Consider the following 115343-nt stretch of genomic DNA (forward strand, 5'->3'; position numbering starts at 1 on the left):
CGCCGCAACCGCAAGGATCGCCGTATCGCCATTGCCCTCTATGTGGTGGGCATGCTCGTCCTCTTCGCTACCCTGGCCGGCTTCCTGTTCGACCAGTACCAGCGCGACATGCAGGCGGCTAGGGAGCGCACGGCGGCCCGTGCCGACCTGGTGGCGGAGTGGGTGGCCGGCATCTTCTCGGTCAGTGAGGCCGCGCTGACGGGCATGACAGAGGTGCTGGAGCCACCGCAACGCCAGCGCCTGTTCGGGGAGCCGCTGGTAGTCGAGCAGGCCGAGGAGTTTCTGGCCCGGCGGCGCGAGAGCCTGGGGCTCATCGACAAGGTGAGCCTCATCGATGAGGGCGGCCGGGTGGTCGCCTCCTCCAGCCCCCTGCATCCGCCCGGATTCGACATGTCGGGCCTGCCCTTCTTCCGCCTGATGCAGGCGCAGCCGTCCCGAGAGGCCCTGGTGACGCCGCTGCTCTGGTCGGCGCTGGAGCGTCGCCAGGTGGTGGTGCTGCTGCGCCGCCTCGCCGGCGGTGGAACGGTGATGATTCAGCTGGACCCCGCCGTCTTCGGTCAGACCCTCGATGACCTGAGCCTGACGAGGGGCGAGAGCATCGCCATCATCGATACCGGGATGCGACTGGTGGCACGCCGCCCCGGGGTGGGCGAAGCAGGGGCAGAAGAGGAGGCGGGCGGGGTGCTGGGGCGGCGGATCGAGGAGCCCCTGACCCAGGCGTTCATCCAGAGCGGAGAGGCGAGAACCCACTTGCGTACCGCCTCCCCCCTGGACGGCAGCGATCGGCTCTACACCATGCGACGCCTCGATGACCTGCCCTTCGTGGTGGTGGTGGGGGAGGGGCTGGACGTGCTGCTCAGCGACTGGTCCTACCGGCTGTGGGTGCGGGTGATGGTCGGCCTGCTGGTCATGGGGCTGGGGGGGCTGGTGCTGCGGCACTACCTCAATCGACTGCGCCTGGAGGAGGAGATGCGCCGGCAGGCCCGGGAGCGCGAGCTGGCGCGTCGCGATGCTCGCAGCCGGGAGGCGCGCCTGCAGGCCCTGGTGAGCTCGATCCAGGACATTATCTTCGTGTTCGACGCCGAGGGGCGCTTCACCTATGTGCACGCCGCTGATCCCGCTGAGCTGATGGCCGATGCCGCCTCCTTCCTGCAGCGTCACTACCGCGAGGTGCTGCCGGCCCCCATGGCCCGTCAGCTCGACGAGGCCTTCGAGACGCTGCGGCGAGGCGACGGGCCGGTAGAGTACGACTACACCCTGCACCTGCACGGTGAGCCGCGCCAGTTTCACTCGGTGCTTAGCCCGCTGCGGGAGCCTGGAGAGGGAGCGGGCGGTGCCCTGGCGCTGGTGCGAGACGTGACCGATGAGCGCGCCACCGAGGCGCAGCTGCGCATCGCCGCCACCGCCTTCGAGACCCACCTGGGCATGCTGATCACCGATGGCAACAGCCGCATCCTGAAGGTCAACGAGACCTTCACCCGTATCACCGGCTATAGCGAGGCGGAGGTGCTGGGCAGGAACCCGCGCCTGCTGTCGTCGGGCCTCCACGACGGGGCCTTCTATCGGCGGCTGTGGCGCAGCGTGCTGAGCAGCGGCAGCTGGCAGGGGGAGGTTTGGAACCGCCGCAAGAACGGCGAGGTGTTCCCCGAGTGGCTGACCCTCTCCGCGGTGCGTGATACCGAGGGGAAGCCGACCCATTTCGTGGCGACCTTCAGCGACCTTACCGAGCGCAAGGCCGCCGAGGAGGAGATCCACCAGCTGGCCTTCTTCGACCCCTTGACCGGCCTGCCGAACCGCCGGCTGATGCTCGACCGCCTGGAGATGACCCTCAAGGACAGCTATCGCAGCGGCCAGATCGGGGCGCTGATCTTCGTTGACCTGGACCACTTCAAGCAGGTCAACGATACGCTTGGCCACCACGCCGGCGACCAGCTGCTGAGGGAGGTGGCCCATCGCTATGAGGAGGCGCTGCGGGAGACGGATACCCTGGCTCGGCTGGGCGGTGACGAGTTTGCCGTGCTGCTTCACGATCTGGGGAGCGATCCGGATGCCGTGGCGGTGATCGCCGAACGGGTCGCCAACAAGCTGCTGGCGGTGATGCAGACGCCGATACGCCTGGGTGAGGAGCGGGTCAGCGTGTCGGCGAGCCTGGGCATTACCCTGTTCCGCGACCATGAGACGACCCTCGACGAGATCCTGCAGCAGGCCGATATGGCGCTGTTCCAGGCCAAGGCGGCTGGACGCAATACCCTGGCCTTCTTCGACCCCGACATGCAGGTGCGGCTGCAGGCCCGCGCCCGCCTGGAGGCGGACCTGAGGCAGGCGCTGCCCAATGGCGAACTGCGTCTGCACTACCAGCCCCAGGTAGATGATCGGGGCCGGCCCGTGGGGGCCGAGGCGCTGGTGCGCTGGATGCACCCGGTGCGCGGTCAGGTCTCTCCCGGCGAGTTCATTCCCCTGGCCGAGGAGAACCGGCTGATCGTTGCGATCGGCTTCTGGGTGCTGGAACAGGCCTGTCGTCAACTGGCGGCCTGGGCGGCCGATCCGGCACGCTCGGCGCTGAGTCTCTCCGTTAACGTCAGTCCGCGTCAGTTCCGCGAGCCGGACTTCGTGGAACGCGTGCTGGAATGCCTCGAGACGACAGGCGCCCCGGCCAACCGCCTCAAGCTCGAGGTGACCGAAAGCCTCTTTCTCGAGGGGCGGGAGGCGGCCCGGGAACGCATGCTGCGCCTGCGTGAGTACGGCGTGCGCTTCTCGCTGGATGATTTCGGCACCGGCTACTCCTCGCTGGCCTATCTCAAGCGCTTGCCCCTGGACCAGCTCAAGATCGACCAGTCCTTCGTGTGCGACCTGCTGGAGGATGAGGCCAGCGAGGCGATCGTCGCCAGTACCATCGCCCTGGCGCAGAGCCTGCGGCTGGAGGTGGTGGCAGAGGGAGTGGAGAACGAGGCTCAGCGCGACTGGCTGCTGGCACACGGCTGCCGCACCTTCCAGGGCTACCTGTTTGCCCGACCTGCGCCTCTGGAGGCCCTCGACCTGGACGCCTGATCACGCCTCGGCCTGCCCCGGGAGGGCAGCGGCTGGGAGCTGCGCCGGACCACTCGCTGGCACGAATTGATGCGCGTCAAGACAGGCTGGGGATCCCTCTGTCCCGCTGATGAACCGTTAGGGGGTCGCTATCGGCCCCGGCTACACTGGGTCGGCGGGGCAGGCTGTCCCGCTCTGTTCATCATCAACAGGGAGTGACCCTATGCGCATGCAGGGAAAGAACGTGATCGTGACCGGCGGTGCCAGCGGCATCGGGCTTGCCAGCATCGAGCGCTGCCTGGAGGAGGGTGCCAACGCGGTGATCGCCGACCTCGAGGGCAGCGAGGGCGCCGCCCGGGCGGCCGAGCTCGACGGCAAGCACGGCGGGCGCTGCCTGTTCAAGGTGTGCGACGTGACCGATACCGCCCAGGTGGACCGGCTCTTCGAGGAGAGCGTGGCGGAACTCGGCAGCGTGGATGCAGTGTTCAACAATGCCGGTATCGGTGGCATCACGCCCTCGGACGAGGTCACCGACGAGGAGTATCTGCGCATCATCGACATCAATCTCAACGGCGTCTTCCGGGTGGCTCGGGCCGCGCTGCGGGTGATGTATCGCCAGGGCAGCGGCAGCATCGTCAACTGCGCCTCCATCCTGGGCATGGTCGGCCAGTCCCAGACCGCCGCCTATACCGCGGCCAAGGGTGGCGTGGTCAACATGACGCGCACCCTGGGCATCGAAGCGGCGCCGAAGGGCGTAAGGGTCAACGGCATCGGCCCGGGCTATATCGACACGCCGCTGCTTGCGGCGCTGGACGAGGAACTGCTGCAGGGGCTGATCAGCATGCACCCCATCGGCCGCCTGGGCCGTTCGGAGGAGGTGGCCAACGCCTTCCTGTTCCTGGCCAGCGACGAGGCGAGTTTCATCACCGGCACCACCCTGATGGTCGACGGCGGCTTTACCGCCGGCAAGTCCTAGTCTCGCTCAGCCCTCGGGAGCGTCGAGCAGCGCCTCCAGCATGGCCAGCAGGTCGTCGCTCATGGCGTTCAACGCGGCCAGCTGCGCCATGGCGTCGTCCTGCCGGCCGCGATGGTGCAGGGCCACCAGGGTCTTGGCTCTGCTGTGGATGCGCTGGTGCTGACGTCGGATGGGCTCGCTGTCGAAGGGGCGCCGGTCGCAGCTGAGCTTGACCCAGTGGCGCAGCTGGCACGCCGACGCCGCCAGGGCCGGCGTCCCGCCGCTGTCGTTCAGGGCGGCGGTCAGCTGCTGGCGCCAGGCGCGATGCTCGACGCTGGCATACAGCAGGGGCAGCCGAGCCCGGCTCACGGGCGCCAGTCGTGCCCAGTGCGCCGGCGGCTGCCAGTGAGCCAGCCAGTCGGGGAGGGCCTCGGCGGGCATCGGACGCGCGATGCCGTGGCCCTGGCCCAGCTCGCACCCCAGGCGCAGCAGCAGGTCGCCGTGGCGGGTAGACTCCACCCCTTCCGCGATGACCCGGCGACCGAAGGCGTCGGCCAGCCCCAGGACCCCCTCGAGGATCTTGATATCCTCGGGGACCTTGAGGATGTCGCGGATAAAGGACTGGTCGACCTTGATGGTGCCCGCCGGCAGGCGCTTGAGATAGGTCAGCGAGGAGTAGCCGCTGCCGAAGTCGTCCAGTGAAACATCGACCCCGGCCCGGCGGCACGCCGCCAGACGGTCGGCGATCAGGGCCAGATCGCCCAGGGCGCTGGTTTCCAGCACCTCGAGCTCCAGCATGCCCGGGGGCAGCTCGGGGTGCTCGGCAAGCAACCGGCCCAGGCGCTCGGGGAGCTCCCGCTGACGCAGCTGGCGGGCGCCGACATTCACGCTGACGGGCACGTTCAGCCCGCTACGGTACCAGGCCGCCGCCTGGGCCAGGGCGGTACGCATGACCCACTCGCCCAGCGCTTCCGCCAGGGCGTGCTCCTCCATGCCGGGCAGGAAGCTGCTGGGCAGCAGCAGCCCCCGTGCCGGATGCTGCCAGCGCAGCAGCGCCTCGACGCCGACTACCGCCCCCGTGCGCAGGTTGACCTTGGGCTGGTAGTGCAGCAGCAGCTCGCCGTCCTCCAGCGCCTGCTGTAGCCTGCCCAGGCTTTCATGCTGGCTGCGCAGGTAGCGGTCATGCTCCGCATCGAAGAGGTGGTAGCGGCCCTTGCCGGCGAGCTTGGCCTGGTACATGGCCTGGTCGGCCTGGCGCAGGAGCTGCTCGGCCTCCATGGGCTCCGCCTGGGGGTAGAAGGTCACGCCGAGGCTGGCGTTGACCGACAGCTCCTGACCTTCGTGGGATACCGGCAGGGCAGCCGCTTCGAGCAGGCGCTCGAGCAGGGGCGTGGCCGAGGCGCGGTCGTTAAGCTCCCGCAGCACGGCGACGAACTCGTCGCCGCCCAGGCGCGCCAGGGTATCGCCCTCGCGCAGGACCCTCTTGAGCCGATGGGAGAGTGTGGTCAGCAGCTGGTCGCCGGCGGCGTGGCCGTGGCGGTCGTTGACGGCCTTGAAGCCGTCCAGATCCAGGTAGGCCAGGGCCAGCAGGCTGCCGCGGCGTGACTCCTGGGTCATGGCCTGATCGAGGCGATCCGCCAGCAGCGCCCGGTTGGGGAGGCCGGTCAGGGCGTCGTGATGGGCCAGCTGCTCGAGCCGCTGCTCCTGCTCCTTGAGCAGGGTGATATCGCTGGCGATGCCAAGCAGGCCGACGATCTCTTCGCCATCGTGAATCGGCGTCCTGATGTCCAGATAGACGCGGCGTTCGCCACCGGGGTCGGTGAGGATCACCTCCTCGGTCACCTGGTCGCCGTGCAGCACCCTGGCATCGGTCCGGCGCTGCTGGTGGGCCAGTTCTCCGGGCAGAAAGCGGCTGGCGTCGCTGCCGATCAGCGCCTCTTCCGTACAGCCCAGCAGCGCCAGGGCGGCGCGGTTGGCGTAGCTGTAGCGGCTGTCGGCGTCCTTCATGTAGACGGGTGAGTCGACGTGGTCCAGGGCTTCCCGCAGGCGCTCGGTCTCGGCGTGGGCGCAGCGCAGTGCCATCTCGATCTCCTTGCGTTCGGTCGTATCGCTGATCACGCCGTACCAGGTGGTGCTGCCGTCGGGTTCGCGCTGGGGCAGAGCGTCGCCGGAGAGCCACCGCTGGCGGCCGTCGTCGAGGCGCACCCGATACTCATGGCGCCAGGGAGTCAGGGTCTCGGCGGAGTGCTGGATAGAACTCCGGAAGGCATCCAGGTCATCGGGGTGAATGATGGCGAAGGCGGGGGCGGCATCCTCCTTGAGGGCGTCCGGGGAGACGCCGTAGACGTGCTGCATGCTCGAGCTGGCATAGGGAAACCAGGAGCGGCCGTCGGGGGCCAGGCGGTATTCATAGACCACGCCGGGCACCCGGTCGGCAATGGTCTGCAGTCGCCCCAGCAGGCTGGCAAGCTCGGCTTCGCGGTCGCGGATGGCGAGGGTCAGCCTGTCGCTGATGCGCAGGGCCCGGGTGCGGGTGGTCAGTAGGGAGAGCAGCAGGGCGCAGAGCAGGCCGGTCAGGGCCAGGCCTGCGGCCAGAGTCAGCCAGGCGCTGAGGCTCGGCACAGCCCCCTCCGGGTCCAGGTGGTCGAAGTCGAGCCACCAGGTACGGCCGTTGAAGTCGACCCGGCGCTGCTGGGAGAAGATGCTGGCTCGTGCCGGGTCGCTGGCCGGGGCATGGCTCTGATAGAGCAGGGCCTCTGGTGTCCGGCGCTCTCCGTCGTAGAGGCGCAGGGCCAAGGCGCCCTGCGAGCCCTGGTCCCAGGCGGCGAGGATGCCCTGCATCAGGTCGTGCATCCGGTAGGGAATATAGACCCAGCCCTCCAGCGCCTGGTGCCGCTGGGCCAGACTGTCGAGCGGCTCGCCCCGGCGATAGACCGGTACATACATCAGGGTGCCGGGCTGTACATCCTCGTCGGTCTCCTGGACCAGCTGTACTCTGGCACTCAGGGCGGCTCGGCCGGTATCTCGCGCCTGTTCCATGGCCGCACGGCGCACCGGCTCCGAGTAGGTGTCATAGCCCAGGGCGCGCCGGTTGCGTTCGTTCAGCGGCTCCAGGTAGACGACGGCGGCATAGGTGTCCCGCTGCCCCGGGGGGTGGACGCGGTAGTCGGCCAGGCCTTCGGCGCGCATCTCGGCTTCGTGGGCCTCCAGCCCGGCCGGCGATATCCGTCGGGCGTAGCCGATGCCCTGGATATTTCCCAGGGCATCGGTCGCGTGAAGCTTGTCGATAAAGGTGCGCCACCCGTCTCGGCTGACCTCCTCCGAGGCCTCGAAGAGGCCCGCCGCGCCGCGCAGCACCAGCGCATAGGCGGCCAGGCGCTCCTCGATGCGCGCGGTCACCCGGTCGGCGGTAAAGGCGAAGCGCTGCAGGGCCTCCTCCGCGCTGCTCTGCCGCACCTGGTGGGCGGCGAACAGGGAGAGACAGGCCCCGCCAAGGGCGATCAGCCATAGCCACAGGGGCGGGCGAGTGCGGAGCAGTGTGCGCATGGGCCTGACCTGACGGGGCGGGCTGCCTGAGATAGCTGCAGCTTACGTTGCCTTGGACAGTCTGTCTGCAGGGATGCGGCAAACAGGCTGGGGGTATAGGCTGAAGGCGTCGTGACCCCGCTGCCCTGAGTCGGGGCGGCAAGATGAGGAGTGCTGCCATGATGATGACCCTGCTGCGTCCGCTGCTGCCCTTCGGCGCTGCCCTGCTGCTGACCCTGGGCAGCGCTGCCCAGGCCCGGGAGCTGGCCGCACCCCAGGACACGATGGTCGAGGTGGAGGTGGCCACGGTGGGCATGTCGGGGGTGGCCGGAGTGCCGGTGGTGCTGCTGCGCGAGCCGGGGGCCCGGGAGGTGATCCCGATCTATATCGGCGTGACCGAGGCGCGCGCCATCCTGCGCGCCCTGGCCGGCGAGCGCGGCCCGCGGCCGATGACTCACGAGCTGCTGGGTGATGTGCTGGAGGGTGTCGAGGTAACGCTGACGCGGGTCTATGTGGATGCCCTCACCGAGAGTACCTTCCTGGGCATGCTGGAGCTGACGCTGCCCGGCCGTGAGGCGCCGGTGCATATCGATAGCCGCCCCAGCGATGCCATCGCCCTGGCGCTGAAGGCCGGGGCCAGCATCCATGTGGCGCCGGAGGTGCTGGAGGCGGCCCGGCAGATCGAGTTTCAGGGCTTGGACGATCAGGTGGTGGTGGCGCTGGGCATCACGGTGACGCCGCTGGACGAGGACCTGCGCGAGGCCCTGGGCCTGCCGGACCGGGCCGGGGTGCTGGTCAGCGACGTCAGCGGTGAGGCCGCGGCGGCGGGGCTTGCCCCCGGGGACCTGTTGCTGGAGGTCAACGGCGAGACGCCCGAGACGCCGATGCACTTCCTGGAGCTGGTGCGCGACACGCCCCGGGACGCCCCTGCCCGGCTGCGGGTCTGGCAGCAGGGCGAGATCCTCGAGGTGGAGCTCTCCACCGAGGTGCCGACACCCGCTCCGCGGCGTCGCGCCCCAAGGCTTGAGGCCTGAGTCGAACTTGGCAGCCGGCGCCGGGCGGGCAAGAATGGGCGCCAGGAGGATTGCCCATGCTTGTTTCATTGATTGCTGCCGGCCTGCTCGGCGCCCCCGCCCTTGCCGCCGACGCGCCTGACAAGGTCGATCTGACCGCCCTGGAAGCCCATCACCGGGAGCTGCTCTCCTGCGACCGCCTGACCGGCCACTGGCTCCAGGAGGATGAGTACATGGCGATGCACACCGCCATCGGCGACTCCCGGCAGCGCCTGGAGGCGCTGCGCCCCATGCCCTTCAGCGAAGAGGAGTTCCCGGCGGGCGCGGCCGACCTGACCATCGGCGAGACTCGCTACACCGGTGATGACGTCGCGCGGATGAAGGAGACGCCCGGCGAGGCCGATGTGCGCGAGGCCTACCTCACCATCCGCCCGCACTGCATGCGGCTGATCGGCTACTTCTGACGCGCCTTGGGCTCGACAAGATGGCCACCGCGGTAAGCCGCGGTGGCCATCTTGTCGGAAGGGGAGGTGCCGCAAAAGAAAGGGGTGGTGCCGCAAAGAGGAGTCGAACCTCCGACCTACGCATTACGAGTGCGTTGCTCTACCAGCTGAGCTATTGCGGCGCCTGTCGTGATGGTAGCGCCGCCGAGGGCGCTTCGGCTAGCCCTCGGCGGGCCTGCGCAGCCGAGTCAGTCCCTCCTGGGCGGCGGAGGCCACCAGACGGCCCTGGCGGTCGTAGATGGCGCCGCGGGTGAACCCGCGGGCGCCGCCGGCCCAGGGGCTGTCCATGTCGTAGAGCAGCCAGTCGTTGACGCGCACGTCGTGGTGGCACCAGAGCGCATGGTCGAGGCTGGCGATCTGCAGCCCGGGGTCGCGATAGTCGAGCCCGTGGGGCACCAGGGCGGTGGTCAGCAGGTTGAAGTCGGAGCTGTAGGCCAGCAGGGAGCGGTGGAGTGCGGGGGCGTTGGGGAGCTCGCCGGCCAGGCGGAACCACACCCGCTTGTGCGCCGGCTCGCCCGCCTGGTGCTCCTCGCCGGCCAGCAGGAACTCGATGGGGTGGTCGTCGAAGCGCACCAGGCGGTGCCCCGTATCGGCCAGCTGCTCCGGCGGCGCCACCTCGGGCATGGTGGGCTGGTGGTCCAGGCCCGCCTCCTCGCCGTGGAAGGAGGCGCTGCAGAAGAAGATCGGCCGGCCCTTCTGGATGGCGGTGACCCGGCGGGTGGTAAAGCTGCCGCCGTCGCGCACGGCGTCTACCTGATAGACTACCGGGCGGCGCGCATCCCCCGGGCGCAGGAAGTAGCCGTGCAGGGAGTGGGCGCGCCGGGAGGCGTCGACGGTCTGGGTGGCCGCCGAGAGCGCCTGGCCCAGTACCTGGCCGCCGAACAGCTGGGGCAGGCCAAGATCCTGGCTGGCGCCGCGGAACAGGTTCTCCTCTAGGGGCTCGAGGGCCAGCAGGCCCACCAGGGCGTCGAGAGCGTTGGACATGCGCGAGATCTCCAGGGGCAGTCGGGGCCTGCGGGCCCTCTCATACGGACGTTTCAGATCAGTCTACATGGAGTCGAGGCCGTTGCGCAGCGATGAGTTCTACATGCACCGGGCGCTGGACCAGGCCCGCCAGGGGCTGGCCGCCGGTGAAGTGCCGGTGGGTGCCGTGGTGGTGAATGCCGAAGGCGAGATCGTCGGCGCCGGCTACAATGCGCCGGTGGCGGGGTGCGACCCCAGCGCCCATGCCGAGATTCGCGCCCTGCGCGATGCCGGTGCGCGGCTCGGCAACTATCGCCTCGACGGCTGCACCCTCTATGTGACCCTGGAGCCCTGTCTGATGTGCACCGGGGCGATCATTCATGCCCGGCTGGCCCGGGTGGTCTACGGCGCGGCGGAGCCGCGAACCGGCATGGTGGAGTCCAGGGCCAACCTCTTTGCCCAGCCCTGGTACAACCACCGAGTGGTCGTGGAGGGTGGGGTGCTGGCCACCCGCGCTTCCCGGCTGCTCAAGGCGTTCTTCGCCGCCCGGCGGGAAGATCAGGGCGGCGCTCCCACCAGCTGAAGCAGCTTCTCCTCTTCGTCATCCGGCAGCCTGGCATTGAGCAGGTAGAACTGCTGCTGGTTGCGGTCCACATAGCTGAGTATCTCGTGGTAGCGGCGAATATTGCGCACATAGATCACCGGCTCGCCGCCCCGGGCGTAGCCGTGGCGGGTCTGGCGGTACCATTCGCGCTCCTGCAGCAGCGGCAGCGACTCGCGTACGTCGGCCCAGCGGTTCGGGTCACCGCCGCGCTGCTCGGTGATGCGCCGAGCGTCGTAGAGATGGCCCAGCCCCACGTTGTAGGCGGCCATGGCCATGAAGAGGCGGTCCTCTCCCCGTATCGACTCCGGCAGGCGATCCTTTAGCTCGCGCAGATAGCGGGCGCCGCCCTGGATGCTCTGGGCGGGGTCGAGGCGGTCGGAAACGCCAAGATCCCCGGCGGTGGGCAGGGTCAGCATCATCAGCCCGCGAACGCCGGTAGGGGAGGTGGCCTCGGGGTCCCAGTGGGACTCCTGGTAGCCCAGGGCGGCCAGCAGTTTCCAGTCGAATCCGGCCTGGCGGGCCGCCTCCTGGAACAGCTCGGTGTAGGCGGGCAGGCGGGCGTGGGCGTGCTGGATGAAGGTGCGTGCGCCGACGTACTCCAGGTAATCATCGTGGCCGAAGTAGCGTGCCACCAGGGCGTCGAGTTCGCCCTCCTCGTGAAGCGCCTGGAGAAAGCCGTTGGCCGCCTCCGCCAGTGCCAGTCCTCCGTCTGCCGGGAAGGCCCAGGCCAGGGAGAGCGGGTCACCCAGCGAGAAGCCGCGCTCCACGCCGGGAAAGAAGAGCCGGTTGAGGCGAAACTGGTGCTCGAAGATCACCGCCGCATCGAGACGCTCATCCTCGATCAGGCGCAGCAGCTCGGCCACTTCGAGCTCCTGGAAGGCCAGCCAGTTGAGCCCCGGGTGCTCGGCCTCGAGTTCGCCAAGGACCAGGTCGGTACCGGCGCCGGCCAGGGTGCCAAGAGTCAGGCCAGTCAGCCGCTCCGGGCCGTTCACCGAGGGCAGGCCGCGCCGGTAGACCACCACCGGCTGCAGCTCGAGGATCGGGCGGCTGAAGATCACGCCCTCGGCTGTCGGCGTCAGCGGCAGGGCGGCGGCGCCAAGGTCTCCCTCGGTGCGGACCGCCTCGAGGACGCTGGCGATCTGGTGGTCCGAGCGCAGCGAGAGGCTGATACCCAGATGGGCGGCAAAGCGTCGCGCCAACTCATACTCGAAGCCGGTGGGCCCCTCGCGCCCTTCGTAGTAGGTGGTGGGGGTGTTGCGGGTATGCACCTGCAGGAACTCCCGCGCCAGGGCTTCATCGAGGCGGCGTCCATCCGGCGTGCCGGGGGGAGAGGGCCAGAGGCCGAGTGCCAGGACGGCGAGCAGGGCAAGATGGCCGCGCCGGCGGCGCAGGGGGGGAATCAGGGTCGGAAGCATGCGGGTGACGGCTGGCGGAGACGACCCCTCACCATAACCAGCCCCGGCGCCGCTGTCATCCGTGCGATTTCTCGCCTCGATTTCTTCCGCCCCGAGCTTTCCAGTATCATAGGCGCTCTTTGCCGCTGGCTGCGGCCCCGACCCTGATGATTTCCAGAGGCTCCAGGATATGCTCGAACTGCGCGGCGCCCCCGCCCTCTCCGCCTTCCGTCACGCCAAGCTGCTGGCCGCCCTGCGCGAGGTGGCGGCCGACGTCGAGTCGCTCACCGCGGAGTACGTGCACTTCGTCGATCACGAAGGCGAGCTCAGCGCCGAGGCGCTGGCGGTGCTGGAGCAGCTGCTCGACTATGGTTCTCAACTTCAGGGTTCTCACCTTCAGGGCTCTGACGTCGAGGGCGCCCGAGCAGAGGGCCAGCTGTTCCTGGTGGTGCCGCGTATCGGCACCCAGTCGCCCTGGTCCTCCAAGGCCACTGATATCGCCCACAGCTGTGGCCTCAAGGGCGTGCGGCGCCTGGAGCGTGGCATCGCCTACCGGGTCAAGCTCAAGGGCATGCTCTCGGAGAAGGTCTTCGAGGCCATTCGCGCCACCCTCCACGACCGCATGACCGAGACCGTGCTGGCCGACGCCTCGGACGCGGCCAAGCTCTTCGCCCACCACGAGCCGGCCCCCCTGGGCAGCGTGGACGTGCTGGAGGGCGGCCGTGAGGCGCTGGTCGATGCCAACGTCGCCCTGGGCCTGGCCCTGGCCGAGGATGAGATCGACTATCTGGTGGAGGCCTTCGGCGACCTGGGCCGCAATCCCACCGACGTCGAGCTGATGATGTTCGCCCAGGCGAACTCCGAGCACTGCCGCCACAAGATCTTCAACGCCGACTGGGTGGTCGACGGCGAGGCCCAGAGCCATTCGCTGTTCAAGATGATCAAGAACACCTACCAGGCCTCCCCGGAGAATATCCTCTCCGCCTACAGCGACAACGCCGCGGTGATCAAGGGCACCACGGCGCCGCGCTTCTTCCCGGCGCCGCTGATCGGCCAGGCAGGCGAGCGCGCCGTCTACGGCAGCACCGAGGAGCCGATCCAGATCCTGATGAAGGTGGAGACCCATAACCACCCCACGGCCATCGCCCCGCACCCGGGGGCGGCCACCGGCGCCGGCGGCGAGATCCGCGACGAGGGCGCCACCGGCATCGGCGGCAAGCCCAAGGCGGGCCTCACCGGCTTCACCGTCTCCAACCTGCGCATCCCCGAGTTCGTGCAGCCCTGGGAGGCCTTCGACTACGGCAAGCCCGAGCGCATCGTCTCGGCCCTCGAGATCATGCTGGAGGGCCCCATCGGCGGGGCGGCCTTCAACAACGAGTTCGGCCGGCCCAACCTCGCCGGCTACTTCCGCACCTTCGAGCAGGACGCCCTGGGGGCGGGCGGCATCGAGCGCCGCGGCTATCACAAGCCGATCATGATCGCCGGCGGCTACGGCAACATCCGCGACGGCCACGTCCAGAAGGGCGAGATCCCGGTGGGCGGCAAGCTGATCGTGATGGGCGGCCCCGCCATGCTGATCGGCCTGGGGGGCGGTGCGGCCTCCTCCATGGCCTCCGGCGCCTCCAGCGCTGACCTGGACTTCGCCTCGGTGCAGCGCGGCAACCCCGAGATCGAGCGCCGCGTCCAGGAGGTGATCGACCGCTGCTGGGCCCTGGGCGAGGGCAACCCCATCCGCTTCTTCCACGACGTGGGGGCGGGTGGGCTCTCCAATGCCCTGCCGGAGCTGGTCAAGGATGGCGAACGCGGCGGGCTCTTCGACCTGCGCGCGGTGCCCAACGCCGAGCCCGGCATGAGCCCGCTGGAGATCTGGTGCAACGAGGCCCAGGAGCGCTATGTGCTGGCGGTGGCCCCGGAGGATCTCGACACCTTCGACGCCCTCTGCCAGCGGGAGCGCTGCCCCTACGCTGTGGTAGGGGAGGCCACCGAGGCGCACCACCTGGAGGTGCGCGACGGCCACTTCGACACCAAGCCCGTGGACCTGCCCATGAGCGTGCTCTTCGGCAAGCCGCCGAAGATGACCCGGGAGTTCACGCGCCAGGGCATCGAGCTGCCCGGTGTGATGCTCGACAACCTGGATCTGCGCGAGGCGATGGATCGGGTGCTGCGCCTGCCCACCGTGGCCTCCAAGAGCTTTTTGATCACCATCGGTGACCGCTCCATCACCGGCCAGGTGGCCCGAGACCAGATGGTCGGCCCCTGGCAGGTGCCGGTGGCCGACGTGGCCGTGACCACGGCCAGCTTCGACACCCACACGGGCGAGGCCATGGCCATGGGCGAGCGTCCCCCGGTGGCGCTGATCGACCCCGCCGCCAGCGCCCGCCTGGCGGTGGCCGAGGCGATCACCAACCTGGCCGCGGCCCCCATCGAGAAGCTCGGCGACATCAAGCTCTCCGCCAACTGGATGAGCGCCGCCGACCACCCCGGCGAGAACCAGGCCCTTTACGACGCCGTTCACGCCGTGGGCATGGAGCTCTGCCCTCAGCTCGGCATCGCCATCCCGGTGGGCAAGGACTCCATGTCCATGCGCACCGCCTGGCAGGAGTCGAACGGCTCTGATGACGGGCACGGCGAGGCCGAGGAGAAGAGCGTCACCTCGCCGCTGTCGCTGGTGATCACCGGCTTTGCGCCGGTCACCGATGCCATGCAGACCCTGACGCCCCAGATCAATCTGGAGCAGGACGAGTCCGATCTGCTGCTGATCGACCTGGGCGGCGGCCGGAATCGCCTGGGCGGCTCGGCACTCGCCCAGGTCTACGGCCAGGTGGGCGACGAGTGCCCGGACCTGGACGATCCCGAGGACCTCAAGGCCTTCTTCGCGGTGATCCAGGGGCTCAACGCCGAGGGCAAGCTGCTCGCCTACCACGACCGCAGCGACGGTGGCCTGCTGGTGACCCTGCTGGAGATGGCCTTTGCCGCCCATGCCGGCCTGGAGATCAAGCTCGACTGGCTGGTGGATGAGCCCGTGGAGGCCTTCAATGCGCTGTTTGCCGAGGAGCTCGGCGCGGTGATCCAGGTGAATCGCGAGCACACCGAGGAGGTGCTGGCCCAGTTCGCCGCTGCCGGCATCGAGACCTGCGGCGTCATCGCCCGGCCCCGCTACGATGACCAGGTGCGGGTGACCCTCTTCGAGGAGCCGCTGCTGGAGACCACTCGGCTGCTGGCCCAGCGCACCTGGTCCGAGACCAGCTACCGCCTGCAGGCCCTGCGCGACAACCCTGAGTGCGCCAAGAGCGAATTTGACGGCCTGCTCGACGACCGCGACCCGGGCCTCTCCGCGACCCCCGCCTTCGACGTGAACGAGGATATTGCCGCACCCTACCTCAACCTGGCCCGCCCCTCGGTGGCGGTGCTGCGCGAGCAGGGCGTCAACGGCCAGGTGGAGATGGCCTGGGCCTTCGATCGCGCCGGCTTCGAGGCGGTGGACGTGCATATGAGCGATATCCTCGAGGGGCGCGTCGATCTCGAGGCCTTCAAGGGGCTGGTGGCCTGCGGCGGCTTCTCCTACGGCGACGTGCTCGGCGCCGGCGGCGGCTGGGCCAAGTCGGTGCTCTTCAACGCGCGCGCCCGGGAGCAGTTCGCGGCCTTCTTCCAGCGCGACGACAGCTTCTCCCTGGGGGTCTGCAACGGCTGTCAGATGCTCGCCCAGCTCAAGGCGCTGATCCCCGGCGCCGAGGCCTGGCCGCGCTTCATGCGCAATGAGTCGGAGCAGTTCGAGGCCCGGGTGGCCATGGTCCAGGTGGAGAAGAGTCCCTCTATTCTGCTGGCCGGTATGGAGGGCTCGCGTCTGCCCATCGCCGTGGCTCACGGCGAGGGTCGCGCCGAGTTCCGCGACAGCGCCCATCTGCGCACCATGCAGGGCAGCGGCCAGGTGGCCCTGCGCTACGTGGACAACTACGGCCAGGTGACCACCCGCTATCCGGCCAATCCCAACGGCTCTCCCTCCGGGATCACCGGCCTGACCACCCCGGATGGCCGCGCCACCATCATGATGCCCCACCCGGAGCGGGTGGTGCGGGCGGTCACCAACTCCTGGCGTCCGGCGGAGTGGAACCGGGACGGCGCCTGGCTGCGCCTCTTCCGCAACGCCCGGGTCTGGGTGGGCTGATTCACCGACCTCGCGCAGCAGCATCCCTCCAGCAGGAGATCAAAGGCGGCCTTCGGGCCGCCTTTGTCGTCTTGAGTCGCCCTCGACATGAAACGAGTGTTTGAATGCGCGACCCGGGCCCGGCACACTCGATGCCATGGTGCCGAACAGGAGGACTGGCCAGATGGATGGAAGAAGCATGGAGGAGCGGTTCGAGGGGCGGGTGCGTCTCGGCGTCGAAGCGGGGGTGGCCGAGGTCACCCTGAGCCGACCGGAGGCCCACAATGGCCTGGACTGGGCGATGATCGACGGCCTGCTGGCGGCCCAGCGCCGCCTGGCCGCGCTCGATGGCCTGCGCGCCGTGGTGCTGGCCGGTGAGGGCGAGAGCTTCTGCGCCGGTCTGGATATGGGGGCCATCATGGGCCAGCCGGCGCGGCTGCCGTCGCTGCTCGAGGCCGACGAGGCCGGCATCAATCCGGTACAGCGCCTGGCGCTGGGCTGGCGCAACGCCGGGGTGCCGGTGATTGCCGCCCTGCACGGTCATGTCTATGGCGGCGGGCTGCAGATCGCCCTGGGGGCCGATATCCGGGTGGTGCACCCGGCGGCGCGCCTGGGGCTGCTGGAGCTCCTCTGGGGCATCATCCCCGACATGGGTATCAGCGTCACCGGCGCCGGACTGCGCGGCGATGTGCTGCGGGAACTGGCCTGGAGCGGCCGCAAGGTAGGCGGTGAGGAGGCCGTGGCGCTGGGGCTTGCCACCCGGCTCGCCGAGGAGCCCCTGGCCGCGGCGCGGGAGAGCGCCGCCGCCATCGCCGGCCATTCGCCGAAGGCAGTGGCCGCCTGGGGTGAGCTGCTGGAGCGGGCGCCGGGGCTGGAGGTGCGTGAGCGCCTGGCTCTGGAGGCGCGACTGCAGTCCGGCCTCCTCGGCGGGACTGAGCAGCAGGAGGCCATGGCGGCTCGCCTGGCCGGCCGAGCGGCGCGCTTTACCCCCTGACGAGGCCGCTGTCGGCGGTTAGGATAGGGCGCCCGCCCCGGAGCCTGCCCATGACCGCATCCACCGCCGCCCCGCCCCGCCTGCGCCCCTACCAGCAGGAGGCGGTGCGCCGGGTGGTTGCGCACTTTCGCGGCTCCGACGACCCCGCGGTGGTGGTGCTGCCCACCGGCAGCGGCAAGTCGCTGGTGATCGCCGAGCTGGCGCGCCTGGCCCGGGGGCGGGTGCTGGTGCTGGCCCATGTGCGCGAGCTGGTGGAGCAGAACCACGCCAAGTACCAGGCTTACGGCCTTTCGGCGGATATCTTCAGCGCCGGCCTGGGGCGCAAGGAGAGCGGCCGCCAGGTGGTCTTCGGCTCGGTGCAGTCGGTGGTGCGTGGCCTCGACCGCTTCGACGATGGCAACTTCACCCTGCTGGTGATCGACGAGTGCCATCGGGTGTCGCCGGCCGAGGATGCCGGCTATCGCCGGGTGATCGAGCGGCTGCGCGGGGCCAACCCGCGCCTCAAGGTGCTGGGGCTGACCGCCACCCCCTACCGGCTGGGCCAGGGCTTCATCTACCACCGCCACCATCACGGCATGGTGCGCGGCGAGGCCGACTGCTTCTTTCGCGACTGCGTCTTCGAGCAGCCCCTGCGGCTGATGGTCAAGCAGGGCTATCTGGCCGAGCCGCGTCGCATCGATGCGGCGGTGGAGCGCTACGACTTCTCGGCCCTGGTGCCTTCGAGCCGTGGCCTGTTCCGGGAGGAGGAGCTCAACCGGGTGGCGGCGGGCAACCGCGCCACGCCGGGGATCATCGCCGAGGTGGTCGAGCGCGCCCGTGACCGCCAGGGGGTGATGCTCTTCGCGGCGAGCGTGGCCCACGCCGAGGAGATCCTCGGCTACCTGCCGGTGGGCGAGGCGGCGCTGGTCACCGGCGAGACCCCCTCCGCCGAGCGCGAGCGGCTCATCGCCGCCTTCAAGGCCCGGGAGCTCAAGTACCTGGTCAACGTGGCGGTGCTCACCACCGGCTTCGATGCGCCCCATGTGGACCTGATCGCCATCCTGCGCCCCACCGAGTCGGTGAGCCTCTACCAGCAGATCGTCGGTCGCGGCCTACGCCTCTCGCCGGACAAGCGGGACTGCCTGATCCTCGACTACGCCGGCAACCCCTGGGACCTCTATGCGCCGGAGGTGGGCTCTGCGAAGCCCGACTCCGACAGCGAGCCGGTGCAGGTGGAGTGCCCCGCCTGCGGCCACGCCAACCTCTTCTGGGGCAAGCGCGACGGTGAACTCGTGATCGAGCACTTCGGCCGCCGCTGCCAGGGGCTGGTGGAGGACGAGCCGCAGGTCGATGGCGCGGCGTCGGGCGCCGAAAATCGCGGCGTGGCATCGGGCGCCGGGAAAAGGCGGCAGTGCGACTTTCGCTTTCGCTTCAAGGTGTGCGGGGAGTGCGGCGCCGAGAACGATATCGCCGCCCGGCGCTGCCACGGCTGCCAGACCCTGCTGGTGGACGCCGATGACAAGCTGAAGGCGGCGCTGCGCCTCAAGGATGCCCGGGTGCTGCGGGTGGCCGGCATGCAGCTCGAGGCCACCGTCAACGGCCGCGGGCTGCCGCGGCTCAAGGTCACCTATCACGATGAGGAGGGCGTGACGCTGTCCGAGTGGTTCGCCCTGGAGACCCCGGCCCAGCGAGGCGCCTTTGCCGCGGCCTTCCTTCGCCAGCACCTGCGGGCCCCGGGGGTGCCCTTCCGGCCCACCACGCCAGATGAGGTGGTTGCCGAACAGCGGCGACTACGCCATCCGGATTTCGTGGTGGGGCGCAAGGTGAGGCGCCACTGGCAGGTGCGCGAGAAGCTCTTCGACTATACCGGGCGCTACCGCCGCGCGGTCGAGGCGGGGTAGCCCGCGAACCTCCCCCCATCACCTCGGGTTGACTGTTATCCGGACGCTGAGGGGTGTCCGGATAACGGTCAGTCGCTCGCCGCACTGCCGGTGCTGATCTCTAAAATTTTGATTTTATTGAAGTGTCAGACCGTGTCTCAAGCTGGCATGGCGCTTGCTCCTGATTGAGTGCCCCGAACGGGCACAAAAATAATCAATCAGGAGGAGACGCCGTGAGTACCGTTCAACCTTCAACAAGAGAGGTGCAGGTGCTGGGCATCGATGCCGGTGGCACGATGACCGATACCTTCTTCGTCGACAGCCTGGGCGAATTCGTCGTCGGCAAGGCCCAGAGCACCCCGGACGATGAGTCCGTGGGCCTGCTCTCCTCAAGCGAGGATGCGCTGGCGCTGTGGGATATGCCGCTGGAGGAGGCCCTGCCCCAGTTGCAGACCGGGGTCTATGCCGGCACGGCGCTGCTCAACCGGGTGGTGCAGCGCAAGGGGCTGAGGTGCGGCCTGATCGTCAATCAGGGGATGGAAGACTTCCATCGCATGGGACGGGCCATTCAGGCCTATCTGGGCTTTGCCTACGAGGATCGCATTCACCTCAATACGCACTACTACGATGAGCCCCTGGTGCCACGTAAGCGGACCCGTGGGGTCGTCGAGCGTGTCGACATGTTCGGTAACGTAGTCATTCCGCTGCGCGAGGAGAGCGCCAGGAAGGCGGCCCGCGAGGTGATTGCCAGCGGGGTCGACAGCATCGTGATTAGCCTCCTCCACTCCTACAAGAATCCGGCCCATGAGAGTCGGGTCAGGGATATCGTGCGTGACGAGGTGGCTAAGGCAGGCAAGGAGATCTCAGTATTCGCCTCGGTTGACTACTACCCTCTCCGCAAGGAGTCCCACCGAACCAACACGACCATCCTCGAGGCCTATGCGGCGGAGCCTTCCCGCGAGACCCTTCAGAAGATCTCCAACTCCTTCAAGGAGAAGGGAACCCACTTTGACTTTCGGGTCATGGCAACCCATGGGGGAACCATCTCCTGGAAGGCCAAGGAGCTTGCCCGCACCATCGTCTCCGGTCCCATCGGTGGGGTGATCGGTGCCAAGTATCTGGGCGAGACGCTAGGCTACAAGAACATCGCCTGCTCGGATATCGGTGGCACTTCCTTCGATGTAGCGATGATCACTCAGAATGAATTGACCATTCGTACCGACCCCGATATGGCTCGCCTGGTGCTCTCCCTGCCTCTGGTGGCTATGGATTCCGTGGGGGCCGGGGCAGGCAGCTTCGTGCGTCTCGATCCCTACACGCGCGCCATCAAGCTGGGCCCCGACTCCGCCGGCTATCGTGTCGGGGTCTGCTGGGCCGATAGCGGCATCGATACCGTCTCCGTCACCGATTGCCATATGGTGCTGGGTTATCTGAATCCGGACAACTTCCTGGGGGGAGCCATCAAGCTCGATCCCCAGCGAGCCCATGATGCCATCAAGGAGCAGATCGCCGACCCTCTCGGCCTTTCGGTGGAAGAGGCGGCAGCGGGCGTCATCGAGCTTCTCGACTCCGAGTTGCATGACTATATCCGCGCCATGATCTCCGCCAAGGGCTACGATCCGAGCAGCTTCGTCTGTTTCTCCTATGGCGGTGCCGGTCCCGTTCATACCTATGGCTATACCCGAGGGCTGGGCTTCGAGGATGTGATCGTGCCGGCCTGGGCGGCGGGCTTCTCCGCTTTCGGTTGTGCCGCGGCGGACTTCGAGTACCGCTACGACAAGAGCCTGGATATCAACCTGGATCAGCATGCCTCCACGGAGGAGCGAGAGGCGGCGGCCAGGGTCCTGCAGGAGGCCTGGCTTGAGCTGACCGATAACGTGCTCGAGGAGTTTCGGGTCAACGGCTATGAAGCCCACCAGGTCCAGCTACAGCCCGCCTACCGCATGCAGTATCGCGGCCAGCTCAATGATCTCGAGATCGACTCCCCCCTCGCCGCCGTGGCCTCCGAGGAGGAGTGGGGGCAGCTCGAGGAGGCGTTCAACCGGACCTATGGGCGAGTGTATGCCGAGTCGGCACGCTCCCCCGAGTTGGGTTACTCGGTGACCGGGGCCATCATGCGTGGTTCGGTCCCCATTCCCAAACCGCGGATTCCCAGCGAGCCCCTGGCGGGCAAGACGCCTCCGAGCGAGGCGAAACTGGGCTCGCGGCGTTTCTATCAGGACCATCACTGGGTGGAGGCCCAGCTCTACCATATGGAAGCGCTGCTACCCGGCAACGAGATCGAGGGGCCGGCGATCATCGAGTCCGATGCGACCACCTTCGTGGTGCCGGCAGGTTTTCGTACCTGGCTCGACAAGCATCGGTTGTTCCATCTTCAGGAACTCTAGTCCGCCGTCACAAACCCGATAGACCCGACCCTCTTCGGAGAGATTCCCATGTCATATGAACGCAATGAACTCCATAGCTCTTCCGGCTCCTCCTCTGCCGGCATCGTCCGCGGTGGCGAGACGCTCAAGCAGCACCGTGACCGGGTACTGGCCGCGACCTATAGCAGCGGTCATTATGCCGGGCTCGATACGCTTACCTTCCGGGATGAAGAGCCCATTCGTTATAACAAACTGTTCTCCCGGTTACGTGCCGGCGTGGTGGATGCCAGGGAAACCGCCAAGAAAATCGCGGCCTCGCCCATCGTCGAGCAGGAGGGTGAGCTTTGTTTCACCCTCTACAATGCTGCAGGCGATGCCATCGTGACCTCCACCGGTATCATCATCCATGTGGGTACCATGGGGGCCGCCATTAAGTATATGATCGAGAATGATTGGGAGAGCAATCCGGGTATCCATGACAAGGATATCTTCTGCAATAACGACTCTTTGATCGGTAATGTGCACCCCTGTGATATCCATACCATCGTGCCCATCTTCTGGGAGGGTAAGCTGGTGGGCTGGGTCGGAGGGGTGACCCATGTCATCGATACCGGCTCCGTGGGCCCGGGCTCCATGTCCACCGGTCAGGTCCAGCGTTTCGGAGACGGCTATTCAATAACCTGTCGCAAGATAGGCGCCAACGATACCCTGTTCCGCGACTGGCTCCACGAGAGCCAGCGCATGGTCCGCACGACGCGTTACTGGATGCTCGACGAGCGTACGCGGGTGGCCGGTTGTCACATGATCCGAGACATGGTCGAGGAGCTGATCCGCGACGAGGGCATCGAAAGCTACTGGAAGTTCTGCTACGAGGCGGTGGAACACAGCAAGAGAGGGTTGCATGCGCGTATCAAGGCGATGACCATTCCCGGGAAGTATCGTCAGGTCGGTTTCGTGGATGTGCCCTACAAGCATGAGGATGTGCGGGTCCCCTCCGACTTCGCCAAGGTGGACACCATCATGCACACCCCTTCGGAGATCGAGATCCGTGGGGATGGCACCTGGCGTCTGGACTTCGATGGCGCCACTCGCTGGGGCTGGCATACCTATAATGCTCATCAGGTGAGCTTCACCTCGGGCATCTGGGTCATGATGACTCAGTCCCTGATTCCCTCCGAGATGATTAACGATGGTGCCGCCTACGGCACCGAGTTTCGGCTGCCCAAGGGCACCTGGATGAACCCGGACGATCGGCGGGTCGCATTCTCGTACGCCTGGCACTTCCTGGTCTCGAGCTGGACTGCCCTGTGGCGGGGGTTGAGCCGCTCCTATTTCGGGCGGGGTTACCTGGAGGAGGTCAACGCCGGGAATGCCAATACCTCCAACTGGCTGCAGGGCGGTGGCTTCAACCAGTACGACGAGATTCATGCCGTCAACAGCTTCGAGTGTGCTGCCAACGGGGTCGGGGCCTCGGCCTTCGGCGATGGCATCAGCCATGCCGCCGCCATCTGGAACCCGGAAGGCGATATGGGGGATATGGAGATCTGGGAACTGGCCGAGCCGCTTGTCTACCTCGGGCGCCAGATCAAGGCCAGCTCGGGTGGCTCCGGTAAATACCGGGGCGGTAGTGGCTGGGAAAGTCTGCGCATGGTCTGGAATGCCAAGGACTGGACCATGTTCTTCATGGGCAACGGGCACATCAGCTCGGACTGGGGACTGATGGGCGGTTTCCCGGCGGCTTCCGGCTATCGCTTTTGCGCGCATGATACCGGGCTAGAGGCGCTGATCGAGGCCGGTGAGCCCATTCCACTCGGCGGGGATGTGGATCCGGGCGAGCGGGCCTATGAAAAGCTCATTCCCGAAGCCCGGGTCAAGCGCGACAAGCAGGCCATTACCACCGAGGAGATGTACAAGGACTACGACCTCTATCTCAACACCATGAAGGGGGGGCCTGGCTTCGGTGATCCGCTGGATAGAGATCCGCTGATGGTGGCGAGTGATATCGACGAGGGGCACATCCTGCCGCGTTTCGCCGAGAAGATCTATGGCGTGGTAGTGCGTGAGGAAGCCGAGGGTTATCGGGTGGATGTCAAAGCGACGCAGGCGTGTCGCCAGAAGGTGCGCGAGGAGCGCCTGGCGCGCGCTGTCCCGACCCGTGAGTGGATGAAGGGGGAGCGTGAGCGGATCCTGAACAAGGATGCCACGACCCAGGTACAGCAGATGTTTGCTTCGTCCTTCCAGCTGAGTCAGCGCTTCCTGGATGAGTTCCGAGCCTTCTGGGAGCTTCCCGAGAGCTGGGAGCTGCGCGAGGAGCAGCTGGGGATTCCCCACTACGGCTCCCACTACCACATGGACCTCTCGGAGCTGCCGGACGTGCGCACCGTCACCTTGGTGGACGAGGAGTAACCGCCGCCCGGCGACTCAACCGAGTCGCCGGGGCTTTCCATGAGGCACAACAACAACTGGAGTTCACACCATGAGCTATGAACGCACCAAGATCGCCGACCTGATCGATGGCACCATCGATCACGACACCCTGCACAAGATGCTGTCCACCCCCAAGGACGAAGAGCGCTTCGAGACCTATCTGGAGATACTGCAGGAGCGGGTCCCCTGGGAGGATCGCATCATCCTGCCTCTCGGACCCAAGCTCTACATCGTGCAGGAGCAGGGGACGCATCGCTGGGTCATCAAGTCCCAGGCCGGACATGTCTTCTGCGACTATCGGGAGAACTGGAAACTGCACGCTGTGATCTATGTACGCGAGAGCCAGGAGCAGCTCAACGAGATCTATCCTGAGCTGATGGCCCCGTCATCGGGATGGCAAACCATTCGTGAGTACTACTGCCCGCTCAGCGGTGATCTGCTGGATGTGGAGGCGCCCACAGCCTGGTATCCCGTCATTCATGACTTCGAGCCGGATATCGAGACCTTCTACCGAGACTGGCTGGGACTGGAGGTGCCAGACAGGGCGGCCGGCTGACACGGCCATTGCCTCGCAGTCGAGCGGCGGCCCCCCCCCCAGGGGGCTGCCGTCCGCTCTTGCGCCGATAGCAGCCCCCGTGGCTTGGCGATGAGGCGTGAGACTATGCCCGGTCGAGCAGGCTTCCGATGCAGGCTTCCGATGTAGCTGCTATAATTAGGGGGCTGTGTGCCATCTACGTCGTTCAGCGGCAACCACAATCACAAGAGCCGAAGCAGTGACCATGTCGGCCTGCCGGCAGCGATAGGATGTCGGCGCCGCTGACCCGTGAGGGCGGCGAGCGATCTCTTCTGGAGCGGGGCCCGTCGGTCTGCAGTATGGGCGCGGTTGCGACAGGGGTCCGGTGAGATCTGCGGGTCTGCTCGGCCCGTCAGCCACGCTGGAGGAAAACTATGCAGGATCGCCAGCTCTATCGTGCCTGGGAGGCCTTCCTGAACCGAGGTGAGGCTCCGCCAGGCGTTCGTGACGAGGTACTGGCTTCCTGGCGGCGTTCACTCGACAGCAAGGTTCCGGTGGATCGCCCCCATACCCAGACCCTGAGCGAGGGGGAGTTCTTTCGCATTCGCCAGCAGAGTGGCGCCTTTCTCTCCGCCGCCCAGCCGGCGCTTCAGCTGGGGCGCCAGTTTCTCTGTGGAGCACGCTCCATGGTGATGCTCAGTAACGCTCACGGGACGGTGCTCGAGACCGTGGGTGATCTCCAGGCCATCGAGCTGGGTCAGGATATCGGCCTTTGCCGAGGTGGGCTGTGGGATGAGGGGCATATTGGGACCAATGCCATCGGTACGGCCCTGGCCAACCAACAGCCGGTCACCATCCACGGCTTCGAGCACTTCTGCTGCGAGGTCCAGCGCTGGACCTGCGCGGCGGCTCCCGTGTTCAGCCCGCTCAGTCGGCGCATCCTCGGCGTGGTAGACCTCTCCGGCCCAGCCAGCACCTTCAGTCCCCAGGGCCTCGCCTATGTGGTGTCGGTGGCCCGGCAGATCGAAGGTGAGCTGCGCCAGCGTACCGAAGCCGATCATCGCCGGATCATCGAGTGCTTCCTCGACGAACGTCGCCGCTGGCAGAACCGGGATGCCATCGTGGTGAGTCGGACCGGCATGGTGGTGTACGGCAGTCCGGTGGCGAAGCGCCAGCTCGAGCGAGTGGCGGGGAACCTCTTCTACGAAGACAGCATTCCCCTGCTGCGAGATACCCCGAGTGAGGAATCCCTGGAGAAGCTGACGGCACGCCTTCCCACCGCCGAAATCTGTCCGCTCTTCGACGGTGACGAGTTCTTGGGAGTGATCATCGCACCGCGTCCCACCCGGTCCGAGAGCAGGGCCCGGTCGAGTGCCGCGTTGCAGAAACTGCCGGCCGAGGGGGGCGGCATCACCCTGGGGGAGCTGGTCGGCGATAGTCCCGCCATGCAGGCGGCGCGGGAGCAGGCTACACGGCTGGCGGCGACACAGGCACCGCTCCTGATAGAAGGGGAAACCGGTGTCGGCAAGGAGCTGTTCGCCCGCGGCATCCATGCGGCCAGCGCCCAGGCGGGCCCATTCGTGCCGGTCAACTGTGGTGCGCTGCCGAGGGATCTGATCGGTGGCGAAATGTTCGGATACGTGGGGGGCGCCTTTACCGGGGCTAGTCAGGAGGGGCGGCCGGGCAAGCTGGAGGCCGCTCACGGAGGCACCCTATGCCTGGATGAGGTCAGCGAGATGCCCCTCGACCTTCAGCCCACCCTGCTGCGCATTCTCGAGGATGGGGTGGTCTACCGAATCGGCAGCCATGAGCCTCGGCATGTGGATGCCAGGCTGCTCGCCATGACCAACCGCAACCTGCCGGACGAGATCTCCGCCGGCCGTTTCCGGCAGGACCTCTATTACCGCATCGCCGCGATGCGCCTGAGGATACCGCCGCTTCGCGAGCGGGAAGACGATATCGTCCTGCTCGCGGAGCACTTCCTGCATCGACAGGCGCGTCGGCAGGATCGGCCCACTCGGCGCCTCGACGAAGAGGCGGTGCGGGCGCTGCTGCGCTACCCCTGGCCGGGCAATGTGCGCCAGCTGCGTAATGTGATCACCACCACGGATGCACTGGTTGATGCCCCCGTCATCTCCCTGCATGACCTGCCCGAAGAGATCCTCGAGCCACTGCCGGCTCCCTCGGGAGGGGGCCAGGAGGTGACGGAGAATGATCTGGCCAGCCTGCAGCGTCAGGCTATCGAACAGGCCCTCTTGCAGAGTGGTGGGAATATCTCCCAGGCGGCTCGTCAGCTGGGCATTGCCCGCTCAACCCTATACTGTCGAATTCGCGAACAGCGTATTTCGGTACCAGGACGCGAGCATTTTCGTGCATGATCAGGGGCGGTAGTGCCTAAGCGGTCGCCTGTTGGCCCCGCGCGACAAGCCGGAGTGCGGCAAGAGCGAGTTCGACGGCCTGCTGGACGACCGCGCCCCGGGCGTCTCTGCCACCCCCGCCTTCGACGTGAACGAGGACGTCAGTGTGCCCTACCTCAATCTGGCCGCCGCTGCGGTCGCCCGGTTCGGGCCTTCGAGGAGGATGCTCGCCTGCTGCAGCAGGGCGAGGTCGATCGGCGCTATCGCATCCTGAGGCCCGGCGGCGAAACGGTCTGGATATATGATCGCGCCTGGCTGATGCGGGACTCGGATGGCCAGCCGCTGCGCCTGTTCGGTATTGCCCGGGAGGTGACGTCGGAGATGCTCGAGCGTCAGCGTCTGAACAGCACGCTGCAGCTGCATCGGCGCTTTCTCGAGAGCGCCCTGGATCCGATCTTCGTGGTCAAGGTCGAGTCGGACGATACCTTTGTGTTTCGCTACAACAACCCGGCTCATCGTCAGCAGACCGGCATCTCACTCGAGATGATACGCCACCAGACGCCCGATGCTCTGCTGGATAAGGCCCAGGCGGCGGCGGTCAAGGCGCACTACCGCGAGTGTGTTCAGCTTAAGCGACCCATTCAGTACGAGGAACGCCTGGCGCTGCCGGCCGGCGCGCGCGACTGGCAGACCCTGCTGGTGCCCGTGGATGACGGTGCCGGACGTATCATCGAACTGGTCGGGATGGCGCGTGATATCACACCGCTCAAGGAGGCCGAGCGGGCAAGCCGCGAGGCCTTCGATGCGCTGGACCAGCTGGGGCAGCAGCTGCCAGGTTTCATCTACCAGTATCTGCTTTCGCCCAGCGGAGAGGGGCGGTTCCTCTACGCGAGCCGCCGCAGTATCGCGATCTACGGGGCGACCCCCGACGAACTGGCGCGAAGCGATACGGCGGCCTTCAACGTGATTCACCCCGACGACCGGGAGAGTGTAAGGGCCGCGGTCGAGGTGTCGGCCGCCACCCTGAGTCACTGGCACTGTGAATACCGGGTGCGCCATCCTCGCGGACACGAACTCTGGGCCGAGGGGCTGGCCACGCCGGAGCGTCTCGAAGGCGGCAGCGTTCTGTGGCATGGCTATATCGCCGACGTGTCGGAGCGCAAGCGTCTGCAGCTGGAGCTCGAGGCCAGCGAGGCGCGCTTTCGGCGACTGGCAACCGTGGATATGCTGACGGGGGTGCCGAATCGGCGCTACTTTATCGACTGCCTGGAAGATGAGCTGGCGCGCATGAAGCGCCACGGTGGCAAGGCCTGCCTGGTGATGTTCGATGCCGACCACTTCAAGCGCATCAACGACACTTTTGGCCATGCTGCCGGTGACCAGGTGCTCAAGGCGCTAGTGCATGTCGGCGAGCAGTGGCTTCGTGGCTCTGATGTGCTGGGGCGGCTGGGTGGGGAAGAGTTCGCTATCCTGATGCCCGAGACCGACTATCAGGGGGCTCTGGCGCTTTCCGAGCGCTTTCGGCGCGCCGTGGCGGATCTGCTGGTTGATGCTGGGGAGAGGGTAGTCCAGGTGACCGTCAGTCTGGGGGTCGTGGCCCTGCGGGCACAGGACTCCCCCGACAGCGCCCTGGAGCGTGCCGATCGAATGCTCTACCGCGCCAAGGCGCTCGGTCGCAACCGCACCTGTGGTGAGCGTGACAGGGCGTCCGAGTAACGGGGCCTGTCTGAGTCGCTGTCAACTTGCTAGACTGGCCCGTTGATCCTGCGTCCCCAGAGAGGCACGCCGCGTGAGCGTCACCCCCGATACCGCCAGCCCCGAGCAGACCGCCGTTGCGGCCCAGCAGGCCGCGGTGCTCGGAAGACTGTTCGACGAGCCGATCACCGAGCTGCCGGAGGATCTCTATATCCCGCCGGAGGCGCTGCGGGTCTTTCTGGAGGCCTTCGAGGGGCCCCTGGACCTCCTGCTCTACCTGATCCGCCGCCAGAACCTGGATATCCTGGCCATCGACGTGGCCGCCATCACCCACCAGTACATCGAGTATGTGGAGCTGATGAAGGCCATGGAGATCGAGCTGGCCGGCGAGTACCTGCTGATGGCGGCGATGCTGGCCGAGATCAAGTCGCGGACCCTGCTGCCGCGGCCGCCTAAGGAGGGGGGCGACGATGAGGAAGAGGACCCGCGAGCCGAGCTGATCCGCCGCCTGCAGGAGTACGAGCGCCTCAAGCGCGCGGCCGAGTCCCTGGGCGAGCTGCCGCGGCTGGGGCGTGACTGGTTCCCCGCCCGGGCCGCCCTGCCGCCCCTGGAGTCCCGGGTGATCCACCCCGAGGTGGAGCTCGATGAGCTCCTCGGCGCCCTGGCCGGCATCCTACGCCGCGCCGAACTGGCCCAGTCCCACCAGATCAGCCGCGAGGTGCTCTCGACCCGGGAGCGCATGCTGGCGATCATGGAGCGACTCACCCATGAGGGGTTCACCCCCTTCGAGGCGCTCTTCACGCTGGAGGAGGGGCGGGCGGGGGTGATCGTCACCTTCATGGCGATCCTCGAGCTCGCCAAGGAGGCGATGATCGAGATCGTGCAGAACGCCCCACTGTCGCCGATCCACGTGCGCGCCCGGGCGCCGGTGGAGGCGGACGCGCGGGATGAGCTGGAGGTGGAAGGCGAGAGCGCCTTCGCGGACGATGACGAGGGAGGGCGGCCATGACCGCCATGGAGTACCCCGAGGCCCTGGACGAGATCCTCGAGGCGGCGCTGCTGGCCGCCGGCGAGCCGCTCTCCCTGGAGCGCCTGGAGGGGCTGTTCGACGACCATGAGCGGCCGCCCAGGCGGGCCCTGCGCGAGGCCCTGGAGCGCCTCGGCATCCGCCACGAGCGCGGCGCCATGGAGCTGCTGGAGACCGCCTCGGGCTACCAGCTGCGCATTCGCCCGCGGCTCTCGCCCTGGGTCTCGCGGCTGTGGGACGAGCGCCCCCAACGCTACTCCCGGGCACTGCTCGAGACCCTGGCGCTGATCGCCTACCGTCAGCCGGTGACCCGGGGCGATATCGAGGAGGTGCGCGGCGTCACGGTGAGCGGCTCGATCATGCGCACCCTGCTGGAGCGTGGCTGGATCCGCGTGGTGGGCCATCGCGACGTGCCGGGGCGCCCGGCGGTCTATGCCACCACCCGTGGCTTCCTCGACGACTTCGGCCTGAAGACCCTGGACGAGCTGCCGCCGATGCACGAGCTCAAGGCCTTCGAGGAGCCGGGGCTGAGGGGAGGGCTCGAGGAAGAGGGCCCGCCGCCGGCCCAGCATGACCTGCTGGCCCAGGCCGATGCGCCCCTCGACGAGGAGCGGATGGCGCCGGAGGAGGACGAGCAGAGAGATCAGGAGGCACCGGCTGTGGCCGATGCCGCCGACACGACGGCCGGGAGGGCCGACGATGACCACGCCGGGACGGCGTCAGAGCGGTCAGGGCTGAGCTTCGCCGAACTGGAGGCTCGCCTGGCCGAACGTGCCCGGAGCCGCGTCGACGATGACGCTGCCCCGGGGGCGGAATCCACACCCGATGAGAATGATGACCGATGAGCACGACCAGCGAAAAACTGCAGAAGGTCCTGGCCCGCGCCGGGCTGGGCTCCCGCCGCGAGATGGAGGCCGCCATCGCCGATGGGCGGGTCCGGGTCAACGGCGAGGTGGCGACCCTGGGCGACCGCATCGAGATGCGCGACAAGGTGACCTTCGACAACCGTCCGGTGACCCTGCGCGGCGCCGAGGAGGTGCCCCGGCGGGTGATCATGTACAACAAGCCCGAGGGCGAGCTGTGCACCCGCAAGGACCCCGAGGGGCGGCGCACCGTCTTCGAACGCCTGCCGCGGCTCAAGGGCGAGCGCTGGATCGCCATCGGCCGCCTCGATATCAACACCAGCGGCCTCTTGCTGTTCACCACCGACGGTGAGCTGGCCAACCGCCTGATGCACCCCTCCACCGAGGTGGAGCGCGAATACGCGGTGCGGGTGATGGGCGAGGTGACCCGCGAGAACATCGTGGCCATGGTCGAGGGGGTGATGCTCGATGATGGCCCGGCGCGCTTTACCGACGTCCAGGAGTTCGGCGGGGAGGGGATCAATACCTGGTTCCACGTGGTCATCATGGAGGGGCGTAACCGCGAGGTGCGCCGCCTGTGGGAGTCCCAGGGGCTTACCGTCAGCCGCCTCAAGCGGGTGCGCTACGGCAATATCTTCCTCGACAAGCGGGCCAGGGCGGGGGAGTGGACCGAGCTGACCCAGGACGAGGTCGACGACCTCGCCGAGCTGGCCGGGCTACCGGCCCGCAAGGTGCCGGACCTGACCCCGGACGAGAAGAACCGCTGGAGCCGCGACAAGCACAAGCGCAAGCCGGTGCAGGCCATGCGCAAGCCCAAGCCCAGGGGGCGCGGCTGAGGGGCGCTGCGACAAAAGGCAAAAAAGTGCTTGCCAGGCGAGGGGTAGATCAGTAATATCTGCCCCCGTTCGGAAGGGTCGTTAGCTCAGTTGGTAGAGCAGTTGGCTTTTAACCAATTGGTCGTAGGTTCGAATCCTACACGACCCACCATCCGGACCTGCAAGGCTTGTTCGCAAGCTCGGGTCGTTAGCTCAGTTGGTAGAGCAGTTGGCTTTTAACCAATTGGTCGTAGGTTCGAATCCTACACGACCCACCAGTTATAGGTTTCATAACTTCTCATGAAGTATCTGAAACCGCACAAGAAAGCGCCTTCGGGCGCTTTTTTGCTTTCTAGGCTTATCACCCGTTCTCTTGACTTCTCGGCCTATGCGGGGGCATCTATGGGGGCAGATCCATGCCCCCGCCCCGAGGTGCCCCCATGGCCGCGACCAACAAATTGACGGCGACCGCCGTCCGCAGCGCCCAGCCCCGAGAGAAGACTTACCGGCTCTCCGATGGTGGGGGCATGTATCTCGAGGTCACGCCAAATGGGGGCATGTACTGGCGCTTGAAGTACCGCCACCACGGCAAGGAGAAGCGCCTGGCCATCGGTGTCTATGGCGAGGGCGCCGGCAAGGTGTCGCTCGCCCAGGCCCGCAAGGCCCGCGACGAGGCAAAGGAGCTGCTGGCCCAGGGGCTCGACCCCAGTACCGCCAAGCGGCTCGCCAAGGAGCAGGGCAGGGCAGCCGCTGACAACACCTTCAAGGCAGTGGCGACCGAATGGCTCGAGCACATCCACAAGCACGAGGTGGTGCCGGCTCACTACGAGCGCAACAAGCGCCGGCTCGAGCGCGACATCTTCCCCACGCTCGGCAACCGGCCCGTGGGCGAGATCACCGCGCCGGAGCTGCTGGACTGTCTGCGCAAGGTGGAGAAGCGGGGGCACCTCGAGACCGCCTCGAGGATCAAGACCGTATGCGGCCAGGTGTTCCGGTATGCCATTTCCGCCGGCAAGGCCCGGCGAGATCCTGCCGCCGATCTGCGCGGCAGCCTGCGCCGGGGCAAGACTCAGCACTTCGCCGCCATCACCGACCCACAGGAGATACCGGCACTGCTTCGTGCCATCGACGGCTATGGGGGCACGCCCGTAGTGGTGGCCGCCCTCAACCTGTCGCCGCTGCTGTTCGTGCGCCCTGGTGAGCTGCGCAACGCCCGCTGGGAAGACTTCGACCTCGAGGCCGCCACATGGTCATTCCAGCCCAGCAAGAACGCAGACCCGCTGATCGTGCCCCTGCCACGGCAGGCGGTGCAGATCCTCAGCGACCTGCATGGGCTCACCGGCCCCGAGGGCTATGTCTTCCCCAGCGTGCGCGGCCCGTCACGCCCTATCAGCGACAGTACCTTGGGCGCCGCCCTGGACGTTCTCGGTTACAAGAACCGGATGACCGCCCACGGCTTCCGCGCCATGGCCCGTACCATCCTGGCTGAGCGGCTGGGCTATCCAGAGCAGTACATCGAGCAACAGCTCGCCCACAAGGTGCGCGACGCCAATGGCCGCGCCTACAACAGAACCAAGTTCCTCGACCAGCGCCGGGAGATGTTGCAGAGCTGGGCGGACTACCTCGAGGCGCTCCGCGATGGATCTGGCAATGTGGTGCCGATACGGGGGCAAGCATGAAGCGCGACGACGACCTCGACAGCATCGCCGCCGACCTCGACAACGTACTCGAGCGCCTGGCCGGCTACATCGAACGGCAGGCTCCGCGCCCTGGTGTGGTAGATGACGAGCCCGTCGAGTTCAAGGCCACGGCAGAGCCGGAGATTCTCGCCGCCATTCTCTACCGCTATGCCATGGGGCCGCCCAGACTCCGCGACGCCATCACCGCGACTCAGGCTGCTGGCGACGCTCTGGAGCGCAAGCGGGAGTCCCTGGTGGCCGAGCATGGCGAGAAGAAGGCCGAGCTGCTGGCCGCGCTCTACGCCTGCGAGCTGGCGCACAGGTTTACGCAGCCTGTGCCCAAGCCGGACACCAGAGCCCTCGCTGCCGCTGGCAATCGCTATGCCAAGGGGCACGATAAGTTCTTCGGTGGGGATACCCGCGTCGAAAAGCGGGGCGGTGGAGATGAGCCTGCCCCACTGCATCCGCCGAACAAGAATGTCCCTCGGCTGGCCAACCTTAGGAAGTGGGCAGTCGAGTATGCGGCACGGCTACACGAGCAAGACCCAAAGCGACACCCCATCGACCGGGCGCTGTTTGAGGAGGTGACGAAGACTTTCACAACGCTGAAGGCAGGCACGATCGAGGCCGATTACCAGAGCAGCGCCTGGCCGGAGATCTTCAGGCTCAGAAAGCAGAAAGATTAGAAACAGCTAAAACGAAAATTATATAAAATCTCAGTTATCAATAAGTTACGACAATCACCAACCTTAGCCATGCCAACCCATCAAGAGGAATCACGGCATGGCAGCACTTCTCAGACTCCCAGAGGTTCGCAAGCTAGTCGGCCTCAGCACCCCGACCATCTATCGCCTGATGAAGAAGGGCGAGTTCCCTGGCTCAGTGAAGCTCACTCCCAATGGCCGCGCTGTGGCCTGGCACAAGGCTGACGTAGACGCCTGGATCGAAAGCCGTGGCGTGCGCGGGGAGGTGGCCTGATGTTGACGACCACCCACACCCAGGGCTATCGTGAAGGCGTTGCAGTAAATCCTGCAACCGACCTTGGCCGGTCGGAACCACATAGGCGCACAAGCGCCGCACTCGTGTCAGGCGCTGTTTTTGTGCCTGCCACTCGCAATGGCGGCTGTGCGTGGGACACCTTCGGGTGTGCCGGTTTCCTATGTGACCGGTCGGCCAACCCGCGTACAGTCGCCCCCATCCGCTGCTTGGCCGCAGCCGGGGACGACTCCGATCACATAGGAGTCTCACCCATGGCACTCACACGCCTGTTCCCTTCCCGCATCCTCTCCGACCGCGCCGCTGCACATCGTGCAATGGCCAGAGCCGCCCTTTTCAGCGACTCGAGCGCAGCGACCCGCCTGAAGCGTTACAGCCACCACGCCGAAAAGGCCCGAGCCCTGGAGGAGCAAGCCGGCCACCCCTTGCACGTCGTGTACCTGGCCAGCACCGGCACCCGCCTGGAGATCCACGCCCCTACCTGGCAAGACGCCATACGCCGGACTGGCCGGCCCGATGCGTGCGTGGTGGAGCAGACCGCCGCCCGCGAATTCACCGTCACATTTGATCCAGACTGCCCGACCATCATCGACTTCCGGGCTCGTTACGCCTCGCCCGCCGAAACGCTGCGCTGGGCGCTCGACACCGTTCTGCACCAGGCCGGAGTCTCTGCTGGCGCAGGGGGTGCGTCATGACAGCCACCACCGACCTGACCGCCCTGCTGGACGACATCGGCCAGCGGCAAGACGGCCTCGGCTGGACGGCCAGGGGGCACGCCCGTCGCCTCCGGCGCCCTGCCCGGTATACCCGCACCCGCGAGGATCAACTTCACAAGCTGGAGGGCTTCAGCGAGCTGGTGGAGGCCCTGGAGCTGCTGGATAGCGACACGACCAACCGCCTGGCCAAGCTGATCGTTGGCGCCTGGCAAGAGGCGTGGGGGCTGAATCGCATGGAGGGCACCCGATGACCGCAAACGTAGAAAGGCCCGACCTTGGGGGAGATCGGGCCAATCAGGAAACGCCTTGCAGCAAGGTCGATCCTAGCACCCAGTGCGGCATGGTGCTATCCGCCCTTCGGCGCCAGCCAATGAGCGCCGCGGAACTCCAATGGCAACTCCCCATCGCCGATGCCCGCGCCGTGGTCCGCGACCTGATCAACAAGGGCTACCGCATCGAGAAACATGACCACCCGAATCCAGACCTAGCGTCGCGCTGCAGGAAGATCCGGCGTTACCACCTGGTCGAGACCGAGTGATCGCAAACGGTACCCCGTTTCGGGGTACCGTCTCGAGAGGTGCCCTATGGCGAAGAAGAAGCGCGACAAGGTGTCGACGCCTGGCGGGTTCTGGGCGCTTCCCAAGCTGCTGATGGAGAGCCGCGACTTCCGCGAGCTCTCCCCTTCCGCGATGAAGGTGCTGATGGTGCTGGGGAGCCAGTACAACGGCCGCAACAACGGCAACCTGGCCGCGACCCACGCCATGCTCGAGGACTGGGGAGGCATGGCCAAGGGCACGCTCGCCAAGGCGCTGAAGGAGCTTCAGGAGCGCAACCTGGTCACCAAGACCCGGGACAACCGTCGCGGCCGGGAGGGAGCGCGCTGTGCGCTCTATGCTCTGACCTGGCAGACCATCGACGACTGCCCCGGCAAGGAGCTGGACGTTCCGCCGAGCATCGTCCCCAGGCGCAAGCTATCCCAAGGGTGACCCCAAGTCTGGGGCACCTTCCAGGCCCGCCCACCGAGGCGGGTTTTTCGTGCCCGTTCGATAAATACCGGGTCCAAAAATTGAACCTTACGGTGTCAAAAATTGGACCCTTATCGGCTGGCGCCGCATTGGGCCCCAAATAAGGGTTCAAAAATTGGACCCTTATCGGCCTGTTTCGAGATTTACCGGGTTCAATAATTGGACACCCTTCTAGAGTTACCACCCTGGGGGGTATTACGACCGTATCCACTGGGCCGAATGCTCGGCTGAGTGAGCAGGCCCCCGGGCCCAAGCGAGGCCCGGATCTTTGATCCGGCCGAGTCGCCGGGCCGAACAACTGAGCGAAGCGAAGGCGTTAGGCTGCTGGGTCACATCATGTTGTGCTTGCAGGTTTCTTAAAACACAATATGTGCTATTGTTACTGTACAGCCAAACAGTAAAGGCCCGCCTGTCATGTCCGAATCCCTGGTAGTCCGCCTTGATGCCGATACCGTCCGCCGCCTCGAGCAGATGAAGCGCCAGATTGACAGCGCGCTGCCCGATGGCGCGATACCGCCGTTCACTCTCGCCGCCCTGGCTCGCCACAGCATCCGCAAGTGGGCAGACCACATTGCTGAGCCGGTGCCGAATCCCTGCCTGACTCCGGCTCAGGAGCGCGATGCGGCTGGCGCCCTGGAGCAGGCCCGGCAGGATCTCCAGGAGGGCCGGTAATGGATCTTCACATCTACGACGTGATTGACGCCGCGCTCGCCCAGCAGGTGCGCAGCAGCCTGAGCGGGGGCAAGCCTGTCACCGTCCACATCAACAGCCCGGGCGGCTCAGTGACCGATGCGCTGGCCATCTACGACGCCCTGCGCAGCCACAAGGGCAAGGTGACCGCCCGGGTGGACGGCCTGGCCGCCAGCGCGGCAACCCTGGTGATGCTCGCCGCCGATGAGATCGAGATGGCGAAGCACTCGCTGCTGATGGTGCACAACCCTTGGACCGCGGCTATGGGCGATGCCGGCGAAATGCGCAAGGTGGCAGAGAGCCTGGACAAGCACGCCGCCGAGATGGTCACGCTCTACGCCGAGCGCACCGGGCAGGAGCGCGGGAAGATCGAGGCCATCATGGGCGCGGAGACGTGGTTCAACGCCGAGGAGGCGGTGGCCGCCGGCTTCGCCCATCGCGTCGACGACAGCGACAGCAGCAAGCCCCGCTTGACCGCCGCCGCCATGGCCTACCTGACCGACATCACCGACCGCCCAGAGGCCCGCGAAGCACGCAGGGAGCAGCAGGTGGCCGCGCTGTTCGACGTTCTGCCCGACACTGCAGAGATCCGGGCGCTGAAAGAGGATTCATCCATCATGAGCCAGACACCCGATCAAGTCCGCGAGGCCGCCATGGCCGCACTCGGCCGCGACATCACCCCGTGCGACCATCCCCGCCGGGATACGGGCGCCTTCGCCGGCAACGGCAACATCGTCAAGGACTGCCTGACCGACGCGCTGCACGCCCGCCTCGGGATGGCCAAGCTGCAGGAGCAGGCCAACCCCTACAAGCATCACTCGCTCTTCGACATGGCCCGGGCCTCCCTGGTCGACAACGGGGTGAGCATTGCTGGCGCCGGCAGCCGCCTGGCAGTCGTGGGGATGGCCTTCACTCACTCGACCAGCGACTTCGGCAACCTGCTCGCCGACACGGCCAGCAAGTCGATGCTCCGGGGCTGGGAATACTCCGGCGAGAGCTTCCAGCGGTGGTGCAAGAAGGGCTCGCTGTCCAACTTCCACACCGCGCACCGGGTTGGCATGGGCGGCTTCGCTCCCCTCCCCCAGGTGAAGGAAGGCGCTGAGTACAAGTACGTCACCACCGATGACCGGGGGGCCCCGATCGCCCTGGCCACCTATGGGGGGCTGTTCAGCATCACCCGGCAGGCCATCATCAACGATGACCTGAGCGCCTTCAGCGAGCTGCCCTCCCGGCTGGGCAAGGCCGCCTCCCGCACCATCGGGGATCTGGTCTACAGCATCCTGACCGGCAACCCGAACTTCCAGGGCAAGACGCTCTTCCACAGCGATCGGAACAACATCGGCACCACCAATGCCCTGTCGCCGGACGTGCTGAGCGAGCCCCGCCACGCCCTGCGCACCCAGACCGACACCCAGGGCAACCCGCTGAACATCAACCCTGCCTTCGTGATCGTGCCGGCAGCCTTGGAAGGCGTGATGATGCAGGTGCTGCGCTCCACCAGCATCCCAGGGGCCGAGTACAACAGCGGCATCATGAACCCGGTGGCCAATATGGGCGAGATGGTGGTCGAGTCCCGGCTGGATCAGTCCAGCACCAAGCAGTGGTTCGTCTCTGCCGCCCAGGGCAGCGACACCATCGAAATCGCCTACCTCGACGGCCAGGACAGCCCCTACCTGGAGCAGCAGGAGGGATGGACCGTCGACGGGGTGAGCTTCAAGGTCCGAGTCGATGCGGGTGTGGCACCGCTGGACTACCGCGGCCTGTTCCGCGGCCAGGTGGGCGAATAACCGAGCGGTGGGCCTGTGCGTACGGTGAGCTCGCATAGGCTTCAGCAGGGGATGGGTATGGGAGCCTCCCCCCTGCGACCGGGCGCGGTGGACCGCGGCGGCCTGGCATGTGTCGCTCCTTCACCACCGAGCCCACGACGGCAACGCGAACTTCAGGCGCCGCGCCGTCACTCCGGCGGGCCCCACCTCTGGTGGTGGCCCGCTTTTTTTCGGCTGATCAGGGCCAGGAGGTTGATCTATGGCTGATCTAGAGAAGTCCGTCGCCATCATCTTCGAAGGCGTCGACCAAATGGGGGCCGGCGTCGATAGCGCCACCCGCAAGATCGGCAGCGTGGCCGGCTCAGTGGAAAAAGCCACCGCCCCGCTCGCTGACTTCACCAAGGATATGCTGGCGCTGGAGGCCGCGGTGCTGAGCTCCGGCGCTGCCTTCGCGCTCTTCGCTGTGAAGGTGGCCGGTGACTTCGACAAGTCGCTTCGGGAGATCTCGACACTGATCGAGCTGCCGGCCGACAGCCTGGACCGGCTCCGGACCCAGGTGCTCGACTACACCAGCACCTCGACGCAATCCATCGAGACGGTGACCGGCGCCTACTACAACTTGATCAGTGCCGGTAACGACACGGAAGAGGCAATGCGGCTGCTGGCCGCTGCCGAGCAATTGGCAGTGGGGGGCAAGACCGACCTCGACACGGCGGCCAAAGCCTTGGCCGGCACGCTCAGTGCCTACGGTGCAGAGGCCAGTGAGGCAGAGGATTACACCGACGCCCTGTTCGTTGCGATGCAGGGCGGCATGACCACCATCGGCGAGCTCTCGAGCGCCCTGCCTCAGGTCACGGGCCTGGCCTCACAACTCGGCATCGACTTCGACACCCTGGCTGCGGCCGTGGCAGCGCTGACCCGCACCGGCCTTTCCACCAGCCAGGCAGTGACCCAGGTCGGCGCAGCCCTGAACTCAATCTTGGGGCCATCCCAGCAGGCCAAGACGCTCGCCGAGGAGCTCGGGGTGGAGTTCGGGGCAACCGCGCTGCGCTCGCAGGGGCTCGAGGGCTTCCTGGACAGCCTGGCCACCGCTACCGGGGGGAGCGAAGAGGCGATGCGCACCCTGTTCGGCTCGACCGAGGCGACCCGGGGGGTGCTGGCGCTGACCGGGCCAGTGGCGGAGGCCTTCGCCGAGATCCTCGGGGATATGGACGACAAGGCCGGCGCCACCGCGACGGCATACGACAAGATGGCCGACGCGGTCGATCTCGGCACGCAGCGCATTAAGAACGCGATGACCGTGGCCATGGTGGCCATCGGGGACCCGCTCCTCGATGAGTTCACCGGCATCCAGTCGGCCATTGCCGAGATCTTCAACGCCATCGGGGCCAGCGTGACCGGCGGGCAGCTCTCCGGCTTCGTGGACCAGCTGGAGAAGATGTTTCAGGGGATCGAGAACACCCTGGGCGATGTGGCCGCCAATCTGCCTGCAGCCTTGGAGCAGGCGGACTTCAGCAGTTTCTTCGACGGGCTCGAGATGATCCGGGAGGCGGTGGCCGACCTGTTCGACGGCGCCGACCTGACCAGCGTCGACGGCTTGGCCCGGGTGATCGAGACCCTCGGCCTCGCCTTCGAGACCCTATCCGCCTACACCGCCGGGGCCATCACTGCCCTGGGACCCTTCCTCGAGCAGGTGGCGAGCCTGGCGAACTGGATACTCAAGATCAATCCGGAGCTGATCGCTTGGGCAGGCTATCTGGGGGGTGCTGCCATTGCGGTGAATACCTTGCTGGGGGTGGTGCTGAAGCTGAACCAAGGCTTCAGCCTGCTGGCGGGGAGCGCCGGGGTGCTGCCCAAGGTAGCGCCGCTGTTCAAGGGAATCGTGGCGGCGCTGACCGGGCCGGTAGGCATCACTGCAGCGGTGGTGCTCTCGCTGCCCCACCTGGAGCGCCTGGCCGCCGGGATGCTCGGGGTGGAGACGCGAGCCGAGCGCCTGGAGCGCATCCGCCTGAGCCCCGGGGGGGAGGAGGCGCAGCGCTGGAAGGACTACCAGGAGGCGATCGACGGGGCCTCGCTCGAGGAGTTCATCGAGATCGCCGAGGAGTACGGGTATGCCGATGACGCGATGCGCAAGAGCGTCGCCGAGTCGATGAAGCTGGTCGAGCACTACCAGAACGTCCTGAAGGGGACGCCGGATCCGATCTACAACTGGGGCAACGCCCTGGACATCGTGAACGTCTCCACCGAGGAGAGTATCGCCAATACCCGGGAACTCGCCGAGGAGACCTTCGACCTGGCCAAGCGGCAAGACGACGCGATGCGCCAGCTGTTCGAGGACCGAGGGCAGGATCCCTGGAGCAACCTCCGGGATGCCTACCTCGACTACCGCGACGCCTTTGTCAGGGGGGAGATCGACGCCCAGGAGTGGGCCGCCATCCAGGAGGCCTATCAGGTGCGGCTGGTGGAGGCGACCGGCAAGGCGGCCAAGTCTCAGCAGGAGCTGGCCGGGGAGGTGCTGACCACCGAAGAGGCGATCCTCAAGGCCCGCGACGCGGTGCTATCCCACGAGCTGGCGATGGAGCAGCTGTTCAGCAACGAGCGTATCCGGACGCTGGAGCTCTCCGTCGACCTGCAGACCGCCCAGATCGAAGCCGAGATGCGCAAGGCCGAGGCCGCATTCGATTCGATCAACACGACGATCCAGAGCACCGAGGAGCTTCTCGGGGGGCTGTTCGATCTCCGCTTCGGGGGTGACCTGGGCCGCTGGGACCAGCTGCAACTCGATAAGCAGATCGAAGCCGAGCGCAAGGCCCGCGACGAGGCCTTCGAACTCCAGAAGAAGCAGATCGAGGCGCAGATCGAAATGATGAAGGCCCGAACCGATGCCCTGCGCAACGGTGATGGTCTGATCAAGATCGAGAGCGACGGCCTGGAGCCGGCGCTTGAAATGGTGATGTGGCACATCATCGAAAAGGTCCAGCTACGCGCCAACGCCGAGGGCGCCGAATTCCTGCTCGGCCTACCAGGGGGAGCATCATGACACGCCGCGAGTACACACCAGAGCAGCTCAAGAAGCTGGCGCAGATTCCCAACATCGAGCGCCGGCTGGCTGAGGAGCAAGAGGCCCGCCGCTGGATTGCCGAAACCGTTCAGCGACGGGAGGCCGCCATGGCGGCCATTGAGCGCCTGATCGAGAAGGCCCGGGGGGTGGCATTGCCCGAGCTTCGAACGGCCGGTGAGCAGGCCACGCCGATGCACCTGCGGCCGATGAACGACTTCTTCACCACCGGGGGGGCCAAGCTGCTGCGCCTGGCAGAGATTCCTGAGGCAGAGCACACCCACCCGACAGCCTTCCGGGTATCCCTGGAGCTGCGGGTGATGTGCCAGGAGTGGGGCGCAGCCGTGACTGAGCTGCGCGACGCCGCTGAGGCAGAGGCAGCGGCCCGGGCAGACCGGGAGCTGCTGGCCGCGCCGCTCGAGGCTGAGATCGAGCGCGAGCTGGGCCGGCTGAACTGAGGAAGCGGACGGGTCCTTATGCACCCACCCCCGGGCCTGAGGGGACGCAGAGCCCCGAATTCTGGCTATTTACGAGCCCCGCGCCGGGGCAGGTTGAGGTTTATATGACGCGCAGCAAGCCGACGCCGGAGCCGCACTGGCTCAACCGAAAGCAGATGGCCGCCAGCCTGGGCATATCCGTCCAGGCCTTCGACCGTTGGGCGGTTGAGCCGGTGGCGCGCATCGGCCGGGAGAAGTTCTTCGACTGCGGCAGCGTGCTGCAGACCAAGCTCGCAGAGCTCGAGGCGAAGCATCAACAACAGCAACCGGCCGGCGCCGATGGCGAGGTGATCGACCCGCTGCTGGAGTACCGCCGCGCCCAGGAGGAATACCGGCTGACCCGGGCCCGCCGGGAGGCCCAGGAGATCAAGAACGAGCGCGACCGCGGCAAGCTGGTGCCGACGACTTTCGCCATCTTCTCCTTGTCCCGCCTGGCGGCCGAGGTGGCAACGATCCTCGACACCCTACCGATGACGATGCGCCGCCGGCATCCGGACCTCGAGCCGCGGCACCTCGACAGCCTGGCCCGGGAGATTGCCAAGGCGCGCAACGTCGCCGCCGGCCTGGGAGAGAATGTCCACCAGCACGTCGAGGAGTTTCTGGCACTGGAGAGCGGAAAGGAGGGGTAGCCGTAAGAACGTGCAGGCGGCTGGCCGGCGCTGATAGAATTCCTGCACCCGCGCGCCGTTGACCTTCGTTGTCTGGTGGCATGTCTGGGGGCACATATGAGGGGTGTCCAGGCAGCAGGCCATGAACGATAGGGCGGGAGCGGTCTATTCTGGTGGATACACGACCCACCAGATTCCGCGCCCCGGCCTCCCAGAGGTCGGGGCGTTCTGCTTTATGGCCATGAGTCGGCCGGTGCCAGAACGAGCCGGCAGGGTGAGTGTCCAAGGGTCCGTGCGACCGATTTCTCGGCCGGCGCTGGTCAAGGCACCGGCATTCTGGTCTAGAATGGTAGCCTGCCGACGGAGGCGAGAGACGCCTCGGGCACCAGGCGCATCGTCCGCGCGGAGCGCGCGAGCCGCGATGCACCCGATCATGCAGGGGGAGCCCCTGCCAGTCACAGTGGTAGACACGATGACGATCATGACTTCCCGTGCCGAGGTGCGCAGTCACCTGGCCCGTACCTACTGCCCCACCCGGATTCCCGCCGAGGACGAGGCGCGCGTCGAAGAGATCAAGCGGCTCCTCGAGGCCAACAACGCCGTCCTGGTGGCCCACTACTACACCGACGATGCCATCCAGCAGCTCGCCGAAGAGAGCGGCGGCTGTGTGGCCGACTCCCTGGAGATGGCCCGCTTCGGCGCCCGCCATCCGGCCGAGACCCTGGTGGTGGCCGGGGTGCGCTTCATGGGCGAGACCGCCAAGATCCTCTCCCCGGAGAAGCGCGTGCTGATGCCCACCCTGGAAGCGACCTGCTCCCTGGACCTGGGCTGCCCGGCCGATGAGTTCGCCGCCTTCTGCGACCAGCATCCGGACCGCACCGTGGTGGTCTACGCCAATACCTCGGCGGCGGTGAAGGCCCGCGCCGACTGGGTGGTGACCTCCTCCATCGCCGTCGAGGTGATCGAGCACCTCCAGGCCCGCGGCGAGAAGATCCTCTGGGCCCCGGACAAGCACCTGGGCGGCTATATCCAGAAGAAGACCGGTGCCGACATGCTGCTCTGGGACGGCGCCTGCATCGTTCACGAGGAGTTCAAGGCCAAGGGGGTCGAGGAGCTCAAGGCGCTCTATCCGGAGGCTGCGGTGCTGGTGCATCCGGAGTCGCCGGCCTCGGTGGTGGAGCTGGCCGACGTGGCGGGCTCTACCTCCCAGCTGATCAAGGCCGCCCAGACGCTGCCCAATGACAAGCTGATCGTGGCCACCGACCGCGGCATCTTCTTCAAGATGCAGCAGGCGGTCCCCGAGAAGACCCTCTTCGAGGCCCCCACCGCCGGCAATGGCGCCACCTGCAGGAGCTGCGCCCACTGCCCCTGGATGGCCATGAATGCCCTGGACAACCTGGCCGATGCCCTGCGCCAAGGCAGCGGCGAGATCCATGTCGATGATGCCCTGCGTCAGGCCGCCCTCAAGCCCCTGGAGCGGATGCTCAATTTCCAGGCATAAGGTTCGAGGGGCGAGGTTCGAGGAGCGTTCTGATCAGAACTTCTCCAGCGTCTCCCGATAGCCGATGAACGCCTCGCGGCGCTGCTCGATGCGAGCGGTGGCCGAGGCGTCCCCCTCCTGCTCGGCGACCCGTCGGGCCACCTCCAGCTGTCGGATCCCCTCGCTGACCCGGCCGCTGAGCTGCAGCTGCTCGGCCCGGGCCAGATGCCCCCAGGCCTCGCGTCCGCTGCGTCCGGCGGCCTGGGCCAGCAGGGTGAAGACCTGAGGGTCCTCGGGGCGCCGCTCGGCGAGCTCCCGAAGCACCCGCCACGCCTCGTCGGGATCGCGCTGCAGCAGCGCCTCGCCCAGCGTCAGGGTAGCCGGCAGATAGCCCGGCATCAGCCGCAGCAGCCGCCGGCTGCGTTCGATGGCGTCGTCATAGCGGCCGGCGTCATAGGCCATCTGGGCGGCGGAGGCGGGCAGCAGCCCCAGGTCGGGCTCCTGGCGCGCCAGGGCATCGAGGGCCGAGAGGGCGGCGTCGGTATTGCCCCGGCGCGCCTCCACCAGGGCGTCCAGGTAGCGCCTGGCGGCCTCGGGGACGTCATCCTGGGCGAGGCGGGTGAGCGCCTGCTGGGGGTCGCGCTCGTGGATGGTCAGCAGGGCCCGGGCGCGCACCAGATGGTACTGGAGCGCATCGCGGCGGATGCTGCTCGTCGACAGCTGGCCGGCGCGGTCCTCGGCGTCGCTGATGCGCGATTCGGTCAGCGGGTGGGTGAGTAGGAACTCCGGTGGGTTGCCGCCCTGCAGGCTGGCCATGCGCTGCATGGCCCGGAACATGCGCACCATGGCCTCGGGGTCGTAGCCCGCCTGGGCCATGGCCTGGAGGCCGATACGGTCGGCCTCCTGCTCGAAGCGCCGCGAGTAGGCCAGCCGATCCTGGATGAAGGCCGCCTGGGAGCCCATGGCCACGCCGATGCCGGCGTCACCGCCGCCGGCGGCGGCGATCAGCATGCCGGCCAGCATGGCGGCCATGGCCGGCACCTGGGTCTGCTCGGCGCGGGCCTGGCCCCGGGCGTAGTGGCGCTGGGAGAGGTGGCCGAGCTCGTGGGCCAGCACCGAGACCAGGGCGGCCTCCTCCTCGGCGAAGGCAAACAGGCCGGCGTTCACCCCGATGATGCCCCCCGGCACGGCGAAGGCGTTGAGCTGACGGCTGTCGACCAGGGTGACCAGCGTCTGGCTGCCGCCCAGGCCGCTGTGGGGCAGCAGGCCGGCGATCAGCGACTCCACATAGTACTGGGCGATGGGGTCCTGCCACTGGGGCGCCCGGGCCCGGAACTGCCGCAGCCAGGCGCGCCCCAGGCGGAACTCCTCGCCGCTGGCGGCCTGGCTGTCGCTGCTGGCGAGGCTCGGCAGGCCGGCGGCGCTGTCCCACTGGGGCTGGGTCCACTGGGCGCCGGCGGGCAGCGCCAGCGCCAGGCACAGGATGCCGACGGCGAGTCGGGAAGGGCGGCGCGGCATGCTCGGTTCTCCTGTGGCGGGGCGGGGTGGCCACGCTCTGACATTGATTCGCTCGGGAAAGTGCCTTTAAATCCCAAGGACCTTCTTGCCGCAGCGCAGTGCGCGCCGGCGGCCACACGCCCTATTCTTCCGGGAGATTACATGGCTCTGCAACCCGACGACCGGCTGGATGTGCGCGGCCTGCCCTGTCCGCTGCCGCTGCTCAAGGCCAAGCAGGCGCTGGCGCGGCTGGCACCGGGCCAGCTGCTCGAGGTGATGGCCACCGACGCGGGCTCCTGGCACGACTTCGAGACCTTCATCAGCCAGAGTCCGCACGAGATGCCGGCTCGCGAGGAGCGCGGCGACGTCTACCACTACTGGATCCGCAAGGGCGGGGAGAGCGCGCCATGACCCTGCGCTCCGTCTTCAAGAGCTGGATCGACCACTACTTCTCCGATGAGGAGGCGGTGATCCTGCTGGTGGTGCTGGTGCTCGGCTTCGCCGCGGTCATCCTCTTCGGCCGCATGCTGGCCCCCTTCCTGACCGCCCTGGTCATCGCCTTCCTGCTCCAGGGCGCGGTGAGCTGGCTGGAGCGGCGCCATATGCCGCACCTGCTGGCGGTCACCCTGGTGTTCCTGGGCTTCATCGGCATGCTGCTGACGCTGGCCTTTATCCTGATGCCGCTGATCTGGAACCAGCTGGTGGGGCTGGTGCAGGAGACGCCGCGGATGTTTGCCAGCGGCCAGCAGCTCCTCGACGATCTCCAGGAGCGCTATCCCCACCTGATCACTCCGGACCAGATCCAGAACTGGATCGCCGTGGCCGGTCGCGAAATGACCCAGTTCGGGCAGCGCGCCCTGACCCTGTCGCTGGCGTCGCTTGGCAATGTGCTGTCGCTGATCATCTACCTGGTGCTGGTGCCGATTCTGGTCTTCTTCCTGCTCAAGGATCGCGAGACCCTGGTGGGCTTCACCCTGTCGCTGCTGCCCCAGAAGCGTACCCTGATGACCCGCATCTGGCACGAGATGGACGATCAGATCGCCAACTATGTGCGCGGCAAGTTTATCGAGATCATTATCGTCGGCACCGTCTCCTTCCTGACCTTCGCCTTCTTCGGCCTGCCCTACTCGGCGCTGCTGGCGGTGCTGGTGGGCTTCTCGGTGCTGGTGCCCTATATCGGCGCGGCGGTGGCGACCCTGCCGGTGGCGGCGGTGGCGGGCTTCCACTTCGGCATGACCAGCGAGTTCGCCTACGTGCTGATCGCCTACGGCATCATCCAGGCACTTGACGGCAACGTGCTGGTGCCGATTCTCTTCTCCGAGGCGGTCAACCTGCATCCGGTGTCGATCATCGTGGCGGTGCTCTTCTTCGGGGGGATCTGGGGCTTCTGGGGGATCTTCTTCGCCATCCCCCTGGCGACCCTGCTCAAGGCGCTGGTCTACGCCTGGCCGCGAGGCATCCAGCAGCACAAGCGCGAGGAGGCCGCCGAGGCCCTGGCTGAGAAGTGAGGTCGGCCGAGCCGACGGGGCCCGCCGGGCCCCGTTCTCCAGCTCCTCTCAGGCGTCGTTCGGGGTGCCGTCATGCAGCGCCTGTGCCGCCTCCAGCACCTCCTGGGCGTGGCCCGGCACCTTGACCCCGCGCCACTCCCGGGCGAGCCTGCCCTCGGCGTCGATCAGGAAGGTGCTGCGCTCGATGCCCAGGTGCTCCTTGCCGTACATCTTCTTGAGCTTGATGACGTCGAAGAGGCCGCACACCGTCTCGTCCTTGTCGGAGATCAGCGCGAAGTTGAAGGCCTGCTTGGCCTTGAAGTTCTCCTGGGCGCGGATGCCGTCCCGGGAGACACCCAGGATCACGGTGTTGGCGGCATCGAAGGCCGCCTTGCGGTCGCGGAAGTCGCCCCCTTCGGTGGTGCACCCCGGGGTGCTGGCCTTGGGGTAGAAGTAGACCACCACCTGCCGGCCCTTGAGCTCGGAGAGCGTCACGGTGGTGTCGCCGGTAGCGGTGGCGGTGAAGTCGGGAACCGGCTGGCCGATGCTGAGGGTCATGGGAATCTCCTGCGGGTGGGTTGGGGAGTCGATTACACGCAAGCGCCGCGGCGCTGTCAAAGTGGCGCGCCTCGCTGTACAGGCTCCCGCCGCCTGAGTACCATTTGACCCTTGATGCGGGCCGTGGGCCCAGCCCCCTGCCGACCCGGTGGCCACCGGGTCGAGGCGCAGCCGTTGAATCGAGAGGATAGAGAGGATGATCACGGGAAGCATCGTCGCCCTGGCGACGCCGATGAAGACCAATGGCGACATCGACTGGGAGGCGCTGCGTCGGCTGGTGAACTTCCACCTCGACAACGGTACCGATGGCATCGTCGCCGCCGGCACCACCGGCGAGCCCACCACCATGTCCTTTGCCGAGCACTTCGACGTGATTCGCGCCGTGGTGGAAGAGGTAGACGGCCGGATTCCGGTGATCGCCGGTACCGGCGCCAACGCCACCTCCGAGGCGGTGGAGCTGGCGCGCTATGCCAGCGAGGTGGGGGCCGACTACTGCCTGTCGGTCTGCCCCTACTACAACAAGCCGACCCAGGAGGGGCTCTACCGCCACTTCAAGGCGGTGGCCGAGGGCAGCAAGCTGCCGGTGATCCTCTACAACGTGCCCGGCCGGACCTGCTCGGATCTCTACAACGAGACGGTGCTACGCCTGGCCGAGGTGGACAACATCATCGGCCTCAAGGACGCCACCGGCAACCTGGAGCGCGCCGAAGACCTGATTGCACGGCTCAAGGGCAGCGACTTCATGCTCTACTCCGGCGATGACGGTACCGCCTGCGACTTCATGCTGATGGGCGGCCACGGCGATATCTCGGTGACCGCCAACGTGGCCCCCAGGGCCATGCACGACCTCTGTGCCGCGGCGGTGGCCGGCGATACCGACCGCGCCCATCAGCTCAACACCCGCCTGATGCCGCTGCACACCAACCTGGGGATCGAGTCCAACCCGATTCCGGTCAAGTGGGCGCTCTATCGCATGGGGCTGATCGAGCCGGGCATCCGTTTGCCGCTCACCTGGCTCTCGGAGAAGTACCACTCCACGATCAGCGAGGCCCTGCAGCTGGCCGGCGTGATCGAGGAGTGATCCTCGCCGTGCCGGACCATTGCCGTGGCGGAACCTGGAGAACTGGATGCAAGGTGGACGCATGAACTCTGCGCTGAAATGGCTGCCGCTGGTAGCGGCCCTCGCTCTGGCGGGCTGTGCCCGCGACAGCGGCTACTACCACGACCGCAACGTCGACTACGCCGAGGCGCGTACCGCCCCGGCCCTGACCCTGCCCGAGACCCGGGACCCGCAGCGCTACCGCGATGCCATGCCGGTGCCCCAGGCGGCCGGTGATTTCCAGGCCCCCGACGGTCGCTTCCGGGCACCGAGCCCCCAGGCCCTGGGCGCCGGTCGCGCGGTGGAACGCGACTTCGTCGAGCGTCGTGCCATCGGCCAGGACGCCTGGCTGGTGGTGGGCGCCGACCCGGGCAGCGTCTGGCCCCAGCTCGAGGATTTCGCCCGCAGCCGCGGCCTTGGCGTCATGGCCAGCGACTCCTCCCGTGGAGTGATCGAGACCCAGCAGGCGCGCTTGAGCGTGCGCCAGGGGTTGCGCGCCGGCGACAGCGAGGTGCGCTGCGACCAGAACGGCAGTCCGGTAGGCGCCTGCCTGGACGCCCTGGAACAGCACTTCGGGGCGCGCAGCGCCACCGCCAGCGCCTCGTCGCTGGCCGCCCAGCGCCTGGCCGGCGAGGCGCGCCTGAGCCTGACCCAGCGCGGCGACGAGTGGCTGGTGGAGATTCCGTTGGACATCGACCGCACCTGGGCCGAGCTCGACCACCAGCTGCGCCAGGACTTCACCGTGGAGGAGCGCCGCGAGCTGCTGGAGAGCGACCCGGCGGGCCGCGCCTTTCTGATCAGCTACATGACGGTGACCGAGCGCAACCGCAATCCGCTGCAGGTCGTCTTCAGCGCCGACGTGCGCCAGATGCATCAGCAGATCCGCCTGGTACTGGAGTCCGAGGGTCCCCGTCAGACCGTGCTGCGCGCCGAGAACGCCAGCGAGCGCGGCTTCAGCCCCGAGGATCAGCGCGAGCTGCTCGAGCGGGTGGCGGGCCTGCTGCGCTGATGACGGCAGGGCAGGCGGCGGGGAGGCTGCGGTTTGCCTCCCTGGGCAGCGGCAGCAAGGGCAACGCGACCCTGGTCAGCGACGGCGAGACCTGCCTGCTGGTGGACTGCGGCTTCGGCCTGCGCGAGGCGGAGCGTCGCCTGGCCGACCTCGGCCTGCATCCTCGCCAGCTCGACGGCCTGCTGGTGACCCACGAGCACGGCGACCATATTCGCGGGGTGGGTCCCCTGGCGCGCCGCCATGGCATCCCGGTGTGGCTGACCCCCGGCACCTGGGCCTCGGGCCGCCTGGGCGAGCTGCCGGATCGCCGCTGGATCACTCCCCAGCGGCGCTTTGCCGTGAAGGGGCTCACCATCGACCCGGTCACCGTGCCTCACGACGCCCGGGAGCCGGTGCAGTTCCGCGTTCGCGGGGGAGAGCGCAGCCTCGGGATCCTCACCGACCTGGGGCACCCCACCGCGCACGTGGCCGAGGCCTTCGCCGGCTGCGACGCCCTGGTGCTGGAGTGCAACCATGACCTGCAGATGCTCGCCGAGGGCCCCTATCCGCCGCGGCTCAAGCGCCGGGTAGGCGGCGACTGGGGGCACCTGGCCAACGGCCAGGCGGCCGCCCTGCTGCCGCGCCTGGGGCTCGACCGCCTGCAGCGCATCGTCTGTGCCCATCTGTCGGAGCACAACAACCGCCCCGAGCTGGCCCTGGAGACCCTGGTGCCCCTGCTCGACGGCGACGATTCACGGCTCGACGTCTCCTGCCAGGAGGCGGGCCTGGCGTGGCAGGCCATTGCCTGACCCGATCAACCCTTATCTCTCCCAAGCCTCCGGAGGCTTTCATGGAAAAGCGTCAAGAACTCTACGCCGGCAAGGCCAAGTCGGTCTTCGCCACCGACGACCCGGACCTGCTGGTCCTTCACTTTCGCGATGACACCAGCGCCTTCGACGGCGAGCGCATGGAGTCCCTGGCGCGCAAGGGCATGGTCAACAACTGCTTCAACGCCTTCATCATGGAGAAGCTGGCGGCGGCCGGAGTGCCCACACACTTCGTCAAGCGCCTCTCCGCCGAGGAGAGCCTGGTGAAGCGCCTCGAGATGATCCCGGTGGAGTGCGTGGTGCGCAATATCGCCGCCGGCGGCCTGGTCAAGCGCCTGGGCGTCAGCGAGGGGGAGGCCCTGACTCCGCCCACCTTCGAGCTGTTCCTGAAGAACGACGCCCTGCACGACCCCATGATCAACGAGTCCCTGGCCGAGACCTTCGGCTGGGCCACCCCCGAGCAGCTCGCCGAGATGAAGGCGCTCACCTTCAGGGTCAACGAGGTGCTCAAGGCGCTGTTCGCCGACGGCGGCCTGCTACTGGTGGACTACAAGCTGGAGTTCGGCCTCTTCAAGGGCGAGATCGTGCTGGGCGACGAGTTCTCCCCGGACGGCTGCCGGCTGTGGGACGCCGAGACCCGGGAGAAGCTCGACAAGGACCGCTTCCGCCAGGGGCTGGGCGGCGTCATCGAGGCCTACGAGGAGGTCGGCCGCCGCATCGGCGTCACCTTCGACTGAGGCCGCTGCCTCTGGTGTCTCGGGAAGGGCCCTGCGGGGCCCTTCTTGCGTGGGTCGCTCGTACAGGAGCGGTTCAGGCGGGAACGATATCGACCACGGCCAGGCGTGTGCCGGCCTCGGTTGCCTCGGCGCGAAAGCGCACGTCCACATCGCGCAGGCGCACGCCATAGGTGCGACTCTCGGCGCCTTTCCGGTAGGCGGGGCGGGGGTCCTGGGCCAGCACCTGAACGATCAGCTCGCGCAGGCTGGCACCCTCGGGACGCTTGGCCAGGGCCGCGGCGGCCTCGTCGTTGAACACCACCGCCAGCTGCGGCGGGGCCTCGGGGGCGAAGCCGGCGCGGGCCTCGGGGCGAGACTCCGCCCAGGGCAGGTAGGGCTTGATATCGAGCACCGGGGTGCCGCTCACCAGGTCGGCGCCGGCGAGCACCAGGCGCACCCCGCGGCGGGTGTCGATCTCGATGAGCTCCACCAGGGAGAGCCCCAGGCGGTTGGGCCTGTGGGTGCTGCGGCTGGCGAAGACGCCGACCCTGGCGTTGCCGCCGAGGCGCGGCGGACGCACCAGCGGCGTCCAGCGCTCGGGGCTCTGGTGGAAGACGAAGGTGAGCCAGAGATGGCTGAAGGCCTCCAGGCCGCGCACCGCCAGGGGGTCGTCGTAGGGCGGGGTCAGTACCAGCCGCGCCCGGGCCGCCGGCGCCAGGCCAGGCTGGCGGGGAATGCCGAACTTGTCGGGGTAGTCGCTCTCGATGATGCCGATCGGCGACAGCGTGAAGGCGTCGGGGAGAAGGTGTTCGCTCATGGCCGGATTATGCCCGCCGCAAGACCCGGCGGCGAGGGGATTGGCGCTCGGGGCCGGCTTGTGTAGTCTCCCTGCAACAGTCAGGTTTCGACAGGATTGCCATGAGCCAGATCGCCAGTGCCTCTTCTGCCGCAGCGCCCCCGCCCCGGGGACCGCGCATCTGCTATCGCCAGGCCCTTTCCCGTGACGCGGCCGACCAGGCCGAGGTCTTCCACCATGCGGTGATGCAGGGCGCCAGCGCCCACTACAGCGTCGCCGAGCGCGAGGCCTGGGTGGCGGCGCTGCCCCGAGACGCCAGCGCCTGGGCGGCCCGTCAGGCGCTCTTTACCACCCTGGTGGCCGCCTGCGACGGGCGCTGCGTGGGCTTTCTCGAGCTGGACCTCTCCCGGGGGCGCATCGAGACCCTCTACGTCTGGCCGTCGCTGGCGCGCCGCGGTATCGGCTCGACCCTGCTGGTCCACGCCGAGCGCCTGCTGCTCGAGCAGGGCCAGGCTCGCGTGGATATCGAGGCGAGCCTGGTACTGGCGGAGCACCTGGTCCGGCGGGGCTGGCGCGAGATCGGCGTGGAGTGGGTGGAGCGCGGCGGCGAGCGGCTCTGCCGCAAGCGCCTCGAGAAGCCCCTGGGGCTGGTCGAGACCTGAGCCCGCCGCTCGCCCGGGTCAGCTCCCCTGGGCGACGATGCGCATGGAGAGGTCCACGGCCCTGACGTCCTTGGTCAGGGCGCCGCTGGAGATGCAGTCGACGCCGGTCTCGGCGATGGCGCGCAGGGTGCCCTCGTCGACGTTGCCGGAGGCCTCCAGGGTCGCCCGCCCGGCGGTCCGCCGCACCGCTTCGCGCATCTCCTCGAGGCTGAAGTTGTCGAGCATGATGATATCGGCGCCCGCCGCCAGGGCCTGCTCCAGCTCGTCGAAGGTCTCCACCTCCACCTCCACCGGCGCCTTCGGGGCGATCTGGCGCGCCTCGCCTATCGCTGCCGCGATCCCGCCGCAGGCGGCGATATGATTCTCCTTGATCAGGAAGGCGTCCCACAGGCCGATGCGGTGGTTGTGACCGCCGCCGCAGGTGACCGCGTACTTCTGGGCCAGGCGCATCCCCGGCAGGGTCTTGCGGGTATCCAGCAGGCGCACGCCGGTGCCCGCGATCAGGTCCACGCAGTGGCGGGTGCGGGTCGCGGTGGCGGAGAGGGTCTGCAGCAGGTTGAGCGCCGCGCGCTCGCCGGTGAGCAGGCTGCGGGCCGAGCCCTCGAGCTCCAGAAAGGCCTGGCCGGCCTCGAGGCGGTCGCCGTCGGCGGCGCTCCAGCTCAGGGTCACGCCGGGATCGAGCTGGGCGAAGAGGGCCTCGACCCAGGCCAGGCCGCACAGCACGCAGGCCTCTCGGGTGATCACCCGGGCCCGGGCCCGGGCGTCGGCGGGAATCAGCCGGGCGGTGATGTCGCCGTCGCCGATATCTTCCGCCAGCAGGCGGGCCGCGGCGCTGCGGATCTCTTCGTCGAGCTTCTGGCGGTAGGGCAGGGCGTCCTGATGGTCCATGGGGGCACTCGCGGGGTCGGGCCGGCGCGGGGTGGCCGGGATGATCGGGGCCGTCCATTATAGGGAATCCATCGGGATCACGTCAGGGGAGGGACCCATGCCGATCGAACAGGGGTGGCTCGCGGGTGCGCGCCGCCAGCCGTCGCCCAACTGCGACGAGCGCCCGGCAGGCGAGGTGTCGCTGCTGGTGCTGCACTCCATCAGCCTGCCGCCGGGGCAGTTCGGCGGCGAGCATATCGAGCGGCTCTTTACCAACTGCCTGGACCCCGATGCCCACCCCTTCTTCGCCGAGATCGCCCATCTGCGGGTCTCGGCCCATCTGCTGATTCGTCGCGACGGCGAGTGCGTGCAGTTCGTGCCCTTCCAGCGCCGCGCCTGGCACGCCGGCCGCTCCCGCTGGTGCGACGGCGAGCGCGAGCGCACGGCCCTCAACGACTTCTCCATCGGCATCGAGCTCGAGGGCGACGAGGTGAGCCCCTATACCCTGGCCCAGTACCGCGCCCTGGCCGAGGTGACCGCCGAGCTGCTGGCCGCCTGGCCGGCGCTGGACGAAAGCCGCATTACCAGCCACGCTCGAGTGGCGCCCCTGCGCAAGAGCGATCCCGGCCCGGCGTTCGACTGGGCCTTCTTTCGTCAGCAGCTGCGGGGGTGACGCATGAAAGGCTACGCACATTGGGAGGCGTTCAGGGTGAGGCGAGACGGCTTTCCAGGGGCGCCGGCATTCATACGGTAGTTTGGCTACAAGGTGCTGTTTCTCCATGCCTCCAGGCCGGCGTATCTGCCGTAATCCCTTGTGTTGCGTTGCAATATTCGTGTAGTGGAAAATATTTCCAATATGTCTTGAATTGGCAGGGAGCGCGCTTTACGGTATCTTCCTGTGAATCAACGGCAGATTGATCGCGTCGTCTTGTAAAACTACTACACAACCCCCGACATGCGGCGTGTATGCCTCTCCACAAGAGAAGGCTCCATGCTCCCTGCACTGCGGGGCACACGACACCCCATCGTCATTCGGAGAGACGTCATATGAGTCTGGATGCAAGAGAAGATCACGATCCGATCGAGACCACAGAGTGGCTGGAATCCCTCGAGTCGGTCCTGGATCGCGAGGGCGAGGAGCGCGCCCGGTTCCTGCTGACCCGCCTGGCGGATCGCCTGCGCCGCGACGGGACCCAGGCGCCCTTCTCGGCGACCACCCCGCACCGCAACACCATTCCGGTGCACCGCGAGGCGCCGATGCCGGGGGATCTCTTCATGGAGCGCAAGATCCGCTCCCTGATCCGCTACAACGCCATCGCCCAGGTCATCCGCAACAACCGCGCCAATCCGGGGCTGGGCGGTCATATCGCCAGCTTCATGTCGGCGGCGACCCTCTATGACGTCGGCTTCAACCACTTCTTCCGCGCCCCCAACGGCGACTTCGAAGGCGACCTGGTCTATATCCAGGGGCACGTGGCCCCGGGCATCTACGCCCGCGCCTACCTGGAGGGCCGTCTCACCGAGGAGCAGATGGACAAGTATCGCCAGGAGGTGGACGGCGACGGCCTGTCGTCCTATCCGCACCCCTGGCTGATGCCGGATTTCTGGCAGTTCCCCACCGTCTCCATGGGTCTCGGCCCCATCCAGGCCATCTACCAGGCCCACGTGATGAAGTACCTGCACTCCCGCGAGATGAAGGACATGCAGGACCGCAAGGTGTGGTGCTTCATGGGCGACGGCGAGTGCGACGAGCCCGAGTCCCTCGGCGCCATCCATCTGGCCAGCCGCGAGAAGCTCGACAACCTGATCTTCGTGGTCAACTGCAACCTGCAGCGCCTCGACGGTCCGGTGCGCGGCAACTCGCGGATCATGGACGAGCTCGAGGGCGTCTTCCGCGGCGCCGGCTGGAACGTCCTCAAGGTGGTCTGGGGTCGCCTCTGGGATCCGCTCTTCGAGAAGGACAAGAAGGGCGTCCTGCAGAAAATCATGGACGAGTCCGTGGATGGCGAGTACCAGAACTACAAGGCCAACGACGGCGGCTATACCCGCAAGCACTTCTTCGGCAAGTACCCCGAGACCGCCGAGATGGTCAAGGACATGTCCGACGAGGATATCTGGCGCCTGAACCGCGGCGGCCACGATCCCTTCAAGGTCTATGCGGCCTACCACCAGGCCACCCAGAACGCCAATGGCCGCCCCACCGTGATCCTGGCGCACACCGTCAAGGGCTACGGCATGGGCAGCGGCGACGGCGAGGCGGCCAACGAGGCGCACCAGGTCAAGAGCATGGAGCTCGAGGCGCTGAAGAAATTCCGCGACCGCTTCGGCATCCCGCTCACCGACGAGCAGCTCAAGGAGGTGCCCTACTACAAGCCGGAGGATGACTCCCCCGAGCTCAGGTACATGCACCTGCAGCGGGAGCGCCTGGGCGGCTACCTGCCCCAGCGGCGCAGCGACTTCCAGTCGCTGACGATTCCCGCCCTGGAGGACAAGACCTTCGCCTCCCAGCTCGGCGGCTCCAAGGGCCGCGAGGTCTCCACCACCATGGCCTTCGTGCGTATCCTCAACGGCCTGGTGAAGGACAAGGAGATCGGCAAGCAGGTGGTGCCAATCGTGCCCGACGAGGCGCGTACCTTCGGCATGGAGGGGATGTTCCGCCAGCTCGGCATCTACACCTCCGAAGGCCAGAAGTACGAGCCCCAGGACAAGGGCCAGATCATGTTCTACCGCGAGGACAAGAAGGGCCAGATCCTCGAGGAGGGCATCACCGAGGCCGGCGCCATGTCCGCCTGGATCGCGGCCGCCACCTCCTACAGCAACCACAATCTGCCGCTGCTGCCCTTCTACATCTACTACTCGATGTTCGGCTTCCAGCGCATCGGCGACCTGGCCTGGGCGGCCGGCGACCTGCAGGCCCGCGGCTTCCTGGTCGGCGGCACCGCCGGGCGCACCACCCTCAACGGCGAGGGCCTGCAGCACCAGGATGGCCACAGCCACCTGCAGGCGGCGATGATCCCCAACTGCCGCACCTACGATCCCACCTATGCCCATGAGGTGGCGGTGATCGTCCAGGACGGCCTGAAACGCATGTTCGCCGACCGCGAGAACTGCTTCTACTACCTGACGGTCATGAACGAGAACTACGAGCACCCCGAGCTCGAGAGCGTGCCCGCCGAGGAGATCATCAAGGGCATGTACCTGTTGCGGGAGACCGAGGGCAAGAAGGGCCGTGTCCAGCTGCTGGGCTCCGGCACCATCCTGCGCGAGGTCGAGGCGGCCGCCGAGCTGCTGCGCGACGACTGGGGCGTGGGGGCCGACATCTGGAGCGTGACCAGCTTCAACGAGCTGCGCCGCGAGGCCCTGGCCCTGGACCGCGAGGCCTTCCTCGACCCCGAGGCGGAGCCGGGCAAGCCCCACATCACCCGCTGCCTGGAAGGGCGCGAGGGGCCGGCGATTGCTTCTACCGACTACATGCGCCTCTTTGCCGACCAGGTGCGTGCCTGGGTGCCCACCGACTACCACGTGCTCGGCACCGACGGCTACGGCCGCTCCGACACCCGGGAGAAGCTGCGCTACTTCTTCGAGGTGAACCGGCATTTCGTGACCGTGGCCGCACTCAAGGCGCTGGCCGAGCGCGGCGAGCTGGATCGCAAGGTGGTCGGCGAGGCCCTGAAGAAGTACGGCATCGACCCGTCCAAGCCCAACCCGCTGACCGACTGATCCGCCCAGCGGCGGGCCCCCGGGCCCGCCCATCAGGCACGAGTTTGAAGGAGCGCGACCTTGAGTAGCGAAATCATCAAAGTTCCCGACATCGGCGGCAGCGAGGATGTCGAAATCATCGAGATCGCGGTGTCCGAGGGCGACGTCATCGCCGCCGAAGATACCCTGATCACCCTGGAGTCCGACAAGGCCAGCATGGACGTGCCCGCGCCCAAGGGCGGCCGCGTGGTCAAGGTGCTGGTGAAGGAGGGCGACACCGTCTCCGAGGGCGACGACATCGTCGAGCTTGCGGTCGAGGGTGGCGGCGACGCCGAGCCGTCGGCCGACCAGGCCGAGGAGAAGGCCGAGCCGGCCCCCGAGAAGGCGCCCGATCCCGCCGCCGAGAAGCCCGCGGCCAAGGCCTCCGGTGGCGGCAAGCGCAGCGTGGAGATCAAGGTGCCCGACCTGGGTGGCGCCGAGAGCGTGGAGATCATCGAGGTGGCGGTGGCCGAGGGTGACGAGGTCGAGGAGGAGTCGACCCTGATCACCCTGGAGTCCGACAAGGCCTCCATGGACGTGCCCAGCCCCCACGCCGGCAAGCTGCTCTCCCTGACCGTCAAGGAGGGCGACAGCGTCTCCGAGGGCGATGTGATCGGCACCATGGAGATCGCCGGCGACGACGGTGACGAGGCGCCGGCCGAGCCAGCCAGCGCCGAGCCCGAGTCCGGTGCCGCCGAGTCCGCGCCCGAAGCCGAGGAAGAGAGCGCCTCCGGCGAGCCGGAGCGTCGCGAGATCCGGGTGCCGGACCTCTCCGGTTCTTCCGACGTGCCGATCATCGAGATCGCCGTGGCCGTGGGCGACGAGGTCGACGAGGAGGATCCGCTGATCACCCTGGAGTCCGACAAGGCCTCCATGGACGTGCCCAGCCCCTTCAAGGGCAAGCTGCTCGAGCTCACCGTCAAGGAGGGCGACAGCGTCTCCGAGGGCGACCTGATCGGCTATATGGAGGTCGCCGGAGCGGCTCCGAAGCCCGCGGCGAAGGCCCCCGAGCAGAAGGCCGAGGCGCCCAGGGCCGAGGCGCCCAGGGCCGAGGCGCCCAGGGCCGAGGCGCCCAGGGCCGAGAAGCCCGCGCCGGCCCCGGCGGGCACGCCGAGCCCCGAGGCCCAGATGGCCGCCCACAAGCCCCGTGACGGCAAGCTGGTCCACGCCGGTCCGGCGGTGCGCATGCTGGCCCGCGAGCTGGGCGTCGACCTCGGCCTGGTCAGGCCCAGTGGGCCGAAGGAGCGGGTGCTCAAGGAGGACGTCCACGCCTACGTCAAGCAGGTGATGGCCAGCCAGGGCAAGGCCCAGGCCGCGGCGCCGGCCGCCCAGGCGGGCTCCGGCATTCCGCCGATTCCGGATCAGGACTTCAGCCAGTTCGGCGAGGTGGAAGAGAAGCCCATGGGGCGCCTGATGAAGATGGGCGCCACCAACCTGCACCGCAGCTGGGTCAACCTGCCCCACGTCACCCAGTTCGACGAGGCGGACATCACCGAGCTGGAGGCCTTCCGCAAGTCCATGAAGGCCGAGGCGGAGGCCCAGGGCGCCAAGCTCACGCCGCTGCCCTTCCTGATCAAGGCGTGCGCCTTCGCCCTGCGCCAGTACCCGCAGTTCAACGTCAGCCTGAAGAGCGACGGCGAGACGCTGGTGCACAAGAAGTACGTGCATATCGGCATCGCCGTGGACACCCCGGACGGCCTGATGGTGCCGGTGATCCGCGATGCGGATAAGAAGTCGCTGATCGACCTGGCCAAGGAGTCCGTGGAGCTGGCCAAGAAGGCGCAGACCAAGAAGCTCAAGCGCGAGGAGATGACCGGGGGCTGCTTCACCATCTCGAGCCTGGGCTCCATCGGCGGCACCGCCTTCACGCCCATCGTCAACGCCCCGGAGGTGGCCATCCTCGGCGTCTCCAAGGCCTCGATGAAGCCGGTGTGGGACGGTGCGACCTTCCAGCCGCGGCTGATGATGCCGCTGTCGCTCTCCTACGACCACCGGGCGGTCAACGGCGCCGACGCGGCGCGCTTCACCGCCCTGCTCGGTCAGCTGCTCTCCGATATCCGTCGTCTGCTGCTGTAGGCGGCGGGCTCGGTTCGCGGTTTTCTCCGCATGCGACGGCGCCCCAGGGCGCCGTCGTCATTTCCTGCCGATCGGGGCGGCAAGACCAAAGTGCTATTCGGGGAAAGCCTGTTGAAATACAAGGTGTTTTTGCTCGAAAGAAGGCCCTCGACCAGGGGGTGTGCTTGTGCTGCCCACGGGCGACGGTTATCGTTCCCCTCCAAGTTTTCTCATTGCTGACAACCACTTGTATATAAGGACACGAACATGCGTTTGATCCTGTTGGGCGCCCCGGGTGCCGGCAAGGGCACCCAGGCCCAGTTCATCTGCGAGCGTTTCAATATTCCGCAGATCTCCACCGGCGACATGCTGCGTGCCGCCGTCAAGGAAGGCAGCGAGCTGGGGGTCAAGGTCAAGGAGATCATGACCAGCGGCGGCCTGGTGTCCGATGACATCATCATCGCCCTGGTGAAGGAGCGCATCGCCCAGCCCGACTGCGAGAACGGCTTCCTCTTCGACGGCTTCCCGCGCACCATCCCCCAGGCCGATGCCATGAAGGAAGCGGGCGTGAAGCTCGACCACGTGCTGGAGATCGCCGTGGAGGACGAGGAGATCGTCAAGCGCCTGGCCGGCCGCCGCGTGCACCCGGGCTCCGGCCGCGTCTACCACGTCGAGTACAATCCGCCCAAAGAAGAGGGCAAGGATGACGTCACCGGCGAGGCGCTGATCCAGCGCGACGACGACCGCGAATCCACCGTGCGCAACCGCCTGGCGGTCTACCACGAGCAGACCGCACCGCTGGTCGACTACTACCAGGCCTGGGCGGAGCAGGACGCCGTCGCCGCGCCGGCCTACCACCGCGTGGAGGGCGTGGGCAGCGTCGACGATATCAAGGCGCAGGTGCTCAAGGCCCTCGAGGGCTGACGCCGGTAGCTGCGGGGCGCCGGGGAAAGGTCTGGAGGGGGTCCTACGCCAGGGATGGCGTCGGTAGCGCCCAGGGAGGGGTTCACAGCGCCCCCGATCTGGTCCGGCACCCCGGGGCCTTTACTCGGATCAGCCCCGCATCTGCCAGCCCAAGTGACGTCTAGCGCCTTGTGATGGCCCGCCTCGGCGGGCCATCGTCGTTTGGGGCCCCGGCGCGTATAATGGCCGCCACTTTTCTCCCCTGTGATGGTGCTGCCATGTCGATCCTGCTGGCCCTGGATGCCTCCTCGAGCGCCTGCTCCGCCGCCCTGCTGCGCCGCCGGGCGGGCGCCGAGGATGAGCTGCTCTCCCGCTTCGAGATGACGCCCCGCGCCCATACCCGCCGCCTGCTGCCCATGGTCGACGAGGTGCTGGCCGAAGCCGGCGTGGCGCCCGCGGAGCTGGACGCCGTGGCCTACGGCCGCGGCCCCGGCTCCTTTACCGGCCTGCGCATCGCCGCCGGTGCCGCCCAGGGGCTCGCCTACGGCCTCGACCGCCCGCTGGTCGGGGTCTCCACCCTGGCGGCCCTGGCCCTGGGCGCCCACCGTCGCCACCACTTCCGCTGGCTGGTCACCGCCCTGGACGCCCGCATGGGCGAGATCTACGTGGCGGCCTGGCAGTGCCGCGACGGTCTGCCGGAGCCGCTCCTCGAGGAGGCGGTGATGCCGCCCGAGCGCTTGCGCCTGCCCGCCGGCCATGACGACCACGACTGGGTCGGCGTCGGTTCGGGCTGGGGGCTCTGGGAGCAGATGCCCGCCGAGGTGCAGGCGGGGATGAGCCAGCGTCTGCCGGAGGTGGAGGCCGAGGCGGCCGACATGGCCCTGCTGGCCATGGGCGAGCTGGAGGCGGGGGGCGGTGAGCCGGCCCACCTCGTCCAGCCGGTCTACTTGCGCAACGAGGTGGCCTGGAAGAAGGCGCGATGAGCGAGCCGGTGGCGGTGCGCGGGGAGCGCCTGGTACCTCTGGCGGCGCGCCTGGGGCTGCCCTTCGAGGTCGAGGCCGAGCTCCATCTCGAACAGCGCGACGGCCGCCTGGTGCTGGCCGGCGACGCAAAGCGCTATGGCCACCCCCTGGCAGTGGAGTTCGCCTCCGGGAAGGCGGCCCACCGGCGCCGCTTCGGCGGCGGCCGGGGGCAGCTCATCGCCCGGGCCTGCGGCCTCGCCCAGGGAGTGACGCCTTCGGTGGTGGACGCCACGGCGGGGCTCGGGCGCGACGCCTTCGTGCTGGCGAGTCTGGGGGCGCCGGTGCTGCTGGTGGAGCGAGTCGCGGCGATCTTCGCGCTCCTCGAGGATGGCCTGGCCCGGGCCCGGGCTGATGCCGAGACCGCCGAGGTGGCCGCGCGCATGGCCCTGGCACACGGCGATGCGGCCTGCGAGCTGGCGGCCCTGGTGGCGGCCGCCGGCTTCCCGCCCCAGGTGATTCATCTGGATCCGATGTTTCCCCATCGCGACAAGTCGGCGCTGGTCAAGAAGGAGATGCGGCTCTTCCGCACTCTGGCCGGCGATGACGCCGACGCCCCGCGCCTGCTGGAGGCGGCCCTGGACCTGGCCACCCATCGGGTGGTGGTCAAGCGCCCCCGCAAGGCGCCGCCCATCGCGGGGCCGGCCCCGCGTCACGTGATCGAGGGCAAGACCAGCCGCTACGACCTCTATGTGCACCGCTCCCTGAAGCAGAGCTGATCAGGCCTGACGGGTGACCAGCTGCAGGCGGTGGCGCAGCGCCGGGTCGAACAGCCGGCGGGAGTGGTGGGCCGCCTCGCAGAGGCGGTCGTCGAACATCAGCTGCGCTTCCTCCCGCCATAGCCAGCCCTCCTCTTCGAGGCTCTCCACCAGGCTCACGAAGAGCCGGGTATCGAAGAACTCCGGCGCGTCCCGCCCCGAGAGCAGCGCCAGCCGCTCGGCCAGCTGGTGCCCCTGGTCGGCCAGGGCCTCGGCGGTGAGGCGGCCGGGCCCGGCATTCAGCAGCACGGCGAGCAGCAGGTAGCCGCGCTCAAGCGACGGCTGCATCAGCTGACCCAGCAGGTCCAGGCACTCGCCGGCCTCCAGTGGCTCCCGGGGGCGCTGCCAGCCGCTCTCGCCGCGGGCCAGCAGTCCCAGCTCGCCGAGCACCGCCAGCATCGCCGAGAGCGCCTCGCGCAGGGAGGCGGGCGGCTCCACCACCAGCTCCCGGGCGAGAATCGGCCAGCCCGGGGCGAGCAGCGCCTCCAGCTCATCCAGGCCGTGGGCCGGCTGGTGGCGGAAGGCGAAGGCGACGAGCCCGGTGAGCGCAAAGAGGTGCAGGACATTGTTGCGGTACCAGCCGAGCAGGGCGGCCTGGCCGGCGTCGGCCAGGATGATATCGCCCAGGGGCTGCTCGCGCCGCTGTACCATGCCCAGCGCCAGGGCCTGCTCGATCCAGTCGGCGGCTGTGCCCGCCGGCAGGCTGGCGTGGGCGGCGCCGGGCAGCCGGCGCTGGAGCTCGGCGAGCAGGTCGAGCTGGCGCTCCAGCAGCCGCAGCTCGATGGCGTGGTGGGGGGTGGCCAGCAGGGCCAGGGCCACCAGGTTCACCGGATTGAGCGCCGCCGCGGCGTTGATGCGCCGGCAGAGGGTCTCGCCCAGCCGGGGCACCAGGCCGGTCAGCCAGGCAGGGCGCGTCTCGCGCTCCTGGCGCCACTTCGGCCCCAGCTCGCCATCCAGGAAGTCGCCCAGCAGCAGCGGCTCGCCGACGCTGACCGAGACCCGGCCGAAGGGCTGGCGCAGCTGGCCCAGCACCCGCAGCAGGGCCAGGGGGCTCTCCTTGCGCTTTTTGCCGCCGCGCAGCTCGCGCTGGTAGCTGGCATTCTCGATGATCCGCTCATAGCCGATATGCACCGGAATGAAGGCCAGCGGCTGATGGTGGCCCCCGGCCATGCTGCGCAGGTAGGAGCGCAGGGTCATGGCCAGCATGCCGGGGCGGGCCGGCAGCATGCGCCCGCTGCGCGAACGGCCCCCCTCGATAAAGTACTCCAGGGGGTGGCCGCGGGCGATCAGGCGGTGGAGGTACTCGTTGAACACCGCGGCGTAGAGGCGGTTGTCGCGAAAGCTGCGCCGCAGGAAGAAGGCGCCGCCGCGGCGCAGCAGCGGGCCGATCAGCGGCATATCGAGGTTGCGCCCGGCGGCGATATGGGGCGGCATCAGGCCGTCGTGGTAGAGCACGTAGGAGAGCAGCAGGTAGTCGATATGGCTGCGGTGACAGGGCACATAGACCAGGGTATGGTCGCCGGCCAGCGCCTTGACCCGCTCCAGGCCGCGCACGTCGACCCCGTCGTAGAGGCGGTTCCAGAGCCGGCGCAGCAGGCCATCCATGAAGCGCAGCACCGGATAGGTCATGTTGGAGGCGATCTCGCGGCCGTAGCGCAGGGCGCGTCGCTGCAGGCGCGGTGCCGAAGGACGCCCCTCGGCGGCTAGCGCCTCGACCACTTCGCGCACCTCGGGGCTCCTGGCCACGCCCTCGATCAGGGTGCGACGGTGGGAGAGGTCGGGCCCCAGCACCCGGGTGCGTACCCGTCGGAAGTGGACCCGCAGCAGCCGCGCCGCCTTGCGGTTGACCAGGGCGGCCTCGGGCGCCGGCTCGTCGAGCAGCTCGCCGAGGCGCAGCGGGGTCCCGAAGTGCACCTCCACGCTGCCGCGGTTGACCAGCACCGAGAGGGCGCGGCGCAGCCGTCCGGTCAGCTGCCAGCTGTCGGCGGCCACCAGGTGCCAGAAGCCGAAGCGCTTCCCCGGGGCGCGCCCCCAGAAGACGCTCACCGGCACCAGCTGCACCTCCTGGCTCGGGTTGGCCAGGCGCTGCTCGATCAGCGCCTGGAAGGGGGCCGTGGGGCGGGCGCGCCGCCGCCAGGGCCCGCGACGCGGCGAGGGGAGGGCGAGGCAGGCGTCCAGGCTCAGTTCGCCCACCCGGCGATGCCCGCCCGCCCGGGGGAGGCCGTGGCGGCGCGCCAGCGCGTCCAGAAGCCAGGCGTCGCTCATGGCCTGGCCCGGCAGCACGTAGAGCACTGGGAGGCTCGGCTCCAGCCCCAGGGCGTCCGGGGCGGGCTCGATCAGGCGCGGCGCGGTCCAGCGGCCGAGCAGCCGGCTCATCAGCGCGCGCAGGGGGGAGGTCATTACATGCCGCCAGGCCATCCGTTTGCCCCGATGCAGGAAAGGAGAGGGAAAGGCCAGTATAGTCTCCGGGAAAGCCTCGGGTCAGGCCCGCGGACCGGGACAGGGAGTCGGCCATGCACGGCATCTGGAGAGACGGTAACCACTTCGAGCTGCTGCCCGAGGCGAGTCGCTTCCTGCCGGCCATGTTCCAGGCCCTGGACGCCGCCGAGTCCTCGGTCCTGATCGAGCTCTACCTGATGGAGTCGGGGCGGCTGGCCTCGGCGCTGATCACGGCGCTGGAGCGGGCCGCTTCCCGCGGTGTGACGGTGCTGCTGCTCCTCGACGGCTACGGCGCCATGGGCCTCTCCGGCGAGGACCGCGCGCGCCTGGAGGCGGGGGGCGTGGCGCTGCGCTTCTTCAACCCGCTGGGCTTCCACTCCCTGGCGCGAAACCTGACCCGGGACCATCGCAAGCTGGTGGTGGTGGACGGTCGCGTCGCCTTCACCGGCGGCTTCGGGGCGGTGGACGAGTTCCTCGACGCCTGGTACGAAGTGGCGATGCGCATCGAGGGGCCGGTGGTGGCCGACTGGGTGCGGCTCTTCTGCCGGCTCTGGGACTCCCCCCTAACCCGCGGCAGCGGCGCGCCCGGGCTGGTGCGCGGCCTGGAGACCGCGACCCGTGAGGCGGAGGGCTACCGGGGGATGAGCGGACGCGTGGTGTGGGGACAGGGCTATCGCTACCAGGCGATCCGCCTCTCCCTGTACGGCCGCGTCTCAGGCGCCCGGCAGCGCATCTGGGTCTGCACCCCCTATTTCGTGCCTACCTTCGGCCTGCGCCTGCGCCTGGCCCGAGCCGCCCGGCGCGGGCTGGATGTGCGCCTGCTGCTGCCCGGCGAGGCTCACGACCATCCCGGGGTGCGCTATGCGGGCCAGCGCTTCTACGGGCGACTGCTCAAGGCCGGCGTGCGTATCTTCGAGTTCCAGCCCACCTTCATCCACGCCAAGTTCTCCCTGGTGGACGACTGGGTGAGCCTGGGCTCCTGCAACTTCGATCACTGGAGCCTGCACTGGAACCTGGAGGCCAACCAGGAGGTGGAGAACCGGCGCTTCGCCGGCGAGGTGGCCGAGCTGTTCGAGCGCCACTTCGCCGCCAGCCAGGAGATCGAGCCGGCGGCCTGGGCGCGGCGGCCGCGCTGGCAGCGCCTCAAGGAGTGGTTGTTCGGCAGCCTGGACGGCATGCTGACGCGCCTGCGTTGACCCGGCTTCGCCGGGAGCTGTAAGCCATAAGCCTTAAGCTGTAAGAAAAACCTTGTTGCGAGGTCTGGCGGCAACATCTGCCTCGCGCCTCACGCCTCACGCCTCACGGCGTCCGGCCGGCTTCTTGCGCCGCGGGCTGGGCTTGGGGGTCTCCGGTGGCACCCGATAGTGCAGATAGAGATCCAGCACCAGTTCGGGCAGCTGGCGCACCAGGCCTTCCAGGCGTGTGCCGTCGCCGATGAACTCGGCCATGTCGGGCTCGTCGTCGAAGAGCCCCGAGAGCGCCATGAAGGGCAGCAGCAGGGTCGCCGAGGCCTCCTCGTCCTCCTCGAACCAGGCGGGCTCGTCGAGGAAGACGCCCTCCATGAAGCCGGCGCACCAGTCGCCGATGGGGGTCTCCTCCGCGGGCAGGCCGTCCAGGGTGAGCTCGAAGGGCAGCTCCGGCAGCAGGCCCTGCTCCAGGGCGGCGATGGCGTTGCACCGCAGCCGCTCGAGCAGCCCGAGAATCTCCTCTCGTTCGGCGGCATCGCCAAACGCCGGCTCGCCCTGGAAGAGCTCGGCGATCCAGGCCGACGGCTCCGCCTCGCTGGGGGCGACGGCCAGGGCCACCAGGAAGCCGTGGCTGCCGATCAGGTCCAGGGCATCCTCGCCGACGCGCTCGGAGGCCAGGAAGTCATCGAGCCGCTCGAGCTGCTCATCGTCGAGGAGGGGTTCGGGCTGGGGGGTATCGGACATGGTCACTCTCGCAGTTTCGGCGCTTGTCGCCTGCCGGGTGAGGGGGCATTCTAGCACCCCATGACTCGCCCCGCGCTGCCCCATCCCGACCCCGAACGCCTCGCCGCCCTGGACGACGAGGCCCTGCGCGCCGCCCTGCACGAGCGAGTGGCGGCGGCCTGGCGGCTCTGCCGCGAGGTGCACCCGGGCCTGCCGCATCCGGCGGTGTGGTGCGACCTGCGCGGCAAGTGCGCCGGTCAGGCGCACTTCGGCCGCGGCGGCCTGCGCTTCAATCCGGTGCTCTACGCCGAGAACCGCCTCGATTTCCTGGTCGAGTTGGTGCCCCACGAGATGGCCCACTGGCTGGTCCACCACCTCGTGGATGGCCACCTGGCGCGCCCCCACGGCCATGAGTGGCAGACGGTGATGCGGGACCTCTTCGGCCTGGCGCCGCGCACCACTCATCGCTTCGATACCGCCCGGGCCAGCCCGGCCCCCTATCGCTACGCCTGCGACTGTCGTGAGCACGCCTTCAGCGCCCGGCGCCACTCCCTGGTGCGGCAGGGGCAGCGCTACCGTTGCCGTCATTGTGCTCAGACCTTGGTCTATCTTGGCGTGGCTGCGTTTGAAAGTGTCACTTAACCTATTGTCTTTAATAGGAAAATTGTTCATACCAATGTCTAAGGGGAAGTGGGGGCGGGCGGCGGTATGCTGAGTCCACCTTGAATGGCACCGGCTGCCCCACTGAACAATACCAAGGGGTGGCCGGTTGGCTTCACTCACCTGACGGGGCCATCCCAATTACAGAGGCACTTTCATGAGCGATCAGCAGAACGTCTATCCGGTGCGCGACGACATCGCCGCCAAGGCCTGGGCGGACAAGGAAAAGTACCAGGCGATGTATCAGCAGTCCGTGGACGATCCCGACGCTTTCTGGGCCGAGCAGGCCAAGCGCGTCGACTGGTTCAAGGCGCCGACCAAGATCAAGAACACCAGCTTCGATCCGCACAACGTGGATATCCGCTGGTTCGAGGACGGCACCCTCAACGCCAGCGTCAACTGCCTCGATCGCCACCTCGAGACGCGCGGTGACCAGACCGCCATCATCTGGGAAGGTGACAACCCCGACGAGTCGGCCAACATCACCTACCGTGAGCTGCACGCGCGCACCTGCCAGCTGGCCAATGCGCTCAAGGAGCTGGGCATCGGCAAGGGCGACGTGGTCACCCTCTACATGCCGATGATCCCCGAGGCCGCCGTGGCCATGCTGGCCTGTGCCCGCATCGGTGCGGTGCACTCGGTGGTCTTCGGCGGCTTCTCCCCGGACGCCCTGGCTCAGCGCGTGATCGGCGCCAGCTCCAAGCTGGTGATCACCGCCGACGAGTCCGTGCGCGGCGGCAAGCACGTGCCGCTCAAGGATAACGTCGATGCCGCCCTGACCCGCCAGGGCACCGAGGTGTGCCAGAACGTGCTGGTGGTCAAGCGCACCGGCGGCGACGTCGAATGGAAGGAAGGGCGCGACCTCTGGTACGGCGACCTGGTCGACAAGCAGTCCACCGACTGTGCGGCCGAGGAGATGGGCGCCGAGGATCCGCTCTTTATCCTCTACACCTCCGGCTCCACCGGTGCGCCCAAGGGGCTCAAGCACACCACCGGCGGCTACCTGGTCTACGCCAGCCTGACCCACCAGTACGTCTTCGACTACCAGGACGGCGAGGTCTACTGGTGTACCGCCGACGTGGGCTGGGTCACCGGCCACAGCTATATCGTCTACGGCCCGCTGGCCAACGGCGGCACCACCCTGATGTTCGAGGGCGTGCCCAGCTACCCCACCCATGGCCGCATGGGCGAGATCGTCGACAAGCACCAGGTCAACATCCTCTACACCGCCCCCACCGCCATCCGCGCCCTGATGGCCCATGGCGAGAACGTCATGGATTCCAGCCAGCGCGACAGCCTGCGCATCCTCGGTTCGGTGGGCGAGCCCATCAACCCCGAGGCCTGGGAGTGGTTCTACCGGGTGATCGGCAACTCCAAGTGCCCCATCGTGGATACCTGGTGGCAGACCGAGACCGGCGGGATCATGATCGTGCCGCTGCCCGGCGCCACCCCGCTCAAGCCGGGTTCCGCCACCCTGCCGTTCTTCGGCGTGCAGCCGGCGCTCTACGACAGCGAGGGCAATGCTCTCGAGGGTGCCGTTGACGGCAACCTGGTGATCACCGACTCCTGGCCGGGTCAGGCGCGCTCCATCTGGGGCGACCACGAGCGCTTCATCCAGACCTACTTCTCCACCTACCAGGGCGTCTACTTCACCGGCGACGGCTGCCGTCGCGACGAGGATGGCTACTACTGGATCACCGGCCGCGTCGACGACGTGATCAACGTCTCCGGCCACCGCATGGGTACCGCCGAGATCGAGTCGGCGCTGGTGGCCCACGAGGCCGTGGCCGAGGCCGCCGTGGTGGGCTTCCCCCACGATATCAAGGGCCAGGGCATCTATATCTACGTCACCCTGACCGGCGACGTGGAGCCCAGCGACGAGCTGCGCAAGGAGCTGACCCAGTGGGTGCGCAAGGAGATCGGTCCGATCGCCTCGCCCGACGTCATCCAGTGGGCCCCGGGCCTGCCCAAGACCCGCTCCGGCAAGATCATGCGCCGCATCCTGCGCAAGATCGCCGCCAACGAGTGCGACGGCCTGGGTGACACCAGCACCCTGGCCGACCCGAGCGTGGTGGACGACCTGATCGAGAACCGCGCCGTGCGCTGAGAAGCGGCGAGTCTCTCGCCCATGGAACCGGCCCTTCGGGGCCGGTTTTTTCGGTGCGCCAGGCATGGCGCGCAGCGCCTGACTGGCGCTGTTTCCGAGGTTGGTGCCTTGGAATGACTTGGGGGTGAAAGTCCCCTGCACGCCCGGCAAGGGGAAGTGCTAGCCGACGGCAAGGGTGTCTCCCGCGAGGGGGAATCTGAAGGAAGCCCGAGGCAAAACGCTGGCCTGACGAACAGGAAGCGGATACGAGGCGTTATGGCGGGGTGAGATGGCCGAAATCATCAAAGCCCGGTACTTGCACGGAACGCCATGGCGTAGATCCGACAGGCATAAGCAGGAAAGTCGCGCGTCTTACCCTGGGAGGTCTGGTGGTCTGCCACGTGCTACCGGCGTCGAGAGGCGGCGGGATGGGCCACCAGACGTCAGCAGAGGCCATAGTAAGTGTCGACTCACCCCGACACCAAGGGCCGAACATGAAGAACCGCGAGTAGGCGATGATGTCTCGAGGATCGATCATGAAGGCAGAAAGTGGCGCTGATACCGCCACCCACCCAGAGGGGCAGGGGCAGTACCCCGGGTCCCGGCCGGTGGGCGTCGAGACGGTCCCGGCGTCGTCATCGTGGACGAAAGCGGAGCCCGCCCCGCTCATGGAAGCCGTGGTAGAGAAGGCCAACATGGCGCGGGCTTACCGAAGGGTGGTCGCCAACAAGGGGGCGCCGGGTGCCGATGGCATGACGGTCCACCAGTTGGCCGACCACCTGAAGGAATGCTGGCCAACGCTGTGCGAACGGCTACTGGCCGGTGAGTACCACCCCAGCCCGATCCGAGCCGTCGAGATCCCCAAGCCCAAGGGCGGAACGCGACAGCTCGGCATCCCCACGGTTACCGACCGGCTGATTCAGCAGGCTCTGCTTCAGGTGCTGACGCCGATCTTCGATCCGGAATTCTCCGCATCGAGTTACGGCTATCGCCCTGGGCGCAGTGCCCAGCAGGCCGTCTCGGCGATGAAGTCCCATGTCACTGCCGGCCACCGCTGGGTGGTCGACCTCGACCTGGAAGCCTTCTTCGACCGGGTGAACCACGACCTGCTGATGGCGCGGGTCGCGCGCCGCATCCGCGACAAGCGAGCATTGCGCCTGATCCGACGCTATCTGGAAGCCGGGATGTTCCAGGACGGCCTGGCCGCGCCACGCCGGCAGGGCACGCCCCAGGGCGGGCCACTCAGCCCGCTGCTGGCCAATATCCTGCTGGATGACGTGGATAAGGAGCTGGAACGCCGCGGTCACCGCTTCTGCCGCTACGCCGATGACATGCAGGTGTATGTCAGGAGTCGGCGAGCGGGCGAGCGCGTCATGGCCAGTCTGAGTGATTTTCTCGAGAGCTCGCTCAGGCTGACGGTCAATGGCGACAAGAGTGCGGTGGACCGACCCTGGAACCGGGGGTACCTGGGTTACACGCTGACCCGGCACAAGTTGCCGAAGCTGACGCTGGCCAAGGCCAGCCTGCAGCGCCTGATGCAGCGTGTCCGCGAGATCCTCAAGCGCGGCAGGGGGCGCAACATACGGCGAGTCATTGAGGAGCTGGCCCCCGTCCTGCGGGGCTGGGCCAATTACTTCCGCCTTGTCGATGTAAGGCACCCCCTGGAAGTGCTGGATCAATGGATACGCCGTCGACTGCGCTGCGTGATCTGGCGGCAGTGGAAGCGCCCATGGACCCGGCGGCGCAAGCTACTGGCGCTGGGCCTGGGCGACAAGCGTGCCTGGAAATCAGCGGGGAATGGGCGAGGTCCCTGGTGGAATGCCGGCGCCTCGCACATGAATCAAGCCCTGCCGCGGAAGTGGTTCGACCGGCTGGGCTTGATCTCGGTACTTGGTACGGTCAAGAGGGCTTAATCGTTCTTCGTGAACCGCCGTATACGGAACCGTACGTACGGTGGTGTGGGAGGGCGCCGGGGGCAACCCCGGCCCCTACCCGATTGCGCATGGGGACTATTGTCGACAATAGGTCCGGAGCGCTTGGGAATCGGCTCTGGCATGGGGTAACATGCCCTTCATTCACAAAAGAGTTCGAGTGGCGGTCCTCGCCCGCTGCCTGAGGAACCGGAGGAGAATCCATGGCCTTTGCCCAGAAATTCATCGTCGCCGATGACCATCCGCTGTTCCGTGCAGCCCTGACCCAGGCGCTGCGTCAGCTGGCGCCCCAGGCCGAGATCGTCGAGGCCGACACCATGGAGGCCACCGCCGAGGTGGTGACCCGCCATCCCGATGCCGACCTGATCCTGCTCGACCTGCATATGCCGGGGGCCCACGGCTTCTCCGGCCTGATCCAGCTGCGCGGCCAGACGCCGGATATCCCGGTGGCGGTGGTGTCGGGCAGCGACGAGCCCTATGTGGTGCGCCGCGCCATCGACTACGGTGCCTCCGGTTTCATTCCCAAGTCCTCCTCGCTGCAGCTGATCGCCGAGGCGGTGGGGGAGATCCTCGACGGCGAGGTGTGGCTGCCCGCCGAGCTGGCCAATGCCATGGGCGAGACCAACGAGGAGGAGACCAAGTTCGCCGAGGCGATCGCCTCCCTGACCCCCCAGCAGTTCCGGGTGCTCAACATGCTTACCGAGGGCCTGCTCAACAAGCAGATCGCCTACGAGCTCAACGTCAGTGAAGCCACCATCAAGGCTCACGTCACCGCCATTCTGCGCAAGCTGGGCGTGCACTCCCGCACCCAGGCGGTGATCGCCGCCCAGAAGCTCGAGGTGGAGCCGCCGAAGGTGGAGTCTTAGGTTCGAGGTTCGAGGTTCGAGGTTCGAGGTTCGAGGTTCGAGGTTCGAGGTTCGAGGTAATGCAAGAACCCACCGTATGGTGGGTTCTTGCATTAGGTGGCGATGTTATTGCTTGACGCTTCTTCCTCGCCCCTCGCCCCTCGCCCCTCTCTCTACTGCGCCGCCCGGCTGGCCTGGAGGGTGCGGGTGAGCAGGGCGCGCAGGGCGGCTGGGCGCACCGGCTTGAGCAGCAGCTGGTAGCCCGAGCGCCTGACCTCCTCGGCCACCTCCTCGGTGCGGTCGGCGGTGATCACGATGCCGGGGACCGCGCCCTCCAGGCGCTCCGAGAGCGCCTCCAGGGCCATCAGGCCGGTGACCTCGTTGTCCAGGTGGTAGTCGGCCAGTATCGCATCCGGGTCGCTGTCCAGGTGGCGCAGCACCGACTTGGCGCCGCCGATGGTGGTGGCGGTGAAGACCTCGCAGCCCCAGCCCGAGAGCATCGCCTTCATGCCCTCGAGGATCAGCGTCTCGTTATCGATGCAGAGGATCCGGGCGCCGGCCAGCTTGTTGCCGGCGCGCTTCGCCGTGACCGCCTCCTCGGCCTGCTGGGCCGGGCTCTGGGCGGCCACCATCGGCACGCTGACCGCGAACATGGTGCCGAAGCCCTCCTTCGAGCGCACCGCGATGGGGTGGTCGAGCACCCGGCTCATGCGGTCGGCGATGGAGAGGCCGAGACCCAGCCCCTTCTCGCTCTCCTTGTGGCGGGAGGCCTGGTCGAGGCGGCGGAACTCCTGGAAGATCTCCGCCTGCTTGGATTCCGGTATCCCCGGGCCCGAGTCCCACACCTGGATGGAGAGGCGTCCCCCCTGGCGGCGACAGCCCAGCAGGACGCGCCCCTCCTGGGTGTAGCGGACGGCGTTGGAGAGGAAGTTCTGGACGATCCGGCGCAGCATCTGGGGGTCGCTGTCGACCCAGGCGGCGGTCGGCACCACCACCAGGTCGAGGCCGCGATCCTCCGCCATCACCTCGAACTCGGCGCGCAGCGGGCGGATGATGTCGGCCAGGGCGAAGTGGTTGCGCCGCGGGGTGAGGGCACCGGCGTCCAGCTTGGAGATGTCGAGCAGGGTGCTGAGCAGCTCCTCGGCGGCCTGCAGCGAGTTGTCGATATGGCCGATGGTGCGCTTCATGTCGGCGGCTTCCATCTCCTGGGAGAGGGCCGAGGTAAAGAGCCGGGCGGCATTGAGCGGCTGCAGCAGGTCGTGGCTGGCCGCGGCCAGGAAGCGGGTCTTGGAGGCGTTGGCATCCTCGGCCAGCTGCTTGGCCTGGCGCAGGGCCTGCTCCGCCTCGGCGCGGACCCGGTTCTCCTGGCGCAGGGCCGCGTTGGCCTCGGAGAGCGCCTGGGTGCGCTCGCGGACCCGCTCCTCCAGGGTCTCGTTGGTCTCCTTGAGGGCGATCTCCGCCAGGCGCCGCTCGGTGATGTCCTGGTAGAGGGAGAAGAAGCCCAGTATCGCCCCGCTGTCGCCGAAGTGGGGGTGTAGGTGACCAGCATGTAGCGGCGTCCCTCGGGCAGCCGGATCGAGACCTCGAAGCTGACCCGCTCGCCGGCCAGGGCCCGCTCGATCCAGGGGGCCCGCTCCCGAGCCATCTCGTCGCTGACCACGTCCTGCACCCGCTTGCCGATCACCGCGTTGCGGTCGATGCCGAAGGCCTGCTCGTAGGCGCGGTTGGTGAAGAGGTAGCGGCACTCCTTGTCGAAGTAGGCGATCAGCGCCGGCACGTTGTCCGTGTAGATACGGATGTTGTTCTCCGAGCGGATCAGCGCCTCCTCGATGCGCTTCTGCTGGGTGATGTCCTGGTAGGTGTAGACGAAGCCGCCGCCGGGCATGGGGTTACCCTGCACCTCGAGCACGCTGCCGTCCTGGCGATAGCGCACATAGCGGTGGGGCTGGCCGTCGCGGATATTGTCGAGCAGCAGCTGGACATGCTCCTCGGGGTCGCCGGGTCCGTACTCGCCGCCGTGGGCGTTGTAGCGGAAGATCTTGTCGATGGGGGCGCCGACCCGGATCAGGTGGTCGGGGAAGCGGAACAGCTCCAGATAGCGCTGGTTCCACACCACCAGGCGCAGGTTCTGGTCCACCACGCTGATGCCCTGGTTGATGTTCTCGATGGTGGCCTGGAGCAGGGCGCGGTTGAACTCCAGCACCTGGGAGGCCTCGTCGACGATGGAGATCACGTCGGAGATGCCGATGCCGCGCCCCTGCAGGGCCGAGTTGACCACGATGCGCGCCGAGGAGGCGCCGAGCACCGAGGCCAGGAAGCGCTCGGTGAACTGGATCACGTCGATGGAGGCGCGGGTGCCGTCCTCCAGGGGCTTGCCGCCGCGCCGCGCATAGTCGTCGAAGGCGCGGCTCACCTGGTTGGCGCCGAGGAAGCGTTCGCAGAGCACCTTGAGGTCGCCCACGGTGGTGGCACCGGTCCAGGGGCGGTTCACCGAGGTCTGGCGGGTCTCCACGCTGTCCACGAACAGCGAGGCCTGGATGCGTTCCACCACCCGCTGGGAGGTGATCTGGGAGACGAAGATGTAGCAGAAGAGGTTCAGGCCCAGGGAGAGCATCACGCCGTGGGTGAAGCTGTCGCCCACGTTGAGCCCGAACAGCGAGGTGGGGGCGAGCCAGGCGACGCCCAGGGGGCCACCGTCGAGCCAGTGAGCGGGCAGGACGCCGGCGCCGATCATCGCCGGCATCAGCAGGCTGTAGGCCCAGATCAAAAAGCCTGCGTTCATGCCGACGATGACGCCCAGGCGGTTGCCGCGCTTCCAGTAGAGGCCGCCGATCAGCGCCGGGGCGAACTGGGCGGCGGCGGCAAAGGAGAGCATGCCGATGGAGGCCAGGGAGGAGAATTCGCCGATCAGGTGATAGAAGCCATAGGCCATGGCCAGCACCGCGGCGATGGTCATGCGGCGAGCGCGCAGCACCAGGCGGCCGTAGTCGCGGGCCTTGGTATCGAACCAGCGCAGCCGGAACAGCGCCGGGATGACGATCTCGTTGGAGATCATGATCGAGACCGCCACGGCGGCCACGATCACCATGCCGGTGGCCGCGGAGAAGCCGCCGATAAAGGTGAGCAGGGTAAGCCAGGTGCTCTCGGCGGCCATGGGCAGCGCCAGCACATAGGTGTCGGGTTCGACGTCGCTGCCCGCGAAGAGGGTCAGGCCGGCGGCGGCCAGCGGCAGGATGAAGAAGGCGAAGGCCAGCAGGTAGAGCGGGAAGAGCCAGCGCGCCTTGGCGGCATCATCACGGTGGGTGTTCTCCACCACCGCCACGTGGAACTGCCGCGGCAGGCAGAGTACCGCCAGCATCGCCAGCAGGGTCTGGGCCCAGAAGCTCTGGCCGAAGTTCTGCTGGGCCAGCTGGCGCTGCAGCTCCAGCTGCACCTCGGCGTGGGCCATCAGCTCGCCCAGCCCGTCGAACATCCACCAGGTGACGTAGACGCCGAGGACCAGGAAGGCGAGCAGCTTGACCAGGGATTCGAAGGCCACCGCGTGGATCAGCCCCTCGTGATGCTCGGTGGCGTCGGTGTGGCGAGTGCCGAAGAGGATGGCGAAGGCGGCCATCACCACCGCCGTAGAGAAGGCGGTGTCGGCGAATAGCGGGGTATGGGTCGGGTCGCCATCCACGGTCAGCACGCTGAAGGAGGTGGAGACCGCCTTGAGCTGCAGGGCGATGTAGGGCAGGGCGCCGATCAGGGCCACCAGGCTGGCGAAGGCGGCCAGAGACTGGGTCTTGCCGTAGCGGGAGGCGATGAAGTCGGCGATGGAGGTGACGTTCTGGTGCTTGGCGACGCGGATCATCTTGGCCAGCACCGGCCAGAAGAGCAGAAAGGTCAGGATCGGTCCGACGTAGATGCTGGCGAAGGACCAGCCCCCGGTGGCGGCCTGGCCGACGGCGCCGTAGAAGCTCCAGGAGGTGCAGTAGATGGCCAGCGCCAGGCTGTAGATGATGGGACGGCGCTGGCTGGCGCCGTGCTCCCTGGCACGGCGGTCGCCTCGCCAGGCGATGCCGAACAGCACGGCAATATAGAGCAGCGATACGGCAACCAGCAGCCAGCCTGAAAACATGGGCTTCCTCCTCGAGTCTGGCGCCCATTCTAGGGCAATGTGACCCGGGAAGGCAGACGACCTGCGTCAGCCTCGACAGACCGCCAGGTAGACGGGGTCCTCGGCGTCCAGCTCGCGCATGGCCTCGAGGCGCGGCCGGCGCTCTTCGCCCACCAGCGGCAGGGTCTCGCGGCTCTCGCAGTTCATCAGCCAGGCCTGGTGGGTGACCAGGTCCACATGCTGCTTCTCGAAGCGGTAGCGGATGTACTCCACCAGGCGTTCGCCGTCGGCGGTCTCGCGTGCCCGCATGCTGTCGCTGTCCACGGCGCTGAAGGCGTTGGCCATGGGGAAGGCGTAGGTCCAGGGTCGCCAGAACATGGAAGCGTGCTCCACCTCGACGACGCTGGCGGTGGCGGGCAGCTGGGCCTGCTTGTGAGTGAGCCAGGAGTACTCGTAGTGAACCTGGTAGCCCAGCATGCCGAGGCCGGCAAAGACGGGAATGATCCAGGTAGGCAGGCGCTTGCCGCTGGCCAGCCGCAGCAGCAGGCCGATGCCGGCGGCGCCGAGGCCGGCGAAGATCGCCGCGATCAGATGCCAAATCATGAAGGGTCCTTTCTGAAAGCGCTCGGGCTTCCCTTGGGAAGCCCGAGCGGTGAGAGTTGACTGGCCCGGCGAGCCGGGCCAGGGGGCCATTATGGCCCAGAATGCCCCGAGGGGTTAGTGGTCCACGGCACCACCGGCACCCTTGGGATAGCGGACGCTCTCCACCAGGTCCTGGATCTCCTGCGGGGGCTCTTCGGTCATGCTGGAGACGGTGAAGGCCACAGCGAAGTTGAAGATCGCACCCACCGCGCCGAAGGAGAGCGGCGAGATGCCCAGGATCCAGTTGTCCGGGGTGTTGGCCAGCATGTTGGTGCCCGGAATGAAGAACCAGCCCAGGTAGGTGAAGATGTAGAGCAGGGTCAGGATCAGACCGGTCAGCATGCCGGCAACCGCGCCCTTGTTGTTCACCCGCTTGGAGAAGATCCCCATCATCAGCGCCGGGAACAGGGAGGCGCCGGCGATGCCGAAGGCGAGGGCCACCGTCTGGGCGGCAAAGCCCGGCGGGTTGAGGCCCAGGTAGGTCGCCAGCAGGATGGCGCCCGCCATGGAGATCCGTGCCGCCAGCATCTCGCCCTTCTCGGAGATGTTGGGGTTGATCATGGTCTTGATCAGGTCGTGGCTGATGGCCGAGGAGATGGCCAGCAGCAGGCCCGCGGCGGTGGAGAGCGCAGCCGCGATACCGCCGGCGGCGATCAGGCCGATGACCCAGGCGGGCAGGTTGGCGATCTCGGGATTCGCCAGCACCATGATGTCGTTGTTGACCTCCAGCTCGCTGCCTTCCCAGCCCAGGTGCGAGAAGTCGGCGCTGTCATTGTACATCTGGATGCGGCCGTCGTTGTTCAGGTCGCGGAACTTGATCAGGCCGGTCTCCGCCCAGGTGACCATCCACTCCGGAACGTCCGGATGGTCGGTCCACTCGGAGGCCAGGGCATAGCCGGCTGCATCGGTGGTGGTGATCTCGCCGTGCTGGATGGATGACTGCAGCGCCGACTCGACGTCTTCTACCTGACCGGCCATTTCCGGGTAGATGGTGGTGCTCAGGTTGAGGCGCGCCATGGAGCCCACGGCCGGTGCGGTGAGGTAGAGCAGGGCGATGAAGACCAGGGCCCAGCCGGCAGACCAGCGAGCGTCGGCCACCTTGGGCACGGTGAAGAAGCGGATGATGACGTGGGGCAGACCCGCGGTACCCACCATCAGCGACAGGGTGAACAGCACCATGTTGAGCTTGTTGTCCACGTCCGCCGTGTAGTCCTGGAAGCCCAGGGCGACCACGACCTCGTTGAGCTTCTGCAGCAGCGGCACGCCGGATTCGCTATGGGTGCTGAACATGCCGAACATCGGAATGGGGTTGCCGGTCAGCTGGAAGGCGATGAAGACCGCCGGAATGGTGTAGGCGATGATCAGTACGATGTACTGGGCCACCTGGGTGTAGGTGATGCCCTTCATGCCGCCGAATACCGCATAGAGGAAGACGATGGCCGCGGCGATCCAGATGCCCCAGGTGTTGGAGACCTCGAGGAAGCGCGAGAAGGCGACGCCGGCACCGGTCATCTGGCCGATGACGTAGGTCACGGAGGCCACGATCAGGCAGATGACGGCCACCAGGCGTGCCGCCTTGCTGTAGAAACGGTCACCGATGAAGTCCGGCACGGTGAACTTGCCGAACTTGCGCAGGTAGGGCGCCAGCAGCATGGCAAGGATCACGTAGCCGCCGGTCCAGCCCATCAGGAACGAGGAGTTGGCGTAGCCGCCGGAGGCGAGCAGGCCGGCCATGGAGATGAACGACGCCGCGGACATCCAGTCGGCGGCGGTGGCCATGCCGTTGGTCACCGGGTGGACGCCGCCGCCCGCCACGTAGAAGTCCTTGGTGGAACCCGCACGGGCCCAGATCGCGATGCCGATGTAGAGGGCGAAGGAGGCCCCTACGAACAGCAGGTTGATGGCAAATTGGCTCATGCTGGATTACTCCCCCAGACCGAATTTCTGATCGAGCTTGTTCATCTTCCAGGCGTAGAAGAAGATCAGCGCGATAAAGGTAAGGATGGAGCCCTGCTGGGCGAACCAGAAGCCCAGGTCGGTGCCGCCGACGGGAATACCGGAAAGCAGGGGACGGAACAGGATCGCCATGCCGTAGGAAACGAAGGCCCAGACGATCAGGCACCCCGTGATCAGGCGCACGTTCGCCTTCCAGTAGCCTGAGGAGTCGATTTTCTCTTCAGCCATTGTCGTGTTCTCCACTTGTTATTGGTGGGGTTGGGAACTTGAGAGGTGTTGCTTGCGGGTCACCAGGGCAATCGTACGTCTTCTGTCTTGCCGCGCTGGTGGCCGGCGGCCGGCTTCGCGGTGAAGTGCCGGTGAGTCGGGGCTCGGCTCGGCATCAGGGGAATTGTTGTCGTGCGATTGCCCTGCATGATGCCTGTTGGATAGTGGGCAATGAGTGGCGAAAATGAATCCCAGACTTTCGTATCATGAGCTAAATGCGATAAATGGGATTTGTAGAAAACTCTTTTTTATCAGTAGCTTGTTGGTGTGTTTTTGCCGGTTTACAGGGAGGGAATGGTCGCGGCTAGGACGATGGTATAGGGGGAGGTGGCCCTCTTGCGCTGCGTCAACGCGGCCCTTTGACGATGGTCTAAGGAGGCCGGAGGAAGACCAACGTCTAGCTTATAAGGGGAAAGGAGAGGTTGCTATGCTGCTTCCAGCCCGCCGGCCACGAGGATGCCCTTCGTTACCGGACGGGCGCTGCTACCCAACAACAACTCAACAACCAGATGGCGGCCATGAAGCCGTGCCCCTTTCCCGCCCCAGCTGCCTACCCGCCTCGGACGTCGCTGCTGCAGGGCGCCCCGGGGCAAGCCGCCTGCGAGGTCTGCGCCATGGTCGAGGTCGATCTGTCCCAACCGCCGTTCACCCTGCTCGACGAAGCCGGTCGCGAGCGGGTTCGCCAGGGCGTGGACCTGGCCTACTTCGATCGCGATGAGATCATCCTCGAGACGGGGCAGGCCGGCGAGAACCTGTTTCTTATCCACAAGGGCGAAGTGGCGGAGGTGGATACCACCCTTCCGGCGGCCCGGGCGCGTATCGGCCACTACACCCGCGGCGACCTGTTCGGCGCCATCAGCATCCTCAACGGCAAGAGCCGCTACCGCTTTCGCGCCGAGCAGGAGAGCCTCTGCTACCTGCTCCCGCGGGCGCTGTTCCTCGAGCTCTGCGAGGACTTCCCTCCCTTTGCCGAATTCTTTCGCCAGACCCTGGCCCACAAGGCACGCCTGCTGACCGAGCAGCGGGCCGAGGGCGGGGTGACCATGGCGGGCTTCATGCTGGCCCGGGTCGACGAGTGCATGCGCGAGCCGCTGCTGGTGAAGGCGAGCACCACCATCGCCGAGGCGGTCGCCATCATCAATGAGCGCCACGCTGACAGCCTGCTGGTGGAGGGCGACGCCGGCCCCGGCATGGTGACCAAGACCGACCTGCTCAACGCCCTGGTAGTGGAGGGGCGCGACCGGGAGAGCGCCCTGGACGGCATCGGCAGCGCCGAGCTGATCACCGTGACCCGCGCCCAGTACCTCTTCGAGGCCCTGGTGGTGATGACCCGGCACAAGGTGGAGCGGGTGGTGGTGGTGGAGAAGGAGGCAGCGGTCGGCGTGGTGGAGCTTACCGATGTGCTGAGCTACTTCTCGAGCCGCAGCTATGTGGTCAGCCTGCAGGTGGAGCAGGCGGAGAGCCTGGAGGCGCTGGCCGCCGCCAGTCGCCGTACCCCCGAGCTGGTCAAGGCGCTGATGGCCCAGGGGGTCAAGCTGCGTTTCGCCATGGGCCTGCTGGCCGCCCTCAACGGGCGGATCATGAACAAGGCCTGGGGCTTCCTGGTCGACGAGCGCTACCACCGGGACAGCTGCCTGATGGTGATGGGCAGCGAGGGGCGCGGCGAGCAGATTCTCAAGACCGACCAGGACAACGGCCTGATCCTGGCCGACGGCCTGGAGTGGCCCGACTGCGCCGAGCAGATGCAGCGGCTGACCGAGACCCTGATCGAGCTGGGCTACCCGCCCTGCCCCGGCAATATCATGGTCTCCAACCCCGAGTGGGTGGGCACGGTGAAGCAGTGGCACGCGCGCATCGCCCGCTGGGCCGAGAAGCGCGATGGCGACAGCCTGATGAAGCTGGCGATCATGCTCGACTCCCACGCCGTGGCCGGCAACCCGGCGCTGCTCGACCGGGTCCGCGACGAGCTCTTCGCGCGCTGCGCCGGCGATGAGCTGCTGCTCTCCTATTTCGCCCGCACCATCCTGCGCTTCTCCACGCCGCTGACCCTCTTCGGCTCCCTCAAGCGCCCCCAGCACGGTATCGACATCAAGAAGGGCGGCATCTTCCCCATCGTCCACGGGGTGCGGGTCATGGCTCTGGAGCGGCGGATCCGGCCCACCTCCACCCTGGAGCGGCTGGACGCCCTGGCGGCTGACGGACGCCTGGAGCCGCGCTTTGCCGAGGATCTCGGCGAGGCGCTGTCGCTGTTTACCGAGCTGCGGCTCAAGCAGCAGCTGGTCCGGCTGGATGGTGGCGATGAGGAGCGCAGCCCCGATCGCGTGGTCGTCCAGGAGCTCTCCTCCCTGGAGCGCGACCTGCTGCGCGAGGCGCTGCATATCGTCAAGGACTTCAAGCAGCGCCTCTCGCATCGCTTTCATCTCGAGTATTCGTGAGACCGACGGAACGACAACCACAACAAGGAGAATCCGTGATGTTCAAGACACTGAGGCGCGCCGCCGATCGGCGGCGGCATGCCAACGGCGACTACGCCTGGCTCTTTCACCCCTATACCGGGGACGAGATGGTGGTGATAGATACCGAGACCACCGGCCTGGATACCCGCAGCGCCGAGCTGGTCTCCATCGCTGCGGTCAAGGTGCGCGGTGATCGGGTGCTGACCAGCGAATCCCTGGACCTGCGCCTGGCGCGGCCGGCGTCGCTGTGTGGCGACTCGATCCGCATCCACGGCCTGCGTGGCATCGACCTGGACGGAGGGCTGAGCGTCGATCAGGCCCTGGAGCGGCTTATCGACTTCGTCGGCAATCGGCCGCTGGTGGGCTGGCACCTGGAGTATGACCTGGCGATCCTCAACCGCGAGCTGCGTCCGCGTTTCGGCTTCGAGCTGCCCAACGCCACCATCGACGTGGCCCAGAGCTACCTGCGCCGGCTGCGGCGTCTCCATCCGGAGGTGGAGAGCACGCCGCGCTTCGAGAAGGTGGCGGCGCTGCTGGACGTCCCGGTGATGGGGCGCCATACCGCCCTGGGCGATGCGGTGACCACGGCGCTGATGTTCCTGCGGCTGGACCGCGGGGCCAGCGCCGCCCGGCTCTTTTCCTGATCCGGCGCAGGGGGTGCGGCGTCGCCTCGCGGCCCCCGGAGTGGTAGGATGGCGCCCGTCATTTTCCGCCCGCACTGGCAGCGCCAAGACCCATGCAAGACGCCGTGACCTTTGACCCTCGTGAGCGTGACGAGGCCGCCTCCCAGGCCGTGCCCGCCGATCATGAGGCCCCCTCGCCGACCCTCGACGCCCTGGATGCCAGGGGCAAAAGGGAGTTCAACAAGCTCCAGAAGCGCCTGCGCCGCCAGGCCGGCAATGCCATCATCGACTACGGGATGATCCATGAAGGGGATCGGGTCATGGTGTGCCTCTCCGGCGGCAAGGACAGCTATGCCATGCTCTCCATCCTGCGCAGCCTGCAGCGCAATGCACCGGTGAACTTCTCCCTGGTGGCGGTCAACCTCGACCAGAAGCAGCCCGGCTTCCCCGAGCAGGTGCTGCCCGACTACCTCGAGTCGCTCGGCGTCGAGTACCACATCCTGGAGCGCGATACCTACTCGGTGGTCAAGGAGAAGACCCCGGAGGGCAAGACCACCTGTGCGCTCTGTTCGCGGCTGCGCCGCGGCTCCCTCTACGGTTTCGCCGAGGAGATCGGCGCCACCAAGATTGCCCTGGGCCACCACCGGGAGGATATCCTCGAGACGCTGTTCCTCAACCTCTTCTTCGGCGGCAGCCTCAAGGCGATGCCGCCCAAGCTGCTCTCCGATGACGGCAAGAACATCGTGATCCGCCCCCTGGCCTACTGCCGTGAGGCGGATATCGCCGAGTATGCGCGGCTGATGGAGTTCCCGATCATTCCCTGCAACCTGTGCGGCTCCCAGCCCAACCTGCAGCGCCAGGTGGTCAAGGAGATGCTGGCCGAGTGGGAGAGGAAACACCCCGGGCGCCTGGAGAGCATGTTCAAGGCGGTCACCAATGTGGCACCGTCCCAGCTGGCCGACCGCGAGCTGTTCGACTTCGCCGGGCTCGAGGAGGCGCAGGCGCGGCGGCAGGCCAGCCGCATCGAACTGCTGAACGAGTAGCCCTGACGCCGGCGCCAGGGCTCGGGAACTCATGACTCGAAAACCAGAAACCCCATCGGGCACTCGCCCGATGGGGGTTTCTGCGTGAGGGGTTAAGGCCAGGCGGCCCGGGGCTACTTGGCCCCTTCCTCCTCGGCGACCTGGATCAGGGAGTCGAGGTCGAGGATATGCACCTCGCGGCCCGAGACCTCCACCAGGCCCTGGCTCTGGAAGCGGCCCAGGATGCGGCTGACCGTCTCCACGGCCAGGCCCAGGTAGTTGCCGATATCGGCCCGGGACATGGAGAGGCGGAAGCTGTAGGGAGAGTAGCCACGCCGCCGGAAGCGGTCCGAGAGGCTGGTGAAGAAGCTGGCCAGGCGCTGGTCGGCGGTCTTGCGCGACAGCAGCCGCATCATGCGGCGGTCGTCGCGCAGCTCCTTGCTCATGCTGCGGTAGAGCTGGCCGCGCAGCTCCGGCAGCGACTCCGACAGCTGATCCAGGCGGTCGAAGGGGATCTCGCAGACGGTGGTGGTCTCCAGCGCCACGGCGGTGCCCGGGTAGCGCTCCTCGTCGATGCCGTCGAGCCCCACCAGCTCGCTGGGCAGGTAGAAGTTGGTGAGCTGGTCCTCGCCGCTCCCCTCGGTGGTCACCTGCTTGAGGCTGCCGGAGCGCACCGCAAAGACGCTGGTGAAGGGGTTGTCCTGACGGAACAGGGTCTCGCCCTTCTTGAGCGGTGCCCGGCGGCGGATGATGGCGTCGAACTGGTCCATGTCCTGCACCTCGAGGGCCAGAGGCAGGCAGAGCGAACTCAGGCTGCAGGTCTGGCAGCGAGTTTCGTGCAGGACAGAGCGCCGCCGTCCGGTCAGACTGTCAGGCATGGCCGCCTTCTCCTTGATCGTGATCATGGAAGGCATTATGGAGGATAAAGCAGGCGGGGCAAACCACCTCCAAGGAGGTAGCCCCCGGCGGCCGACTCAGGGCGTCGGGTCGGCGCCGGGGTCGAAGGCGGCCAGCAGGCGGGTCAGCCCCCATGCGCCGTCCGGCGTCAGGCGCAGCCGCTCGCCCTGGCGCTCGAGGAGCCCCGCCTCGCAGAAGGGGGCCAGACGCTGCAGATCGTCGGCGAGGAGGACGCCGGCATTGCAGCCGTACTCCCTGGAAAGGGCGGTGAGATCCAGCTCCCGGCGGCAGGCCAGCGCCTCCATGGCGGCGGCGCGCAGCCGCTGTTCGGGGCCTGGGCGAGGGCCGCCGGCCACGGGCAGCCGGCTGGAATCCAGGGCGGCCTCGTACTCCTCCAGCTGCCGGGCGTTGCGGGTCAGGGTGGCGCCGACCCGGCTGATGGCGGCAACGCCCAGGCCCAGCTGGTCGCCTGGCGGGTGGGAGGTATAGCCCTGCAGGTCCCGGGCCAGCCGGCCTTCGCTCAGGGCCAGGGCCAGGCTGTCATCGCGGCGGGCAAAGTGACCGAGTCCGATATGCACATAGCCGGCCGCCTGGAGGCGGCCCCGAGCTTCGCCAAGGATCGCCAGGCGCGTCGCCGCGTCGGGCAGCTCCTCGACGCGGATCTCCTGCTGGGGGCGATAGCGCTGGGGCAGGTGCGCATAGCGGTGCAGGGTGATGCGCGCCGGGGCCATGGCGATCACCTGCTCCAGGGTATCTCCGAAGCCCCGGGGCGTCTGCAGGGGCAGGCCCACGATCAGGTCGAGGTTGAGGGAGCGGAAGCCGAGCCGCTCGGCCTCGTCCACCAGGGACTCCGTCAGCACCCGGGGCTGCACGCGGTTGACGGCGCGCTGCACGCGCAGGTCGAACTCCTGGACGCCGAGGCTCAGGCGGTTGAAGCCCAGGGCCTGGAGGTGGCGCAGGGTGAAGACATCCGCCTCGCGGGGGTCGATTTCGATGCTGAAGTCGCGTCCCCGGGCCCCCGAGAGCCCGAAACGGGCGTCGAGGCGGTCGAAGAGGTCGCCCATCTGGTCCAGGGAGAGAAAGGCCGGCGCCCCACCGCCCCAGTGCAGCCGCTCCACGGGCGGACTCTCGCTCAGCAGGCGGCTGACCAGCACCATCTCGCGGTCGAGCCTCGACAGGTAGGGTTCGGCCTGGCGGCTATCCCGGGAGGGCACGCGCTGGCTGGCGCAGAAGCGGCACGCCTGGCGGCAGAAGGGAAGATGGACGTGGAGTGCCAGCGGCCGTGCGCCGCCGCGCTCGCGCAGGGCCTGCTCCAGCGCTTCGGGGCCGACCTCGGCGCTATACCGCTCGGGAGGCGGGTAGGTCAGGTAGTGCGACCCATCGTGGTCATGGAGCTGCAACATGGGGCTGTCTCCGGTGACCCATGATGGCCCGGCGCGATCGGTGAGTTTCGCAGGGACAGACATCGAGGCGCTCCCGGGAGTGGATGTGTTCTCCATGCTAGGGCGACTCGAGGAGTGGGGCGTTGAGCTGTGTCAATCCGGCGTGGAATAGTCGTCGATCAGCCGTGAGCCCCGGCGGGCAGCAGGCTCCAGAGCTGCCAGAGGGCGAAGGCGATGATGGAGAGGGCCGCGATGCTGCGCGTGGCCCGATGGCGGATCAGGCCGCCCAGCTGGCGTGCCGCCAGGCCGGTGGCTAGCAGGGCCGGCAGGGTGCCGAGGCCGAAGGCGCCCATCAGGGCGGCGCCCGTCATCGGGTCGGCCATGGCCAGGCTCCAGGCCAGCATGGAGTAGACCAGCCCGCAGGGCAGCCAGCCCCAGATGGCGCCCAGCGCCATGGCCTGGGGCACCCTCACCACCGGCATCAGGCGGCGACCCACCGGCTCCAGGTGGCGCCAGAGGCGCTTGCCCAGCGCCTCGACCCGCAGCAGTCCCTTCCACCAGTCGGCGATATAGAGCGCCATCAGGATCAGCATGACCGCGGCAAAGAGCTGCAGCGCGACCCGGGCGGTCGGGGTCAGGGTCAGCAGGGTACCCAGGGCGGCGACCAGGGCGCCGGCGACCATGTAGCTGCCGATGCGCCCCAGATTGTAGCCCAGCAGCAGGCCGGAGAGGCGGGCAGGAGAGCGCATGCTGGGAGGGACGGCGAAGGTCAGGGCGCTCATGATGCCGCCGCACATGCCGATGCAGTGGGCGCCGCCGAGCAGACCGAAGACGAAGGCCGCGATCAGCGGCGGCAGGCCGAGTCCGGTGGGATCCATCAGCGCTCCTCGTCGCCGCTGTCCTGGCGCTCTCGAGAGGCGCGCTCCCGAGCCTCGCGGCGACGCTGGCGCTCCTCCGGCGGCAGGTCGTTCTCGTCCTCGTCGAAGAGGATGCGGTGGGCGGGGCCCTCGAGGTCCTCGAACTGGTCGTGCTTGACCGCCCAGAAGAAGGCCCAGACGGCGAGGCCCAGCAGAATCAGCGACAGCGGAATCAGCAGGTAGAGGATGCTCATGCGTTCACCCGGTACGGTTCAGGGGAGGGGGCGGGCGGCGGTGTCTGCTTCGGCAGCGCTCGGCTGCGGAAGCGGTTGAGGCGCAGGGCGTTGCCCACCACCACCAGGGAGCTGGCCGACATGCCCATGGCGGCCAGCCAGGGAGGCACCAGCCCCACGGCGGCCAGCGGCATGGCCGAGAAGTTGTAGCAGACCGACCAGACCATGTTCTGGCGCATCACCCGGCGGGTGGCGCGACTGATCTCGATCGCCTCGACGATGCGCGACAGGCGCGGGCTGAGCAGGATGGCGTCCGCGCTGGTGCGGGCCAGGTCGGTGGCGCCGTTCATGGCGATGGCCACATCGGCACCGGCGAGCACCGGCACGTCGTTGATGCCGTCGCCCACCATGGCCACCTTCTCGCCGGCCGCCTGGCACTCGCGGATGCGCTCGAGCTTGTCCTCGGGGGTGGCACCGCCACGCCAGGTGGTGATGCCCAGCCGCCCGGCGAGCTCACCGGCGGCTTCCGGGGTATCACCGGAGAGCAGCTCCACCTCCAGCCCCAGCGCCTGGAGGGCGGCCACGGTAGCGGCGGCGTCATCGCGAACGCGGTCCTGCAGGGCGAACCAGGCCCGCGGCTCGCCCTCCTCGGCGAGCAGCAGCCAGGGCCCCTCGCCGGGTGCCTCGAGGCTGGCCCCGGGAGCGGCGAAGTCAGGCTTGCCGAGCCGCCAGCGGCGCCCCTCCAGGGTGCCCTCCAGCCCCTGGCCGGTGCGGCTGACCACGTCGCTGGCCTGCACGGTGGCGAGGCGGAAGGGCTGAAAGGCCCGGGCGATGGGGTGTTCCGAGCGCGCCTCCAGGGCGGCGGCCAGGGTGCGCGCCCGCTCGGCACCCAGCTCGCCCAGCGCGCGGGTCTCCACCAGGGCCATGCGGCCGGTGGTCAGGGTGCCGGTCTTGTCGAGGATCACCCTATCCACCTGGGAGAGCGCCTCGATGGCGTCGGCACGGGTCACCAGCACGCCGCGACGACGCAGCTGGCCGTGGCCGGCGGTAAGGGCCGTCGGCGTGGCGAGCGCCAGGGCGCAGGGGCAGGTCACCACCAGCACCGAGAGCATGATCCAGGGCATCCGCGCCGGGTCGATGAACCACCAGGTGATGGTGACCACGGCGGTGACCAGCAGCAGGCGCAGCACGAAGAGGTGGGCCATGCGCGCCGCCATCTGGGCCAGGCGCGGGCGGCTGGCGAAGGCGCGGTCGGTGAGGTCGACGATGCCGGCCACTCGCGCCTCGCGGCCGGCGTGGGTGACCCTGACCACCAGCGGGCTCTCGATGTTCTGGCTGCCGCCGGTGACGACGTCGCCCTGGCGGCGGGTGACCGGCAGGTACTCGCCGGTGAGCATGGACTCGTCGAGGCTCGACTCGCCATCCTCGATGACGCCGTCGGCGGGCACGCCGTGGCCGGGCTTGACCAGCACCCGGTCGCCGGCGGCGAGCTCGCTGGCCGGCAGGATGCGCTCCTCCCCCTCGTCGGTGAGGCGAATGGCGGAGAGGGGCAGGGCGCCCGCCATGGCGTTGCCGCTGTGGCCGCTGCGCCGCCGGGCCCGGGCCTCCACGTAGCGTCCGAAGAGCAGGAAGAAGGTGAACATGGCCGCCGAGTCGAAGTAGACCTCGCCCTTGCCGGTGATCACCGCATAGCCGCTGGCGGTATAGGCGAAGCCGATGGCCAGGGAGACCGGGACGTCCATGCCCAGCACCCGGGTGCGCAGGTCGCGCACGGCGTTGCGAAAGAAGGGGGCCGCCGAGAAGAAGACCACCGGGGTGGTCAGGGCGAAGGAGAGCCAGTGGAAGAGGGCGTGGAAGTCCTCGCTGATGCCCTCGGGGCCGGCCACGTAGATGGGGATGGAGAACATCATCACCTGCATCATGCCCACCGCGGCGATGATCAGCCGGCGCACGTTCATGCGCTCCTCGTGCTGCAGGCGCGCCTGGGCCTCGTCCGGCTCGTAGGGCTGGGCCTGGTAGCCGATGGCCGCCATCTCGGCCAGCAGCTGGGAGAGCCTGACCGCCTCGGGGTCCCAGCTCACCCGCACCCGGTGATGGCTGAGGTTGACGGCGCTGGAATCGACGCCCTCGATGGCATTGAGCCGGTGCTCGATCAGCCAGGCGCAGGCCGCACAGGTGATGCCGTCCACCGCCAGGGTGGCGTGCACCCGGCCGCTGTCGTCGCCCTCGGGGTGAACGAACTGGCGCTGCAGGCCCGGATCGTCGAAGACCGCCCAGGTCTCGGCGCGGGCGGCTTCGCGTTCGTCGGGGCGCTCGGGCAGCTCGGTGCGGAAGCGATAGTAGCTCTCGAGGCCGCCGTCGACGATGGCGTGGGCCACCGCCTCGCAGCCGGGACAGCAGAGGGGGTGGCGCGTCTCGTCGAGGGTGATCGACCAGGGCGCGTTCTCGGGCACCGGGCTGCCGCAGTGGTAGCAGCCCGCTGCCGCCGTGACCGCGTTACTCATGAGCAGGTGGCTCCTCGCCGGTCACGGCGTCTCAGCTGTCGTCTCCGGGGGCGGCGCGTCCGGGAGTCAGGCGCACGGCCTCTTCGTCGGGGAAGCGGGCCTCGCCCACCAGGCGCCACTCGGGCTCGTCGACGCTGGGCTGCAGCTGCAGGTACCAGCGGTAGCGCAGGTTGTCCGGCGCCTGACCCAGGTAGCGGCCGTCGCGCACGTGCTCGAGCACAAGCTCGATATCCCGGTCGTCCTGGGTGGGGAAGATCAGCTCGAAGTCGAGCTTATCGGGGAAGCTCTCTCCCCCTTCCAGGTCGAGCACCACGTCGCTGGTCAGCGGGTCGATGCGCAGGCTGGCGGTCAGGCCCAGTTCGGCGGCGCGCTCCTGCTTGGCCAGCACCATGTTGATGGCGCGGCCGTGCTCGTAGTAGTCCTCCTGCACCATGCCGTCGGCGGTGCGCACGGCCATGACGGCAAGGGTGCTGCTGGCCGTGATGGAGGTGAACAGAAGGCCCAGCAGCAGCCAGGGCCAGAATTGCTTGTACCAGGGGGTCACGGGGTGGGACATGTTATCTCCGGATCTCGCCGAGGAAGCGGGTCTCGCGCTCCAGGGTGATGTTGGGGTGGTTATCGGCCTCGAGGCGCAGGGTAATGGGGTGGCTGGGGCTGTCGATCACCGCGGGGTCGGCGGTTATCGAGACCACGGCGCGGCGGGACTCGCCGGCGGGCACCTCTATGCGGTCGGTGTCCAGGCGCAGCTCCGGCAGGCCCGAGGCCTCCAGGCGGTAGCTGTGGTCCTGGCCGTCCAGGTTGCGCACCGTCAGCACATAGACGTTGCTCAGGCGCCCCTCGCGGGTCATCTGGTAGAGCTGGGTGCGCTCGCGCTCCACCTCGAAGCCCAGGGGCATGCGGTCCGCCACCGCCCAGGCGAAGACGCCGATCATTACCAGCAGGGCGGCCAGATACCCCATCAGGCGCGGGCGCAGGATATGGGTGGGCTTGCCCTCCAGGGCGTTTTCGGTGGTGTAGCGGATCAGGCCGCGGGGGTAGCCCATGCGGTCCATGACGCTATCGCAGGCGTCGATGCAGGCCGCGCAGGTGATGCACTCGTACTGCAGACCGTTGCGGATGTCGATGCCGGTGGGGCAGACCTGGACGCAGAGGTCGCAGTCGATGCAGTCGCCGTGACCGGCCGCCCTCGCCTCGGCGTGACTCAGGTTCTTCTTGCGGGCGCCCCGGGGCTCGCCGCGCCCGGTGTCGTAGGAGACGATCAGGGTGTCGCGGTCGAACATCACCGACTGGAAGCGGGCGTAGGGGCACATGTAGATGCACACCTGCTCGCGCAGCCAGCCGGCGTTGAGGTAGGTAAAGACCAGGAAGAAACCGACCCAGAAGTAGGACCAGCCGTGGGCCTGGAGGGTGGGCAGGTCGATCACCAGCTGGCGGATCGGTGTGAAGTAGCCGACGAAGGTCACGCCGGTGGCCAGGGCGATGGCCAGCCAGATGGCATGCTTGGTGCCCTTGCGCCACAGCTTGTCGGCGCTCATGGGCTGGCCGTCGAGCTTGATGCGCCGGTTGCGGCTGCCTTCCAGGCGATGCTCGAACCAGATGAACAGGAAGGTCCAGACGCTCTGGGGGCAGGTATAGCCGCACCAGACGCGGCCGGCGAACACCGTGATGAAGAAGAGCCCGAAGGCGCAGATGATCAGGAGCCAGGAGAGCAGCATGAACTCCTGAGGATAGAAGGTGGCGGCGAAGATGTGGAACTCGCGTCCGGGCAGGTCGAACCAGATCGCCGGACGGTCGCCCCAGGGCACCCAGGGCAGAAGGAAGAAGGCCAGCATCAGCAGCCAGTTGGAGCCGCGGCGGATACGCTGGAAGAGACCCTTGATCTCCCGGACATAGATGTGACGCCGGCTGGCGTACATCTCCTGCTGGACGGGCTCGCCGGGCGGATGCTGGCCTACCGCAGGGTGCTGATCCGGTTCAGGGGTGATATCACGGGTAGGGATCTTGTCGCTCATGGCAGGCTCACGGCAGGAGGAGAGGGGGCCGGCGCGATGGTGCTGCAGCGCAGCCATTGTAGCGAGAGGGCGGCCCAACAAGAAAGGGTGCGACATGGCGCCGCACCCTTGAAGCCACTGCCGGGAGCGTGTCAGTCCCGGAAGCGCAGGCTGTAGACGTAGGCGGCGACCAGGTGGACGCGCTCCTCGCCGATATAGGCGGCCTGTGCCGGCATATGGCCGTTGCGGCCGTTGCGCAGGCTCTGACGCACGGAGTCGGCTACGCTCTGGCCCGGTGCCTGGTAGAGCCAGATATCGTTGGTCAGGTTGGGCGCGCCCAGGGCCTGGTTGCCGGTGCCGTCGGGCATGTGGCAGGCGGCGCAGACCGAGGCGTAGGTGGCGGCACCGCGTTCGGCGCGCTCCTCGTCATGCTCCAGCCCGGAGAGGGCGAGGACATGCTGGGTGACGTTCTCGATGTTGGTCTCGCCCAGCTGCTGCCAGGAGGGCATCAGGCCGTTACGCCCCCGCACCAGGGTCTGCATGATCTGCTCCGGCTCGCCGCCGTAGAGCCAGTCGTCGTTGGTCAGGTTGGGGAAGCCGTAGCCGCCCTGGGCGTTGGAGCCGTGGCACACCGCACAGTTGTTCAGGTAGATGCGCTCGGCCACCTGCATCGCCTCGGCGTCCCGGGCCAGCTCCGGAATCGGGATCTCCTGGTACTGGGCGAAGATCGGCGTGAAGCGCTCCTCGGCGCGGGCGACCTCTTCCTCCCACTGCCCCTCCTGGGTCCAGCCCAGCAGGCCGGCGAAGTTGCCGAGCCCCGGGTAGAGCAGCAGATAGCCCAGCGAGAAGACCACGGTGCCCACGTAGAGCTGGAACCACCAGCGCGGCAGCGGGTTGTCGTACTCCTCGATGCCGTCGGCGGCATGCCCGGTGGTCTCGACGTTGCCATCGGCGTCCGGGGTCTTGTCGGTCTTGCGGTTGGCGTATAGCAGCCAGAAGGCAATGCCGATGGAGCCCAGCGTGATGACGATGATCCAGGTGCTCCAGAACCCGGAAAGGGAGTCATCCCAGAGGTTGTTCATGTGTTCCTGTCTCCCTTGTTCTTGCTGGAATAGCGCTTGCGGGAATCGGCCCCGTTCTGCGAGGCGCTCTTGTCACGGTTCGCGAATTCATCATCGTCTTCGGCGAAGGGCAGGTGGGCCGCCTCGTCGAAGTCCGGCTTGCGCCGCTTCGAGTAGGCCCACCAGGTGATCCCGGCGAAGGCCAGGATCAGAAGGCCGGTGATGATGCCGCGGAAGGTCCCGGTATCCATGATCAGCGAGTACCCTCGAGCACCGTGCCGAGCTGCTGCAGGTAGGCGATCAGCGCGGTGATCTCCTGCTGGCCGCGCACCTCGCGGGTGGCGTTCTCGATCTCCTCATCGGTGTAGGGCACGCCCAGGGTGCGCAGCGCCTGCATCTTGCGCGGCGTATCGTTGCCATCCAGGGCGCGCTCGAAGAGCCACGGGTAGGAGGGCATGATCGACTCGGGCACCACGTCGCGGGGGTTGTACATGTGGGCGCGGTGCCAGTCGTCGCTGTAGCGCCCGCCGACGCGGGCCAGGTCCGGGCCGGTGCGCTTGGAACCCCACAGGAAATTGTGGTCGTAGACCGACTCGCCGGCCACGCTGTAGTGGCCGTAGCGCTCGGTCTCGGCGCGGAAGGGGCGAATCATCTGGGAGTGGCAGCCGACGCAGCCCTCGCGGCGATAGATGTCGCGACCTTCAAGCTCCAGTGCGGTGAGCGGGCGCAGCCCCTCCACCGGCTCCGTGGTCTGCTTCTGGAAGAACAGCGGCACGACCTCGGCCAGGCCGCCGAAGCTGATGACCACCAGGATCAGCACGGCGAGCAGGCCAACGTTCTTTTCGACAATCTCGTGTTTCATTGGTGTCGGTATCCCCGGTTGGCTCATGCAGTCTGCGGAAGCGGCTGACGAGCGCCTTCGCCGCGCTTGACGGTCATGGTGACGTTGTAGGCCATGATCAGCATGCCCACGACCCAGCACAGGCCGCCGATCAGGCGCACGATGTAGCCGGGGCCGCTGGCCTCGACGGACTCGATGAAGGTGTACATCAGGGTGCCGTCGGGGTTGATGGCGCGCCACATCAGGCCCTGCAGGATGCCGTTGACCCACATGGAGGCGATGTAGAGCACGGTGCCGATGGTAGCCAGCCAGAAGTGCACGGCGATCAGGCTCACGGAGTGCATCTCGGTGCGGCCGAACAGACGCGGGATCAGGTGGTACATGGAACCGATGGTGATCATCGCCACCCAGCCGAGTGCCCCGGCGTGTACGTGACCGATGGTCCAGTCGGTGTAGTGGGAGAGGGCGTTGACGGTCTTGACCGCCATCATCGGGCCTTCGAAGGTGGACATGCCGTAGAAGGAGAGGGCCACCACCAGGAAGCGCAGGGTCGGGTCGGTGCGCAGCTTATGCCAGGCGCCGGAGAGGGTCATCATGCCGTTGATCATGCCGCCCCAGGAGGGTGCGAGCAGGATGATCGACATGATCATGCCCAGGGACTGCGCCCAGTTGGGCAGGGCGGTGTAGTGCAGGTGGTGCGGGCCGGCCCACATGTAGACCATGATCAGCGCCCAGAAGTGGACGATGGAGAGCCGGTAGGAGTAGACCGGACGCTCGGCCTGCTTGGGTACGAAGTAGTACATCATCCCCAGGAAGCCGGCGGTCAGGAAGAAGCCTACCGCGTTGTGGCCGTACCACCACTGCACCATGGCGTCGATGGCGCCGGAGTAGATGGAGATGGAGTACATGGCGGTGACCGGAATGGCGGCATTGTTGACGATATGCAGCACCGCGACGGTCAGGATGAAGGCGGCGAAGAACCAGTTGGCCACGTAGATGTGGGAGGTCTTGCGCTGCTTGATGGTCATCAGGAAGACCAGGGCGTAGGTCACCCACACCACCGCGATCAGGATATTGATCGGCCACTCCAGCTCGGCGTACTCCTTGGTGGTGGTGTAGCCCAGCGGCAGGGTGATCACCGCCGACAGGATCACGGCTTGCCAACCCCAGAAGGTGAAGGCGGCGAGCTTGTCGGACCACAGCCGGGTCTGACAGGTCCGCTGCACCACGTAGTAGGAGGTGGCGAACAGCGCCGAGCCGCCGAAGGCGAAGATCACGGCGTTGGTGTGAAGCGGACGCAGACGGCCGAAGCTCGTCCAAGGCAGGTCCAGATTGAGTTGCGGCCATACCAGCTGTGCGGCGAGGATGACACCGAGGGTCATGCCCACGATGCCCCACACGACTGTCATGATCGCGAACTGCCGAACTACCTTGTAGTTGTAGGTCGGGTGTTCCAGTGCTGTGCTCATGTCAGGTTCCCATCGAACGCGGTAGCGGGGGTTGAAGCTGCGTCAGTTTGTCACGGATCCAGCTGCCCCAGGATGATGCAGGTCAAGACGGTCGGGATTCTAGCGCAGCCCGCCTCAATCCTGAACACGCCAATCGGTGTAGGCGCCGAACTCGTCAAGGAGTCGTAGTGTCGCATTATGCTTATCCGGATTATGCCCCCATTACCACCGAGGAGTGCGGGGAGCGTCTGGCACAGGGTGAACAGGGGCGCTGGTGGCTGCCGGAAGGTCCCCTGGAGGTGCGCGGCGAGGCGCGTATCGGTCGCCTGCTGATGGCCCACGGGGCGGGCGCCGGCCAGGATTCCACGTTCCTGGAACGCAGCCGCGATGCCCTGGCCGAACGCGGTGTCCAGACCCTGGCCATCGAGTTTGCCTACCTGCAGCAGATGCGTCGTGAGGCGCGCCGACGTCCCCCTCCTAAAGTCGATCGCCTGGTGGAGGAGCTGTCTCGCTGGTGCGACATTCTGACACACCCTGGGCTCCCTCCGCTCTGGCTGGGTGGAAAATCCCTGGGCGGTCGCGTGGCCAGCCTGGTGGCGGCGCGCGACGGCGCCGCTGGCCTGGTGCTGTGCGGCTACCCCTTCCATCCGCCGCGCCGGCCTGAGACTCTGCGCCTTGCCCACTGGCCGCTGATCGCCTGTCCGACCCTGGTGGTCCAGGGAAGCCGCGACCCCTTCGGCAGCCGTGAGGAGATCGCCGGCTATGATCTGGGAGCGGCACGGGTCCACTTCCTCGAGGACGGGGATCATGACTGGCAGCCGCGCCGTGCCAGCGGTTTGACCCAGGGGGGGCTGATCGAGGAGGGGGCTGCGGCGATCGCCGATTTCCTGGCGCGCCAGGCCTGATCCTCAGGCCTCGGGCAAGCCGATGAAAAGCCACCGGAATGCGGATGTGCCCCACTCGTGGCAAAAAGCGTTGACATTGGGTCCGGCCCCTGTAGAATGCAGCGCCACGTGACCAGGGGTGGTTAGCTCAGCTGGGAGAGCACCAGCCTTACAAGCTGGGGGTCACAGGTTCGAACCCTGTACCACCCACCATTGCCCTCGGGCAGTCGTGGATCACGTAGAAAGCACGCAGCGGACCGGTAGTTCAGTTGGTTAGAATGCCGGCCTGTCACGCCGGAGGTCGCGGGTTCGAGTCCCGTCCGGTCCGCCAACGTGTTTTTGACAGGTGTCATCTTGTGGACCGGTAGTTCAGTTGGTTAGAATGCCGGCCTGTCACGCCGGAGGTCGCGGGTTCGAGTCCCGTCCGGTCCGCCATGATGATGGCCTGACAGCAGTAGCAAAAATGGCAGTAGCAGTAGTAGAAAACGCAGCACGCTTTGCAGTCTTCGTGGGTGATTAGCTCAGTTGGTTAGAGCACCAGCCTCACATGCTGGGGGTCACTGGTTCGAATCCGGTATCACCCACCACGCGGACCGGTAGTTCAGTTGGTTAGAATGCCGGCCTGTCACGCCGGAGGTCGCGGGTTCGAGTCCCGTCCGGTCCGCCATCTGCTGCAAGTGTCGTCTGCCTGTGCATCTGGATGCACACGAATTCCCGAAGCCTCGAGCCTTTACGCTCGGGGCTTTTTCGTTTTTGCCTTTCCCTTCCCCTTCCGGCTCCCTGGTCGTTTCTTTCTTTAGGCTTTGCGCCCTTGCGTCCACTGTCATACAGTTGTTTGAATTTGGACCCGCAGCTGTGGATCAACAGCCGTAGATCAACAGTTCTATATCAACAACAAGGAGCATGCCGTGACTGCCTACCCCCATCTCTTGAGCCCCCTGTCGCTGGGCCATCTGACGCTGCCCAACCGGGTGCTGATGGGCTCCATGCACACCAATCTGGAGGAGGCGCCCGGCGGCTTCGAGCGTCTGGCCGCCTTCTATGCCGAGCGGGCCCGGGAGGGGGTGGCGCTGATCGTCACCGGCGGCATCGCCCCCAACCCGGAGGGCGCCGTCTTCCAGGGCGCCGCCACCCTGGAGGGAGAGGCGCAGCTGCCCGATCATCGCCGCCTGGTAGAGGCGGTTCACGCCGAGGGTGGGCGCCTCTGCCTGCAGATCCTTCACGCCGGCCGCTACGCCTATTCGCCGGAGCTGGTCGCCCCCTCGGCGATCCAGGCGCCGATCAACCCCTTCACGCCTCGGGAGCTCTCCGCCGAGGACGTCGAGAAGCAGATCGCCGACTATGTGCGCTGCGCGACCCTGGCGCAGCAGGCGGGCTATGACGGGGTGGAGGTGATGGGCTCCGAGGGTTACCTGATCAACCAGTTCGTCTGCCGGCGCACCAACCATCGGGACGACGCCTGGGGCGGCAGCTTCGAGAAGCGTATGCGGTTTCCCGTGGAGATCGTGCGGCGCATCCGCGAGGCGGTGGGTGAGACGTTCCTGGTCATCTTCCGCCTCTCCATGATCGACCTGGTGGAGGAGGGCAGCACCCATGACGAGGTGGTGGCCCTGGGGCGCGCCATCGAAGCGGCCGGCGCCAGCCTCATCAATACCGGGATCGGCTGGCACGAGGCGCGGGTGCCGACCATCGTCACCAGCGTGCCGCGGGCGGCCTTCACCGAGGTGACGCGGCGGCTCAAGGCCGAGCTCGCGGTGCCGCTGATCACCACCAACCGCATCAACATGCCGGAGGTGGCGGAGCGGGTGCTGGCCGAGGGCCATGCGGACATGGTCTCCATGGCGCGCCCCTTCCTGGCCGACCCGGCCTGGGTGACCAAGGCCGCCGAGGGCAGGAGCGAGGAGATCAACACCTGCATCGCCTGCAACCAGGCCTGCCTCGACCACACCTTCGCGGGCAAGGCGACCTCCTGCCTGGTCAACCCGCGCGCCGGCCACGAGACCGAACTGGTGATCGAGCCCGCCCGTGCGCCGCGGCGCATCGCCGTGGTGGGCGGCGGGCCCGCGGGCCTGGCCGCGGCGGTGACCGCCGCCCGCCGCGGCCATGCGGTGACCCTCTTCGAGCGAAGTGCCGAGCTGGGCGGGCAGTTCAACTATGCCCGGCGCATTCCCGGCAAGGAGGAGTTCGACGAGACCCTGCGCTACTTCCGGGTGATGCTCGACAAGCATGGCGTGCGGGTGCGGCTCGGCTGCGAGGCGGATGCCCAGGCGCTGGCGGCCTTCGACGGGGTGGTGCTGGCCAGCGGCGTGCGGCCGCGCCGGCTCGAACTGCCCGGCAGCGACCACCCCAAGGTGATCGGCTACCCCACGGCGATCCTGCATCCGGAGCGGGTCGGCAGGCGGGTGGCGATCATCGGTGCCGGCGGCATCGGCTTCGATGTGGCCGAGCTGCTGACCCAGGTGGGGCGGCCCGCCCTGGACGCCGAGGCCTGGTGCGAGGAGTGGGGGTGGATCTCGCGGTTGCGACCCCGGGTGGCCTCAAGGCGCCGCGGCGCCCCGAGGTGCCGCGCCGGGTCTTCCTGCTCCAGCGCAAGGCCTCCAAGCCCGGGAAGGGCCTCGGCAAGACCACCGGCTGGGTGCACCGCGCCTCGCTCAAGCAGCGCGGCGTTGAAACGCTGGCCGGCTGCGAGTACCTGGGCGTCGACGATGCCGGCCTGCATCTGCGAGTGGGGGGAGAGCCGCGTCTGCTCGAGGTCGACAGCGTGGTGGTCTGTGCCGGCCAGGAGCCGGTGCGCGACCTGCTGGCGCCGCTCCAGGCGGCGGGCGTCGAGGTGCACCTGATCGGCGGCGCCGATGAGGCCGCCGAACTCGATGCCAAGCGCGCCATCGACCAGGGGACCCGGGTCGCCGCGGCGCTCTGACTCCGCTCCGTCCTCCCGCCGCAGCCTCTCCGAGCCCCGCTCGGAGAGGCTGCGTCCTTTCAACGTTTAACGGTCGCGGCCTTCGCCTCGAACCTCCTCGTCTCCCCGGGCTCTCAGGGGTAAATGGCTCAAGCGTTGATTCGATGTCCGCTGATATTGTGCAGGCCTGACCTACGCTGAGGTTACCCCGTCCCGGGCGCCCCCCCTTGATGAAACGGGCGTCGACTCTTCGGGTTTCAAGGAGGCAGTGATGAGCATCTTCGACCATGTACAGAACCGCTACGCTCGGGTCCAGCAGGAGGAGCTGAGCCTCGAGGAGTATCTGGAGCTGTGTCGCCGGGAGCCCGTGGCCTACGCCTCGGCCGCCGAGCGCATGCTCGAGGCCATCGGTGAGCCCGAGGTGATCGATACGGCCAAGGATCCGCGCCTTTCGCGCATCTTCTCCAACAAGGTGATTCGCCGCTACCCGGCGTTCTCGGAGTTCTACGGCATGGAGGAGGCGATCGAGCAGATCGTTGCCTACTTCCGGCACGCCGCCCAGGGCCTCGAGGAGCGCAAGCAGATTCTCTATCTGCTGGGGCCGGTGGGGGGCGGCAAGTCGTCCCTGGCCGAGCGGCTCAAGCTGCTGATGGAGCGGGTGCCCTTCTATGCGATCAAGGGCTCCCCGGTCTATGAGTCGCCGCTGGGCCTCTTCTCGCCCGAGGAGGATGGCGAGCTGCTCGAGAAGGAGTACGGCATCCCGCGGCGCTACCTCAAGAGCGTGATGTCGCCCTGGGCGGCCAAGCGGCTCAAGGAGTATGGCGGCGATATCTCCCAGTTCCGGGTGGTGCGGCTCTACCCCTCGCGCCTCAATCAGATCGCCATCTCCAAGACCGAGCCCGGCGACGAGAACAACCAGGACATCTCGTCGCTGGTGGGCAAGGTGGATATCCGTCAGCTGGAGATGTACTCCCAGGATGACCCCGACGCCTACAGCTTCTCCGGCGGCCTGTGCCGGGCCAACCAGGGGCTGATGGAGTTCGTGGAGATGTTCAAGGCGCCGATTAAGGTGCTGCATCCGCTGCTCACCGCGACCCAGGAGGGCAACTACAACCCCACCGAGGGGATGGGGGCCATTCCCTTCGAGGGGGTCGTCCTGGCCCACTCCAACGAGAGCGAGTGGCAGGCGTTTCGCAACAACCGCAACAACGAGGCCTTCCTCGACCGGGTCTACATCGTCAAGGTGCCCTACTGCCTGCGGGTCTCCGAGGAGGTGAAGATCTACCAGAAGCTGCTCGAGCACTCCTCCCTCAATGAGGCGCCCTGCGCTCCGGACACCCTGCGCATGCTGGCCCAGTTCTCGGTGCTCTCGCGGCTCAAGGAGACCGAAAACTCCAGCATCTACTCCAAGATGCGGGTCTACGACGGCGAGAACCTCAAGGATACCGACCCCAAGGCCAAGTCGATCCAGGAGTATCGCGACTCTGCCGGGGTCGACGAGGGGATGGATGGCCTCTCCACCCGCTTCGCCTTCAAGATCCTCTCCAAGGTGTTCAACTTCGACAGTCACGAGGTGGCCGCCAACCCGGTGCACCTGCTCTATGTGCTGGAGCAGCGCCTGGAGCAGGAGCAGCTTCCCCGGGAGACCTTCGAGCGCTACCTGCGCTTCATCAAGGAGTACCTGGCACCGCGCTACGTCGACTTCATCGGCAAGGAGATCCAGACCGCCTACCTGGAGTCCTACTCCGAATATGGCCAGAACATCTTCGACCGCTACGTCACCTATGCCGACTTCTGGATCCAGGATCAGGAGTATCGCGACCCCGAGACCGGCGAGCTCTTCAACCGCCAGGCCCTCAACGAGGAGCTGGAGAAGATCGAGAAGCCGGCGGGGATCTCCAATCCCAAGGACTTCCGCCACGAGGTGGTCAACTTCGTGCTGCGGGCCCGGGCCCAGAACAACGGCATGAATCCCAGCTGGCAGTCCTACGAGAAGCTGCGCGGGGTGATCGAGCACAAGATGTTCGCCAACACCGAGGAGCTCTTGCCGGTCATCTCCTTCAACGCCAAGGCCTCTCAGTCGGACCAGAAGAAGCACGAGGACTTCGTGGCCAGGATGGTCGATCGGGGCTACACCGAGAAGCAGGTGCGCCTGCTCTCCGAGTGGTACCTGCGGGTGCGCAAGTCGCAGTAGTGCGAGGAGGTCGGCATGACCTATTTCATCGATCGTCGCCCCAACGCTCGGCACAAGAGCGCCGTCAACCGGCAGCGCTTCCTGGACCGCTACCGCACCCATATCAAGCGCTCGGTGGAGGAGGCGGTCAATCGCCGCTCCATCACCGACATGGAGCGTGGCGAGAAGGTGTCGATTCCCGCTCGGGATATCTCGGAGCCGGTCTTTCAGCACGGCACCGGCGGGCGGCGGACCATTGTTGCCCCGGGCAACAAGGAGTTCGTGGAGGGAGATCGCCTGCGCCGCCCGGGCGGCGGTGGGGGCGGGGGCGCCGGCGAGGGCAGCGCCTCGAACCAGGGCGAGGGCATGGACGAGTTCGCCTTTACCCTCTCCCGGGAGGAGTTCCTCGACTTCGTCTTCGACGGCCTGGAGCTTCCCCATCTGGAGCGCAAGTCGCTGGTGGACCTCGACGAGGTGCGCCCGGTGCGCGCCGGGGTGTCCCGGGACGGCGTGCCGGCGCGGATCAATATCGTGCGCTCCATGCGCGAGGCCCAGGCCCGGCGCATCGCCATGCGGGCGCCGATCCGCCGAGCCCTGCGCGAGGCCCGTGAGGCCCTGGAGGTCGAGGAGAGCAAGGATCCGGTGCTGCGCAACCCGGCGCGCATCGCTGAGCTCAGGGTCGAGATCGAGCGCCTGGAGAAGCGCCTCGAGGCGGTGCCCTTCATCGACACCTTCGACCTGCGCTACAACCATCTCGTCAACCAGCCGATGCCGTCGAGCAAGGCGGTGATGTTCTGCATCATGGACGTTTCCGGCTCCATGACCCAGGCCCACAAGGACATCGCCAAGCGCTTCTTCCTGCTGCTCTACCTCTTCCTGGAGCGCAGCTACGAGAAGGTCGAGCTGGTCTTCGTGCGCCACCACACCGCGGCCAAGGAGGTGGACGAGGAGGAGTTCTTCTACTCCCGGGAGACCGGCGGCACCATCGTCTCCAGCGCGCTTACCCTGGTCGACGAGATCATCGATGACCGCTACCCGCCGGGGCAGTGGAACCTCTATGTGGCCCAGGCCTCGGACGGCGACAACTGGGACGATGACTCCGTGACCTGCCGCGATCTGCTGATCAAGAAGCTGATGCCGCGCCTTCAGTACTACACCTACGTGGAGATCACGCCCCATGCGCACCAGGCGCTGTGGGAGGAGTACGAGAGCGTGGCCGCGGAGTTTCCTGCGCGCTTTGCCATGCGTCAGATCGTCGAGGCCGGCGATATCTATCCGGTGTTCCGCGAGCTGTTCAAGCGGCGCGTCGCCGGCTGAAGGGGCAGCGACTCGCCGAGGAGGCATCCATGACACGACGCAAGCCCATTGCCACCGGTTCCGACTGGAACTTCGAGACCCTGGCCGAGTTCGAGCGCGAGATCGCCCGGCTGGCCGACGAGTACCGGCTCGACACCTACCCCAACCAGATCGAGGTGATCACCACCGAGCAGATGATGGACGCCTATGCCAGCGTCGGCATGCCGGTGGGCTACCACCACTGGTCCTTCGGCAAGCAGTTCCTCGCCGTGGAGCAGGCCTATCGGCGCGGTCAGATGGGGCTGGCCTACGAGCTGGTGATCAACTCCGACCCCTGCATCGCCTACCTGATGGAGGAGAACTCCTTGATGATGCAGGTGCTGGTGATGGCCCACGCCTGCTACGGCCACAACTCCTTCTTCAAGGGCAACTACCTGTTTCGTGCCTGGACCGACGCCGGCTCCATCGTCGACTACCTGGTGTTCGCTCGGAAGTACATCGCCCAGTGCGAGGAGCGTCACGGGGTGCGGGCGGTGGAGCAGCTGCTCGACGCCTGCCATGCCCTGCAGAACTACGGCGTCGACCGCTACAAGCGCCCCTCGCCGATCTCCGCCGAGGAGGAGGCGCGTCGCCAGAAGGAGCGCGAGGAGTACCTGCAGGCCCAGGTCAATACCCTGTGGCGCACCATTCCCGGGCGCCCCTCGGCGGAGGCGCTGGGGGATGGCCATGACGAGGAGGATCCCCTGGGGCTGCACGGCGGCGGCCGCTACCCCGCCGAGCCCCAGGAGAACCTGCTCTACTTCATCGAGAAGAACGCGCCGCTGCTGGCGCCCTGGCAGCGCGAGGTGGTGCGCATCGTGCGCAAGCTGGCCCAGTACTTCTATCCCCAGCGCCAGACCCAGGTGATGAACGAGGGGTGGGCCACCTTCTGGCACTACACCCTGATGAATCGTCTCTATGAGGAGGGGCTGGTGGACGAGGGGCTGATGCTGGAGTTCCTGCAGTCCCATACCGCCGTGGTCAACCAGCCCGACTTCGACAGCCCCTGGTTCAGCGGGATCAACCCCTATGCCCTTGGCTTTGCCATCTTCAGCGATCTCAAGCGCCTCTGCGAGGCCCCCACCGAGGAGGATCACCGCTGGTTTCCGGACAGTGCCGGCAGCGACTGGCGGGAGACCCTGGAGTTCGCCATGAAGAACTTCAAGGACGAGTCCTTCATCCAGCAGTTCCTCTCACCCAAGGTGATTCGCGACCTCAAGCTCTTCATGGTGGTGGATGACGACCAGGAGGAGATGCTGGAGGTGAAGGCGATTCATGACGAGCGCGGCTACCGGCGCATCCGGGAGGCCCTGGCCACCCAGTACGCGCTCTCGGTGCGCGAGCCCAACATCCAGATCTACTCGGCGGATATCCGCGGCGACCGCTCGCTCACCCTGCGCCACGTCCAGGACAGCCGCCGCCCCCTGGCGCGCAGCGTCTATCCGGTGATTCGTCACCTGCACCAGCTGTGGGGCTTCCCCGTCCATCTCGAGTCGATGGAGGGCGACGAGGTGGTGAGGCGCTATCAGTGGCCGCTGCCCGAGGAGGCTGCCGCTCAGGCCTGAGGGGGCGGCCCTCCCTTGAGCGTCAGGGCCTGAAACGACGAAACCCGCGCCTTGGCGCGGGTTTCGCAATGATCGCAGCGGCGTTATGCTGCTGCCGGGAGGGGATCAGGCCTGGGCGGTCCAGGACTGACACCAGCCCTTGGGCTCGACGCTGTTCTGCGGGAACAGGGTGCAGCCTTCGGTGCCTGCCTGGAAGAACATGCAGTTGTCGCAGTACTCGCCTTCCTCATAGGCCGGGTGGTCGGCAGCGTCGGCGGCGACTTCGACATAGTTCAGCGCCTGAGCCTGGTCGGCGCCCGGGTCGAGGCGCGGCAGGGTGTCGGCGAAGGCGCTCTTGGAGAGGATGCCGGCGCCCAGCGGCAGGGCGGCGAGGCCCATGAGGCTGTTGCGCATAAAGTCACGACGGCTCTGATTGGCCATGGGGTCTCCTTGTTCATCACGGTATCAGGCGGCTGCCTGGTCTGCTAATGGGTGGTTGGCCACCTCTTGCTCCGACAGGGCTGGCCCTGCGGAGTTCGCCAGACCATATTAGTAGAGAGAGGGTGGCGATGCGAATGGCACCTTGGGGGTGCGGCAAACTGACGCGCACCCGTCATGCAACAGGGAGACCCGATGATCTTTAGCCGTTTTGCCTCGCCCCTGGGCGAGATCCTGCTCTGCGCTAGGCCCGAGGGCCTGTGCCAGCTGACCCTGGCCGCCGAGGGCCAGCCCGACCCTGAGGGGGCGGGGCGTGACGACGCCGCCCTGGTGGAGGCCCGCGACCAGCTGCTCGCCTACCTGGCCGGCCGGCGGCGCAGCTTCAGCCTGCCGCTGGCGCCGAGGGGCAGCGACTTCCAGCGCGAGGTCTGGTCGGCGCTGCTGCGGATTCCCTGGGGGGAGACCCGCACCTACGGCGAGCTGGCGCGTCGGCTGGGGCGCGAGGGGGCGGCCCGAGCCATCGGCACCGCCAACGGTGCCAATCCGCTGCCGATCCTGATCCCCTGCCATCGCGTGGTGGCCGCCGGCGGCCTGGGCGGATATAGCGGAGGCGTCGAGCGGAAGCGTCTCCTGCTGGCCCTGGAGGGGAGCCTGCCCGGCTGAGCGGCGATTCAGCCCGGCCCGGTGCGCTGCTATACTCGCGCCACTGCCGGCGATTGCCGGCCTGTCATTCACAGCGCCCTAGCGGGCCGCAGCAGGGAGAGTGCCCGATGCAGAATGCCGTCATCCTGATCAACGCCGAGAAGGGGCAGGTAAAGGCGGTGGCCGAGCGCCTTGCCGACGTCGAGGGGATCAGCGAGGTCTACTCCACCTGTGGCCGCTACGATCTGGTGGCCATCGCCCGTACCCGGGACTTCGAGAGCCTCGCCGAGCTGGTCACCGAGCGGCTCAATGTCGTGGAGGGCATTCGCGACACCGAGACCCTCAACGCCATGCAGGTGCACTCCCGCCACGATCTCGAGACCATGTTCTCCCTGGGCTGGTAGCCCCAGCGCCTAGCCGGGTGCCCCGGGCGCCCGGCAGCCCCGCGCTGATTCCCTGCCCTCACTGGAAGCCGTTCAAGGATGAGTCGTCGTCGTTCCCCCATGACGCGCTGGCGCCGCCAGACGCGCCGCTTCGGCATTACCCTGCTCTTCGTGGTGGTCACCTCCGGCCTCTGGTATGGCCAGGAGCGCCAGGTGCGCGATCAGCTGGTCTGGATGGGGGTGCCGGAGTGGCAGAGCCTGTCGCCGACCAGCTTCCACCGGGTGCTGCGCAACGAGGGCTTTCTGGTGGGCTGGTCCGACGTGCGGGTCAATCCGCTCTGGGTCAGCTATCGCCTGCATGCCGTGGAGGAGCCGAGTGCCGGGCCGCGACCCGCCTTCCAGCGCGACTGGCGCACCCTCTGGCCGATCGGGGCCGACCACTACGCCGGCAGCGGCTATGACCGCGGACATCTGGCGCCCAACTACGCCATCGCCGTGGTGCACGGCCCTCAGGCCCAGCGCGACACCTTCTACATGAGCAATATGAGTCCGCAGCGCCCCGATCTCAATCGGCGGCTGTGGCAGCGCCTGGAGGCGGTGGTGATCGACCACTTCGTGCCGCGCTTCGGCGAGGTGCAGGTGATTACCGGGCCGGTCTTCCCGGAGCGCTTCCTCGACAACGTGCTCAACCGGGTGGGGCTGGTGGAGATTCCCGAGGCCTTCTACAAGATCATCGCGGTGCCGGGCGAGGAGTCGCGGGTGCTGGCCTTCATCATGCCCCAGGAGGTGCGGGGGGATGAGCCGCTGGATGACTACCTGGTCAGCGTGGCCGAGGTGGAGGCGCGCACCGGCCTGAACTTCTTCCCCAGCCTGCCCGAACCGGTCGCCGAGGTCCTGGAGGGGGAGGTGGTGACCCGCGGCTGGGCCCTGGAGGAGGTGGCGAGACGCCCCGGTCGCTTCTGAGGTCGTGGGGCCGAAAGGCGGGCACAAAAAAACCGCGATCGTGTCGCGGTTTCCTTTATATCACTCTGTTTTTGCCGTTTCCGGCTCAGCGGCATGATGCGATATGAAGTGGTGCCCAGGAGAGGACTTGAACCTCCACATCCGTAAGGATACTAGCACCTGAAGCTAGCGCGTCTACCAATTCCGCCACCTGGGCGCATCATGCATCTCGTCGTGTTCGCGGCTCCCGAAGGAGTGGTGCCCAGGAGAGGACTTGAACCTCCACGTCCGTAAGGACACTAGCACCTGAAGCTAGCGCGTCTACCAATTCCGCCACCTGGGCGAAGCACGAGCGAGTCAAACTGTAAAAGAGCGATGGTGCCCAGAAGAGGACTTGAACCTCCACGTCCGTAAGGACACTAGCACCTGAAGCTAGCGCGTCTACCAATTCCGCCATCTGGGCAAGCGACGCGTATGTTACCCGTTTCCGGCGCCAATGCAAGGGGGAAGGGGCGGTCCAGAGGGATTTTTTTGCCAGCCTTCGCCGTCGCCGAGGCATGCCGAGGTTGGGTGGTGGCGTCCGCGGCGCTATACTGCGCCCATGACAATAGACCTTATCAGCAAGACCCCATGCCCGCGGCGCCCGTGCGCCACCTCCCTCCTGCCGTCCCCGACCCTGCCAAGGATGCTTACCGCATGACTCACTGGACGCTCAGCGACGACCCGCACGCCAGCCGCGAGGCCCACAAGTACGATAACCCTGCCCCCAGCCGCGAATATCTGCTCGCCCGGCTCGAAGAGTATGGCAAGCCGATCACTCACGAGAAGATGAGCCGGCTGCTGGGCCTGGATGACGATGAGCTGCAGGAGGCGGTGCGTCGTCGCCTGGCGGCCATGGAGCGGGATGGCCAGGTGCTGCGCAACCGCGCCGGCGCCTATGCGCTGATCGACAAGCTCGATCTGATCCGCGGCAAGGTGCTTGGCCACCGCGACGGCTTCGGCTTCCTGATCCGCGAGGATGGCAAGAAGCCCGACCTGGTGCTGCCGCCGCGGCAGATGCGTCGGGTCTTCCACGGCGACTACGTGCTGGCGCGGGTCAGCGGACGCGATCGCCGCGGTCGCGACGAGGCGACCATCGCCGAGGTGCTCTCCCACAACACCCAGACCATCGTCGGCGTCTATCGCGAGAATACCCCCGAGTTCGGGGTGTTGATCCCGGAGAACCCCCGCATCACCCAGGAGGTGATCATTCCGCACAGCGCCTGCGGCGGGGCGAAGGATGGCCAGGTGATCTCGGCGAAGATCGTCCAGCAGCCGGCCACCCGGGTGCAGCCGGTGGGCGAGGTGGTCGAGGTGCTCGGCGAGCGCATGGACCCGGGGATGGAGATCGATATCGCCATCCGCAGCTATGAGATCCCCGCCGAGTTCCCGCCGGAGGTCCACGACCAGATCGCCAGCATGTCCGCCGAGGTGGCCGAGGAGGACAAGGCTCACCGTGTCGACCTGCGCGACGTGCCGCTGGTCACCATTGATGACGAGAGCGCCAAGGACTTCGACGACGCCGTCTGCGCCTGGAAGACCAAGTCCGGCAGCTGGAAGCTCGTCGTGGCCATCGCCGACGTCTCCCACTACGTGCGCCCGGGCAGCGCCCTGGACCAGGAGGCGATCCGCCGCGGCAACTCGGTCTACTTCCCGGGGCAGGTGGTGCCGATGCTGCCGGAGTTGCTCTCCAACGGCCTCTGCTCCCTCAATCCCGACGTCGACCGCCTGGCCCTGGTCTGCGAGATGAACATCTCCCAGAGCGGCGCCATCAGCCGCTATCGCTTCTACGAGGGGGTGTTCCGCTCCCACGCCCGTCTCACCTACAACAAGGTGGCGGCGATTCTCGATGAAGACGACGCGAGCGCCGATGCCCTGCGCGAGGAGTATCGCGAGCTGGTGCCCACCCTGAAGAACCTGCACTCGCTCTACCGGGTGCTGCGGGAGGCTCGGGAGGCCCGCGGGGCCATCGACTTCGAGACCACCGAGACGGCGATCCTCTTCAACGAGGAGCGCAAGATCGAGAAGATCGTCCCGCGCAGCCGCAATGACGCCCACAAGCTGATCGAGGAGTGCATGCTGGCGGCCAACGTGGCCACGGCGCGCTTCCTCGACAAGCACGACCTGCCGGCGCTCTACCGCATCCACGAGCGCCCCTCCCCGGAGCGCCTCGACAAGCTGCGCCTCTTCCTCTCGGAGCTCGGGCTCTCGGTGGGCGGCGGCGACGAGCCGACCCCCCAGCACTACCAGGAGCTGGCCGAGGTGATCAAGGATCGCCCCGATGCCGACGTTATCCAGACGGTGATGCTGCGCTCCATGAGCCAGGCGGTCTATTCGCCCCATAACGAGGGGCACTTCGGCCTGGCCTATCCCGCCTACGCCCACTTCACCTCGCCGATCCGCCGCTATCCGGACCTGCTGGTGCATCGCGCCATCCGCTCGGTGATCCGCGGTCCGCGCCAGACCAATACGGTGCTGCGTGCCGAGGGGGCGCCGGTGGAGCCGCCCAGCAAGTGGTGCCCCTACACCTTCGAGCAGATGCTCGAGCTGGGTGAGCACTGCTCCATGACCGAGCGGCGCGCCGACGACGCCACCCGCGACGTGGAGGACTGGCTCAAGTGCGAGTTCATGTCCGACAAGCTCGGCGAGGTGTTCGACGGCACCATCGCCTCGGTGACCGGCTTCGGCATCTTCGTGCGCCTAGACGATGTCTTCGTGGAAGGTCTGGTGCACGTTACCTCGCTGCCCTCCGACTACTACCACTACGAGCCGGAGAAGCACCGTCTCAAGGGGGAGCGCAGCGGCATGAGCTACCGGCTGGGCGACGGTGTCAGCGTGCAGGTGGCCCGGGTCGACCTCGACGATCGCAAGATCGATTTTGCCCTGGCCGACGACAAGCCCCGCCCCAAGCGTGCGCCGCGCCGCCGCCGTGCGGTGGACGATGCTCCCGACATGGGGCGCGCCCGAGCCGGCGGCAAGGCACCCAAGGGCGAGTCAGGCTCGCCGGCCAAGGCGGGGGAGGGCGATGGCAAGAAGCGTGGCGGTCGTCGGCGCCGCTCGCGCCGCTGAGCTGGTTTCGACTCGACTGCCAGGATGAATGAGATGAAACAGAAGCGACCCCGCCGCGCCTCCGGCGCGGCTCCGGCCACTCCCGGCGGCCTCGAGGCCGTGTTCGGCGTGCATGCGGTGCGCGCCCTGCTCGAGCGGGGCGAGGCGCCTCGGGAGCTCTGGGTGCAGGAGGGCAGTGCCGGTGCCCGCCTGGCCGAGCTGGTGGAGGAGGCGCGCCGGCGCGGCGCCCGGGTGCAGAGCCGTCCTCGGGACGAGCTCGAGCGTCTTGCTCAGGGGGCGGCCCACCAGGGGATCGTCGCCTTCGCCGCGCCGCTCGCCTTTGCCGACGAGGCGACGCTGTGGTTCCAGCTGGAGGCCTGGCCCCGGGCCGAGCCGCCGCTGCTGCTGGTGCTCGACGGCATCACCGACGTGCACAATTTCGGCGCCTGCCTGCGCAGCGCCGATGCCGCCGGCGCCCACGGCGTGATCGTGGCAAAGGACAAGGCCGCGCCGCTCAATGCCACGGTGCGCAAGGTGGCCTGCGGGGCCGCGGAGAGCGTGCCGGTCTACCAGGTCACCAACCTGGCCCGGGCCCTGGAGCGGCTCAAGGCGCTGGGCGTCTGGATCACCGGTACCGCCGGTGAGGCCGAGGGACTGCTCTACCAGGCCGACCTCACCGGCCCCACCGCCCTGGTGATGGGCGCCGAGGGCAAGGGGATGCGACGCCTCACCCGGGAAGCCTGCGACCTGCTGGTCAAGCTGCCCATGGCCGGTAGCGTCTCGAGCCTCAACGTCTCGGTGGCCACCGGCATCTGTCTCTTCGAGGCGGTGCGCCAGCGTGGTGCACGGTCGCCCGCGGCGTAGCGGGCGTGCCCTTGGGGCATCAACGACAGCGCCTGCCGGATGGCAGGCGCTGTCGTATCGGTGGCAGTGCTGCGCTCAGTCTTCCGAGGTCTCCGCCGCCGCGGCTTTCGCCCGGGCGCTGCGGGGCGCTTCGGGGGCATTGAGGAAGGCCTCCAGGGAGTCATCCATGGCGTCCAGCCAGCGGGTATGGTGGGGTGGCGCCTGGGTGCCGGTCATCAGCGAGCGGTAGGACTTGTCGCGGAAGGTCATGATCCCTTCGTGCTTGTCCTTCTCCCACTCCAGGAAGGTCTGGTTGACCCCCTCGATATCGAAGCTGGGGTAGTCGGTGGCCTCGATCAGTCCCGCCACATAGTCACCCTGGAAGCGGATCATCGCCTCGTCGTCCTCCAGCGCCTCCTCGCGCTCGCGCCAGGCGCGGCTGTCGGCCGCCATGGCGTCGCGGTCGGGCAGGGCGATGCGCCCAAGAATCACGTCGCGCACGTACCAGGCCTGGGCGTCGAACATGTTGAAGGTGTACCACTGATCCTGCATGCCCAGGTAGAAGAGCTTGGGGTTGGCCTCCCAGACCACGCCCCGGTAGAGGTCCAGCGGCCACAGGCGGTTGCTGGTCTGCAGGCGCAGTGACTCCGGCAGGAAGGGGAAGTGGTGCAGATAGCCGGTGCAGAGAATGATGGCGTCCACCTGCTTGCTGCTGCCGTCGGCGAAGTAGGCGGTGTTGCCGTCGACCCGCTGCAGCAGCGGCTTCTCTTCCCAGTTCTCGGGCCAGTCGAAGCCCATGGGGCGGGTGCGATAGCAGCTGGTAATGCTGCGCACGCCGTACTTGTAGCACTGGGAGCCGATATCCTCGGCGGAGTAGCTGCTGCCCACCAGCAGCACGCTCTTGCCTTGAAACTCCAGGGCGTCGCGGAAATCGTGGGCGTGGAGGATGCGGCCGTTGAAGGTGTCGAAGCCCTCGAACTCCGGCACGTTGGGCGTGGAGAAGTGGCCGGAAGCCACCACCACATGGTCGAACACCTCGCTTTCGACCACGTCGCGGTCATGGTCATGCACGGTGACCAGGAAGGTGCCGTCGCTCTCCCGGTACTCCACGTGGCGGACCGGGCAGTTGAAGCGGATGAAGCGGCGCACGCCGGCCTTCTCGACGCGCCCCTTGATGTAGTCCCAGAGCACGGCACGGGGCGGGTAGGAGGCGATCGGCTTGCCGAAGTGCTCCTCGAAGCTGTAGTCGGCGAATTCCAGGCACTCCTTGGGGCCGTTGGACCACAGGTAGCGGTACATGCTGCTGTGAACGGGTTCGCCGTTGGCATCGAGGCCGGTACGCCAGGTGTAGTTCCACTGGCCGCCCCAGTCGCTCTGCTTCTCGAAGCAGACCAGGTCGACCGGCTCGGCGCCCTGGTCGAAGGCGGACTGGAAGGCTCGCAGCTGGGCCAGGCCGCTGGGGCCGGCGCCGATGATGGCAACGCGTTTGGTCATTCGCTACTCCGTGACGGATGCCGCCGTGGCGCGCTTGGCAGGCGCCCCGGCGGTATCGGGTGAACAAGAGATCCCCCTCCTGCGCCGCTGGTGGGGCGAGGAGAGCATGGATGAGGCTCGATGCGGCCTTTCCCCTGGGGCGGGGCCTGGTCCGGGGCGAGAGGGCGGTGCGGTGCGCCGGGCGCAAGGCGAGCGGCGGGGTGGCGTGCCCGCTTCCAGGCAGGGCCTGTGAAGCGGATCGAGGCGATCCATAATTTTTCGTTATCAAATTATGGGTGTTTGATTATTATTGTCAACACTCCGGCGGCTGTCCCGGTCTCCTGCCCAGGCGCCTTCGGGCGATGGGGCGGGGCCTTGGCTTGCCATCCCCGTCGGTACTCTCTAGAATACCTGCGCCCGTTCGTCCATCGAGCGGGCATTCGTGTTTTTCCGAATCACCTCCTTGCTTCCCTGGAGTCAAGACCTCCCGAGGAAGCTGCCAAACCGCAAGGAGATCCCATGCGTCACTACGAAATCGTGTTCATGGTCCACCCGGACCAGAGCGAGCAGGTTCCGGCCATGGTCGAGCGCTACACCAGCCTCGTCACCGAGAACGGCGGTACCGTGCATCGTCTCGAGGATTGGGGCCGTCGTCACCTGGCCTACCCGATCAACAAGATCCACAAGGCTCACTACGTGCTGATGAACGTGGAGTGCGAAGGCGAGACCCTCGACGAGATCGAGAACATCTTCCGCTTCAACGACGCCATCATTCGCAGCCTGGTCGTGCGCTGCAAGGAAGCGATCACCGAAGCTTCCCCGATGATGAAGCCGGTGGAAGAGAAGCGCGCCCGTCGCGAAGACAAGCCCCGCGCCGAAACTGCCTGATCTCACCCATCGCACGTCTGAAGGAGTCTTCACATGGCACGCTTTTTCCGCCGCCGCAAGTTCTGCCGTTTCACCGCCGAGGGCGTGAAGCAGATCGACTACAAGGATCTGGACACCCTCAAGGCCTACATCACCGAGACCGGCAAGATCGTTCCCAGCCGCATCACCGGTACCAAGGCCCGTTATCAGCGCCAGCTGGCCACCGCTGTCAAGCGCGCCCGCTACCTGGCCCTGCTGCCCTACACCGATAGCCACCAGTAAGCGCCTGGCGTGATGCTCGCAATCGCCCGCTGGATGATGCGGGGCACGCCCTACGCCGTCGGCGGGGCCGCCCTCTCCACGCTGATCCCCTGGCTGTTCTGGCTGGGGGCCGCCATCGCGGCCCTGGTCACCCTGCGTCGTGGGCTGTCACCGGCGCTGCCGGTGATCGTCGCGGCCGGGGTGCCGGCCGGCTGGTGGTGGGCCCAGGGCGACGTCATTCCGCTGACCAGTGTGCTGCTGGTGACGCTGATGGCCGTCGTGCTGCGCTCCCGCATGCGCTGGAGCGAGGCGCTGATCGCCGGCGCCCTGGTCGGCGCCGGGATGATCCAGTTCGGCGTCTTCCTGCCGCCGGGCGGGGCGGGGCCCATGCTGGAGCAGCTGCGCCAGGGGTCTCCCGAGGTGGAGCGCCTGCTCAGCGAGCTGGCCAGCCAGGGGCTCGATACCGAGCAGCTGGCCGGAATGCTGATCGGCGGTATTACGGGGCTGGTGGTGCTGATTGCCGCCGTGGCCTGCCTGGCCCTGGCGCGCAGCTGGCAGGCGGGGCTCTACAACCCCGGGGGCTTCCGCGAGGAGTTCCACGCCATGCGCCTCACCTCCCGGGAGCTCGCCGTGCTGGTGGTCCTCGGGGTCGTGGGCGCCGTGCTCGGGCTGCCGGCACTCGGCATGCTGCTGTGGATACCGCTGCTGGTCGCCGGCATCGCGCTGGTACACGGTTATATCGGACTGAAAGGGATGAACGGGCTGTGGCTGATCCTCTTCTATGTGCTGTTGATCACCACCTGGCCCATGATTCTGATCGTGCTGCTGCTGGCCTTCATCGACGTCTTCGCGGATTTCCGCGGGCGCATCGCCAGCCGCAACTGACAAGAGGTTAACGAGATGGAAGTCATTCTGCTCGACAATATTGGCAAGCTCGGCGGCCTGGGTGACCAGGTGACCGTCAAGCCCGGCTACGGCCGCAACTACCTGGTGCCCTACGGCCTCGCCGTGCCGGCCTCCAAGGAGAACATCGAGGCCTTCCAGGCCCAGCGCGCCGAGCTCGAGGCCCAGGCCGCCGAGCGCAAGGCCGAGGCCGAGGCTCGCGCTGAGCAGCTCAACGAGATCGAACTCTCCCTGGTCGCCAAGGCCGGCGACGAGGGCAAGCTGTTCGGCTCCATCGGTCCCCGCGACCTGGCCGAGGCCATCGCCTCTGCCGGCTTCGACGTGGCCAAGAGCGAAGTGAAGATGCCGGAAGGCCCGATTCGTGCCACCGGCGAGTACGACATCCACCTGCAGCTGCATGCGGAAGTCGACGCCACCGTGCGCGTGGTGGTCGTGGCCGAATAAGCCGCGTCCGCAGCGCCAGATGAGGGGCGCGGGGAGAGATCCCCGCGCCCCTCGTCGTTTCGCTACCCCCGGCCAGGCCCTGGCCGCAGACGTTGGGCTCGCCCATGCGGCCTGCCGCTCGTCTGGGGTAGAATAGCCTCCCCGCAACGCCCAGGTTGAGTCACGCCATGTCTGAGATCCTCGAGCAGGACAAGGAAACCGCCGCCCTCAAGGTGCCGCCCCACTCGCTCGAGGCGGAGCAGTCGGTGCTGGGCGGGCTGATGCTCGACAACCAGGCCTGGGATAACGTCGCCGACCGCCTGGTGGCCGACGACTTCTACCGCTACGAGCACCGCCTGATCTTCAACGTCATGGCGGAGCTGGCCGAGGCGGCCCGCCCCCTGGACGTGGTGACCCTCTCCGAGGCGCTGGAAGGGCGCGACCAGCTCGATACCGTGGGCGGTCTCGCCTACCTGGCGGAGCTGGCCCGCAATACCCCCTCGGCGAGCAATATCCGCGCCTATGCCGATATCGTTCGCGAGCGGGCCACCCTGCGCAAGCTGATCCGCGCCGCCAGCCAGATCGCCGACGGCGCCTTCAGCCCCCAGGGGCGGCCGGCGGACGAGCTGGTCGATGAGGCGGAACGCCTGGTCTTCCAGATCAGCGAGGAGCGCCCCAAGTCGGGCGGGCCCATCGGCATGAGCGAGCTGCTCGCCAAGGCGGTGGATCGCATCGATGAGCTCTTCAACATGAAGGGGGAGATGACCGGCCTCTCCACCGGCTTTCGCGACCTGGACGAGATGACCTCGGGCCTGCAGCCCTCGGACCTGGTGATCATCGCGGGGAGGCCCTCGATGGGCAAAACGACCTTCGCCATGAACCTGGTGGAACACGCGGTGATCGCCAGCGACAAGCCGGTGATGGTCTTCTCCATGGAGATGCCCGCCGAGTCGCTGATGCTGCGCATGCTCTCGTCGCTGGGGCGCATCGACCAGACCCGGGTGCGCACCGGCCAGCTGGAGGACGAGGATTGGCCGCGGCTCACCTCGGCGGTCAACCTGCTTAAGGACAAGCAGCTCTTCATCGACGACACCGCGGCGCTCTCCCCCAACGAGATGCGCTCGCGTATCCGCCGGGTGGTGCGCGAGCACGGCAACGTCGGGCTGGTGATGATCGACTACCTGCAGCTGATGCAGATCCCCGGCTTCTCCGAGAACCGCACCGGCGAGATCTCCGAGATCTCCCGCTCGCTGAAGGGCATGGCCAAGGAGTTCGGCTGCCCCGTGGTGGCGCTCTCCCAGCTCAACCGCTCCCTGGAGCAGCGCCCCAACAAGCGCCCGGTGATGTCGGATCTTCGTGAAAGTGGAGCGATTGAACAGGATGCAGACGTCATCGCCTTCGTCTATCGCGACGAGGTCTACAATCCGGACAACCCCGACAACCAGGGGCTGGCCGAGCTGATCATCGGCAAGCAGCGTAACGGTCCCATCGGCACGGTGCACATGGCCTTCATCGGCAAGTACACCCGCTTCGAGGATCTGGCGCCGGACAGCTACGGCGACACCTTCGGCGAGTGAGTCAGGCCTCCCGGCTTGAGCCGAGCGGCTGGGGCCGTATAATGCCGAGCCCCTGGAGCCGAGCGGCACCCCGTGCCGCCGGCCGAACAGCATCGAGCGAAAGGAGAGAACATGGCAGGCGGATTCCGGCGCGGTAATCGGCAGCGCACCCCCAAGCTGGAGGCGCGCGGTGAACTCCAGTCCCTGGAGCGCGAGGGCCCCTTCAAGGAGTGGCTGGGCATGCCCGACCTCTACCGCTATCAGCTGGTGGTGGAGGGGGAGAGCTACAGCTACCAGACCGAAGACGCCGAGCTGCCGGTGCAGGTCGGCGACCGCGTGGTGTTCCGCTACAAGGAGACCAAGGCGGGCAAGTGGATCGACCGCAACTCCCTGGGCAAGGCGATCGATCCCTCCAGCTACCAGTAACTTGCGGAACCCTCCCGGGCATCGGTGGTCATAGCGTCCACATGCAGCCGTCATCCAGATGTCATCTCATGGCGTCAGGCTGTGCGGAGCAGCAATCACAAGATTCCCAGGAGGGAAGCATGGAATTCAAGGACCTCAAGGCCTTCGCGGCCCAGCATGACAACTACGAGATCCGCGTCATCGGCCATGCCGGCAGCCGCTTCTATCAGGTGGAGCTGGAGGACATCGAGGGCCAGCGCCATATGCTGACCCACCGGGGCAAGCCGGTGCTCTACCGCGCCCTGGACGACGTCTATCTGGAGCTCAAGCGCGCCGGCATCCATCGTGCCTATCTGGTGCAGTACGTGCCCCACGATGAGGTGATCGGCCGCGACGCCCACTACCAGGATCCGCTCACCTCGCGGATGCCGCTGGTGTTCTAGAGCCCCCACGCCGCCCGGAGCGACAGCGCTCCCTTTCCCGCCTACCGCTTCCGCCGCCGTCCCTCAAGCCAGCGCCCCAGGCGCACCCGGCGGCGGGCAAACCAGAGATACCCAGCGTCCAGCGCGGCCGCCACCCCCGGCAGGCTGCTTAGCCACACCAGCCTT

The 115343-nt window shown here is 67.5% G+C and carries 92 protein-coding genes, 11 tRNA genes and 2 pseudogenes (2 of these 105 cut by a window edge); 74 read left to right on the top strand and 31 right to left on the bottom strand.

The features are described 5' to 3' along the window. Positions 1-3048, top strand: partial view of an EAL domain-containing protein gene (locus tag NHL60_RS03735; RefSeq protein ID WP_253449190.1) — the 3' portion only. The gene continues 33 nt to the left of window position 1, outside the view; only the last 3048 of its 3081 coding nucleotides appear in the window; its start codon lies off the left edge, out of view; it ends in the stop codon at positions 3046-3048. Between the two features lie 202 nt (positions 3049-3250). Then, complete coding sequence (locus NHL60_RS03740) at positions 3251-4003, top strand: SDR family NAD(P)-dependent oxidoreductase (protein WP_253449192.1); 753 nt, start codon at positions 3251-3253, stop codon at positions 4001-4003. A 6-nt stretch (positions 4004-4009) separates the two neighbouring features. On the opposite strand, the gene NHL60_RS03745 is transcribed toward NHL60_RS03740, so the two are convergent. After that, positions 4010-7528 carry a CHASE domain-containing protein gene (locus NHL60_RS03745; RefSeq protein WP_253449194.1) on the bottom strand — a complete coding sequence of 1173 codons (3519 nt, stop codon included), beginning with the start codon at positions 7526-7528 and terminating at the stop codon, positions 4010-4012. Between the two features lie 158 nt (positions 7529-7686). On the opposite strand from NHL60_RS03745, the gene NHL60_RS03750 reads away from it, so the two are divergent. Beyond that, positions 7687-8541, top strand: coding sequence for a bifunctional nuclease domain-containing protein (locus NHL60_RS03750; RefSeq protein WP_253449196.1), 855 nt, complete (start codon positions 7687-7689; stop codon positions 8539-8541). 56 nt (positions 8542-8597) lie between these two features. Next, positions 8598-8984 (top strand): hypothetical protein, encoded by a 387-nt coding sequence (locus NHL60_RS03755; protein WP_253449199.1) that lies wholly within the window; start codon positions 8598-8600, stop codon positions 8982-8984. An 85-nt stretch (positions 8985-9069) separates the two neighbouring features. Here the strand turns inward: NHL60_RS03755 and NHL60_RS03760 are convergent. Together NHL60_RS03760 and NHL60_RS03765 are read right to left on the bottom strand one after the other, a co-directional pair. Beyond that, a tRNA-Thr gene (locus NHL60_RS03760) sits at positions 9070-9145 on the bottom strand. 37 nt (positions 9146-9182) lie between these two features. Next, a complete protein-coding gene (locus NHL60_RS03765) occupies positions 9183-10007 on the bottom strand; it encodes an acyl-CoA thioesterase II (protein WP_253449202.1) in 825 nt (274 codons plus the stop codon). 82 nt (positions 10008-10089) lie between these two features. On the opposite strand from NHL60_RS03765, the gene tadA reads away from it, so the two are divergent. Beyond that, positions 10090-10569 (top strand): tRNA adenosine(34) deaminase TadA, encoded by a 480-nt coding sequence (gene tadA, locus NHL60_RS03770; protein ID WP_110068441.1) that lies wholly within the window; start codon positions 10090-10092, stop codon positions 10567-10569. Here the strand turns inward: tadA and mltF are convergent. Further along, positions 10545-12005, bottom strand: coding sequence for a membrane-bound lytic murein transglycosylase MltF (mltF, locus tag NHL60_RS03775; protein ID WP_253449205.1), 1461 nt, complete (start codon positions 12003-12005; stop codon positions 10545-10547). The two genes, tadA and mltF, sit on opposite strands and share 25 nt — an antisense overlap. A gap of 169 nt (positions 12006-12174) precedes the next feature. Here mltF and purL point away from each other — a divergent pair, with 169 nt between their 5' ends. The 26 genes from purL to nadA all read left to right on the top strand — a co-directional run bounded on the left by purL (position 12175) and on the right by nadA (position 43581). Next, positions 12175-16149, top strand: coding sequence for a phosphoribosylformylglycinamidine synthase (gene purL / locus NHL60_RS03780; RefSeq protein ID WP_253449208.1), 3975 nt, complete (start codon positions 12175-12177; stop codon positions 16147-16149). Positions 16150-16312: 163 nt separating this feature from the next. Next, positions 16313-17122, top strand: a complete 810-nt coding sequence (locus NHL60_RS03785) for an enoyl-CoA hydratase-related protein (RefSeq protein WP_253449211.1) — start codon at positions 16313-16315, stop codon at positions 17120-17122. Positions 17123-17172: 50 nt separating this feature from the next. Next, complete coding sequence (locus tag NHL60_RS03790; protein ID WP_253449214.1) at positions 17173-19002, top strand: DEAD/DEAH box helicase; 1830 nt, start codon at positions 17173-17175, stop codon at positions 19000-19002. A gap of 212 nt (positions 19003-19214) precedes the next feature. Further along, a complete protein-coding gene (locus NHL60_RS03795) occupies positions 19215-21368 on the top strand; it encodes a hydantoinase/oxoprolinase family protein (protein ID WP_253449217.1) in 2154 nt (717 codons plus the stop codon). A gap of 48 nt (positions 21369-21416) precedes the next feature. After that, positions 21417-23753 (top strand): hydantoinase B/oxoprolinase family protein, encoded by a 2337-nt coding sequence (locus NHL60_RS03800; RefSeq protein WP_253449220.1) that lies wholly within the window; start codon positions 21417-21419, stop codon positions 23751-23753. A gap of 70 nt (positions 23754-23823) precedes the next feature. Next, the gene (locus NHL60_RS03805) at positions 23824-24330 is read left to right on the top strand and encodes an acetone carboxylase subunit gamma (protein ID WP_253449222.1); all 507 of its coding nucleotides are present in this window, start codon (positions 23824-23826) and stop codon (positions 24328-24330) included. Positions 24331-24722: 392 nt separating this feature from the next. After that, positions 24723-26666: a sigma-54-dependent Fis family transcriptional regulator gene (locus NHL60_RS03810; protein ID WP_253449224.1), complete on the top strand. Its 1944-nt coding sequence runs from the start codon at positions 24723-24725 to the stop codon at positions 26664-26666. A 54-nt stretch (positions 26667-26720) separates the two neighbouring features. Then, the gene (locus NHL60_RS03815) at positions 26721-28361 is read left to right on the top strand and encodes a sensor domain-containing diguanylate cyclase (RefSeq protein WP_301271091.1); all 1641 of its coding nucleotides are present in this window, start codon (positions 26721-26723) and stop codon (positions 28359-28361) included. A gap of 136 nt (positions 28362-28497) precedes the next feature. After that, on the top strand, positions 28498-29349 hold the full coding sequence (locus NHL60_RS03820) for a ScpA family protein (RefSeq protein ID WP_253451988.1): 852 nt from the start codon (positions 28498-28500) through the stop codon (positions 29347-29349). Further along, entirely contained in the window at positions 29346-30212 is an 867-nt protein-coding gene (gene scpB / locus NHL60_RS03825) for an SMC-Scp complex subunit ScpB (RefSeq protein ID WP_253449227.1), read from the top strand. Before NHL60_RS03820 ends, scpB begins: the two co-directional genes overlap by 4 nt. Next, positions 30209-31066 (top strand): 23S rRNA pseudouridine(2605) synthase RluB, encoded by an 858-nt coding sequence (gene rluB / locus NHL60_RS03830; RefSeq protein ID WP_253449229.1) that lies wholly within the window; start codon positions 30209-30211, stop codon positions 31064-31066. Before scpB ends, rluB begins: the two co-directional genes overlap by 4 nt. A 75-nt stretch (positions 31067-31141) precedes the next feature. Next, positions 31142-31217: transfer RNA gene (locus NHL60_RS03835), tRNA-Lys, on the top strand. Positions 31218-31247: 30 nt separating this feature from the next. After that, positions 31248-31323 (top strand) — tRNA-Lys (locus NHL60_RS03840). Positions 31324-31485: 162 nt separating this feature from the next. Further along, complete coding sequence (locus tag NHL60_RS03845) at positions 31486-32724, top strand: integrase arm-type DNA-binding domain-containing protein (protein ID WP_253449231.1); 1239 nt, start codon at positions 31486-31488, stop codon at positions 32722-32724. After that, a complete protein-coding gene (locus NHL60_RS03850) occupies positions 32721-33410 on the top strand; it encodes a hypothetical protein (protein WP_253449233.1) in 690 nt (229 codons plus the stop codon). The genes NHL60_RS03845 and NHL60_RS03850 overlap by 4 nt, the downstream gene beginning before the upstream one ends. A 97-nt stretch (positions 33411-33507) precedes the next feature. Further along, positions 33508-33702 (top strand): AlpA family transcriptional regulator, encoded by a 195-nt coding sequence (locus NHL60_RS03855; protein ID WP_253449236.1) that lies wholly within the window; start codon positions 33508-33510, stop codon positions 33700-33702. 272 nt (positions 33703-33974) lie between these two features. Next, the gene (locus NHL60_RS03860; protein ID WP_253449239.1) at positions 33975-34415 is read left to right on the top strand and encodes a hypothetical protein; all 441 of its coding nucleotides are present in this window, start codon (positions 33975-33977) and stop codon (positions 34413-34415) included. Further along, positions 34412-34687: a hypothetical protein gene (locus NHL60_RS03865; protein ID WP_253449242.1), complete on the top strand. Its 276-nt coding sequence runs from the start codon at positions 34412-34414 to the stop codon at positions 34685-34687. Before NHL60_RS03860 ends, NHL60_RS03865 begins: the two co-directional genes overlap by 4 nt. Next, on the top strand, positions 34684-34974 hold the full coding sequence (locus NHL60_RS03870; protein WP_253449245.1) for a helix-turn-helix domain-containing protein: 291 nt from the start codon (positions 34684-34686) through the stop codon (positions 34972-34974). The genes NHL60_RS03865 and NHL60_RS03870 overlap by 4 nt, the downstream gene beginning before the upstream one ends. Before the next feature lie 46 nt (positions 34975-35020). Further along, positions 35021-35422 (top strand): helix-turn-helix domain-containing protein, encoded by a 402-nt coding sequence (locus NHL60_RS03875; protein ID WP_253449248.1) that lies wholly within the window; start codon positions 35021-35023, stop codon positions 35420-35422. 453 nt (positions 35423-35875) lie between these two features. Next, positions 35876-36133 carry a hypothetical protein gene (locus NHL60_RS03880; protein ID WP_253449251.1) on the top strand — a complete coding sequence of 86 codons (258 nt, stop codon included), beginning with the start codon at positions 35876-35878 and terminating at the stop codon, positions 36131-36133. Continuing rightward, positions 36133-37938 (top strand): ClpP-like prohead protease/major capsid protein fusion protein, encoded by a 1806-nt coding sequence (locus NHL60_RS03885; RefSeq protein WP_253449254.1) that lies wholly within the window; start codon positions 36133-36135, stop codon positions 37936-37938. The genes NHL60_RS03880 and NHL60_RS03885 overlap by 1 nt, the downstream gene beginning before the upstream one ends. A gap of 238 nt (positions 37939-38176) precedes the next feature. Continuing rightward, positions 38177-40957 carry a phage tail tape measure protein gene (locus NHL60_RS03890; RefSeq protein ID WP_253449257.1) on the top strand — a complete coding sequence of 927 codons (2781 nt, stop codon included), beginning with the start codon at positions 38177-38179 and terminating at the stop codon, positions 40955-40957. Further along, the gene (locus NHL60_RS03895) at positions 40954-41433 is read left to right on the top strand and encodes a hypothetical protein (RefSeq protein ID WP_253449260.1); all 480 of its coding nucleotides are present in this window, start codon (positions 40954-40956) and stop codon (positions 41431-41433) included. Before NHL60_RS03890 ends, NHL60_RS03895 begins: the two co-directional genes overlap by 4 nt. 104 nt (positions 41434-41537) lie before the next feature. Next, positions 41538-42101 carry a terminase small subunit gene (locus NHL60_RS03900; RefSeq protein WP_253449262.1) on the top strand — a complete coding sequence of 188 codons (564 nt, stop codon included), beginning with the start codon at positions 41538-41540 and terminating at the stop codon, positions 42099-42101. A gap of 451 nt (positions 42102-42552) precedes the next feature. After that, positions 42553-43581: a quinolinate synthase NadA gene (gene nadA / locus NHL60_RS03905; RefSeq protein ID WP_253449265.1), complete on the top strand. Its 1029-nt coding sequence runs from the start codon at positions 42553-42555 to the stop codon at positions 43579-43581. Between the two features lie 33 nt (positions 43582-43614). On the opposite strand, the gene NHL60_RS03910 is transcribed toward nadA, so the two are convergent. Then, the gene (locus NHL60_RS03910; RefSeq protein ID WP_253449268.1) at positions 43615-45078 is read right to left on the bottom strand and encodes a M48 family metalloprotease; all 1464 of its coding nucleotides are present in this window, start codon (positions 45076-45078) and stop codon (positions 43615-43617) included. Between the two features lie 141 nt (positions 45079-45219). On the opposite strand from NHL60_RS03910, the gene NHL60_RS03915 reads away from it, so the two are divergent. Then, positions 45220-45468: a sulfurtransferase TusA family protein gene (locus tag NHL60_RS03915; protein ID WP_253449271.1), complete on the top strand. Its 249-nt coding sequence runs from the start codon at positions 45220-45222 to the stop codon at positions 45466-45468. Further along, the gene (locus NHL60_RS03920) at positions 45465-46565 is read left to right on the top strand and encodes an AI-2E family transporter (protein ID WP_253449274.1); all 1101 of its coding nucleotides are present in this window, start codon (positions 45465-45467) and stop codon (positions 46563-46565) included. Before NHL60_RS03915 ends, NHL60_RS03920 begins: the two co-directional genes overlap by 4 nt. Positions 46566-46613: 48 nt before the next feature. Here NHL60_RS03920 and NHL60_RS03925 read toward each other — a convergent pair whose 3' ends face one another. Beyond that, positions 46614-47102: a peroxiredoxin gene (locus NHL60_RS03925; RefSeq protein WP_253449277.1), complete on the bottom strand. Its 489-nt coding sequence runs from the start codon at positions 47100-47102 to the stop codon at positions 46614-46616. A gap of 196 nt (positions 47103-47298) precedes the next feature. Here NHL60_RS03925 and dapA point away from each other — a divergent pair, with 196 nt between their 5' ends. The 4 genes from dapA to purC all read left to right on the top strand — a co-directional run bounded on the left by dapA (position 47299) and on the right by purC (position 50753). Then, the gene (gene dapA, locus NHL60_RS03930; protein WP_253449280.1) at positions 47299-48183 is read left to right on the top strand and encodes a 4-hydroxy-tetrahydrodipicolinate synthase; all 885 of its coding nucleotides are present in this window, start codon (positions 47299-47301) and stop codon (positions 48181-48183) included. A 61-nt stretch (positions 48184-48244) separates the two neighbouring features. Continuing rightward, a complete protein-coding gene (locus NHL60_RS03935; RefSeq protein ID WP_253449283.1) occupies positions 48245-49210 on the top strand; it encodes a lipoprotein, NlpB in 966 nt (321 codons plus the stop codon). Further along, positions 49210-49998, top strand: coding sequence for an MBL fold metallo-hydrolase (locus tag NHL60_RS03940; protein ID WP_253449286.1), 789 nt, complete (start codon positions 49210-49212; stop codon positions 49996-49998). Before NHL60_RS03935 ends, NHL60_RS03940 begins: the two co-directional genes overlap by 1 nt. 41 nt (positions 49999-50039) lie before the next feature. Then, positions 50040-50753, top strand: a complete 714-nt coding sequence (gene purC / locus NHL60_RS03945) for a phosphoribosylaminoimidazolesuccinocarboxamide synthase (RefSeq protein ID WP_253449289.1) — start codon at positions 50040-50042, stop codon at positions 50751-50753. A gap of 73 nt (positions 50754-50826) precedes the next feature. On the opposite strand, the gene tsaA is transcribed toward purC, so the two are convergent. Then, a complete protein-coding gene (gene tsaA / locus NHL60_RS03950) occupies positions 50827-51549 on the bottom strand; it encodes a tRNA (N6-threonylcarbamoyladenosine(37)-N6)-methyltransferase TrmO (protein ID WP_253449292.1) in 723 nt (240 codons plus the stop codon). A gap of 101 nt (positions 51550-51650) precedes the next feature. Here tsaA and NHL60_RS03955 point away from each other — a divergent pair, with 101 nt between their 5' ends. Further along, on the top strand, positions 51651-52190 hold the full coding sequence (locus tag NHL60_RS03955; protein ID WP_253449295.1) for a GNAT family N-acetyltransferase: 540 nt from the start codon (positions 51651-51653) through the stop codon (positions 52188-52190). Positions 52191-52208: 18 nt separating this feature from the next. Here NHL60_RS03955 and nadC read toward each other — a convergent pair whose 3' ends face one another. Beyond that, positions 52209-53060, bottom strand: a complete 852-nt coding sequence (gene nadC, locus NHL60_RS03960; protein WP_253451992.1) for a carboxylating nicotinate-nucleotide diphosphorylase — start codon at positions 53058-53060, stop codon at positions 52209-52211. A 115-nt stretch (positions 53061-53175) separates the two neighbouring features. Here nadC and ampD point away from each other — a divergent pair, with 115 nt between their 5' ends. From ampD to NHL60_RS03990, 6 genes are all read left to right on the top strand, one after another. Next, positions 53176-53730, top strand: a complete 555-nt coding sequence (ampD, locus tag NHL60_RS03965; protein WP_253449298.1) for a 1,6-anhydro-N-acetylmuramyl-L-alanine amidase AmpD — start codon at positions 53176-53178, stop codon at positions 53728-53730. 374 nt (positions 53731-54104) lie between these two features. Next, on the top strand, positions 54105-56777 hold the full coding sequence (gene aceE / locus NHL60_RS03970) for a pyruvate dehydrogenase (acetyl-transferring), homodimeric type (RefSeq protein WP_253449301.1): 2673 nt from the start codon (positions 54105-54107) through the stop codon (positions 56775-56777). Positions 56778-56837: 60 nt separating this feature from the next. Then, positions 56838-58871 (top strand): pyruvate dehydrogenase complex dihydrolipoyllysine-residue acetyltransferase, encoded by a 2034-nt coding sequence (gene aceF / locus NHL60_RS03975; protein WP_253449304.1) that lies wholly within the window; start codon positions 56838-56840, stop codon positions 58869-58871. 246 nt (positions 58872-59117) lie between these two features. Beyond that, positions 59118-59774, top strand: a complete 657-nt coding sequence (gene adk, locus NHL60_RS03980; RefSeq protein WP_253449307.1) for an adenylate kinase — start codon at positions 59118-59120, stop codon at positions 59772-59774. 257 nt (positions 59775-60031) lie between these two features. Continuing rightward, positions 60032-60736, top strand: coding sequence for a tRNA (adenosine(37)-N6)-threonylcarbamoyltransferase complex dimerization subunit type 1 TsaB (tsaB, locus tag NHL60_RS03985; protein ID WP_253449310.1), 705 nt, complete (start codon positions 60032-60034; stop codon positions 60734-60736). Continuing rightward, on the top strand, positions 60733-61491 hold the full coding sequence (locus NHL60_RS03990; protein WP_253449313.1) for a class I SAM-dependent methyltransferase: 759 nt from the start codon (positions 60733-60735) through the stop codon (positions 61489-61491). The genes tsaB and NHL60_RS03990 overlap by 4 nt, the downstream gene beginning before the upstream one ends. On the opposite strand, the gene plsB is transcribed toward NHL60_RS03990, so the two are convergent. Next, entirely contained in the window at positions 61492-63930 is a 2439-nt protein-coding gene (plsB, locus tag NHL60_RS03995; RefSeq protein ID WP_253449316.1) for a glycerol-3-phosphate 1-O-acyltransferase PlsB, read from the bottom strand. Positions 63931-64043: 113 nt separating this feature from the next. Between plsB and NHL60_RS04000 the strand changes: the two genes are divergently transcribed. Next, positions 64044-65165 carry a phosphatidylserine/phosphatidylglycerophosphate/cardiolipin synthase family protein gene (locus NHL60_RS04000; RefSeq protein WP_253449319.1) on the top strand — a complete coding sequence of 374 codons (1122 nt, stop codon included), beginning with the start codon at positions 64044-64046 and terminating at the stop codon, positions 65163-65165. Between the two features lie 96 nt (positions 65166-65261). On the opposite strand, the gene NHL60_RS04005 is transcribed toward NHL60_RS04000, so the two are convergent. After that, the gene (locus NHL60_RS04005; protein ID WP_253449321.1) at positions 65262-65900 is read right to left on the bottom strand and encodes a YecA family protein; all 639 of its coding nucleotides are present in this window, start codon (positions 65898-65900) and stop codon (positions 65262-65264) included. Positions 65901-65960: 60 nt separating this feature from the next. Between NHL60_RS04005 and NHL60_RS04010 the strand changes: the two genes are divergently transcribed. From NHL60_RS04010 to NHL60_RS04025, 4 genes are all read left to right on the top strand, one after another. Next, positions 65961-66521, top strand: a complete 561-nt coding sequence (locus tag NHL60_RS04010; RefSeq protein WP_253449323.1) for a SprT-like domain-containing protein — start codon at positions 65961-65963, stop codon at positions 66519-66521. A 175-nt stretch (positions 66522-66696) separates the two neighbouring features. Further along, positions 66697-68646 carry an acetate--CoA ligase gene (gene acs / locus NHL60_RS04015; RefSeq protein WP_253449325.1) on the top strand — a complete coding sequence of 650 codons (1950 nt, stop codon included), beginning with the start codon at positions 66697-66699 and terminating at the stop codon, positions 68644-68646. Between the two features lie 515 nt (positions 68647-69161). Further along, positions 69162-70538 (top strand): group II intron reverse transcriptase/maturase, encoded by a 1377-nt coding sequence (gene ltrA / locus NHL60_RS04020; protein WP_253444207.1) that lies wholly within the window; start codon positions 69162-69164, stop codon positions 70536-70538. A gap of 221 nt (positions 70539-70759) precedes the next feature. Next, positions 70760-71422: a response regulator transcription factor gene (locus tag NHL60_RS04025; RefSeq protein ID WP_253449327.1), complete on the top strand. Its 663-nt coding sequence runs from the start codon at positions 70760-70762 to the stop codon at positions 71420-71422. A gap of 152 nt (positions 71423-71574) precedes the next feature. On the opposite strand, the pseudogene NHL60_RS04030 reads toward NHL60_RS04025, so the two are convergent. From NHL60_RS04030 to NHL60_RS04045, 4 genes and pseudogenes are all read right to left on the bottom strand, one after another. Continuing rightward, positions 71575-75518: pseudogene (locus NHL60_RS04030) on the bottom strand (NahK/ErcS family hybrid sensor histidine kinase/response regulator). 66 nt (positions 75519-75584) lie between these two features. Continuing rightward, complete coding sequence (locus NHL60_RS04035) at positions 75585-76100, bottom strand: hypothetical protein (RefSeq protein ID WP_253449329.1); 516 nt, start codon at positions 76098-76100, stop codon at positions 75585-75587. 114 nt (positions 76101-76214) lie between these two features. Beyond that, positions 76215-78056: a sodium:solute symporter family protein gene (locus tag NHL60_RS04040; protein ID WP_253449330.1), complete on the bottom strand. Its 1842-nt coding sequence runs from the start codon at positions 78054-78056 to the stop codon at positions 76215-76217. A 6-nt stretch (positions 78057-78062) separates the two neighbouring features. Beyond that, positions 78063-78323, bottom strand: coding sequence for a DUF4212 domain-containing protein (locus tag NHL60_RS04045; RefSeq protein ID WP_253449332.1), 261 nt, complete (start codon positions 78321-78323; stop codon positions 78063-78065). A 653-nt stretch (positions 78324-78976) separates the two neighbouring features. Between NHL60_RS04045 and NHL60_RS04050 the strand changes: the two genes are divergently transcribed. The 3 genes from NHL60_RS04050 (at position 78977) to ttcA (ending at position 82484) form a co-directional block, all read left to right on the top strand. Continuing rightward, the gene (locus NHL60_RS04050; protein WP_253449334.1) at positions 78977-80797 is read left to right on the top strand and encodes a putative nucleotidyltransferase substrate binding domain-containing protein; all 1821 of its coding nucleotides are present in this window, start codon (positions 78977-78979) and stop codon (positions 80795-80797) included. Between the two features lie 38 nt (positions 80798-80835). Then, positions 80836-81462 carry a 3'-5' exonuclease gene (locus tag NHL60_RS04055; RefSeq protein WP_253449335.1) on the top strand — a complete coding sequence of 209 codons (627 nt, stop codon included), beginning with the start codon at positions 80836-80838 and terminating at the stop codon, positions 81460-81462. 92 nt (positions 81463-81554) lie between these two features. Beyond that, positions 81555-82484: a tRNA 2-thiocytidine(32) synthetase TtcA gene (gene ttcA / locus NHL60_RS04060; RefSeq protein WP_253449338.1), complete on the top strand. Its 930-nt coding sequence runs from the start codon at positions 81555-81557 to the stop codon at positions 82482-82484. Positions 82485-82597: 113 nt separating this feature from the next. Here ttcA and fnr read toward each other — a convergent pair whose 3' ends face one another. From fnr to ccoN, 11 genes are all read right to left on the bottom strand, one after another. Continuing rightward, positions 82598-83341, bottom strand: a complete 744-nt coding sequence (fnr, locus tag NHL60_RS04065) for a fumarate/nitrate reduction transcriptional regulator Fnr (RefSeq protein ID WP_253449340.1) — start codon at positions 83339-83341, stop codon at positions 82598-82600. Between the two features lie 96 nt (positions 83342-83437). Beyond that, positions 83438-84763: an oxygen-independent coproporphyrinogen III oxidase gene (gene hemN / locus NHL60_RS04070; RefSeq protein WP_253449342.1), complete on the bottom strand. Its 1326-nt coding sequence runs from the start codon at positions 84761-84763 to the stop codon at positions 83438-83440. A 158-nt stretch (positions 84764-84921) separates the two neighbouring features. Beyond that, a complete protein-coding gene (locus tag NHL60_RS04075; RefSeq protein WP_253449344.1) occupies positions 84922-85620 on the bottom strand; it encodes a sulfite exporter TauE/SafE family protein in 699 nt (232 codons plus the stop codon). Further along, complete coding sequence (gene ccoS / locus NHL60_RS04080; protein WP_253449346.1) at positions 85620-85853, bottom strand: cbb3-type cytochrome oxidase assembly protein CcoS; 234 nt, start codon at positions 85851-85853, stop codon at positions 85620-85622. Before ccoS ends, NHL60_RS04075 begins: the two co-directional genes overlap by 1 nt. Next, entirely contained in the window at positions 85850-88336 is a 2487-nt protein-coding gene (locus tag NHL60_RS04085; protein ID WP_253449348.1) for a heavy metal translocating P-type ATPase, read from the bottom strand. Before NHL60_RS04085 ends, ccoS begins: the two co-directional genes overlap by 4 nt. A 31-nt stretch (positions 88337-88367) precedes the next feature. Next, positions 88368-88892 (bottom strand): FixH family protein, encoded by a 525-nt coding sequence (locus NHL60_RS04090; RefSeq protein WP_253449350.1) that lies wholly within the window; start codon positions 88890-88892, stop codon positions 88368-88370. 1 nt (position 88893) lies between these two features. Further along, positions 88894-90348, bottom strand: coding sequence for a cytochrome c oxidase accessory protein CcoG (gene ccoG / locus NHL60_RS04095; RefSeq protein WP_253449352.1), 1455 nt, complete (start codon positions 90346-90348; stop codon positions 88894-88896). Positions 90349-90479: 131 nt separating this feature from the next. Then, a complete protein-coding gene (gene ccoP / locus NHL60_RS04100; protein WP_253449354.1) occupies positions 90480-91409 on the bottom strand; it encodes a cytochrome-c oxidase, cbb3-type subunit III in 930 nt (309 codons plus the stop codon). Then, positions 91406-91639 carry a cbb3-type cytochrome c oxidase subunit 3 gene (locus NHL60_RS04105; protein WP_253449356.1) on the bottom strand — a complete coding sequence of 78 codons (234 nt, stop codon included), beginning with the start codon at positions 91637-91639 and terminating at the stop codon, positions 91406-91408. The genes ccoP and NHL60_RS04105 overlap by 4 nt, the downstream gene beginning before the upstream one ends. A gap of 2 nt (positions 91640-91641) precedes the next feature. After that, the gene (gene ccoO / locus NHL60_RS04110) at positions 91642-92250 is read right to left on the bottom strand and encodes a cytochrome-c oxidase, cbb3-type subunit II (protein ID WP_253449358.1); all 609 of its coding nucleotides are present in this window, start codon (positions 92248-92250) and stop codon (positions 91642-91644) included. Positions 92251-92273: 23 nt separating this feature from the next. Further along, positions 92274-93698 (bottom strand): cytochrome-c oxidase, cbb3-type subunit I, encoded by a 1425-nt coding sequence (gene ccoN, locus NHL60_RS04115; RefSeq protein ID WP_253449360.1) that lies wholly within the window; start codon positions 93696-93698, stop codon positions 92274-92276. A 167-nt stretch (positions 93699-93865) separates the two neighbouring features. On the opposite strand from ccoN, the gene NHL60_RS04120 reads away from it, so the two are divergent. The 10 genes and pseudogenes from NHL60_RS04120 to NHL60_RS04165 all read left to right on the top strand — a co-directional run bounded on the left by NHL60_RS04120 (position 93866) and on the right by NHL60_RS04165 (position 102533). Next, positions 93866-94582 (top strand): alpha/beta family hydrolase, encoded by a 717-nt coding sequence (locus NHL60_RS04120; protein ID WP_253449362.1) that lies wholly within the window; start codon positions 93866-93868, stop codon positions 94580-94582. A 116-nt stretch (positions 94583-94698) separates the two neighbouring features. Continuing rightward, positions 94699-94774, top strand: a tRNA-Val gene (locus NHL60_RS04125). Between the two features lie 41 nt (positions 94775-94815). Next, positions 94816-94892, top strand: a tRNA-Asp gene (locus NHL60_RS04130). A 27-nt stretch (positions 94893-94919) separates the two neighbouring features. Continuing rightward, positions 94920-94996, top strand: a tRNA-Asp gene (locus NHL60_RS04135). A gap of 75 nt (positions 94997-95071) precedes the next feature. Then, a tRNA-Val gene (locus tag NHL60_RS04140) sits at positions 95072-95148 on the top strand. A gap of 3 nt (positions 95149-95151) precedes the next feature. Beyond that, positions 95152-95228: transfer RNA gene (locus tag NHL60_RS04145), tRNA-Asp, on the top strand. 319 nt (positions 95229-95547) lie between these two features. After that, positions 95548-97481, top strand: a pseudogene (locus NHL60_RS04150) (FAD-dependent oxidoreductase). 250 nt (positions 97482-97731) lie between these two features. Next, positions 97732-99654 carry a PrkA family serine protein kinase gene (locus tag NHL60_RS04155; protein ID WP_253449364.1) on the top strand — a complete coding sequence of 641 codons (1923 nt, stop codon included), beginning with the start codon at positions 97732-97734 and terminating at the stop codon, positions 99652-99654. 15 nt (positions 99655-99669) lie between these two features. After that, positions 99670-100950, top strand: a complete 1281-nt coding sequence (locus NHL60_RS04160; protein WP_253449366.1) for a YeaH/YhbH family protein — start codon at positions 99670-99672, stop codon at positions 100948-100950. Between the two features lie 29 nt (positions 100951-100979). Then, positions 100980-102533 (top strand): SpoVR family protein, encoded by a 1554-nt coding sequence (locus tag NHL60_RS04165; protein ID WP_253449368.1) that lies wholly within the window; start codon positions 100980-100982, stop codon positions 102531-102533. Positions 102534-102638: 105 nt separating this feature from the next. On the opposite strand, the gene NHL60_RS04170 is transcribed toward NHL60_RS04165, so the two are convergent. Continuing rightward, positions 102639-102953 (bottom strand): high-potential iron-sulfur protein, encoded by a 315-nt coding sequence (locus NHL60_RS04170; protein WP_253449370.1) that lies wholly within the window; start codon positions 102951-102953, stop codon positions 102639-102641. 192 nt (positions 102954-103145) lie between these two features. On the opposite strand from NHL60_RS04170, the gene NHL60_RS04175 reads away from it, so the two are divergent. From NHL60_RS04175 to NHL60_RS04185, 3 genes are all read left to right on the top strand, one after another. After that, positions 103146-103613, top strand: a complete 468-nt coding sequence (locus NHL60_RS04175) for a methylated-DNA--[protein]-cysteine S-methyltransferase (RefSeq protein ID WP_253449372.1) — start codon at positions 103146-103148, stop codon at positions 103611-103613. Positions 103614-103720: 107 nt separating this feature from the next. Continuing rightward, positions 103721-103996 (top strand): Lrp/AsnC family transcriptional regulator, encoded by a 276-nt coding sequence (locus NHL60_RS04180; RefSeq protein ID WP_253449375.1) that lies wholly within the window; start codon positions 103721-103723, stop codon positions 103994-103996. Positions 103997-104074: 78 nt separating this feature from the next. Then, on the top strand, positions 104075-104938 hold the full coding sequence (locus NHL60_RS04185; RefSeq protein ID WP_253449378.1) for a DNA/RNA non-specific endonuclease: 864 nt from the start codon (positions 104075-104077) through the stop codon (positions 104936-104938). Positions 104939-105047: 109 nt separating this feature from the next. Here NHL60_RS04185 and NHL60_RS04190 read toward each other — a convergent pair. From NHL60_RS04190 to NHL60_RS04200, 3 genes are all read right to left on the bottom strand, one after another. Beyond that, a tRNA-Leu gene (locus NHL60_RS04190) sits at positions 105048-105134 on the bottom strand. A gap of 39 nt (positions 105135-105173) precedes the next feature. Continuing rightward, positions 105174-105260, bottom strand: a tRNA-Leu gene (locus NHL60_RS04195). A 33-nt stretch (positions 105261-105293) separates the two neighbouring features. Next, a tRNA-Leu gene (locus NHL60_RS04200) sits at positions 105294-105380 on the bottom strand. Positions 105381-105613: 233 nt separating this feature from the next. Between NHL60_RS04200 and rnr the strand changes: the two genes are divergently transcribed. Then, positions 105614-108025, top strand: coding sequence for a ribonuclease R (gene rnr / locus NHL60_RS04205; protein ID WP_253449380.1), 2412 nt, complete (start codon positions 105614-105616; stop codon positions 108023-108025). Between the two features lie 33 nt (positions 108026-108058). Then, on the top strand, positions 108059-108868 hold the full coding sequence (gene rlmB / locus NHL60_RS04210; protein ID WP_253449382.1) for a 23S rRNA (guanosine(2251)-2'-O)-methyltransferase RlmB: 810 nt from the start codon (positions 108059-108061) through the stop codon (positions 108866-108868). 75 nt (positions 108869-108943) lie between these two features. Here rlmB and NHL60_RS04215 read toward each other — a convergent pair whose 3' ends face one another. Further along, positions 108944-110341, bottom strand: coding sequence for an NAD(P)-binding domain-containing protein (locus NHL60_RS04215; RefSeq protein ID WP_253449384.1), 1398 nt, complete (start codon positions 110339-110341; stop codon positions 108944-108946). Positions 110342-110839: 498 nt separating this feature from the next. On the opposite strand from NHL60_RS04215, the gene rpsF reads away from it, so the two are divergent. From rpsF to NHL60_RS04250, 7 genes are all read left to right on the top strand, one after another. Then, entirely contained in the window at positions 110840-111208 is a 369-nt protein-coding gene (gene rpsF / locus NHL60_RS04220) for a 30S ribosomal protein S6 (RefSeq protein ID WP_253449386.1), read from the top strand. Between the two features lie 33 nt (positions 111209-111241). After that, complete coding sequence (gene rpsR / locus NHL60_RS04225; protein WP_023004506.1) at positions 111242-111469, top strand: 30S ribosomal protein S18; 228 nt, start codon at positions 111242-111244, stop codon at positions 111467-111469. A 12-nt stretch (positions 111470-111481) separates the two neighbouring features. Further along, positions 111482-112333, top strand: coding sequence for a hypothetical protein (locus NHL60_RS04230; protein ID WP_253449388.1), 852 nt, complete (start codon positions 111482-111484; stop codon positions 112331-112333). A gap of 15 nt (positions 112334-112348) precedes the next feature. Then, positions 112349-112795: a 50S ribosomal protein L9 gene (gene rplI, locus NHL60_RS04235; RefSeq protein WP_253449390.1), complete on the top strand. Its 447-nt coding sequence runs from the start codon at positions 112349-112351 to the stop codon at positions 112793-112795. Between the two features lie 167 nt (positions 112796-112962). After that, a complete protein-coding gene (gene dnaB / locus NHL60_RS04240) occupies positions 112963-114351 on the top strand; it encodes a replicative DNA helicase (protein WP_253449392.1) in 1389 nt (462 codons plus the stop codon). Positions 114352-114462: 111 nt separating this feature from the next. Then, the gene (locus NHL60_RS04245) at positions 114463-114756 is read left to right on the top strand and encodes a hypothetical protein (RefSeq protein WP_253449393.1); all 294 of its coding nucleotides are present in this window, start codon (positions 114463-114465) and stop codon (positions 114754-114756) included. A gap of 119 nt (positions 114757-114875) precedes the next feature. Next, positions 114876-115178, top strand: a complete 303-nt coding sequence (locus NHL60_RS04250; protein WP_253449395.1) for a DUF6482 family protein — start codon at positions 114876-114878, stop codon at positions 115176-115178. A gap of 41 nt (positions 115179-115219) precedes the next feature. Here NHL60_RS04250 and NHL60_RS04255 read toward each other — a convergent pair whose 3' ends face one another. After that, positions 115220-115343, bottom strand: partial view of a thiol-disulfide oxidoreductase DCC family protein gene (locus NHL60_RS04255; RefSeq protein ID WP_253449398.1) — the 3' portion only. The gene runs 275 nt beyond the window's last position; 124 of the gene's 399 nt are visible here — the last part of the coding sequence; its start codon lies off the right edge, out of view — the gene reads right to left on this strand; it ends in the stop codon at positions 115220-115222.

It is taken from the genome of Halomonas sp. Y3 (genome assembly GCF_024137965.1).
Lineage (GTDB): Bacteria > Pseudomonadota > Gammaproteobacteria > Pseudomonadales > Halomonadaceae > Halomonas > Halomonas mongoliensis.

Coding starts and splice junctions, on each gene's coding strand:
- NHL60_RS03740 (WP_253449192.1), top strand. CDS start 3,251: ATGCGCATGCAGGGAAAGAACGTGATCGTGACCGGCGGTGCCAGCGGC.
- NHL60_RS03745 (WP_253449194.1), bottom strand. CDS start 7,528: ATGCGCACACTGCTCCGCACTCGCCCGCCCCTGTGGCTATGGCTGATC.
- NHL60_RS03750 (WP_253449196.1), top strand. CDS start 7,687: ATGATGATGACCCTGCTGCGTCCGCTGCTGCCCTTCGGCGCTGCCCTG.
- NHL60_RS03755 (WP_253449199.1), top strand. CDS start 8,598: ATGCTTGTTTCATTGATTGCTGCCGGCCTGCTCGGCGCCCCCGCCCTT.
- NHL60_RS03765 (WP_253449202.1), bottom strand. CDS start 10,007: ATGTCCAACGCTCTCGACGCCCTGGTGGGCCTGCTGGCCCTCGAGCCC.
- mltF (WP_253449205.1), bottom strand. CDS start 12,005: ATGCTTCCGACCCTGATTCCCCCCCTGCGCCGCCGGCGCGGCCATCTT.
- purL (WP_253449208.1), top strand. CDS start 12,175: ATGCTCGAACTGCGCGGCGCCCCCGCCCTCTCCGCCTTCCGTCACGCC.
- NHL60_RS03785 (WP_253449211.1), top strand. CDS start 16,313: ATGGATGGAAGAAGCATGGAGGAGCGGTTCGAGGGGCGGGTGCGTCTC.
- NHL60_RS03790 (WP_253449214.1), top strand. CDS start 17,173: ATGACCGCATCCACCGCCGCCCCGCCCCGCCTGCGCCCCTACCAGCAG.
- NHL60_RS03800 (WP_253449220.1), top strand. CDS start 21,417: ATGTCATATGAACGCAATGAACTCCATAGCTCTTCCGGCTCCTCCTCT.
- NHL60_RS03805 (WP_253449222.1), top strand. CDS start 23,824: ATGAGCTATGAACGCACCAAGATCGCCGACCTGATCGATGGCACCATC.
- NHL60_RS03810 (WP_253449224.1), top strand. CDS start 24,723: ATGCAGGATCGCCAGCTCTATCGTGCCTGGGAGGCCTTCCTGAACCGA.
- scpB (WP_253449227.1), top strand. CDS start 29,346: ATGACCGCCATGGAGTACCCCGAGGCCCTGGACGAGATCCTCGAGGCG.
- rluB (WP_253449229.1), top strand. CDS start 30,209: ATGAGCACGACCAGCGAAAAACTGCAGAAGGTCCTGGCCCGCGCCGGG.
- NHL60_RS03845 (WP_253449231.1), top strand. CDS start 31,486: ATGGCCGCGACCAACAAATTGACGGCGACCGCCGTCCGCAGCGCCCAG.
- NHL60_RS03850 (WP_253449233.1), top strand. CDS start 32,721: ATGAAGCGCGACGACGACCTCGACAGCATCGCCGCCGACCTCGACAAC.
- NHL60_RS03855 (WP_253449236.1), top strand. CDS start 33,508: ATGGCAGCACTTCTCAGACTCCCAGAGGTTCGCAAGCTAGTCGGCCTC.
- NHL60_RS03860 (WP_253449239.1), top strand. CDS start 33,975: ATGGCACTCACACGCCTGTTCCCTTCCCGCATCCTCTCCGACCGCGCC.
- NHL60_RS03865 (WP_253449242.1), top strand. CDS start 34,412: ATGACAGCCACCACCGACCTGACCGCCCTGCTGGACGACATCGGCCAG.
- NHL60_RS03870 (WP_253449245.1), top strand. CDS start 34,684: ATGACCGCAAACGTAGAAAGGCCCGACCTTGGGGGAGATCGGGCCAAT.
- NHL60_RS03875 (WP_253449248.1), top strand. CDS start 35,021: ATGGCGAAGAAGAAGCGCGACAAGGTGTCGACGCCTGGCGGGTTCTGG.
- NHL60_RS03880 (WP_253449251.1), top strand. CDS start 35,876: ATGTCCGAATCCCTGGTAGTCCGCCTTGATGCCGATACCGTCCGCCGC.
- NHL60_RS03885 (WP_253449254.1), top strand. CDS start 36,133: ATGGATCTTCACATCTACGACGTGATTGACGCCGCGCTCGCCCAGCAG.
- NHL60_RS03890 (WP_253449257.1), top strand. CDS start 38,177: ATGGCTGATCTAGAGAAGTCCGTCGCCATCATCTTCGAAGGCGTCGAC.
- NHL60_RS03895 (WP_253449260.1), top strand. CDS start 40,954: ATGACACGCCGCGAGTACACACCAGAGCAGCTCAAGAAGCTGGCGCAG.
- NHL60_RS03900 (WP_253449262.1), top strand. CDS start 41,538: ATGACGCGCAGCAAGCCGACGCCGGAGCCGCACTGGCTCAACCGAAAG.
- nadA (WP_253449265.1), top strand. CDS start 42,553: ATGACGATCATGACTTCCCGTGCCGAGGTGCGCAGTCACCTGGCCCGT.
- NHL60_RS03910 (WP_253449268.1), bottom strand. CDS start 45,078: ATGCCGCGCCGCCCTTCCCGACTCGCCGTCGGCATCCTGTGCCTGGCG.
- NHL60_RS03915 (WP_253449271.1), top strand. CDS start 45,220: ATGGCTCTGCAACCCGACGACCGGCTGGATGTGCGCGGCCTGCCCTGT.
- NHL60_RS03920 (WP_253449274.1), top strand. CDS start 45,465: ATGACCCTGCGCTCCGTCTTCAAGAGCTGGATCGACCACTACTTCTCC.
- NHL60_RS03925 (WP_253449277.1), bottom strand. CDS start 47,102: ATGACCCTCAGCATCGGCCAGCCGGTTCCCGACTTCACCGCCACCGCT.
- dapA (WP_253449280.1), top strand. CDS start 47,299: ATGATCACGGGAAGCATCGTCGCCCTGGCGACGCCGATGAAGACCAAT.
- NHL60_RS03935 (WP_253449283.1), top strand. CDS start 48,245: ATGAACTCTGCGCTGAAATGGCTGCCGCTGGTAGCGGCCCTCGCTCTG.
- NHL60_RS03940 (WP_253449286.1), top strand. CDS start 49,210: ATGACGGCAGGGCAGGCGGCGGGGAGGCTGCGGTTTGCCTCCCTGGGC.
- purC (WP_253449289.1), top strand. CDS start 50,040: ATGGAAAAGCGTCAAGAACTCTACGCCGGCAAGGCCAAGTCGGTCTTC.
- tsaA (WP_253449292.1), bottom strand. CDS start 51,549: ATGAGCGAACACCTTCTCCCCGACGCCTTCACGCTGTCGCCGATCGGC.
- NHL60_RS03955 (WP_253449295.1), top strand. CDS start 51,651: ATGAGCCAGATCGCCAGTGCCTCTTCTGCCGCAGCGCCCCCGCCCCGG.
- ampD (WP_253449298.1), top strand. CDS start 53,176: ATGCCGATCGAACAGGGGTGGCTCGCGGGTGCGCGCCGCCAGCCGTCG.
- aceE (WP_253449301.1), top strand. CDS start 54,105: ATGAGTCTGGATGCAAGAGAAGATCACGATCCGATCGAGACCACAGAG.
- adk (WP_253449307.1), top strand. CDS start 59,118: ATGCGTTTGATCCTGTTGGGCGCCCCGGGTGCCGGCAAGGGCACCCAG.
- tsaB (WP_253449310.1), top strand. CDS start 60,032: ATGTCGATCCTGCTGGCCCTGGATGCCTCCTCGAGCGCCTGCTCCGCC.
- NHL60_RS03990 (WP_253449313.1), top strand. CDS start 60,733: ATGAGCGAGCCGGTGGCGGTGCGCGGGGAGCGCCTGGTACCTCTGGCG.
- plsB (WP_253449316.1), bottom strand. CDS start 63,930: ATGACCTCCCCCCTGCGCGCGCTGATGAGCCGGCTGCTCGGCCGCTGG.
- NHL60_RS04000 (WP_253449319.1), top strand. CDS start 64,044: ATGCACGGCATCTGGAGAGACGGTAACCACTTCGAGCTGCTGCCCGAG.
- NHL60_RS04005 (WP_253449321.1), bottom strand. CDS start 65,900: ATGTCCGATACCCCCCAGCCCGAACCCCTCCTCGACGATGAGCAGCTC.
- NHL60_RS04010 (WP_253449323.1), top strand. CDS start 65,961: ATGACTCGCCCCGCGCTGCCCCATCCCGACCCCGAACGCCTCGCCGCC.
- acs (WP_253449325.1), top strand. CDS start 66,697: ATGAGCGATCAGCAGAACGTCTATCCGGTGCGCGACGACATCGCCGCC.
- ltrA (WP_253444207.1), top strand. CDS start 69,162: ATGAAGGCAGAAAGTGGCGCTGATACCGCCACCCACCCAGAGGGGCAG.
- NHL60_RS04025 (WP_253449327.1), top strand. CDS start 70,760: ATGGCCTTTGCCCAGAAATTCATCGTCGCCGATGACCATCCGCTGTTC.
- NHL60_RS04035 (WP_253449329.1), bottom strand. CDS start 76,100: ATGATTTGGCATCTGATCGCGGCGATCTTCGCCGGCCTCGGCGCCGCC.
- NHL60_RS04040 (WP_253449330.1), bottom strand. CDS start 78,056: ATGAGCCAATTTGCCATCAACCTGCTGTTCGTAGGGGCCTCCTTCGCC.
- NHL60_RS04045 (WP_253449332.1), bottom strand. CDS start 78,323: ATGGCTGAAGAGAAAATCGACTCCTCAGGCTACTGGAAGGCGAACGTG.
- NHL60_RS04050 (WP_253449334.1), top strand. CDS start 78,977: ATGGTCGAGGTCGATCTGTCCCAACCGCCGTTCACCCTGCTCGACGAA.
- NHL60_RS04055 (WP_253449335.1), top strand. CDS start 80,836: ATGTTCAAGACACTGAGGCGCGCCGCCGATCGGCGGCGGCATGCCAAC.
- ttcA (WP_253449338.1), top strand. CDS start 81,555: ATGCAAGACGCCGTGACCTTTGACCCTCGTGAGCGTGACGAGGCCGCC.
- fnr (WP_253449340.1), bottom strand. CDS start 83,341: ATGCCTGACAGTCTGACCGGACGGCGGCGCTCTGTCCTGCACGAAACT.
- hemN (WP_253449342.1), bottom strand. CDS start 84,763: ATGTTGCAGCTCCATGACCACGATGGGTCGCACTACCTGACCTACCCG.
- NHL60_RS04075 (WP_253449344.1), bottom strand. CDS start 85,620: ATGGATCCCACCGGACTCGGCCTGCCGCCGCTGATCGCGGCCTTCGTC.
- ccoS (WP_253449346.1), bottom strand. CDS start 85,853: ATGAGCATCCTCTACCTGCTGATTCCGCTGTCGCTGATTCTGCTGGGC.
- NHL60_RS04085 (WP_253449348.1), bottom strand. CDS start 88,336: ATGAGTAACGCGGTCACGGCGGCAGCGGGCTGCTACCACTGCGGCAGC.
- NHL60_RS04090 (WP_253449350.1), bottom strand. CDS start 88,892: ATGTCCCACCCCGTGACCCCCTGGTACAAGCAATTCTGGCCCTGGCTG.
- ccoG (WP_253449352.1), bottom strand. CDS start 90,348: ATGAGCGACAAGATCCCTACCCGTGATATCACCCCTGAACCGGATCAG.
- ccoP (WP_253449354.1), bottom strand. CDS start 91,409: ATGAACAACCTCTGGGATGACTCCCTTTCCGGGTTCTGGAGCACCTGG.
- NHL60_RS04105 (WP_253449356.1), bottom strand. CDS start 91,639: ATGGATACCGGGACCTTCCGCGGCATCATCACCGGCCTTCTGATCCTG.
- ccoO (WP_253449358.1), bottom strand. CDS start 92,250: ATGAAACACGAGATTGTCGAAAAGAACGTTGGCCTGCTCGCCGTGCTG.
- ccoN (WP_253449360.1), bottom strand. CDS start 93,698: ATGAGCACAGCACTGGAACACCCGACCTACAACTACAAGGTAGTTCGG.
- NHL60_RS04155 (WP_253449364.1), top strand. CDS start 97,732: ATGAGCATCTTCGACCATGTACAGAACCGCTACGCTCGGGTCCAGCAG.
- NHL60_RS04160 (WP_253449366.1), top strand. CDS start 99,670: ATGACCTATTTCATCGATCGTCGCCCCAACGCTCGGCACAAGAGCGCC.
- NHL60_RS04165 (WP_253449368.1), top strand. CDS start 100,980: ATGACACGACGCAAGCCCATTGCCACCGGTTCCGACTGGAACTTCGAG.
- NHL60_RS04170 (WP_253449370.1), bottom strand. CDS start 102,953: ATGGCCAATCAGAGCCGTCGTGACTTTATGCGCAACAGCCTCATGGGC.
- NHL60_RS04175 (WP_253449372.1), top strand. CDS start 103,146: ATGATCTTTAGCCGTTTTGCCTCGCCCCTGGGCGAGATCCTGCTCTGC.
- NHL60_RS04180 (WP_253449375.1), top strand. CDS start 103,721: ATGCAGAATGCCGTCATCCTGATCAACGCCGAGAAGGGGCAGGTAAAG.
- NHL60_RS04185 (WP_253449378.1), top strand. CDS start 104,075: ATGAGTCGTCGTCGTTCCCCCATGACGCGCTGGCGCCGCCAGACGCGC.
- rnr (WP_253449380.1), top strand. CDS start 105,614: ATGACTCACTGGACGCTCAGCGACGACCCGCACGCCAGCCGCGAGGCC.
- rlmB (WP_253449382.1), top strand. CDS start 108,059: ATGAAACAGAAGCGACCCCGCCGCGCCTCCGGCGCGGCTCCGGCCACT.
- NHL60_RS04215 (WP_253449384.1), bottom strand. CDS start 110,341: ATGACCAAACGCGTTGCCATCATCGGCGCCGGCCCCAGCGGCCTGGCC.
- rpsF (WP_253449386.1), top strand. CDS start 110,840: ATGCGTCACTACGAAATCGTGTTCATGGTCCACCCGGACCAGAGCGAG.
- rpsR (WP_023004506.1), top strand. CDS start 111,242: ATGGCACGCTTTTTCCGCCGCCGCAAGTTCTGCCGTTTCACCGCCGAG.
- NHL60_RS04230 (WP_253449388.1), top strand. CDS start 111,482: ATGCTCGCAATCGCCCGCTGGATGATGCGGGGCACGCCCTACGCCGTC.
- rplI (WP_253449390.1), top strand. CDS start 112,349: ATGGAAGTCATTCTGCTCGACAATATTGGCAAGCTCGGCGGCCTGGGT.
- dnaB (WP_253449392.1), top strand. CDS start 112,963: ATGTCTGAGATCCTCGAGCAGGACAAGGAAACCGCCGCCCTCAAGGTG.
- NHL60_RS04245 (WP_253449393.1), top strand. CDS start 114,463: ATGGCAGGCGGATTCCGGCGCGGTAATCGGCAGCGCACCCCCAAGCTG.
- NHL60_RS04250 (WP_253449395.1), top strand. CDS start 114,876: ATGGAATTCAAGGACCTCAAGGCCTTCGCGGCCCAGCATGACAACTAC.